The organism is Pseudomonas neuropathica (genome assembly GCF_015461835.1).
In the GTDB taxonomy this organism is placed as follows: domain Bacteria; phylum Pseudomonadota; class Gammaproteobacteria; order Pseudomonadales; family Pseudomonadaceae; genus Aquipseudomonas; species Aquipseudomonas neuropathica.
Window position 1 is genome coordinate 230,686 of the sequence record NZ_JACOPX010000006.1, and the last position, 114,337, is coordinate 345,022.

General features: G+C 58.0%; 107 protein-coding genes and 1 riboswitch (1 of these 108 cut by a window edge). Of the genes, 55 read left to right on the plus strand and 52 right to left on the minus strand.

Going from position 1 to position 114,337, the window contains the following annotated elements; genetic code table 11:
* The 9 genes from phnE to H8F23_RS10545 form a co-directional block, all read left to right on the plus strand.
* Positions 1-753, plus strand: partial view of a phosphonate ABC transporter, permease protein PhnE gene (phnE, locus tag H8F23_RS10505; protein WP_194934325.1) — the 3' portion only. Its footprint begins 66 nt before the window's first position; 753 of the gene's 819 nt are visible here — the last part of the coding sequence; its start codon lies beyond the left edge, outside the window; it ends in the stop codon at positions 751-753.
* Positions 754-862: 109 nt separating this feature from the next.
* Entirely contained in the window at positions 863-1,954 is a 1,092-nt protein-coding gene (psrA, locus tag H8F23_RS10510) for an iron-containing alcohol dehydrogenase PsrA (RefSeq protein WP_194934326.1), read from the plus strand.
* Positions 1,955-2,083: 129 nt separating this feature from the next.
* Complete coding sequence (locus H8F23_RS10515) at positions 2,084-3,379, plus strand: MFS transporter (protein ID WP_194934327.1); 1,296 nt, start codon at positions 2,084-2,086, stop codon at positions 3,377-3,379.
* A 10-nt stretch (positions 3,380-3,389) separates the two neighbouring features.
* Positions 3,390-4,259 (plus strand): LysR substrate-binding domain-containing protein, encoded by an 870-nt coding sequence (locus H8F23_RS10520; RefSeq protein WP_194934328.1) that lies wholly within the window; start codon positions 3,390-3,392, stop codon positions 4,257-4,259.
* 74 nt (positions 4,260-4,333) lie between these two features.
* Entirely contained in the window at positions 4,334-5,161 is an 828-nt protein-coding gene (phnX, locus tag H8F23_RS10525; protein WP_116256661.1) for a phosphonoacetaldehyde hydrolase, read from the plus strand.
* A 330-nt stretch (positions 5,162-5,491) separates the two neighbouring features.
* Positions 5,492-6,427, plus strand: a complete 936-nt coding sequence (locus H8F23_RS10530) for a Ppx/GppA family phosphatase (RefSeq protein WP_095050081.1) — start codon at positions 5,492-5,494, stop codon at positions 6,425-6,427.
* Between the two features lie 42 nt (positions 6,428-6,469).
* A riboswitch (cobalamin riboswitch) is annotated at positions 6,470-6,662 on the plus strand.
* A 144-nt stretch (positions 6,663-6,806) separates the two neighbouring features.
* Positions 6,807-7,820 carry an ABC transporter substrate-binding protein gene (locus H8F23_RS10535; protein ID WP_194934329.1) on the plus strand — a complete coding sequence of 338 codons (1,014 nt, stop codon included), beginning with the start codon at positions 6,807-6,809 and terminating at the stop codon, positions 7,818-7,820.
* Between the two features lie 8 nt (positions 7,821-7,828).
* Positions 7,829-8,833 (plus strand): FecCD family ABC transporter permease, encoded by a 1,005-nt coding sequence (locus H8F23_RS10540; RefSeq protein ID WP_194934424.1) that lies wholly within the window; start codon positions 7,829-7,831, stop codon positions 8,831-8,833.
* Positions 8,830-9,594 (plus strand): ABC transporter ATP-binding protein, encoded by a 765-nt coding sequence (locus H8F23_RS10545; protein WP_194934330.1) that lies wholly within the window; start codon positions 8,830-8,832, stop codon positions 9,592-9,594. Before H8F23_RS10540 ends, H8F23_RS10545 begins: the two co-directional genes overlap by 4 nt.
* Here H8F23_RS10545 and H8F23_RS10550 read toward each other — a convergent pair.
* Both H8F23_RS10550 and metE read right to left on the minus strand, forming a co-directional pair.
* The gene (locus tag H8F23_RS10550) at positions 9,578-10,084 is read right to left on the minus strand and encodes a GNAT family N-acetyltransferase (protein ID WP_194934331.1); all 507 of its coding nucleotides are present in this window, start codon (positions 10,082-10,084) and stop codon (positions 9,578-9,580) included. The genes H8F23_RS10545 and H8F23_RS10550 overlap by 17 nt on opposite strands.
* 215 nt (positions 10,085-10,299) lie before the next feature.
* A complete protein-coding gene (gene metE / locus H8F23_RS10555) occupies positions 10,300-12,588 on the minus strand; it encodes a 5-methyltetrahydropteroyltriglutamate--homocysteine S-methyltransferase (RefSeq protein WP_194934332.1) in 2,289 nt (762 codons plus the stop codon).
* Between the two features lie 424 nt (positions 12,589-13,012).
* Here metE and H8F23_RS10560 point away from each other — a divergent pair, with 424 nt between their 5' ends.
* Together H8F23_RS10560 and H8F23_RS10565 are read left to right on the plus strand one after the other, a co-directional pair.
* On the plus strand, positions 13,013-14,389 hold the full coding sequence (locus tag H8F23_RS10560) for a pyridoxal-phosphate dependent enzyme (protein WP_194934333.1): 1,377 nt from the start codon (positions 13,013-13,015) through the stop codon (positions 14,387-14,389).
* Positions 14,386-15,558, plus strand: coding sequence for a cystathionine gamma-synthase (locus H8F23_RS10565; protein ID WP_194934334.1), 1,173 nt, complete (start codon positions 14,386-14,388; stop codon positions 15,556-15,558). The genes H8F23_RS10560 and H8F23_RS10565 overlap by 4 nt, the downstream gene beginning before the upstream one ends.
* A gap of 571 nt (positions 15,559-16,129) precedes the next feature.
* Here the strand turns inward: H8F23_RS10565 and H8F23_RS29285 are convergent.
* The gene (locus tag H8F23_RS29285; protein WP_194934335.1) at positions 16,130-16,639 is read right to left on the minus strand and encodes a hypothetical protein; all 510 of its coding nucleotides are present in this window, start codon (positions 16,637-16,639) and stop codon (positions 16,130-16,132) included.
* Positions 16,640-16,835: 196 nt separating this feature from the next.
* Between H8F23_RS29285 and yecR the strand changes: the two genes are divergently transcribed.
* A complete protein-coding gene (yecR, locus tag H8F23_RS10575) occupies positions 16,836-17,144 on the plus strand; it encodes a YecR family lipoprotein (RefSeq protein WP_007918065.1) in 309 nt (102 codons plus the stop codon).
* Between the two features lie 101 nt (positions 17,145-17,245).
* On the opposite strand, the gene H8F23_RS10580 is transcribed toward yecR, so the two are convergent.
* Positions 17,246-18,868 carry an ATP-binding response regulator gene (locus tag H8F23_RS10580; RefSeq protein ID WP_194934336.1) on the minus strand — a complete coding sequence of 541 codons (1,623 nt, stop codon included), beginning with the start codon at positions 18,866-18,868 and terminating at the stop codon, positions 17,246-17,248.
* Positions 18,869-18,982: 114 nt separating this feature from the next.
* Here H8F23_RS10580 and H8F23_RS10585 point away from each other — a divergent pair, with 114 nt between their 5' ends.
* On the plus strand, positions 18,983-19,585 hold the full coding sequence (locus tag H8F23_RS10585; RefSeq protein WP_194934337.1) for a LuxR C-terminal-related transcriptional regulator: 603 nt from the start codon (positions 18,983-18,985) through the stop codon (positions 19,583-19,585).
* A 95-nt stretch (positions 19,586-19,680) separates the two neighbouring features.
* Here the strand turns inward: H8F23_RS10585 and H8F23_RS10590 are convergent, their stop codons facing one another.
* The gene (locus tag H8F23_RS10590; RefSeq protein WP_160039517.1) at positions 19,681-20,679 is read right to left on the minus strand and encodes a bile acid:sodium symporter family protein; all 999 of its coding nucleotides are present in this window, start codon (positions 20,677-20,679) and stop codon (positions 19,681-19,683) included.
* Between the two features lie 84 nt (positions 20,680-20,763).
* Between H8F23_RS10590 and H8F23_RS10595 the strand changes: the two genes are divergently transcribed.
* Positions 20,764-21,552, plus strand: a complete 789-nt coding sequence (locus tag H8F23_RS10595; RefSeq protein WP_194934338.1) for an AraC family transcriptional regulator — start codon at positions 20,764-20,766, stop codon at positions 21,550-21,552.
* On the opposite strand, the gene H8F23_RS10600 is transcribed toward H8F23_RS10595, so the two are convergent.
* The gene (locus tag H8F23_RS10600) at positions 21,553-22,497 is read right to left on the minus strand and encodes a Dyp-type peroxidase (protein ID WP_194934339.1); all 945 of its coding nucleotides are present in this window, start codon (positions 22,495-22,497) and stop codon (positions 21,553-21,555) included.
* A 164-nt stretch (positions 22,498-22,661) separates the two neighbouring features.
* Here H8F23_RS10600 and H8F23_RS10605 point away from each other — a divergent pair, with 164 nt between their 5' ends.
* Positions 22,662-23,636, plus strand: coding sequence for a TerC family protein (locus H8F23_RS10605; protein ID WP_194934340.1), 975 nt, complete (start codon positions 22,662-22,664; stop codon positions 23,634-23,636).
* Positions 23,637-23,751: 115 nt separating this feature from the next.
* Here the strand turns inward: H8F23_RS10605 and H8F23_RS10610 are convergent, their stop codons facing one another.
* Positions 23,752-24,852, minus strand: a complete 1,101-nt coding sequence (locus H8F23_RS10610) for a polyamine ABC transporter substrate-binding protein (RefSeq protein WP_122606156.1) — start codon at positions 24,850-24,852, stop codon at positions 23,752-23,754.
* Positions 24,853-25,101: 249 nt separating this feature from the next.
* A complete protein-coding gene (locus H8F23_RS10615; protein WP_194934341.1) occupies positions 25,102-26,508 on the minus strand; it encodes a purine-cytosine permease family protein in 1,407 nt (468 codons plus the stop codon).
* A gap of 324 nt (positions 26,509-26,832) precedes the next feature.
* Here H8F23_RS10615 and H8F23_RS10620 point away from each other — a divergent pair, with 324 nt between their 5' ends.
* Together H8F23_RS10620 and H8F23_RS10625 are read left to right on the plus strand one after the other, a co-directional pair.
* The gene (locus tag H8F23_RS10620) at positions 26,833-27,318 is read left to right on the plus strand and encodes a flavin reductase family protein (RefSeq protein ID WP_194934342.1); all 486 of its coding nucleotides are present in this window, start codon (positions 26,833-26,835) and stop codon (positions 27,316-27,318) included.
* Positions 27,319-27,470: 152 nt separating this feature from the next.
* The gene (locus tag H8F23_RS10625) at positions 27,471-28,514 is read left to right on the plus strand and encodes an LLM class flavin-dependent oxidoreductase (protein ID WP_093437590.1); all 1,044 of its coding nucleotides are present in this window, start codon (positions 27,471-27,473) and stop codon (positions 28,512-28,514) included.
* 706 nt (positions 28,515-29,220) lie between these two features.
* On the opposite strand, the gene H8F23_RS10630 is transcribed toward H8F23_RS10625, so the two are convergent.
* From H8F23_RS10630 to H8F23_RS10675, 10 genes are all read right to left on the minus strand, one after another.
* Positions 29,221-29,622: a DUF6911 family protein gene (locus H8F23_RS10630; RefSeq protein WP_407692558.1), complete on the minus strand. Its 402-nt coding sequence runs from the start codon at positions 29,620-29,622 to the stop codon at positions 29,221-29,223.
* Positions 29,623-29,820: 198 nt separating this feature from the next.
* Positions 29,821-30,351, minus strand: a complete 531-nt coding sequence (locus tag H8F23_RS10635) for a hypothetical protein (protein WP_194934344.1) — start codon at positions 30,349-30,351, stop codon at positions 29,821-29,823.
* Positions 30,352-31,807: 1,456 nt separating this feature from the next.
* On the minus strand, positions 31,808-32,254 hold the full coding sequence (locus tag H8F23_RS10640) for a toxin C-terminal domain-containing protein (protein ID WP_228759186.1): 447 nt from the start codon (positions 32,252-32,254) through the stop codon (positions 31,808-31,810).
* Between the two features lie 442 nt (positions 32,255-32,696).
* On the minus strand, positions 32,697-33,260 hold the full coding sequence (locus H8F23_RS10645) for a hypothetical protein (protein ID WP_228759187.1): 564 nt from the start codon (positions 33,258-33,260) through the stop codon (positions 32,697-32,699).
* Between the two features lie 314 nt (positions 33,261-33,574).
* Positions 33,575-34,105: a hypothetical protein gene (locus H8F23_RS10650; protein WP_194934344.1), complete on the minus strand. Its 531-nt coding sequence runs from the start codon at positions 34,103-34,105 to the stop codon at positions 33,575-33,577.
* A 121-nt stretch (positions 34,106-34,226) separates the two neighbouring features.
* Positions 34,227-34,787 (minus strand): hypothetical protein, encoded by a 561-nt coding sequence (locus H8F23_RS10655; RefSeq protein WP_194934345.1) that lies wholly within the window; start codon positions 34,785-34,787, stop codon positions 34,227-34,229.
* 11 nt (positions 34,788-34,798) lie between these two features.
* The gene (locus H8F23_RS10660; protein ID WP_228759188.1) at positions 34,799-43,630 is read right to left on the minus strand and encodes a two-partner secretion domain-containing protein; all 8,832 of its coding nucleotides are present in this window, start codon (positions 43,628-43,630) and stop codon (positions 34,799-34,801) included.
* A 24-nt stretch (positions 43,631-43,654) separates the two neighbouring features.
* Complete coding sequence (locus H8F23_RS10665) at positions 43,655-45,361, minus strand: ShlB/FhaC/HecB family hemolysin secretion/activation protein (RefSeq protein ID WP_194934346.1); 1,707 nt, start codon at positions 45,359-45,361, stop codon at positions 43,655-43,657.
* 155 nt (positions 45,362-45,516) lie between these two features.
* Positions 45,517-45,927 carry a lipocalin-like domain-containing protein gene (locus tag H8F23_RS10670; RefSeq protein ID WP_095050056.1) on the minus strand — a complete coding sequence of 137 codons (411 nt, stop codon included), beginning with the start codon at positions 45,925-45,927 and terminating at the stop codon, positions 45,517-45,519.
* A gap of 48 nt (positions 45,928-45,975) precedes the next feature.
* Positions 45,976-46,524, minus strand: coding sequence for a hypothetical protein (locus tag H8F23_RS10675; protein ID WP_194934347.1), 549 nt, complete (start codon positions 46,522-46,524; stop codon positions 45,976-45,978).
* Between the two features lie 334 nt (positions 46,525-46,858).
* On the opposite strand from H8F23_RS10675, the gene H8F23_RS10680 reads away from it, so the two are divergent.
* The 6 genes from H8F23_RS10680 (at position 46,859) to argE (ending at position 51,952) form a co-directional block, all read left to right on the plus strand.
* Complete coding sequence (locus H8F23_RS10680; RefSeq protein WP_093437554.1) at positions 46,859-47,677, plus strand: alpha/beta fold hydrolase; 819 nt, start codon at positions 46,859-46,861, stop codon at positions 47,675-47,677.
* Between the two features lie 63 nt (positions 47,678-47,740).
* Positions 47,741-48,007, plus strand: coding sequence for a FecR/PupR family sigma factor regulator (locus tag H8F23_RS10685; RefSeq protein WP_194934348.1), 267 nt, complete (start codon positions 47,741-47,743; stop codon positions 48,005-48,007).
* Between the two features lie 206 nt (positions 48,008-48,213).
* Positions 48,214-49,533 carry a flavin-containing monooxygenase gene (locus H8F23_RS10690; RefSeq protein ID WP_194934349.1) on the plus strand — a complete coding sequence of 440 codons (1,320 nt, stop codon included), beginning with the start codon at positions 48,214-48,216 and terminating at the stop codon, positions 49,531-49,533.
* A gap of 59 nt (positions 49,534-49,592) precedes the next feature.
* Positions 49,593-50,009, plus strand: coding sequence for a RidA family protein (locus H8F23_RS10695; protein ID WP_127926852.1), 417 nt, complete (start codon positions 49,593-49,595; stop codon positions 50,007-50,009).
* Between the two features lie 120 nt (positions 50,010-50,129).
* Positions 50,130-50,807, plus strand: a complete 678-nt coding sequence (locus tag H8F23_RS10700; RefSeq protein ID WP_095120361.1) for a DUF1028 domain-containing protein — start codon at positions 50,130-50,132, stop codon at positions 50,805-50,807.
* Positions 50,804-51,952: an acetylornithine deacetylase gene (argE, locus tag H8F23_RS10705; RefSeq protein WP_194934350.1), complete on the plus strand. Its 1,149-nt coding sequence runs from the start codon at positions 50,804-50,806 to the stop codon at positions 51,950-51,952. The genes H8F23_RS10700 and argE overlap by 4 nt, the downstream gene beginning before the upstream one ends.
* A gap of 18 nt (positions 51,953-51,970) precedes the next feature.
* Here argE and H8F23_RS10710 read toward each other — a convergent pair whose 3' ends face one another.
* On the minus strand, positions 51,971-52,882 hold the full coding sequence (locus H8F23_RS10710; RefSeq protein WP_194934351.1) for a LysR family transcriptional regulator: 912 nt from the start codon (positions 52,880-52,882) through the stop codon (positions 51,971-51,973).
* Between the two features lie 235 nt (positions 52,883-53,117).
* Here H8F23_RS10710 and H8F23_RS10715 point away from each other — a divergent pair, with 235 nt between their 5' ends.
* Both H8F23_RS10715 and H8F23_RS10720 read left to right on the plus strand, forming a co-directional pair.
* Positions 53,118-54,533 carry a purine-cytosine permease family protein gene (locus tag H8F23_RS10715; RefSeq protein WP_194934352.1) on the plus strand — a complete coding sequence of 472 codons (1,416 nt, stop codon included), beginning with the start codon at positions 53,118-53,120 and terminating at the stop codon, positions 54,531-54,533.
* 100 nt (positions 54,534-54,633) lie between these two features.
* Positions 54,634-55,257 (plus strand): glutathione S-transferase family protein, encoded by a 624-nt coding sequence (locus tag H8F23_RS10720; protein WP_194934353.1) that lies wholly within the window; start codon positions 54,634-54,636, stop codon positions 55,255-55,257.
* A 52-nt stretch (positions 55,258-55,309) separates the two neighbouring features.
* Here the strand turns inward: H8F23_RS10720 and ptrR are convergent, their stop codons facing one another.
* Positions 55,310-56,188, minus strand: coding sequence for a putrescine utilization regulator PtrR (gene ptrR / locus H8F23_RS10725; protein ID WP_026000443.1), 879 nt, complete (start codon positions 56,186-56,188; stop codon positions 55,310-55,312).
* A 103-nt stretch (positions 56,189-56,291) separates the two neighbouring features.
* Between ptrR and H8F23_RS10730 the strand changes: the two genes are divergently transcribed.
* A complete protein-coding gene (locus tag H8F23_RS10730; RefSeq protein ID WP_194934354.1) occupies positions 56,292-57,683 on the plus strand; it encodes an aldehyde dehydrogenase family protein in 1,392 nt (463 codons plus the stop codon).
* A gap of 248 nt (positions 57,684-57,931) precedes the next feature.
* Here the strand turns inward: H8F23_RS10730 and H8F23_RS10735 are convergent, their stop codons facing one another.
* On the minus strand, positions 57,932-59,476 hold the full coding sequence (locus tag H8F23_RS10735; RefSeq protein WP_194934355.1) for an MFS transporter: 1,545 nt from the start codon (positions 59,474-59,476) through the stop codon (positions 57,932-57,934).
* A 131-nt stretch (positions 59,477-59,607) separates the two neighbouring features.
* Positions 59,608-60,438, minus strand: coding sequence for an oxidoreductase (locus H8F23_RS10740; RefSeq protein ID WP_194934356.1), 831 nt, complete (start codon positions 60,436-60,438; stop codon positions 59,608-59,610).
* A 130-nt stretch (positions 60,439-60,568) separates the two neighbouring features.
* On the opposite strand from H8F23_RS10740, the gene H8F23_RS10745 reads away from it, so the two are divergent.
* Positions 60,569-61,459: a LysR family transcriptional regulator gene (locus H8F23_RS10745; protein ID WP_194934357.1), complete on the plus strand. Its 891-nt coding sequence runs from the start codon at positions 60,569-60,571 to the stop codon at positions 61,457-61,459.
* A gap of 4 nt (positions 61,460-61,463) precedes the next feature.
* Here H8F23_RS10745 and H8F23_RS10750 read toward each other — a convergent pair whose 3' ends face one another.
* A complete protein-coding gene (locus H8F23_RS10750; protein ID WP_194934358.1) occupies positions 61,464-62,630 on the minus strand; it encodes a DUF1624 domain-containing protein in 1,167 nt (388 codons plus the stop codon).
* Between the two features lie 217 nt (positions 62,631-62,847).
* Here H8F23_RS10750 and H8F23_RS10755 point away from each other — a divergent pair, with 217 nt between their 5' ends.
* Positions 62,848-63,444 (plus strand): paraquat-inducible protein A, encoded by a 597-nt coding sequence (locus H8F23_RS10755; protein ID WP_038367946.1) that lies wholly within the window; start codon positions 62,848-62,850, stop codon positions 63,442-63,444.
* Positions 63,441-64,127 (plus strand): paraquat-inducible protein A, encoded by a 687-nt coding sequence (locus tag H8F23_RS10760; protein ID WP_194934359.1) that lies wholly within the window; start codon positions 63,441-63,443, stop codon positions 64,125-64,127. Before H8F23_RS10755 ends, H8F23_RS10760 begins: the two co-directional genes overlap by 4 nt.
* On the opposite strand, the gene ydiJ is transcribed toward H8F23_RS10760, so the two are convergent.
* A complete protein-coding gene (gene ydiJ, locus H8F23_RS10765) occupies positions 64,060-67,086 on the minus strand; it encodes a D-2-hydroxyglutarate dehydrogenase YdiJ (protein ID WP_194934360.1) in 3,027 nt (1,008 codons plus the stop codon). The two genes, H8F23_RS10760 and ydiJ, sit on opposite strands and share 68 nt — an antisense overlap.
* Before the next feature lie 156 nt (positions 67,087-67,242).
* Between ydiJ and H8F23_RS10770 the strand changes: the two genes are divergently transcribed.
* Positions 67,243-68,127, plus strand: a complete 885-nt coding sequence (locus H8F23_RS10770; RefSeq protein WP_194934361.1) for a LysR substrate-binding domain-containing protein — start codon at positions 67,243-67,245, stop codon at positions 68,125-68,127.
* 97 nt (positions 68,128-68,224) lie between these two features.
* On the opposite strand, the gene H8F23_RS10775 is transcribed toward H8F23_RS10770, so the two are convergent.
* Both H8F23_RS10775 and H8F23_RS10780 read right to left on the minus strand, forming a co-directional pair.
* Entirely contained in the window at positions 68,225-69,499 is a 1,275-nt protein-coding gene (locus H8F23_RS10775; RefSeq protein ID WP_194934362.1) for a glucarate dehydratase family protein, read from the minus strand.
* Between the two features lie 30 nt (positions 69,500-69,529).
* A complete protein-coding gene (locus H8F23_RS10780; RefSeq protein ID WP_194934363.1) occupies positions 69,530-70,897 on the minus strand; it encodes an MFS transporter in 1,368 nt (455 codons plus the stop codon).
* A gap of 119 nt (positions 70,898-71,016) precedes the next feature.
* Between H8F23_RS10780 and H8F23_RS10785 the strand changes: the two genes are divergently transcribed.
* Positions 71,017-71,916, plus strand: a complete 900-nt coding sequence (locus H8F23_RS10785; RefSeq protein ID WP_194934364.1) for a LysR substrate-binding domain-containing protein — start codon at positions 71,017-71,019, stop codon at positions 71,914-71,916.
* Between the two features lie 126 nt (positions 71,917-72,042).
* Here H8F23_RS10785 and H8F23_RS10790 read toward each other — a convergent pair whose 3' ends face one another.
* Both H8F23_RS10790 and H8F23_RS10795 read right to left on the minus strand, forming a co-directional pair.
* Positions 72,043-72,648, minus strand: a complete 606-nt coding sequence (locus H8F23_RS10790; protein ID WP_194934365.1) for a DUF6338 family protein — start codon at positions 72,646-72,648, stop codon at positions 72,043-72,045.
* A 201-nt stretch (positions 72,649-72,849) separates the two neighbouring features.
* Entirely contained in the window at positions 72,850-73,185 is a 336-nt protein-coding gene (locus tag H8F23_RS10795) for a hypothetical protein (RefSeq protein ID WP_186623575.1), read from the minus strand.
* A 184-nt stretch (positions 73,186-73,369) separates the two neighbouring features.
* Between H8F23_RS10795 and H8F23_RS10800 the strand changes: the two genes are divergently transcribed.
* Positions 73,370-73,609, plus strand: a complete 240-nt coding sequence (locus H8F23_RS10800) for a hypothetical protein (RefSeq protein WP_007910805.1) — start codon at positions 73,370-73,372, stop codon at positions 73,607-73,609.
* A gap of 60 nt (positions 73,610-73,669) precedes the next feature.
* Here H8F23_RS10800 and H8F23_RS10805 read toward each other — a convergent pair whose 3' ends face one another.
* Positions 73,670-73,867: a DUF2188 domain-containing protein gene (locus tag H8F23_RS10805; protein WP_194934366.1), complete on the minus strand. Its 198-nt coding sequence runs from the start codon at positions 73,865-73,867 to the stop codon at positions 73,670-73,672.
* A gap of 224 nt (positions 73,868-74,091) precedes the next feature.
* On the opposite strand from H8F23_RS10805, the gene H8F23_RS10810 reads away from it, so the two are divergent.
* Positions 74,092-74,454 carry an NUDIX hydrolase gene (locus H8F23_RS10810; RefSeq protein ID WP_194934367.1) on the plus strand — a complete coding sequence of 121 codons (363 nt, stop codon included), beginning with the start codon at positions 74,092-74,094 and terminating at the stop codon, positions 74,452-74,454.
* A gap of 4 nt (positions 74,455-74,458) precedes the next feature.
* Here H8F23_RS10810 and H8F23_RS10815 read toward each other — a convergent pair whose 3' ends face one another.
* The 3 genes from H8F23_RS10815 to H8F23_RS10825 all read right to left on the minus strand — a co-directional run bounded on the left by H8F23_RS10815 (position 74,459) and on the right by H8F23_RS10825 (position 76,789).
* Positions 74,459-74,701, minus strand: a complete 243-nt coding sequence (locus H8F23_RS10815; protein WP_093437383.1) for a DUF1652 domain-containing protein — start codon at positions 74,699-74,701, stop codon at positions 74,459-74,461.
* 109 nt (positions 74,702-74,810) lie between these two features.
* Positions 74,811-75,710, minus strand: a complete 900-nt coding sequence (locus H8F23_RS10820) for a polysaccharide deacetylase family protein (RefSeq protein WP_194934368.1) — start codon at positions 75,708-75,710, stop codon at positions 74,811-74,813.
* Between the two features lie 131 nt (positions 75,711-75,841).
* Positions 75,842-76,789, minus strand: coding sequence for an ABC transporter substrate-binding protein (locus H8F23_RS10825; RefSeq protein ID WP_194934369.1), 948 nt, complete (start codon positions 76,787-76,789; stop codon positions 75,842-75,844).
* Positions 76,790-77,084: 295 nt separating this feature from the next.
* On the opposite strand from H8F23_RS10825, the gene H8F23_RS10830 reads away from it, so the two are divergent.
* From H8F23_RS10830 to H8F23_RS10845, 4 genes are all read left to right on the plus strand, one after another.
* Positions 77,085-78,065 (plus strand): aliphatic sulfonate ABC transporter substrate-binding protein, encoded by a 981-nt coding sequence (locus H8F23_RS10830; protein ID WP_194934370.1) that lies wholly within the window; start codon positions 77,085-77,087, stop codon positions 78,063-78,065.
* A 62-nt stretch (positions 78,066-78,127) separates the two neighbouring features.
* A complete protein-coding gene (locus H8F23_RS10835) occupies positions 78,128-78,970 on the plus strand; it encodes an ABC transporter permease (RefSeq protein ID WP_194934371.1) in 843 nt (280 codons plus the stop codon).
* 29 nt (positions 78,971-78,999) lie between these two features.
* A complete protein-coding gene (locus tag H8F23_RS10840; protein ID WP_194934372.1) occupies positions 79,000-79,680 on the plus strand; it encodes an SOS response-associated peptidase in 681 nt (226 codons plus the stop codon).
* Between the two features lie 332 nt (positions 79,681-80,012).
* Complete coding sequence (locus H8F23_RS10845; RefSeq protein ID WP_194934373.1) at positions 80,013-80,285, plus strand: hypothetical protein; 273 nt, start codon at positions 80,013-80,015, stop codon at positions 80,283-80,285.
* A gap of 45 nt (positions 80,286-80,330) precedes the next feature.
* On the opposite strand, the gene H8F23_RS10850 is transcribed toward H8F23_RS10845, so the two are convergent.
* The 3 genes from H8F23_RS10850 to H8F23_RS10860 form a co-directional block, all read right to left on the minus strand.
* Positions 80,331-80,477, minus strand: coding sequence for a hypothetical protein (locus H8F23_RS10850; RefSeq protein ID WP_194934374.1), 147 nt, complete (start codon positions 80,475-80,477; stop codon positions 80,331-80,333).
* A gap of 63 nt (positions 80,478-80,540) precedes the next feature.
* Positions 80,541-80,852: an AzlD domain-containing protein gene (locus H8F23_RS10855; RefSeq protein WP_174244501.1), complete on the minus strand. Its 312-nt coding sequence runs from the start codon at positions 80,850-80,852 to the stop codon at positions 80,541-80,543.
* Positions 80,852-81,550: an AzlC family ABC transporter permease gene (locus H8F23_RS10860; RefSeq protein ID WP_194934375.1), complete on the minus strand. Its 699-nt coding sequence runs from the start codon at positions 81,548-81,550 to the stop codon at positions 80,852-80,854. The genes H8F23_RS10855 and H8F23_RS10860 overlap by 1 nt, the downstream gene beginning before the upstream one ends.
* Before the next feature lie 153 nt (positions 81,551-81,703).
* Between H8F23_RS10860 and H8F23_RS10865 the strand changes: the two genes are divergently transcribed.
* Positions 81,704-82,078 (plus strand): DUF2784 domain-containing protein, encoded by a 375-nt coding sequence (locus H8F23_RS10865; protein WP_186623561.1) that lies wholly within the window; start codon positions 81,704-81,706, stop codon positions 82,076-82,078.
* Here H8F23_RS10865 and H8F23_RS10870 read toward each other — a convergent pair whose 3' ends face one another.
* Positions 82,079-82,603: a DUF3087 domain-containing protein gene (locus tag H8F23_RS10870; RefSeq protein ID WP_194934376.1), complete on the minus strand. Its 525-nt coding sequence runs from the start codon at positions 82,601-82,603 to the stop codon at positions 82,079-82,081.
* Between the two features lie 223 nt (positions 82,604-82,826).
* Here H8F23_RS10870 and ppnN point away from each other — a divergent pair, with 223 nt between their 5' ends.
* Entirely contained in the window at positions 82,827-84,200 is a 1,374-nt protein-coding gene (ppnN, locus tag H8F23_RS10875) for a nucleotide 5'-monophosphate nucleosidase PpnN (RefSeq protein ID WP_034152412.1), read from the plus strand.
* A gap of 201 nt (positions 84,201-84,401) precedes the next feature.
* Here the strand turns inward: ppnN and H8F23_RS10880 are convergent, their stop codons facing one another.
* Positions 84,402-85,796, minus strand: a complete 1,395-nt coding sequence (locus H8F23_RS10880; protein ID WP_194934377.1) for an FAD/NAD(P)-binding protein — start codon at positions 85,794-85,796, stop codon at positions 84,402-84,404.
* On the minus strand, positions 85,797-86,360 hold the full coding sequence (locus H8F23_RS10885) for a helix-turn-helix domain-containing protein (protein WP_194934378.1): 564 nt from the start codon (positions 86,358-86,360) through the stop codon (positions 85,797-85,799). It abuts the gene before it with no gap.
* An 85-nt stretch (positions 86,361-86,445) separates the two neighbouring features.
* Here H8F23_RS10885 and H8F23_RS10890 point away from each other — a divergent pair, with 85 nt between their 5' ends.
* The 7 genes from H8F23_RS10890 to H8F23_RS10920 all read left to right on the plus strand — a co-directional run bounded on the left by H8F23_RS10890 (position 86,446) and on the right by H8F23_RS10920 (position 93,687).
* On the plus strand, positions 86,446-87,381 hold the full coding sequence (locus tag H8F23_RS10890; RefSeq protein ID WP_194934379.1) for a DMT family transporter: 936 nt from the start codon (positions 86,446-86,448) through the stop codon (positions 87,379-87,381).
* Between the two features lie 248 nt (positions 87,382-87,629).
* The gene (locus H8F23_RS10895) at positions 87,630-90,548 is read left to right on the plus strand and encodes a monovalent cation/H+ antiporter subunit A (RefSeq protein ID WP_093437315.1); all 2,919 of its coding nucleotides are present in this window, start codon (positions 87,630-87,632) and stop codon (positions 90,546-90,548) included.
* On the plus strand, positions 90,548-90,892 hold the full coding sequence (locus H8F23_RS10900) for a Na+/H+ antiporter subunit C (protein WP_007910763.1): 345 nt from the start codon (positions 90,548-90,550) through the stop codon (positions 90,890-90,892). The genes H8F23_RS10895 and H8F23_RS10900 overlap by 1 nt, the downstream gene beginning before the upstream one ends.
* The gene (locus H8F23_RS10905; RefSeq protein WP_099758705.1) at positions 90,889-92,568 is read left to right on the plus strand and encodes a monovalent cation/H+ antiporter subunit D; all 1,680 of its coding nucleotides are present in this window, start codon (positions 90,889-90,891) and stop codon (positions 92,566-92,568) included. The genes H8F23_RS10900 and H8F23_RS10905 overlap by 4 nt, the downstream gene beginning before the upstream one ends.
* A complete protein-coding gene (locus H8F23_RS10910; protein ID WP_095050004.1) occupies positions 92,565-93,053 on the plus strand; it encodes a Na+/H+ antiporter subunit E in 489 nt (162 codons plus the stop codon). The genes H8F23_RS10905 and H8F23_RS10910 overlap by 4 nt, the downstream gene beginning before the upstream one ends.
* Complete coding sequence (locus tag H8F23_RS10915) at positions 93,050-93,328, plus strand: K+/H+ antiporter subunit F (RefSeq protein WP_007910754.1); 279 nt, start codon at positions 93,050-93,052, stop codon at positions 93,326-93,328. Before H8F23_RS10910 ends, H8F23_RS10915 begins: the two co-directional genes overlap by 4 nt.
* Positions 93,325-93,687, plus strand: coding sequence for a Na+/H+ antiporter subunit G (locus H8F23_RS10920; RefSeq protein WP_194934380.1), 363 nt, complete (start codon positions 93,325-93,327; stop codon positions 93,685-93,687). The genes H8F23_RS10915 and H8F23_RS10920 overlap by 4 nt, the downstream gene beginning before the upstream one ends.
* A gap of 109 nt (positions 93,688-93,796) precedes the next feature.
* Here H8F23_RS10920 and H8F23_RS10925 read toward each other — a convergent pair whose 3' ends face one another.
* Complete coding sequence (locus H8F23_RS10925) at positions 93,797-94,237, minus strand: DUF3995 domain-containing protein (RefSeq protein ID WP_194934381.1); 441 nt, start codon at positions 94,235-94,237, stop codon at positions 93,797-93,799.
* Between the two features lie 94 nt (positions 94,238-94,331).
* Here H8F23_RS10925 and H8F23_RS10930 point away from each other — a divergent pair, with 94 nt between their 5' ends.
* The gene (locus H8F23_RS10930) at positions 94,332-94,721 is read left to right on the plus strand and encodes a DUF2946 domain-containing protein (RefSeq protein WP_016982997.1); all 390 of its coding nucleotides are present in this window, start codon (positions 94,332-94,334) and stop codon (positions 94,719-94,721) included.
* A gap of 92 nt (positions 94,722-94,813) precedes the next feature.
* Positions 94,814-96,946, plus strand: coding sequence for a TonB-dependent receptor (locus tag H8F23_RS10935; protein ID WP_194934382.1), 2,133 nt, complete (start codon positions 94,814-94,816; stop codon positions 96,944-96,946).
* Positions 96,947-97,036: 90 nt separating this feature from the next.
* On the opposite strand, the gene H8F23_RS10940 is transcribed toward H8F23_RS10935, so the two are convergent.
* The 3 genes from H8F23_RS10940 to H8F23_RS10950 all read right to left on the minus strand — a co-directional run bounded on the left by H8F23_RS10940 (position 97,037) and on the right by H8F23_RS10950 (position 98,824).
* Positions 97,037-98,053, minus strand: a complete 1,017-nt coding sequence (locus tag H8F23_RS10940) for an ABC transporter substrate-binding protein (protein ID WP_194934383.1) — start codon at positions 98,051-98,053, stop codon at positions 97,037-97,039.
* Positions 98,054-98,180: 127 nt separating this feature from the next.
* The gene (locus tag H8F23_RS10945; RefSeq protein WP_194934384.1) at positions 98,181-98,378 is read right to left on the minus strand and encodes a hypothetical protein; all 198 of its coding nucleotides are present in this window, start codon (positions 98,376-98,378) and stop codon (positions 98,181-98,183) included.
* Entirely contained in the window at positions 98,375-98,824 is a 450-nt protein-coding gene (locus H8F23_RS10950) for a hypothetical protein (protein WP_176471300.1), read from the minus strand. Before H8F23_RS10950 ends, H8F23_RS10945 begins: the two co-directional genes overlap by 4 nt.
* Between H8F23_RS10950 and H8F23_RS10955 the strand changes: the two genes are divergently transcribed.
* The 3 genes from H8F23_RS10955 (at position 98,819) to H8F23_RS10965 (ending at position 99,781) form a co-directional block, all read left to right on the plus strand.
* A complete protein-coding gene (locus H8F23_RS10955) occupies positions 98,819-99,142 on the plus strand; it encodes a hypothetical protein (RefSeq protein WP_194934385.1) in 324 nt (107 codons plus the stop codon). The genes H8F23_RS10950 and H8F23_RS10955 overlap by 6 nt on opposite strands.
* Positions 99,143-99,244: 102 nt before the next feature.
* Entirely contained in the window at positions 99,245-99,496 is a 252-nt protein-coding gene (locus H8F23_RS10960; protein WP_099758699.1) for a hypothetical protein, read from the plus strand.
* 48 nt (positions 99,497-99,544) lie between these two features.
* Entirely contained in the window at positions 99,545-99,781 is a 237-nt protein-coding gene (locus H8F23_RS10965) for a DUF2789 family protein (protein ID WP_007910733.1), read from the plus strand.
* Between the two features lie 7 nt (positions 99,782-99,788).
* Here the strand turns inward: H8F23_RS10965 and H8F23_RS10970 are convergent, their stop codons facing one another.
* From H8F23_RS10970 to H8F23_RS10980, 3 genes are all read right to left on the minus strand, one after another.
* Positions 99,789-99,992, minus strand: a complete 204-nt coding sequence (locus H8F23_RS10970; RefSeq protein WP_194934386.1) for a hypothetical protein — start codon at positions 99,990-99,992, stop codon at positions 99,789-99,791.
* Positions 99,993-100,105: 113 nt separating this feature from the next.
* The gene (locus H8F23_RS10975) at positions 100,106-101,710 is read right to left on the minus strand and encodes a methyl-accepting chemotaxis protein (RefSeq protein WP_194934387.1); all 1,605 of its coding nucleotides are present in this window, start codon (positions 101,708-101,710) and stop codon (positions 100,106-100,108) included.
* A gap of 228 nt (positions 101,711-101,938) precedes the next feature.
* Positions 101,939-102,343, minus strand: coding sequence for a TraR/DksA family transcriptional regulator (locus H8F23_RS10980; protein WP_003225981.1), 405 nt, complete (start codon positions 102,341-102,343; stop codon positions 101,939-101,941).
* Between the two features lie 401 nt (positions 102,344-102,744).
* Here H8F23_RS10980 and H8F23_RS10985 point away from each other — a divergent pair, with 401 nt between their 5' ends.
* The 4 genes from H8F23_RS10985 to H8F23_RS11000 all read left to right on the plus strand — a co-directional run bounded on the left by H8F23_RS10985 (position 102,745) and on the right by H8F23_RS11000 (position 106,829).
* Positions 102,745-103,653, plus strand: a complete 909-nt coding sequence (locus tag H8F23_RS10985; protein ID WP_194934388.1) for a MurR/RpiR family transcriptional regulator — start codon at positions 102,745-102,747, stop codon at positions 103,651-103,653.
* A 61-nt stretch (positions 103,654-103,714) separates the two neighbouring features.
* Entirely contained in the window at positions 103,715-104,320 is a 606-nt protein-coding gene (locus tag H8F23_RS10990; protein WP_007910713.1) for a glutathione S-transferase, read from the plus strand.
* Positions 104,321-104,322: 2 nt separating this feature from the next.
* Positions 104,323-105,429 carry a DNA alkylation repair protein gene (locus H8F23_RS10995; RefSeq protein ID WP_194934389.1) on the plus strand — a complete coding sequence of 369 codons (1,107 nt, stop codon included), beginning with the start codon at positions 104,323-104,325 and terminating at the stop codon, positions 105,427-105,429.
* A gap of 290 nt (positions 105,430-105,719) precedes the next feature.
* Positions 105,720-106,829: a PIN domain-containing protein gene (locus H8F23_RS11000; RefSeq protein WP_194934390.1), complete on the plus strand. Its 1,110-nt coding sequence runs from the start codon at positions 105,720-105,722 to the stop codon at positions 106,827-106,829.
* Positions 106,830-107,286: 457 nt separating this feature from the next.
* Here H8F23_RS11000 and H8F23_RS11005 read toward each other — a convergent pair whose 3' ends face one another.
* From H8F23_RS11005 to H8F23_RS11035, 7 genes are all read right to left on the minus strand, one after another.
* Complete coding sequence (locus H8F23_RS11005; RefSeq protein WP_194934391.1) at positions 107,287-108,294, minus strand: YiiX/YebB-like N1pC/P60 family cysteine hydrolase; 1,008 nt, start codon at positions 108,292-108,294, stop codon at positions 107,287-107,289.
* 133 nt (positions 108,295-108,427) lie between these two features.
* Positions 108,428-109,198, minus strand: coding sequence for a hypothetical protein (locus H8F23_RS11010; protein ID WP_194934392.1), 771 nt, complete (start codon positions 109,196-109,198; stop codon positions 108,428-108,430).
* Between the two features lie 503 nt (positions 109,199-109,701).
* Complete coding sequence (locus tag H8F23_RS11015) at positions 109,702-110,358, minus strand: DUF2931 family protein (protein ID WP_194934393.1); 657 nt, start codon at positions 110,356-110,358, stop codon at positions 109,702-109,704.
* A gap of 11 nt (positions 110,359-110,369) precedes the next feature.
* On the minus strand, positions 110,370-111,026 hold the full coding sequence (locus H8F23_RS11020; protein WP_194934427.1) for a DUF2931 family protein: 657 nt from the start codon (positions 111,024-111,026) through the stop codon (positions 110,370-110,372).
* Between the two features lie 10 nt (positions 111,027-111,036).
* Entirely contained in the window at positions 111,037-111,693 is a 657-nt protein-coding gene (locus tag H8F23_RS11025) for a DUF2931 family protein (RefSeq protein ID WP_194934394.1), read from the minus strand.
* A complete protein-coding gene (locus tag H8F23_RS11030) occupies positions 111,693-113,234 on the minus strand; it encodes a phospholipase effector Tle1 domain-containing protein (protein WP_194934395.1) in 1,542 nt (513 codons plus the stop codon). The genes H8F23_RS11025 and H8F23_RS11030 overlap by 1 nt, the downstream gene beginning before the upstream one ends.
* Positions 113,235-113,373: 139 nt before the next feature.
* Positions 113,374-113,736, minus strand: a complete 363-nt coding sequence (locus H8F23_RS11035) for a DUF6124 family protein (RefSeq protein WP_016982978.1) — start codon at positions 113,734-113,736, stop codon at positions 113,374-113,376.
* Positions 113,737-114,337 lie beyond the last annotated feature (601 nt).

The following is a 114,337-nucleotide window of genomic DNA, read 5'->3' on the forward strand; positions in this document are numbered from 1 at the left end:
GGCGCCGTCGTCCTGATCGTGCTGTGGACGCTGAACTGGAGCGCGCAAGGTGCGCAGCTCAGCCTCGGTGAACTGGCGGCGGGGTTGCCGCAGATCGGTGATTTCCTTTCGCGCACCTTCCCCCCGGACCTGAGCATTCTTCCGCGCCTGGTCGCACCTGCGGTGGAGACTTTGCAGATTGCCATATGGGGCACCCTGCTCGGCGTGTTGCTGGCGATACCGCTGTCGTTTCTCGCGGCGCGCAATCTGAGCCGCGATCGCTGGGTGTTTCACGCCACGCGCCAGGCGCTGAATTTCACCCGCAGCATCAACGAACTGATCCTCGCCCTGATCTTCGTCTCGGCAGTCGGCCTCGGGCCGTTTCCCGGCGTATTGGCGCTGGCGCTGCATGGCCTGGGCATGCTCGGCAAATTCTTCGCCGAGAGCATCGAAGAGATCGACCAAGGCCCGATTGAAGCGCTGCAAGCGACCGGTGCCCGGCCGTTGCAGGTAATCGTGTTTGGCGTTTTACCGCAGGTCATCACGGCGTGGATTGCGGTGATTCTGTACCGCTTCGAAGTCAATCTGCGCTCGGCCACCGTGCTGGGAATGGTCGGCGCCGGTGGCCTGGGTTTCGAACTGGTGAGCAGTCTGAAGCTGTTCAAATATCAGGAAACCGCGACCTGCATCATCGTCATCACTTTCATGGTGATCGTCGCCGACGCCGTATCGAGTCGACTGCGTGCCGCCATCCAGAGCGGTTCAACGCATTAACCGCCGATGTTATCGGTTCAGCCGATTCAAACCTGCGATTTATCGATTTGTACCGTTGTCGACCGCCATCGAGTATGTGGCCACACGACAACAACAAGAAGGATCCACCATGACTGCCCGTTTTCAGAACCCCGTCGACACCCGTTTCGGCTGGGGCAGCCTGCAAGACCTTGCCGCCATCACCGAGCAGCAGCGCGTCGCCCTCGTGACCTTCCCTGAAGCCCGAGGGCTGGGCTTGGTGGACCGTTTGCAACGCTTGCTCGGCGAGCGTCTGATCTACATTGTCGAAGACGTCCAGCCCAACCCCGACGTCGCCCATCTGCGCAGCACTTACGAGCATTTCTGGCAGCACGCCGGCGACTGTGACGTGGTCCTCGCCGTGGGTGGTGGCAGCGCCATCGATACCGCCAAGGCGTTGATCGTCGGCACCGAATCCGGCCGTTTCGATGAGCTGTTGAGCCTGCTGTCCAGCGGCAAACCGTTCACCCCGGTCCGTTGCAAACAACTGATCGCCGCACCAACCACCGCCGGCACCGGCAGCGAAGTCACGCCGTGGGCGACGATCTGGGACAGCGCCAGCCAGAAGAAATATTCGCTGCACCTGGACTGCACCTGGCCACGGGTGGCGATCATTGACCCGCAACTGATGCTCACCGTGCCCGCCAGCGTCACCGTGTCCACCGGGCTCGATGCGCTGTCCCATGCGTTGGAGGCGATCTGGAACGTGAATGCCAACCCGGTCTCGGACACCTTCGCGATTTCCGCGATCGAGGACATTCTCGAATGCCTGCCGCGTTTGCACAAAGATCTGTCGAGCCAAGAGTTGCGCACGCGCATGGCACTGGCTGCGCTGAAGGCCGGGCTGGCGTTTTCCAACACCAAAACCGCGCTGGCGCACTCGATTTCCTATGAGATGACCTTGCGCCACGGCCTGCCCCACGGCATCGCCTGCTCCTTCACCTTGCCGCTGGTTTTGGGTTTGGCCTGGGGCCAGGACGCCACTCGTGACCGTACCTTGCAACGGGTGTTTGGCGCGGACCTGGGCAAAGCCCAGCAGCAGTTGCGCGAGTTCCTGCACAGCCTCGGGGTGAAGACCGAATTCGCCGATTACGGCGTCTCGGCCAAGGATGCCGAAGCCATCATCCACCTCGCGATGCAGGGCGCGCGCGGTAAGAACTTCATTGGCTCACAAGCCGCCTGACGCCTGATAAAACCCGAGTAACCCAAGCACCGCCAGCGGCATGCAGCCGCGGTGATTTCCTGCCGCACCGAAAAAGAGTGCACCCGCCGACGACACCCGGCGGGAACCGACAACAATAAGGAAAAGATCATGAATCGTGCCGAAACAATGCCTGGTCTCGCCGTCCGTTCTGCCTCGTTCCGGGTCGCCCAGTGGCGCATGCTGCTGGCGGCGATGTTCTGTTACCTGTTTTTCTACACCGGGCGGCAGACCTTCGGTTTTGCCATCCCGGGGATTCAGGCCGAGTTCGGCCTGAGCAAGGAAACCCTCGGTTGGGCCTCTGCGGCGATGCTCTGGGCCTACGCCATTGGCCAGGCCATCAACGGCAACCTCGCCGACAAGTTCGGTGGCCGGCGCATCATGACCCTCGGTGCGGTGTTGTCCTGCGGTGCCAACTGGGTGACCAGTTTTGCCGGTGGTTTCACCAGCCTGATTCTGCCGTGGGGCGTCAACGGCTACTTTCAGGCCTTGGGCTGGGCGCCGGGCGGTCGGCTGATTGCCAATTGGTGGGCGGCGGGTGAGCGCGGCAAGGTTTACGGTTTCTACACTTTCGCCGCCGGTTGCGCGTCGATTCTGTCGTACGTCACCTCTATCGTTGTGCTCGAAGTGCTGCAACTGGAATGGCGCTGGATCTTCCGTTTGCCGGTGCTGCTGATGCTCGCCGGCGGGATTATTTTCTATCTGGTGGCCCGCGAACGCCCGCAGGATCTGGGCTTCGAACCGGTGGGCGACACCGGTGTGGCCAACGCTGACGACAAACATCAGGAAGCCGCGCAGGGCGAAGTCGAGTCCTCGGCCCAACGCTACAAAGCCGTGCTGAAGAATCCTCGTTTGCTGATCGCCGCGCTGTCACTGGGCTTTCAGAACGCGGCGCGCTACGGCTTGATCGTCTGGGTGCCGGTGCACTTTCTCGGCGCTGACTGGAAAAGTGGTGACGGCATGATCGATCCGAAATGGATCACCGTCGCCCTCCCCGTCGGCATGGCGGTGGGTGCGTTGAGCAACGGCTGGGTATCGGACAAGTTGTTCGGCTCCAAGCGCTATCTGGCGATCATGCTTTATATGTTCCTCGGCGCCGCCACCAGCCTGTGGATGTGGAGCCTGCCGCCGCACAGCGTCATCGGCCTGGTCGCGTTGTTCCTTTGCGGCTTCTTCGTCTACGGCCCGGCCTCGAGTTTCTGGGCGCTGTGCCCGGATCTGGTCGGGGCCAAACGCGCCGGTACGGCGACCGGGATCATGAACTTTTCCTCCTACCTGTTCGCCGGCCTGGCCGAGCCACTGATCGGGCGTCTGCTTGACACCACGGCAAATACGTCTCTGATCTTCATAGTGGTCACCAGCGCCTGCCTGTGCAGCGCGGCTGTGGCATTGTTCATTCGACGCTGATGGGGCTTGCATGTACCAGTATCACAAGTGGTTGCGTTCGTTTCATGCGGTGGCCAAGACCGGCAGTTTTACCCTTGCTGCCGAGTTTCTCAGCGTCGGTCAGCCGACCGTCAGCGAGCAGGTCAACGCGCTGGAAAACACCTTCTCGGTGGAGCTGTTCCACCGACGCGGACGCTACATCGAAATGAGCGCCGCCGGGCACAAACTCTACGCCATCACCCAAGGCCTGTTCGGTCAGGAGGATGAAGCCGTGCAGCTGTTGCAGAGCTTCAAGCAGCGCAAGACCGGCATGTTGCGCCTCGGCGCGGTGTCGCCGCCGATTGCGATGAACCTGACCTATGAGCTGATGCAGCGACATCCGGACATTGAACTGGAAACCTCGTTTTCCTCGGAAAAGGACACCCTGGCGCGGTTGTTCAACTTTGATATCGACGTGGCGATTCTGGCTTTGTCGGAATTCGATGAGCGCTTCCACACGCGGTTGTATCACCGCTATCCGATCATCGCCGTGGTCCGCGATGACCATCCCTGGGCCGGTCAGTCGCAGGTTCACATCAGCGAAATCAGCGGCGAAAAATGGGTGATGCGCGAATCCAGCGCGCGCACCCGGCAACTGGTGGAAGAAAGCTGCAAGCGCCTCAATATCGATCTCAATTGCGTCATGCAACTCAACAGCCGCGAAGCCATCGTCCACGCGATCGTCAAAGGCATCGGCATCGGTTTTGTCTCGGCCGTCGAGTACGCCGAAACCCCGGGCACCAAGCCGATCACCTTTGTCGATCACCCGTTTTTCATCGAATACCACCTGTGCTGCCTCGGCATCCGCCGGAACCGGCCAGTGATTGCCGAACTGTTTGATGCGAATCCACCGCTGACCTGATCAGCACTGACCCTTGAACCGCCTACCTCATTGCCGAGGGACGGCCCACGCTTACCTGAAAACGGAGATTGACCATGCAGTACCAACAACCGACTCACCTGCAAGCCGCGATCCTCGACTGGGCCGGCACCGTTGTCGATTTCGGCTCGTTTGCGCCAACGCAAATCTTCGTCGAAGCCTTTGCCGAGTTCGGCGTCGCGGTATCGCTTGAAGAAGCGCGCGGGCCGATGGGCATGGGCAAGTGGGATCACATCCGCACCCTGTGCAACCTGCCGCAGATTGCCGAGCGTTACCGCGCGGCGTTTGATCGCTTGCCGAGTGACGACGATGTAACGGCAATCTACGAGCGTTTCATGCCGCTGCAGATCGAAAAAATCGCCCTGCACTCGGCGCTGATTCCGGGCGCGCTCGAAGCCATTGCAGCATTGCGCGACAAGGGGTTGAAAATCGGTTCGTGCTCGGGTTATCCGGCGGTGGTGATGGCCAAGGTCGTCGAACTGGCGCGGGAAAATGGCTACGTCGCTGATCATGTCGTCGCCACCGATGAAGTGCCCAATGGCCGGCCGTATCCGGCGCAGGCGTTGGCCAACGTGATTGCCCTGGGCATCGATGACGTGGCCGCCTGCGTCAAGGTCGACGACACCTGGCCGGGGATTCTCGAAGGGCGCGCCGCCGGTATGTGGACGGTGGCGTTGACCTGTTCCGGCAACGCACTGGGCCTGACCTATGAGCAATACAAGGCGTTGCCGTCGGATCGACTGGCGGAAGAACGTGCGCGGATCGGCAAGATGTTCGCGCCTTCACGCCCGCACTACCTGATCGACACCATCGCCGAGCTGCCCGAAGTGATCGAAGACATCAATGCGCGCCTGGCCCGGGGCGAAACTCCGCAGTCCTGCTGACACATGATCGTTCCCACGCTCCGCGTGGGAATGCAGCCCGTGACGCTCCGAGTCACTGGACGCGGAGCGTCCCTAGAGGCATTCCCACGCAGAGCGTGGGAACGATCAACAGCCAAATCGCAGGCAAAAAAAAGCTGCCAAAACTGGCAGCAAAAACTTTAAGAACACGCGATGTATTGACCTCAGCATAGACGCCGGATAATGACAGTGTCGTGACAGTCGCAAATTCATTCAATCGCCCCGCCCCCGTCATCAGGATGTCATCAAGATCACCGCAGAATCCTCGCAAACCGTCTTGAGCCTCGCGACGGATGCTCTGCAAGGATTCCCATGAAAGACGACGCCTCGCTGTTTGCCGCCATCGACCTGGGTTCGAATGCCTTTCGCCTGATGATCGGCCAGTCGGTGCGCAGCCGCAAAGGCTTGCAGATTCAGGAAGTGAAAACCCTGCGCGAACCGGTGCGCCTCGCCGAGGGCTTTGACGGTGGTGCGCTGGATGCACTGGCACTGGATCGCGGCTGGCAGGCGTTGGCGCGGTTCGGCAAAAAACTGCGTGGTTTCGAGGCCGGCCGGGTTCGTGCGGTGGCAACCAGCGCGGTGCGTGAAGCGGACAACGCGCAACTGTTTCTGGCCAGTGCCGAGCGGCATCTGGGCTTTCCCATCGACGTCATTTGCGGCCATGAAGAGGCGCGGCTGGTCTACGCCGGCGTAACTCACGCCTTGCCCAGCGCCGACGACCTGCGCCTGGTGGTCGACATCGGCGGAGGTTCCACCGAGCTGATCCTCGGCCAGGGTTCACAACCCTTGTTAACCGAAAGCATCGCCATCGGCAGCGGCACCTTGAGCACGCGATTCTTTCGCGGCGGCGATGTGTCCGCCGGCGCACTACAGGAGGCCGAACGCTTCGCCATCCTGCAGTTTGAACACGTCGCCAAGCGCTATCGCGCGCAAGGCTGGCAGCAGACCATCGGTTCGTCCGGCACCGCGCGCATGCTCGCCAAAGTGCTCAAGACCAATCGCCTCAACGACTTCGGCCAGGACGGCATCACCTACGGCGGCCTGCTGCGCCTGTCGCTGCTGTTGTTGAAGGTAAACAACGTGCAACAGCTCAAGCTCGCCGGCCTGCAACCACACCGCCAGAGCATTCTGCCCGGTGGTCTGGTGTTAATGCTGGCGGCATTCAAAGTGTTCGGTATCGCACAAATGCTGCCGTCGGAACCGGGCCTGCGTCTGGGCGTGTTGCACGGTTTGATGAGCCAGCACTAATCCTCGCCGCAACAGATTCGTCTCCCCTTCAGCGGCTTGATCGACTAACATGCCGCCGCTGGTTCCCGAACGGGACTAATAGGGAATCCGAGGTGCTTGCACAGCATTGATCGGAACTGCCCCCGCAACTGTAGGTGCCGAGCCTGCTCCACGACTGCCACTGGATGAACCCGGGAAGGCCGGAGCCAGGTGATGACGCATCAGTCAGGAGACCTGCCGGCACAGTGACTACTAACCGGCGGGGTGTCCGGGAAGGACATCGTGCCGTGCGCGTCTTCGATTGCTGCCCGGCCTTGCGCGGCTGCCCTGCCTGCGCTCGATGGTGTGTTTCCAGACCGTACTCTCCCGCTCCCCGTACGGTTCCCCTGGAGACTGCCACATGCTGCTGCCCCGCGTTGCCACCCTCATTACCGGCCTGAGCCTTGGCGCCCTGGCGCAGGCGGCACCGACCGTCTATCCGCTGACGGTGGAAAACTGCGGCAGCACCCTGACCTTCCAGCACGCCCCGACGCGCACCGTGACCATCGGCCAGGCCGGCACGGAAATGCTCTACGCCATGGGCCTGGGCGACAAAGTCGTCGGCACCTCGTTGTGGTTCAACAATGTGCTGGCCAAGTACAAGGCGCAGAACGACCGGGTTGAGCGCCTGGCCGACAACGAGCCAAGTTTCGAGTCGGTAATCGGCAAGCGCCCGGAACTGGTCGCCGTGGAACTGGAATGGATGGTTGGCCCGCAAGGTGCGGTGGGCACTCGCGAGCAGTTTCATGAACTGAAGATTCCAACCTATCTGCTGCCTTCCGATTGCGAAGCCAAGGACAACCTCGTCGGCGCCGATGGCACGCGACTGGCGCCGTTTCGCATCGAGACGATTTACAAAAGCGTGAGCCAACTGGCGCAGATCTTCGATGTTCAAGAACGTGGCCAGCAGCTCAACGACGCACTCAAGGCCAGCCTCGCCAAATCGATTGCCACCGCCCAGGGCAAACAGCTGAAGGACGCCAGCGCGCTGGTCTGGTTCTCCAGCGCACAAATGGACATCGAGCCGTTCGTGGCCGGGCACAAAGGCGTTCCCGACTTCATGCTCAGCGCCCTCGGCGTGCGCAACGTCGTGCAGTCCGATGAAGAGTGGCCAACGGTCGGCTGGGAAACCATCGCCAAGGCCAATCCGACCTTCCTGGTCATCGCGCGCATGGATCGTCGACGCTTCCCCGCCGACGACTATGAAAAGAAACTCGCCTTCCTGCGCAGCGATCCGGTGACGCGCAACATGGACGCGGTGAAACACAACCGCATCATCATCCTCGACGCCATGGCCCTGCAGGCGAGCCTGCGCATGTTCGAGGGCATCGAACAATTGGCCACGGCCATCAACGGCTATGACCTGTCGCAATGAGTGCCAGCCTGATCCGCACGCTCCTGGCCCTGGCGACCCTGTTGATTGCAGTGGTCGCCGGCGTGGCCATCGGGGAAACCTCGATTGCACCGGACGTGGTGTTGCAAGTGCTGGCGAACAAATTGTGGGGCGCCAGGCATGTCCTCGATCCGATCGATGAAGGCATCGTCTGGAACTACCGCCTGACCCGGGCATTGGTCGCGGCGGCATGCGGTGCCGGGTTAGCGACCTGCGGAGTGATTTTACAGTCGCTGCTGCGCAATCCGTTGGCCGACCCCTATCTGCTGGGCATTTCTGCCGGCGCCTCGACCGGGGCGGTGATGGTGGCGTTACTCGGTGTTGGCGCCGGGATCATCTCGTTGTCAGTCGGCGCATTTGCCGGCGCAGTCACGGCGTTCGTGCTGGTGATTCTGTTGGCGCGGGTCAGCGGCTCGGCCAGCGGTACCGGGCAGATCATTCTCGCGGGGATCGCCGGTTCGCAGCTGTTCAATGCGCTGACGGCGTTTCTGATCACCCGCTCGGCCAGCTCCGAACAGGCGCGCGGCATCATGTTCTGGCTGCTGGGCAATCTCGGCGGCGTGCGCTGGCCATCGGTGTGGCTGGCAGTGCCGGTTGCCGTGCTGGGACTGGTTGTGTGCCTGTGGCATCGGCGGGCGCTGGATGCGTTTACCTTTGGTGCGGATTCGGCGGCGTCGCTCGGCATTCCGGTGCGGCGTGTGCAGATTCTGCTGATTGGTTGTGCGGCGCTGGTGACGGCAGTGATGGTGTCGATTGTCGGTTCGATCGGTTTTGTCGGTCTGGTCATTCCTCATGCCGCGCGTCTGTTGCTGGGCACCGGTCATGCGCGGTTGCTGCCGGCCAGTGCGTTGGGCGGCGCGGTGTTTCTGATAGCCGCCGATGTGCTGTCGCGCACACTGATCAAGGGCCAGGTGATTCCGGTCGGGGTGATTACCGCGCTGGTCGGCGCGCCGGTGTTCGCCTTGATTCTGGTCGGCCGCAGGTCGGCACGATGAACAGTGTCTTGAGTTGTTCCGGCCTGAGCTTCAGGGTGCGCGGCGCCGAGTTGCTAAACGGCGTCAGCCTTGAGGTTCAGCGTGGCGAAACCCTCGGCATCGTCGGGCCGAATGGCGCGGGCAAATCCACTCTGTTGAAGTTGCTGGCGGGGCTGCGTGAACCGAGCGCTGGCGAGGTGCTGCTTGAAGGTCAACGCCTGGGCAGAATGGCCCGGCGCAGCATTGCGCAAAAGCTCGCGGTCGTTGAACAACAGGCCGACACCGACGACGGCATTCGCGTGTTCGATGCCGTCGCACTCGGGCGCACGCCCTGGCTGTCGGCGCTGCAACCATGGTCGGACGCGGACGACGCCATCGTCCAGCAGGCGCTCACCGACGTTGACGCCATGCACCTGCGCACGCGCCTTTGGCGCAGCCTGTCCGGCGGTGAACGGCAGCGGGTGCACATTGCTCGGGCATTGGCGCAGCGGCCGCAAATTCTAATGTTGGACGAGCCGGCCAATCACCTCGACATTCAGCATCAACTGAGCATTCTCAACGTGGTGCGGGCATTGCCGGTGACCACGCTGATTGCGCTGCATGATCTTAATCAGGCGTTGAAATGTGATCGTCTGGCGGTGCTGGAGCGCGGGCGACTGGTGGCGCTGGGCGAACCGTTGGCGGTGCTGACACCGCAGCGGTTACAGGAGACCTTCGGAGTCAGGGCGCATTACCTGACGGACCCGTTTGATGGGGCGCAGATTCTCAGATTTCACTCATGACGCTGTGCATGTGGGTGGTCTGCCAGACCGGGTCAGCGTCGACATCGATAATGTCGAAACCTTGTCGCTGCCAGAACGCGATGGCACCCGGCAGGAATGGATGGGTGTGCAGGTAGATCACCTCGACTGCGTCGGCGAGCGCCAGATCCTTGAGCGATCGATACAGCGTGCCGGCCAACCCTGAACGTCGCTGCGATGGCAGGACGAACAGCCGTACGATTTCCACCACTTTAAGGTCCGGATAAGGCAAGTGCGGGAAGCGTCGGTCGTAAGGAAGATAGCCGATCGAGGCCACGATCTGCCCTTCATGGCGAGCAATCAGAAAACGCCCTGCCCCGCGAAGATAAACCTCGGCGAAGCGCGCCAGATCGTCGGGCATGCCGGTCGCGCTGAGCTTGGGGAAAAGCTCGGCACGGGCCTTTAAAACAAAATCAAGAACGTCAGGAATGTCTGAGTCGGACACGGCCTGGATAACGGGTTGATCACTCATGTAGCGGCAAACACCTGAACTGCGGCTGGGCACATTAGCAACAGCCTCCCGGCGATGCCAAGGAAATCCCCGGTTCTGAACTTCCTGCACAACCCTTGTAGGAGTGAGCCTGCTCGCGATGGCGGTGTGTCAGTCAACTCATTAGTGACTGATACACCGCCATCGCGAGCAGGCTCACTCCTACAGGGGGATTGTGTGTATTCCAGCTGTAGGTGTCAGGCCAGCTCTTTGCGCAGTTGGCGGGCGGCGGTAACCATGTGCACCAGCGCCGCTTCCGTCTCCGGCCAGCCACGGGTTTTCAAACCGCAATCCGGGTTGACCCACAGGCGTTCTGCCGGAATCCGCTTGGCAGCCTTGCGCAGCAAATTAGCCATTTCCGAAGCATCCGGGATGCGTGGCGAGTGGATGTCGTAGACGCCCGGGCCGATTTCGTTCGGGTAGGAAAAAGCCTCGAAGGCGTCCAGCAATTCCATGTCCGAGCGCGAGGTTTCGATGGTGATCACGTCGGCATCCATCGCCGCGATGGACTCGATCACATCGTTGAACTCGCTGTAGCACATGTGCGTGTGGATCTGCGTTTCGTCGCGCGCACCGGAGGCGCACAGACGGAACACTTCCGTCGCCCAGTCCAGATAAGGCTGCCACTGCGCCTGACGCAGCGGCAGACCTTCACGGAACGCCGCTTCGTCGATCTGCACGATCTTGATGCCGGCGGCTTCCAGATCGACCACTTCATCGCGGATCGCCAGCGCCAGTTGCCGGGCCTGCACTTCACGGCTGACATCTTCACGGGGGAACGACCACATCAGCATGGTCACCGGGCCGGTCAGCATGCCTTTCATGACCTTGTCGGTCAGACGTTGGGCGTAGCGAATCCACTCGACCGTCATGGCTTTCGGGCGGCTGAGGTCGCCGAAGATCACTGCCGGTTTCACGCAACGCGAACCGTAGCTCTGCACCCAGCCGAAACGGGTGAACACGTAGCCGTCGAGTTGCTCGGCGAAGTACTCGACCATGTCGTTGCGCTCGGCCTCACCGTGCACCAGCACATCGAGGCCCAGACGTTCCTGGATTTCCACCGCGTGGCGGATCTCGCTGTGCATGGCTTCGGTGTATTCGGCTTCGGTCAACTTGCCCTGTTTGAACGACTGACGAGCGAGGCGGATCGACGCGGTTTGCGGGAACGAACCGATCGTCGTGGTCGGGAACAGTGGTAGATCAAGACCCGCGCGTTGCTTGGCAATGCGCTGGGTAAACAGCGACTGACGCTGGCTGTCCTTGGCCGTGATCGCCGCAACCCGCGCCTGAACCGCAGGTTTGTGAATGCGCGGCGAAGCAGCGCGAGCGGCCTGCACCGAACGGCTTTCGGTCAATGCTCGCAGCACTTTCGGCGCTTCCGGCTGATTGACGGCATGCGCTAGAACCGCCACTTCTTCGCACTTCTGCACAGCAAAGGCCAGCCAGCTTTTCAGTTCCGCATCGAGTTTGTCTTCACGGCCCAGATCCACCGGGCTGTGCAGCAGTGAGCAGGACGGCGCGACCCACAGGCGATCACCCAGACGCTCATGGGCATGGCGCAATGTCGCCAAGGCGTTTTCCAGATCGCAGCGCCAGACGTTACGCCCGTTGACAACGCCCAGCGACAACACCTTGTAGGCCGGCAGACGATCGAGAATGGTCGGGTACTGCTCCGGTGCGCGCACCAGATCAATGTGCAGACCATCGACCGGCAGGTTCGCCGCCAGACCAAGATTTTCTTCCAGACCACCAAAGTAAGTAGCGAGCAGTTTCTTCAGTGGATCACGCTGAATCTGGTTGTAGGCACGCTCGAACGCGTTCTTCCATTCCTGCGGCAGATCAAGCACCAGAATCGGCTCGTCGATCTGCACCCATTCCACGCCTTGAGCGGCGAGGCGCGCGAATATCTGGCCGTACAGCGGAAGCAGGCGATCGAGCAATTCCAGCTTGTCGAATTCCGCACCCTTGGCCTTGCCCAGCCACAGATACGTCAGTGGGCCGATAATCACCGGTTTGACGTTGTGGCCCAGCGCACGGGCTTCTTCGACTTCTTCGAACAACTGCTCCCAGCCCAACTGGAACTGTTGATCCGCACTGAATTCCGGGACCAGATAGTGGTAGTTGGTGTCGAACCACTTGGTCATTTCCTGGGCGTGGGCACCGCCGCAGCAACTGTCGCTGACGCCACGGGCCATGCCAAACAGGGTTTGCAGAGTGGCTTTGCCGTGGTGTGGACGGAAGCGTTCCGGGATAACGCCGAACATCAGCGAGTGTGTCAGGACCTGGTCGTACCAGGCGAAATCGCCGACCGGCAGCAGTTCGATGCCAGCGTTTTTCTGCAAGTCCCAGTGGGCCTTGCGCAGCTCACGGCCAACATCACGCAGGCCGGCCTCGTTCAGTTCTCCTTTCCAGAACGCCTCTTGCGCTTTCTTCAGTTCGCGGTCGCGACCGATGCGCGGAAATCCAAGGGAATGGGCCAGTGCCATAACAAACAACTCCAATGTCCTGTTGATGGCGGCCATTGTCGGCATCGGTCGCTAGTGAGACAAACTCATTTTAATCTTGATCAACACAAGTTTCCCTCATGATCAAATGATCGCAGTCTGTCTCCTGAAAATACTGCTGAGGTGAGAGTGCTTGGGACGGCTGAACGGTTTTTTGCGCCAGGGAATTTCTCGCCAATTCAAGCTGTTCGTCGCCATGAAGACGCCCTTTGAAAACTCGATGACGCCTCGGTGTAAACGCACTCGAACCCGCCCCGGCAGGTCTCTGATTTCGATCTATCGTTAGATCGAAATGGCAGCATTTGCGGCCGACTAAAGGTTGCGACAGCCGATGTCTGAGCCTATGTTGCACGCGAGTCTTTTCCCCGCGATTGGAACGCGATCAACACCATTAAGAGGTGAAGAAATGTCAAAGGAATCACGCCCTGCCGTACTTGGGCTGATAGGCAACACTCCGCTGGTTCAAGTCACTCGTTTCGATACTGGCCCGTGCACACTGTTTCTCAAGCTCGAATCGCAGAACCCCGGTGGTTCGATCAAGGACCGTATCGGTCTGGCCATGATCGACGCTGCCGAGCGTGATGGTCGTCTGCAACCCGGCGGCACCATCGTTGAGGCCACCGCCGGCAACACCGGCCTGGGCCTGGCACTGGTTGGCCGCGCCAAGGGCTATCGCGTGGTGCTGGTGGTGCCAGACAAAATGTCCACCGAGAAAGTCCTGCACTTGAAGGCCATGGGTGCCGAAGTGCACATCACCCGCTCCGACGTCGGCAAGGGTCATCCCGAGTATTACCAGGATGTCGCCGCCCGTTTGGCGAAAGACATTCCCGGCGCATTTTTCGCCGACCAGTTCAACAACCCGGCCAACCCGCTGGCCCACGAATGCAGCACCGCGCCGGAGATCTGGGCGCAGACTGAACATGATCTGGACGCCATCGTCGTCGGTGTCGGTTCGGCCGGTACGCTGACGGGCCTGAGCCGCTTCTTCAAACGCGTGCAGCCGGATCTGCAAATGGTCCTCGCCGATCCGGTCGGTTCGGTGATGGCGCAATACAGCCGCGACGGCTCCCTGCCGACGCCCGGTTCATGGGCGGTGGAAGGCATCGGCGAAGACTTCATTCCGTCGATCACTGACCTTTCCAGCGTGCGCCACGCCTACTCGATCAGCGATGAAGAAAGCTTCGCTCACGCCCGTCAGTTGCTCAAGGCCGAGGGTATTCTCGGCGGCTCGTCGACCGGCACCCTGCTCGCTGCGGCGCTGCGTTATTGCCGCGAACAGACCGAGCCGAAACGCGTGGTGAGCTTCGTCTGCGACACCGGCACGCGCTATCTGTCGAAGGTCTACAACGACCAGTGGATGACCGATCAAGGCCTGTTGCAGCGTAAAGGTTATGGCGACCTGCGCGACTTGATCGCGCGACGTTTCGAGGACGGCCGCGTGATCAGCGTAGGCCCGGATGACACCCTGCTCACCGCATTCCAGCGCATGCGCCTGGCGGATGTCTCGCAACTGCCGGTGCTGGTGGAAGGCAAGCAACTGGTCGGGGTGATCGACGAATCGGACATCCTGCTGGCGGTGCACGAAGACGCCGCCCGCTTCAGCCAATCGGTGTCCAGCGTGATGACCGACAAACTGCAGACCCTCGCCCCTGGCGCCAGCCTCGCTGAACTGGAAGCGGTGCTCAGCCGTGGCCTCGTCGCGATCATCGCCGATGTATCGGGCTTCCATGGCCTGATCACCCGCACCGACATGCTCAACCAATTACGGAGATCCCTCGCATGAGTCAGCACGACGATAAATCCCAAGGCTTCGCGACCCGGGTGATCCACGCCGGGCAGGAACCGGACCCGACCACCGGCGCGCTGATGCCGCCGATCTACGCCAACTCCACCTATCTGCAAGACAGCCCCGGCGTGCATAAGGGTTTCGATTACGGCCGCTCGCACAACCCGACGCGTTTTGCCCTGGAGCGTTGCGTGGCGGACCTTGAAGGCGGCACCCAGGCGTTCGCGTTCGCCTCCGGGCTCGCGACGATTTCCACGGTGCTCGAACTGATCGATGCCGGTTCGCACGTGATCTCCGGCAATGACTTGTACGGCGGCACGTTCCGCCTGTTCGACAAGGTCCGTCAGCGCAGTGCCGGACACCGTTTCAGCTACGTCGATCTGACTGACCTGACGGCGTTCGAAGCGGCGCTGCAGGACGACACACGCCTGGTGATTGTCGAGTCACCGACCAACCCGCTGCTGAGCCTGTCGGACCTCGCCGCTATCGCCCGTATCTGCCGCGCTCGCGGGATCATCAGCGTGGCCGACAACACCTTTGCCAGCCCGTATATCCAGCGGCCGCTGGAGCTGGGTTTCGACATCGTGCTGCACTCGACCACCAAGTACCTGAACGGTCACTCCGATGTAATCGGCGGCATCGCCGTGGTCGGCCAGAACCAGGAACTGGCCGAGAAGCTGGGCTTCTTGCAGAACGCGGTCGGTGCGATTGCCGGGCCGTTCGATGCATTTCTCACCCTGCGCGGGGTAAAGACTTTGGCGCTGCGCATGGAGCGTCATTGCAGCAATGCGCTGGATCTGGCGCAGTGGCTGGAGCAGCAACCGCAGGTCAAACGTGTCTATTATCCAGGGCTGCCGTCGCATCCACAGCATGAGTTGGCCAAGCGCCAGATGCGTGGTTTTGGCGGGATGATTTCCGTAGATCTAAACAGTGATCTGGACGGTGCACGACGCTTCCTCGAGAACGTGAAAATCTTCGCACTGGCGGAAAGTCTGGGCGGCGTTGAAAGCCTGATCGAGCACCCGGCGATCATGACTCACGCGACCATTCCGGCTGATACCCGGGCGAAACTGGGGATCGGCGATGGCCTGGTGCGTCTGTCGGTGGGCGTCGAAGACGTCGAAGACCTGCGTGCTGATCTGGCGCAGGCGCTGCAAGCGATCTGACCTTGCAGGAACGACAAAGCCCGCACGAAGCGGGCTTTGGTGTTCGAGCAGGCGGCCAGTGCTGGTCTCTGGCTTACAAGGTTTATCGGGCTTCCCACAGTACCGGGCCAAATTGAAAAGGTACGGCCTCGGCTGCTTCACACGGCATAAGGGCTGGATCTCAGCGCGGAGATCTTTCTAACCGTGTACCTTTCGGAGCGCGCCCCACGCCCCCTTGCTATCCGATTGCGCATCAGTCTGCGTCTTCGCCTACATCTTTGAGCCTAGCAAAGGCTCGTCAGCGCGAGTCAGTGTTTTTAGACTGATTCGAGCTTTGCCCGAATCGGGCAGGAAGAGAAGCGCCTAACGCCCGTCGATCCCCCCGCCGTACCGCCTCGCTATCGCGATCTATACTCAATCAGTTCGATCATGATTCTGTCGACACCCGCACGCCTGACGGTGTGCCCGTGCCTTTCGCCCACCAGACTGACCCGGGCCAATCAGTCGTAACGCCAGCGAACACGCGGCGGACGATGCCTTATCGCTTTATGGCTACCGGGTCGTGGAGAGAACTATGAAACACAAGTTGTTGTCAGGCGTGCTTCTGGCGGTCGTGGCGACCGTTGTGGTGCCCAATGTCTGGGCGGCGCAGCCCCAAGCGTTGGCGTCCGATGGGTCGGATCATGTTGGCGCAGGGGGGGTCGCTTCTGATGGTGCCGATCACGTCGGTGCGGGGGCCGTAGCTTCTGATGGCGCTGATCATGTCGGTGCGAGCGCAGTCGCTTCTGATGGCGCCGATCATGTCGGTACGGGGGCCGTAGCTTCTGATGGCGCTGATCATGTCGGTGCGGGTGCCGTAGCTTCTGATGGCGCTGATCATGTCGGTGCGGGGGCCGTAGCTTCTGATGGCGCCGATCATGTCGGTGCGAGCGCAGTCGCTTCTGATGGCGCTGATCATGTTGGTGCAGGTGCGCTGGCTTCTGATGGCGCCGATCGTACCGGCGTCAACCGGTTTGCTTATTCGCGTGTCGGCGTTGGCTCTGATCGAGTTGCCTCCGCGTTGATGACGGGCAGTTATTCCGACCAGTTCAACAGCCCGCAATAATTCTCCCCTGGCCCGGCAGGCGGCTCCAGCGAGCTGCCTGTTGCGCGCCGCACTAGCACATTTGTGCTAATCGACCGCCCTGTCCGCTGGCGTTATATTCCCCCGCACCCCTCGATGTTCCTCAACGTTGCCTGTTCGCAGCGTGCGGGATCGTTGTGCCTGGAAATCAGAACAACACCAAGGAAGAAACACCATGAAAACCCTGATCGCAACACTCACCCTCAGCGCGCTGTTCCTCACTGGCTGCGCCACGCCGAAACAGTGGGAAGCCACCGGCGGCAGCAAAAACGATGGCGTCGTCCAGGTCTCCTATGAACTGGGCCAATTCGAAAGCGGCCAGACCAGCGCCGAACAAGGCCTGACCGTCGCCGCACAACGCTGCAAGACCTGGGGCTACAAAAACGCCGAGGTTACCGGCTCCGAGAAAAACATCTGCCGCACCATGGGCCAATACAACTGCCTGCAAACCACCATCACCCAGGATTACCTGTGCAAGCGCTGAACAAGCACTAACGTTGTAGGAGCTGTCGAGTGCAACGAGGCTGCGATCTTTGATTTTGATCCTGAAAATGAAGAGCAAATGATCGCAGCGTGCCGCCGCTCCTACACGGTTTGGGTTTGGATTTCGCAGTCGCGCAGCGCTCGTAGGGTCGCGCGCAGTTCGGCCGGGCGTACCGGCTTGGACAGAATGGCAATCTGGCGGTCTTGCAAGGCCGCCTGGATTTTTTCGACGTCGTGACCGGTGATGATCATCGCCGGAACCGCCCAGCCCCGTTGCTTACGTACATCGTCAATGCACTCGATGCCAGTGGTGTGGGTGCCGAGGTCATAGTCGGCGACGATGATGTCGCAGTCGGTCATCAAATCCTGCCCCCTCAGTTCCGCTTGAACCACACAGCCCCAACGCTCCAGCAGCGCCGAAGTCGCGAGCAATACGTTGCGATCATCCTCCACCAGACACACCTTCAACCCCGTCAGCAAACCGACCTGACGTGCGTCATCACGACTGGCCATTACCTGCGGCGGCGCGGTGATCGGCAAGCCGCACAAAGTCACCGCTGTTCCCCGCCCGAGCCGCGAGCGCAGAGCAACGTCGACACCGATCAATTCACCCAACCGTTTGACGATCGACAGCCCGAGCCCCACGCCTTCGACGTCTTTATCGCGCACTTGCCGTGCCCGATAAAACTCCTCGAATACCTTGCCCAAGTGCTCCTCAGCGATACCGTTGCCTTGGTCATAAATCACAATGGCCAGCCCTGCCCCGCGCCGGCGCACGCCGATCAATACCGGTCGATGTGCACCGTACTTGAAGCAGTTGGACAGGACGTTTTGCACCATGGTCGCCAGCAGCGCCGGATCGGTCTGAACCCAGTACGGGCATGGACGCAAACGCATCTCCACCCCGGCCCAACGCGCTGCCTCGGCGTTCTGGCGAATCAGCTCCGCCAGCCATTCGCCGAGATTCACGCTGTGCAGTTTGGGCAACACGCGCCCGTTGTCGAGGGTGTATAGGTCGAGAATCGAGCGGAACAATTGCGACACGTTGAGCAACGAACGGTCGATGTTGTCGACCAACCGCCGCTCGTCATCACCCAAGTGCGACTCACGCAGGCACGCGGTAAACAGACCAATCGAATGAATCGGCTGGCGCAAATCGTGACTGGCCTGAGCGAGAAATCGCGACTTTTCCAGATTCGCCGCCACCGCCTCTTCGGAGGCCTTGCGCGTACGCTCCAGCAACAAGTGCGCGTAAAACGGGATCACCGTGCTGGTGAGCATCAGCATCAACACCATGAACGGTTGCGCCTGCCACACCGGCGTGAGGCGATACACACACAACAACGCCAACAACGCCAGCCCGGTGGCAATCGCCAGATAGCGCGAGCCGTAGCGCATGCCATTGCCAAGGTTGACCCAAATAATCACCGCATACAGCGGCAACGCCATCTCGCCGCCCACCACCAGACCAAAGCAAGTACCGGTGTAATCGTGAACCATGGCGAAAATCCGCCGCGCCGGGTAATGCCCCGGCCAACGCGCAATCGCCTGACGCAGGGCAATCGAAGCCAACAAAAACACAATGATGTAGGTAATGATCGGCAGGTATGTATCGAAGCGCTGGCCCGGCAAAAAGCCCAGTATCAGCATATAAACCACGGCGATACTGGCAATGATAATGCGCAGATTGGCCTGGTCGAGTTCGGTGTTTTTCTCGAACTTCATGGTTAAACGTCCTTGTGCGGCAATCGTCAGTTTCCGAATCAGCCTAAAGGCAACCTTCGCCCCCGGTGCTAAGGTGCAGCCTTGAATAACGCTTGACCCAGGGAGGGTCACGCCATGACATGCCGAATTATCATAGCCGACGATCACCCGCTGTTTCGCGAGGCGATGCTGCGCACGGTTCAGCGGTTGTTGCCCGAAGCCGTTATCGACGAAGCCGGTGATCTCGACGCAGTGCTGGCGCTGCTGCCTTTGGGTAATGAGCCGGACACATTGATTCTAGATCTGCGTTTCCCGGGATTGACCTGCGTCAGCCAACTCGCCGAGCTGCGTCAGCGCTTGCCGCGCACCACGCTGATTGTGGTGTCGATGGTCGATGATGAGTCGCTGATCAGCGAAGTCATGGCCGCCGGTATCGACGGCTTTATCGGCAAAAACATCGCCCCCGATGAAATCGGTCAGGCAATTCTGGCGATTCGTGAAGGTGAAGTGCTGGTGAAGTTTGCGCCGTCCGGGCTGTTGCCGCTGGAAACCGGCGCCGCCCTCACGCCCCGTCAGCAGGACGTGCTGCGCTTGATCGCCCAAGGCAAGACCAACAAGGAAATCGCCCGCGAACTGGATATTTCCCCGTTCACGGTGCGCATTCATGTGTCTTCGTTGTTACGCACGTTGAACGTGCCCTCGCGGGCAGCGGCTGTGAAATACGCAAGGACTCTCTAGGAGCTGTCGCAGGCTGCGATTTTTTGATTTTGTTTTTATAAAGACAAGATCAAAAGATCGCAGCCTTCGGCAGCTCCTACACGTGGGACGGTGTGTTATGGATCAACCTGCGCCATCAACTCCGGTACCGATTCCGGGCGTTTCGCATAACGCTGCGCCAGCACCGCACAGACCATCAACTGGATCTGATGGAACAGCATCAACGGCAGAATCAACACGCCAATCGTGCTGCCAGCGAACAATACCTGCGCCATTGGCACGCCGGTGGCGAGGCTCTTTTTCGAGCCGCAGAACAGAATGGTGATGCGGTCTTCCTGGCTGAAGCCGAACGCCTTGCCCAACAGCGTCGACGCCAACAGCACCAGCGCCAGCAGAATGCAGCAGACCACCACCAGTCCCAGCAGATCGACCACGGGAATCTGATGCCAGATGCCTTCGTTGACCGCCTCGCTGAATGCGCCGTAGACGACCAGCAAAATCGAACCCTGATCAACAAACTTCAGCCAGTTCTTGTTGCGTCCGACCCACGCACCAATCCAGCGACGGGCGATCTGCCCGGCAATGAACGGCAGGAGCAATTGCACGCTGATTTTCAGGATTGCGTCCAGCGTCGAACCGCCATCACCGTGAACGTCGAGCAGCAGCGTCACCAACAGCGGCGTGAGGAAAATCCCGAACAGGCTCGACGCCGCCGCGCTGCAAATCGCCGCCGGAATATTGCCCCGCGCCAGCGACGTGAAGGCGATCGCCGATTGCACCGTGGCCGGCAATGCGCACAGGTAGAGCATGCCCATGTACAACTTGTCGCCGATCAGCGGGGACAACAGCGGTTTCAGCGCCAGCCCGAGAATCGGGAACAGCACAAAGGTCAGACCAAACACCAGCAAGTGCAGACGCCAGTGACCGGCACCGGCAATGATCGACTCGCGGGAAAGCTTCGCGCCATGCAGGAAAAACAGCAGCGCGATGGCGATGTTGGTCAACCAGCCAAAGCCGACGGCGACCTGGCCGCTGGCCGGCAGGAAACTGGCCAGCAGCACGACGCCAATCAGCGTCAGGGTGAAGTTGTCGGGCAAAAAACGTGGGCGAGTCATGGTCGGTTCATCCGGGGGTTGCCAGTGCGTGCCGACGACTCTAACGTGACTGCCAATTACCGACTAACGCCGAAGGGCCACAAGATGCCGCCTAAAGGACATGACAAAAGCGTTCGCCGCAGCATTCCCGGGCTGCCCAGCCTGCCGCGTCCACTCTACGGGCGCACCGAATCGCTGCCCAATCGCGCCCTCACCCGGCGTCACAGTCACCCGTGGGTGCAGTTGTCCTACGCGATTCAGGGTGTGCTGGAAATCCAGACCAGTGCCGGCCGCTTCGTCGCGCCGCCGGAGCGCGCCGTGTGGATCCCGGCGGGCGTGCCGCATCGGGTGTTCAGCTCGCCGCACACGGAAATGCGCAGCCTCTACATCGATTGCAGTGTCGCCGGATGGGCGATCGAGCGTTGTCATGTGCTCGGCGTCAGCGATCTGCTCAGGGAATTGATCCGTGCGTTCAGTCAGGTTCCGGTGGAATACGAGCAAAGCGGCCCGCACGGACGTCTCGCCCAGGTCATCCTCGATCAACTGGCCGAAGCGCCGCAGATCGACCTGATGCTGCCGCTGCCGCAAGACGCCCGCTTGAAGCAGATCTACCAGAGCCTGGAACAACACCCGGAACAGCAGACCACGCTGAGCCACTGGAGCGAGAAGTTCGGCGTCACCGAAAAGACCCTCACCCGCCTGTTTCAACGTGACACCGGCCTGACCTTCCGCGCCTGGCGCCAGCGTTTGCGCCTGCTCGGTGCACTGACACCGCTGGAAAAAGGCGAACGCGTCACCGACGTTGCGCTGGCCTGTGGTTACGACTCGACCTCGGCGTTTATCGCCGCGTTTCGCCAACAGTTTGGCGAAACGCCGGGTGAGTTTTTTCGCTGATCAGCGATCCGCCAGTGCTTCCAGCAAGTCCGCTGACGGCACGAAATACAGGCTGCCAGTGACGGCGGTGCTGAAATCCAGCAACTTGTCGTAGTTACCCGGTGGCTTGCCGACGAACATGTTTTCCAGCATCTGCTCGATCGGCTCGGGCGAGCGCGCGTAACCGATGAAGAAGGTGCCGAACTCCCCTGCCCCCGGCCGGCCGAACGGCATGTTGTCACGCAGAATCTTCACTTCTTCCCCGGCTGCGTTGGTAATGGTGGTCAGCGCGCTGTGCGAGTTGCTCGGTTTGACCGCGTCATCCAGTTCGATGTCGGAGAGCTTGGTGCGACCGATAACGCGCTCCTGCGCTTCAACGCTCAGGCCGTTCCACGCGGTCATGTTGTGCAGGTATTTCTGCACCAGCACGTAGCTGCCGCCGCTGAAGCCAGGGTCTTCATCACCGACGATAGTGAAGTTGAGTGCTTTACGCCCGACCGGATTTTCCGTGCCGTCGACGAAACCGATGATGCTGCGCATGTCGAAATAGCGAAAACCTTGAACCTCATCGACCACCGTCACTGCATCGCCGAGAACCGCCATGATCTGCGTGGCCAGTTCAAAACACAGGTCCATTTGATCGGCGCGAATGTGCAGCAGCAGATCGCCCGGGGTTGCCGGAGCGTGCCGCCCTTCCTCGCCAAACTCGCGAAAATCGTGCAGCGACGCCGGGCGCGGATTGCCAAACAGGCGATCCCAGGCGTTCGAGGAAAAGCCGCAGATGCAGGTCAGATTGCCGGTCGGTACGCGCTTGCCCACCGAGCGCACCAGCCCGGCGACATCACCGCACCAGTCTTTGACGATTTGCGCAGCTTCAGGCCCGGCATTCAGCGTCGCGACGATGAAAATCGCACTGCTGGTGATCGGACTGCACACCGCTTGAGGTTCGAGAATGTCGGTATTCATCGCTGAAAACATTGCTCCGTAAAAAATGCCCGAGCTGATAACGAGGGCAGATAGTTCGTTTTTATCGAACTGTTGCGTAGAAATAAACGATTTTTCTTTGCCGCAAAACCGTCGCTAGCATGGCCTCGTCTGACCCTAATCCAAGAATAGACAGGGAGCGTGACATGCCACCTAACAACATCAATATCGGCGAACCGTGGATGTGGGCCGCCTTCATCGTCTTCGTGCTTGCCATGCTGGCATTGGACCTGTTTGTCTTCGGTGGGCGCAAGGCGCACCGGGTGTCTGTGCGCGAAGCCTTGTCCTGGGTCATCGCCTGGTGCTTGCTGGCACTGAGTTTCGCGGCGCTGCTCTGGTGGTATCTGCACGGTGCGTTCGGCGCTGACATCGCGCGGGAGAAGACCCTCGAGTTCCTTACTGGATATTTGATCGAGCAGTCGCTGTCGATCGACAACATGTTCGTCTTCGTGATGATCTTCAGCTACTTCGCCGTACCGCCCGAATTACAGCGGCGCGTGCTGCTGTACGGCGTGCTCGGGGCGATCGTGATGCGCGCGGTGATGATTTTTGCCGGGGTGTGGCTGGTGTCGCAGTTCGAATGGCTGCTGTATGCGTTCGGCGTGTTCCTGATCTTCACCGGGATCAAGATGCTGGTGTTTGCCGACCACCAGCCGGACCTGGACAAGAATCCGTTGCTGCGTTGGGTGCGCGGGCATATGCGCATCACCAGCGGCTTTCATGGCGAACGGTTTTTCATCCTGCAGAACGGCGTGCGCTGGGCCACGCCGATGTTTCTGGTGCTGGTGCTGATCGAGGCCAGTGACCTGATGTTCGCGGTCGACAGCATCCCGGCGATCTTTGCCGTGACGACGGACCCGTTCATTGTGTTCACTTCGAATATCTTCGCGATCATGGGATTGCGCGCGCTGTATTTCCTGCTGGCGGACATGGCGGACCGCTTTCACTTGCTCAAGTATGGGCTGGCGATTGTGCTGGTGTTTATCGGTGGGAAGATGGTGTTGATGCCGTGGCTGCACATGCCGGTGGAATGGTCGCTGGCGGTGGTGGGCGGGGTGATTCTGGGGTCGGTGCTGCTGAGTCTGGTGATGACCAAGGATGTCGAACGGCGCATTGAATGACACACCACAAAACCTTGTAGGAGTGAGCCTGCTCGCGAAAGCGGTCTGTCAAACGACGCGATGTTGACTGATCTGGCGCTATCGCGAGCAGGCTCACTCCTACAGGGGATCGGTGTTACTTATCGGACTTGATGTTGGTCCATACGCGGGTGCGTACGCGCTCTAGCTTCTGCGGCAACGGCTGCACGACGTAAAGGTTTTTCAGCGCTTCAGGTGTCGGCGTCAGGTTCGGGTTATCGGTGATTTCCTTGTTGATCAGCGGCATCGAGTCCTTGTTCGCATTCGGGTAACCGAGGAAATCGCTGATCGGCGCGATCACTTTCGGGTCGAGCAGGTTGTTGAGGAACTCATGCGCTTCGGCGACGTTCTTCGCGCTCTTCGGAATCGCGAAGGTGTCGAACCAGATCGGCGCGCCTTCTTTCGGCAAGCGCCAGTCGACCACTACGCCGTTTTTCGCCTCTTTGGCGCGGTTGCCGAACTGATAGAAGCTGCCGGAGTAACCGATGGCCACGCAGATGTCACCGTTGGCGATGTCGGTCATATATTTGGCCGAGTTGAAGTAGGTCACGTACGGACGAACCTTGAGCATCAACTCCTTGGCTTTTTCATAGTCGGCGGGGTTCTGGCTGTTTGGGTCGAGGCCCAGATAATGCAGAGCCAACGGGAGGATTTCCGTCGGCGAATCAAGCATCGCCACGCCGCAGGATTTGAGCTTTTCCATGTTCTCCGGTTTGAACACCAGATCCCAGCTGTCCACCGGCGCGTTGTCGCCCAGTGCTGCTTTGACCTTGGCCGGGTTGAAGCCGATCAGCACGGTGCCGACCATGTAAGGCACGCCGTACTGGTTGCCCGGGTCGTTCTTGCCCAGCAGTTTCAACAGTTCCGGGTCCTGGTGGCTCCAGTTCGGCAGTTTCGACTTGTCGAGTTTCTGAAACACGCCAGCCTTGATCTGCGTTTCAAGGAACTGGTTCGACGGCACCACCAGGTCGTAACCGGAGTTGCCGGTGAGCAGTTTGGCTTCCAGGGATTCGTTGGTGTCGAAGGTGTCCCAGGTCACTTTGATGCCGCTTTTTGCAGCGAAATCCTTGGGCACGGACGGCAGGATGTAGTCCGCCCAGTTGTATACGCGCAGTTCGCGTTGCTCAGCCTGGACAGCGCCGGCCAGCAGCGTCAGCCCACACACAGTGGCACCCAGAATGCGTTTCATCGTGACCATGGTTGTTCCCCAAAAGGCAGCGTGAGTTCGATGGTTTTTATGTTCTGTACACGGCAGCGGCTGTAAAGGTAGCCAAGGGTAAAAAGGGTCGAGCGTCTTGTTGTGGTTTTGATTCTTGCTGACAGCGTAGCTGGAGCACAGTGGGGGATGGGCCAAAAGGGGATCGATGTGGCCAATTTGATTGACCGCCGGGATGCGGAAACAACAATGCCCGGCGAGTGGCCGGGCATTGTGCTGAAGCGGATCGACTCAGTCGGTGTAACCCAACCGCGCCGCCCTGCTCTGCTCAGTCTGGCCGCGTGTCGCGAGGCAGTAATACAACGGAACGGTGACCACCAGGCCCACCAGCCAGGACAAGTCCGCACCCTCAACCAGATTGGCGTAAGGCCCGACATACAGCGAGGTGTTAGCGAACGGCAACTGCACGAGGATGCCAATGAAGTAAGCAATGATCGCGTGCAGGTTGAAGCGCCCGTAAACCCCACCATCGGCGCGGAAGATCGAGGCGATGTCGTAGCAGCCGCGCTTGATCAGGTAGAAGTCGATCAGATTGATCGACGCCCACGGCACCAGCACCAGCAGCAGCGCCAGAATCAAACCGATGAACTCGGAAATGAAGTCCGCCGACGCGCCCAACGCAACCACGCAGCAACCCGCGAGCACCACGCTCGACAACACGACGCGCACCTTGATGCTCGGCGTCCATTGGCTGGCGAAGGTCTGGATCGAGGTGATGATCGACAGCACCGCGCCATACAGATTCAGCGCGTTGTGGCTGATGATGTTGAGCAGAAACAGCACCATCAGAATTGGCCCGAGCCAACCCGTCGACTGCTTGACCGCGACCATCGCTTCAGTACCTTCCGGGGTCGCCAGCACGGCCACCGCACCAAAGCTGAACGACAGAATCGTGCCCAGCGTTGCACCCAGATAAGTCGCCCAGAACGGCTTGGCAATGCCGATATCCGCTGGCAGGTAACGCGAGTAGTCAGACACGTACGGCGAGAAACTGATCTGCCAGATAATCCCCAACGACACCGTCGCCAGCCAGCCGGACAAGTTAAAACTGCCGCGAGTGAGGAAGTCCGCCGGCAAGTCATGGGCAAAGATATAGATGAAACCGGCGAGCAACGCGCCGCCCATCACCCAGGTGCCGATGCGGTTCAGCGTGTGAATGAAGTTGTAGCCGATCACGCCGATCGCTGTAGCCGCCAGTGCGCCGATCAGAATGCTCAACGGCGCCGGCACCGACGGCGCAATGCCGACGATGGATTTACCGGCCAGGACGATGTTGGAAATAAAGAAACCGATGTAGATGATCGCCGCGAAGAACACGATCAACAGCGCGCCATAACGACCGAATTGGCCGCGACTCTGGACCATCTGTGGAATGCCCATGCGCGGGCCTTGCGCCGACGCCAGAGCGATCACCACGCCGCCGATCATGTGCCCCAGCGCAATCGCCAGCAGCCCCCAGAGCAGATCGAGATGGAACACCTGAACCACCATGGCGCCGGTGACGATGGGCAGTGGCGCGATGTTGGTGCTGAACCACAGGGTGAATAGGTCACGGGCCTTCCCGTGGCGTTCCGCGAGTGGGACGTAGTCGACCGTGTGATTCTCGATCAACGGATCTTGCCGGGACATCTGGGACATATGCATGAACTCGAGTTTGTCTGTTCTTATCTTTGTATGAAGCCAAACCGGGGGAACTCTCTGGCCGCCCCTCAGATGCAGACCATATTATGGTATTCCAAACAATTCACAAGACTGATCCGCAGTTTCCGGTGCCAACTGATACGCCATCCTCACTGAAACCGCGGCTTGCAGACCAGTCGAAAGCCCCGTAAATGCTGAGTTTCCGACGAACGCGGCACGTTTATCGGTTCAGCTGAAAAGCCCTTGCAAAGATTGAATACTGGTATACCATCAGACCAACAAACACATAAAAACAGCAACACATCACCCGAGGACCGACCAATGATCGATGCCGCCATCTACAAACAAGTCATGGGCTCGTTCCCGTCCGGCGTAACCGTTATCACCACCCTGGACGATGACGGTCAGATCGTCGGCCTGACTGCCAGCGCCTTCAGCTCGCTGTCGATGGACCCGGCGCTGGTGCTGTTCTGCCCCAACTACAGTTCTGATTCCTATCCGGTGCTGATCAAGAACAAGCGCTTTGCCATCCACGTTCTCTCCGGCGGCCAGCAAAGCGAAGCCTACGCCTTCGCCCGCAAAGGCAAGGACAAGGCGCAAGGCATCGAATGGACCTTGAGCGAACTGGGTAACCCGATCCTCGCCAACGCGACGGCTATCATCGAATGTGAGCTGTGGCGCGAATATGAAGGCGGCGACCACGCCATCATGGTCGGCGCGGTGAAGAACCTGATCGTTCTCGAGCAAATCGCCGGGCCGCTGGTGTACTGCCACGGCAAGATGGGCGCCCTGCCCGTCCTGGCCTGATCGTCAGCCCCGCACAAATCAACTGTAGGAGTGAGCCTGCTCGCGATAGCGATTTATCCGATGTCGATGTTTTTTCTGACACACCGCCATCGCGAGCAGGCTCACTCCTACAAGTTTTGTAGCCTCAACAACAAAAGATCCGAGGAAGCGTCATGAAATTTTCCCTGTTCATCCACATGGAACGCTGGGACGAAAGCGTCAGCCACCGCCAACTGTTCGAAGACCTCACCGAACTGACCCTGATGGCCGAGGCCGGCGGTTTCAGCACCGTGTGGATCGGCGAACACCACGCGATGGAATACACCATCTCGCCAAGCCCGATGCCATTGCTCGCCTACCTCGCCGCCAAAACCACCACCATCCACCTCGGCGCCGGCACCATCATCGCGCCGTTCTGGCACCCACTGCGGGTTGCCGGTGAATGCGCGTTGCTCGACGTGATCAGCAACGGGCGTATGGAAGTCGGCCTGGCCCGTGGCGCCTATCAGGTTGAATTCGATCGCATGGCCGGCGGCATGCCTGCCTCATCCGGCGGCCAGGCATTGCGCGAAATGGTCCCGGTGGTCCGCGCCCTGTGGCAAGGCGACTACGCCCACGACGGCGACATCTGGAAATTCCCGACCTCCACCAGCGTGCCAAAACCAATTCAAAAGCCCAACCCGCCAATGTGGATCGCCGCCCGTGACCCGGATTCGCACAACTTCGCCGTGGCCAACGGCTGCAACGTGATGGTCACGCCGCTGATGAAGGGCGACGAAGAAGTCCTCGATCTGAAGAACAAATTCCAGACTGCGCTGGATAACAACCCAGACGTGCCGCGCCCGCAATTGATGGTGCTGCGCCATACCCACGTGCACACCGCTGATAATCCGGACGGCTGGAAAGTCGGGGCGAAAGCTATTTCACGGTTTTATCGCACGTTCGATGCGTGGTTTGGCAACAAGGAAACGCCGGTCAATGGCTTTCTGGCGCCGAGCCCGGAAGAGAAGTTTGCCGGGCGTCCTGAGTTTGAGCTGGAGAGTTTGCACAAGACGGCGATGATTGGTACGCCGGAAGAGATCATTCCGCGGATCAAGTATTACCAGGAACTGGGGGTGGATGAGTTCAGTTTCTGGTGTGACAACAGCTTGCCGCATGAGGAGAAGAAGAAGTCGTTGGAGCTGTTTATCAAGCATGTGGTGCCGGCGTTTCGGTGAGTCACTGCGGATTGTTTGTCCCAAATAAAAAAGCCCCGAGCAGTTCGGGGCTTTTCAGTTCAGTATGCAAATATTCTTCAGGGATATTCCCACCGCCAAATCAGGATTCAAAAAATCTATCTTGTGAAATCCGCTTCTATAACTAGTCAATCATCAACTCCTGCTGTTGTTGACTCATGGCCGCCTGCGAAAAATTGGCCTTCATCGCCAGAGTCAATTTATATCCAGCAAAAATCAGGCGTAATCTCACAAGCGACTCCTGCTGATACAAGAATATTTCTAACCAGTAGGACCGACTTCGCCTGACCGCTAAATACCAGAGTAGAGCCTTGCTGGAGCATATCTCTCGACATTAAAAAATTGTGACCTGTCACCTCGGAAACCGCCCTTATCTGTGCTTGATTCCGATAGTCGCCGCGACAGCGAACCTCATACCTGCACTCATCCAGCTGGATGCCGGGCATATTGGTGGTCACTACCGACCAGCCACACAGATCGCAGCGTGTTCCCTGAGTGCTACCCTCGTTGAAGACAACTAATTCGCCTCTACACTGCTCGCATGCTATTGGGAAGGGTTCATTCATTATGGGTTACCACGGTCAATAATCCGAAGACTCGCATCTTCCTGCATAAAAAGGGGACAGACCACGTTCTCGGAGTGCTTTCTAAACGTGGTCTGCCCCCATTTATCGCTTTTGCCGCCACTCTAAACGCTTAACACTAATGAACTTACATCGCCAGAACATAAAAATTCTTGGAAACAAGAGACTACGCCCCCTATATCTCTTGTAATTAAACTTGCCTGATACCAATCACCCAGAATGTCAACCAGCTTTGTTCCAGCTGACGTATTATTAAGGGTACGCACAACATGCCCGCCATCATCCAGGTATTGATTCAACATCAGAAGATAATTTCCAGAATCAGCATAAAGATTAATTTCGTAAGGCCCAGTTTCAGGTGCAAGCGTCATAGACAATGAAGTTACGCCATCGAAATTACTATACTCAAATATAATGGATTTAACATCATCCATAGTCGACTGATGAACAAGAGGGATTTGCAATCTACCGTACTCAGGACTAAGCGTATACCCTCCGATTACCATCTAACTCCTCTCCTTAATGGACTTCATACCTGGCTCCCAGTAATAGTTTTTCGGCAGCCCTGTTTTATCATCTATAGAGATATAGAGATAAAAAGATAAAAAGGGCGATAAAAAGGGGACCGATAAAAAGGGGACAGACCACGTTTTCAGAGTGCTTTCTAAACGTGGTCTGTCCCCATTTATCTGCATTTATCCAAGCTAATAACGAATCCACTTTCCAGTAGAAATCAACTGCGGACTATTCGGATCAACCAAATACAGCCATTCTGGCTCATGACCAACTGTGCCGATTAGAACTCCCAGCTTATCTGGATGATCGGGCATCGCTCCAGAGTGTATGGCACCGATATAACTATTTTTACCATACGGATTGCACAGCTGATGGCGCAATGACCCGTCAACATTATAAATTGCAGCATTATTAGGAAAACTGAAAAACCAAGGCGCATGAGAGACACCGAACCTAGAAGGCTCCTTTTCAAATATCACTAAGACTCCAGTCCTGTCAGGCAAAATATGTAGGGTTTCGAAGATCGGAATATCAACCTCTGCACCACTATCCAAAACCAACCTCTGCCGCAGGGCAACAACCTTATGCTTTTCTACATATAGAATATTCTGCTTTATTTCCTCAAGACTGCTACTTACTCCATCCCAGCGAACAAACTGGTCAGAAACGAACCCGTCATCAAACTCGCGCCTTGTAACAATCTCATAAACAAAATCCATCACTTGAGCAACCTCAGCGAGTCCATATCAACTTCATAAAGCTCTGGATTGGTTCGGGGCGGCTTATCCATAAAGTTCACTTGATGCCCACCACCTGGCAAGCGAGTACCATTTATTGGGAAAAACGGGGACAGACCACATTTCGGAGTACTTTCGAAATGTGGCTTTACCCATTTATTCATATTTCCCTTAACCCCCGCCCAAAAGACTCTTGTATTTCTCACAAACCGAGCCGCAGGAAAGCACAGCATCATCCACGTCATACAAAATACACGACCAAGCTTTCGCAAAACTCAAAAAAAACCTTCAAATAGAGGAAAGCGGGGACAGACCACATTTTTGGAGTGTTATCTAAACATGGTCTGCCCCCATTTACATCGCTTATTCCTTCACATGAAGCTTCGTAACAAACTCAACAATCATCTGACGATCGGATTCATTTTTAGCAAACCGTTTAAGAACAGGAACCAGATAATAGCAAAGCAGTTCAATTCTTGATGATTCTGTAGGTAGATGCTCCAAAGTGCAGGCAACTAAATCTGCAGCGGCATAATAGAAGCGAAGACTTCATACCCTCTCCCCCCTGAAAATGGTAACTTACAAAAATAATATCTTGCCAACCGCTTTTGGTCAGAACGTTTCCAGGTGCGATGGGGTATGAGTAACAGTGCCTCCCCCCATTCCCTAGCGTCAACTGGGTAGGTTGAAATCATCCACTCGGCAGCCAACTCAGAACTCATCTTCCCAAGCTGCACACAAAGCGCCTTTAATCTCTTGTCCATAACGCTATTACCTAGGGTTGAAACGTTCTTCAGGCAAACCCGCATTTCCACTCAAAAAAAGCTGGTGTAAAAAGGGGAAAAAGGGGGAAAAGGGGACAGATCACGTTTTCAGAGTGCTATCTAAACGTGATCTGTCCCCATTTATCCCCACCGTTCAGATCCGATTTTTTATACAACTAATAGCGAATCCATTTCCCTGAGGAATAAAAAGAATAAAAACAGGACAGTAAAAAGGGGACAGACCACGTTTTCGGAGTACTTTTTAAACGTGGTCTGTCCCCATTTATCCTTCTAACTGTAACTGAAAAGCACATTTTCCGAGCCAAGGCGAATAACTTTCACATATGCTTTTTCGCGTAAGAAAAAAAAACAAAGCTCATTCAGCGACTTGACATTAGTCAATGAGATACTGTTTTTCACCCAAAAAAAGGAGGACAGACTGCGTTTATCAAATTACTCTAAACGCGCCCCCATTTATTTTCTACGAACTGCAACTTATCAACACACAAGCATCTCCAGATTTGACAACCAAATTAATCGATTTTGTAGTCACACCATCATCCGTTGACAACTCAACTAACAAACTTTGATTCTCGAACGACTGGAGCTCCGATATAAGCTGCTTAATAGTTTTCCCCCGGCCAATCCAATCGGGATTTTTTTTATCGATCATGTCAATCTCCAATACGATTTAAGTTTATGTCATAAGTCCCTGATCTAGTCTTTTTACTTCCAAGTGACTTGACAGAGTCTGCCATCTTCCACGCACCACCAACATGCCCAGCGATGTCTCGAGTAATATAATACTTACCCTTCTTGAATATTGCCTGACCACCGTGGATTGTCTCGTTTATTTTTTCAAATCCCAGTTTTTTTGCCGCCTGCTGAGCCTCAGCGTTAGTTTTGGGTAAAAAGGGGACAGACCACATTTTCAGAGTGCTTTCTAAACGTGGTCTGTCTCCATTTATCTCCTGGTAAAATGCCTGGCGCAGCTTTGGTTGGGTGTCGAACGTAGAATTGAGTACGCTGGCCATAGCCTGGCTGGCGCCTGCAGCCACCGCGCCGGCTTTGAAATCGCCACCGGTTGCACTGGATATCGCGCCCCCTATAAACGCATGCATCGCAGTGCGAGCAACGCCCCCCTCGGCCTACATCGCCATACCTGTTGTATCACCCGCATCCTTTGCTGCCTACCAGTGATTTTGGGAATAAAAAGGCGACAGACCACGTTTTCGGAGTACTTTTTAAACGTGGTCTGTCCCCATTTTTCGACGTAAATTCGGCTGATCGTTAAATGTCGAGTTAAGCGCGCCTGCCATGGCTTGGCTTGCGCCGGCGGCAATTGCTCCGCTTTTGAAGTCACCACCGGTAATGCTGGAGACGGCGCCCCCCATCAACGCGTGCAGAGCGTAAAAAGGGGACACGCGTAAAAAGGGGACAGACCACGTTTTCGGAATGTTTTCTAAACGTGGTCTGTCCCCATTTATCTCTAAACGTGGTCTGTCCCCATTTATCTCCCTTTTTAAACGTGGTCTGCCCCCATTTATCTTGCATGCAGGCGTTTCATCCCTGAATTACACAAATAGCTGTAATAAGCTGGTTCGGCTGCTCCTCCAGAGGAACCCCCCACCCCGTAACTTCAAGGGCACCATAATCACCACCGGTATAAAACCACTCTTCGGCCTCATCAAACTCTAAGCTAGTGAATGGCAAAATATCAGATACAAGACTTCCCAAACCTATGCACTCCGACAAAAGCCCCTTGTAAACAAATCTATGCGCAGGCTCGCCTGGAAAGCTAAAGTCATAAACCTTAACTGCGTACACCCTCCCACTACGAATAAGAACAGATAATGCAGGAACTCCTTTTTTTAACTCACTGACAATTTCATCATCAAAAATTGAAAAAGAATAACCACCATTACCGCGCTCATCCAGACCATACCCACTCAAACAAAGGTCTGGCGCCCCTTCAAACCTATACCGCAAAAAATTCTTATCAGTCAAATATTTCGAAAGCACAGCCTCCAGATCGACAGCACTAGCATGCAACGGTATTCCTGCAAGTGATACACCAGGAATAATTGAAGCGTCCCAAACTATAGAAAAACTATCTAGCGGCATCATTCGGAAATCCACGCATTGGTTGCAGGGTTAGATTTCACTTTCTGACCTTGCGGATTCAAGTATGTCGTATTTGCATCATAAATGGGCTTAGAAGGCCCCTGGAATGTCGGTCTGTAGGTCGCAGGAACAATAACCTTAGCCTTACTACCATCAACGTATGTAATTTTATAGTACTCACCCACATGTACTGATTTGACCGAGACATCAACAGTAGATGGACTATATAGATAAAAAGGGGACAGACCACGTTTTCAGAGTGCTTTCTAAACGTGGTCTGTCCCCATTTATCTGCCATTTATCTGCATTTATCCAAGCTAATAACGAATCCACTTTCCAGTAGAAATCAACTGCGGACTATTCGGATCAACCAAATACAGCCATTCTGGCTCATGACCAACTGTGCCGATTAGAACTCCCAGCTTATCTGGATGATCGGGCATCGCTCCAGAGTGTATGGCACCGATATAACTATTTTTACCATACGGATTGCACAGCTGATGGCGCAATGACCCGTCAACATTATAAATTGCAGCATTATTAGGAAAACTGAAAAACCAAGGTGCATGAGAGACACCGAACCTAGAAGGCTCCTTTTCAAATATCACTAAGACTCCAGTCCTGTCAGGCAAAATATGTAGGGTTTCGAAGATCGGAATATCAACCTCTGCACCACTATCCAAAACCAACCTCTGCCGCAGGGCAACAACCTTATGCTTTTCTACATATAGAATATTCTGCTTTATTTCCTCAAGACTGCTACTTACTCCATCCCAGCGAACAAATTGGTCAGAAACGAACCCGTCATCAAACTCGCGCCTTGTAACAATCTCATAAACAAAATCCATCACTTGAGCAACCTCAGCGAGTCCACGTAAAAAGGGGACAGACCACGTTTTCGGAGTACTTTCTAAACGTGGTCCGTCCCCATTTATCCCCTTTTGGTTGAATCGAAGTCATACTCAAGCTTTAGTTTATCGAGATTTCCTCCAACTCAACTCCCTTCAACTGAGTTTCCTCTAGCACTGAAAAATCATCAGAATTGTCATGCAGCCCATGGGATACTACAAAACTCTTGCCACCTGAAAAACTAAAACGCAAGCCAACTTCGCTTGGGCGCTGGCTCTCAACCGCATTCATGCGCACTCGCTTAAGTATCGTTACGTTGCTCACACAACTGCCGATCAATCGCCTCCAAAAAACAGTAGAGAACCTTCCAGATCCACAGATAGCGAATAGTTCTTCATCACTATCCAAAGAGGCCGGACCTTGACCCGCAACCCTCGCTGCTTCATCCCAAACGATGACACTATTCAGAGACGGGTCACTCGAAAAGCCAAGAATTACGCCATCCTCAAAATAGACAGCTAAAGGTCCGGCTGTTAATGAGAAGGCTAATTCATCCTCGATACCACACTCAGCAGAAACTCCCGAGGCAGGCCACCAGCTATATCTAACAAGCTTGGAGACTCGCTTGCCAGTGAGCCGTCGAAGAAGCTCAATTGTCGTAGACGGTATCATTGAGGTCATATGCTTAGCACCTATTTAAATGGACCATTCTTCTGTGCTGCCTGAATCAACAAATCGATCATTCGAAGATTATTTTTTGATGGTGCAGCGTTAAAGTTAACGGCAAGCGGATCAGCAACCACGACACGCCCATCGTTGCGAATCAGGAACTGCAGGTCGTTGATCTGGATATTATTATTTACGAGTTTATCTCGAATACCTTTCAGATCTGAAATGCTTTGCTGATTGAGGAGTGGCGAATCGCCAACAATTCGTACTTTTCCGTCCATCAGCCTCACGACATCTTTTGACCCTTGAGCAAACTGGTCCATCAGCATGCCGGGGACTCCGTCAACACTCACGGCTTGAGGATTCACTGTCGGAATTCCCGAATCATGCAGCTTTCCGAGCATATAAATTTCATCGGAAATCGCCTGCGAATTCGTTCCATTACGCAAGACGCCAACAGCTTGATTGTCTCCATAGCCATAAACATCCTTATTGCCGCCGCGCCCTAGCAAGTCTCCAAGATCAGCACGACCAATGTTCGAACCTGCAATGGCATCAGTACTTTTTGCGCCTGTCGCTGCCGGCCCAACGATTGCCGAAATCTGCTCAGGCGTTAGCTTAGCCCCAGTTTTCGCTTCGATCTCCATCAAACCGCGAAGATCACTCAGTTCCTTGGTCGCTGCGCCTCCGGCTGCGACCCCCAACCCGGCAGGAAGTGCTTCCGACATCCCTGCATCAGCAGCCCAGATCGTGACTTCGTTAGCGCACAACACTGGATTGGCTGCGCAAGAGGCTGCAGCTCTCGTGGTCAACTGTCCAAGCAAACCAATCGCTTCCGGCGCAAGAGCAATGATCCCCGCTGCAGCCAACAATTTCACAGCATTAGCCGGGTCCCCTTTCGGAAGGTGGTCGAGGCTAGCTCGCGTCCTGGCATTGGTGGAGTCGGCAATATTGCTATGGAGGAATTGATCTGTAATCCCGGTTTTGTCATTTTGCCAAAGTTTGTTTAATTCACGAGAGCCTTCCTCAATCTCAGCCTTGATCTTCTCGCAATCACCGGTCGCCCAACAGTTATTGAGCCGCGCCGTGTTATCCGCATCACGCTTGGCAAACTCAGCTCGAACCGCATCACAGTCGTCTTTACATTCCTTAAGCGCCTTTTCCAGGTCTTCTACATCCTGGTGGCTCAAGTAGTTGTATTGAGTACCACTCTGTGCGATCGATGACCCTAGCTGCAGCTTGTCGGCATCTGCGTTCGGGTCCTGCACAGCGGTCGTCAAAACCCCGATCAGTTGCGAGTTCATCAGCAACAATCGATCTCTGTCGTCCTTCGGCATCCCGGAATACGCCGACGCCAAATCGTCAACGAACGCTTCGTTGACTCCAGCTGCCAATGCGCCCGTTTTGAAGTCCCCACCCGCTGCCAGTGAGCTCAAGCCTCCCATTAGCGCATGCAGGCCTATCTTCTCCAGACCACCGTCCTCCAGGTGGTTGCTCACCCCGATATCACCCACCAGGTTGAAACCATAGGCGGTAAACGCATTCACCAGGCTTTTTTGCACGGCATCACCCAAGCTGCCCTCACGGCCCAGGGCTTTGTTGAGCAACGCGGAGGTGGAGTTTTGCAACAACTGGTTTTCGGTAAAATGCGCGATACCTTGCAGGCTGCTCAGACCACCGGAATCGGCGACGATAACTTTTCCGGTGTTGGCCAATGCGCCTTTGGTGGATTCCGTCAACGCGGGGGATGTACCGGTCGTACTCGAGGTCCAGTCATTGAAGAAACCGGTGGTCAGACCCGCGGTGCCTCCGGCCACAATGTAATTTTTCAGGTTGTCAGCACTGAAGGTTTCTTTGAGCGCCGCTCCGAGATTGCCTTTGTTGTTAATGGTGCTGACGGCCGCCGTGCTGGCTGCCGAAGTGATCATGGCGGTGAGTGCCGCGTTCGCCCAACCTGCTGCCACTGCTTCGCTGGTGGCTGTCGCGGCTAGACCAGCCGACATTGCTGTGCCGGAACCAGCAGTCGCACCTGCACCCACAAGGCCTGACGCCGCACCAGCGGTGAAGTAGGTGACGATGATTATGATGATGATCATCGCAGGGCCACCCAACCCGGAATGGCTTTCATCCCAGCGGTCATGCAGCTCTTGGACTTGACGCCAATCCACATCAGTTCGCGCTTCGGCGTCTTTCAACCAGGCCATACTCGGGTCGGCTTGCACCATGGCGTCGATTGCCTGACTGACGCTTTGCTGGTTGATCTGTTTGATGTCTATGTGAAGCCCATCAACAGCTTTAACGAGCGTCTGACCTTTGGCAGTCAGTTGGTTTTGGCGCAGTGTTTCGTCAACCTGGCCTTTGCTCTCCATGCTGGTCCACGCAGCGCTACTGCTGCTCTTGTCGTGGCTTTCCTGATGCGAATCCTTCACTGCCTCAAAGGTGATGCTGCCACCGCTGTCCAAGGTCAGATTTTTACCACTGTTGAGCTTGGCGCCCTGATAGCGTTGATCACCCTCGCTGACCAGCGTGAGATCGCCCCCAGTCTTGATCTCGCTACCCACATGAGTGATCTGGGTAACCTCGTCGCGCTTCATTTTCTTGGCGCCGAAACCACCCTTCTCCTTCATGTCATACAGGGTGTAGTCCTTGTTCTGCGCTGCCAGCAGATTCAGGTCATTACCTGCATACACGTAGGCTTCATTGCCTGCGCTGATCTTGCTCGCGACAAGTGTGGTGTCGCGGCCGGAAGAGGTTTTTACATCGCCGCCAGCGATGAACTCGGCGGCTTTCTGGACGGTGTGGTTATCTTCTTCGTGGACGCGTTTCTTGCCTTTTTTGCTGTTGGTCTCGACGTTGTGTTCGTCACTCGCCGAAGCCATGTTCAAGTCTTGTTTCGCGTCGGCAAGCAGATCGCCTTTGGCTTCAGCGGTACTGGCGAAAACGTTGATGTCACGACCGGCATCAAGCTTCAGGTTGCCGCCGCTCTTCACGCTGGACGCGAGATTTTCCACCGTTGTGGTGACGGTCGAGCGATGCCCGCCGTTCTCGATTTTGTGGATCTCGTTGACGTCCTGGACAGCCAGCAAATTGATGTCGCGAGTCGCGCTCAGTTCTGCATCGGCGCCGCTGGTGATCGTGCCGGAGTTGGTTAAGTCTCGGCCGGACTTGATGCTCAGCGTATCGCGGGCGCCGATGTTGCCGCCGTCGTCAAGGGATGTGAGCAAGCCCTGCCCCGGGCTGTAAGTCACGGCGGTTCGGTCGTTGACAATGTCACCCTTGAGGGTGCTCAGGCTGACCTGATTACCGCGAATATCACCGGCCAGCGCATTGCGGATGCTGTCGGTGGCCATCACGCTCAGGCGTTCGTTGGCCTCGGCAAGGCCACCGTTATAAAGGCTGCCTTTAACGTCAGCCGAAAGGTTGTTGGTGGCACGCAAAGTGCCGACGTTGACCAGGTCGTTGCCGGTGATCATTTCCAGATCACGCCCCTGAATCAGGCTACCGCCTCGCACGTTACGGGATTCGGCCTGAGCCAGATAAAGCACTGGCACGAGTACTTTCTGACCGTCGACGACACGTTCTTCCATCCAGACGATGTCATGCGTCAGCGCCGCCACCTGCTCGGATGTCAGGGTGACTCCCACCGCCAGATTCAGCTCATTTTTACTGGCGAGCGCGTTATCCATCAGGTAACGGAATTGCTCGTAATCGTTGTTCAAGCCGCCGGCCAGAAAGCGCTGGCCGGTCTGAGCCAACACGGCATCGCTGATCAAACGCGATTCGTAGCGGCCGTCGCCGAGTCGGCGTGCGGCTTCATCAGCGCTGAAATTGAGTTTGCCGAGCAGGTAATCGGAACTCATGAATAGCGCGGTCTGGGTGAGCTCTGGGTTTGTTTCGATCAGATACCGACTTTGTGGATTCTGGCTCTGCACGAACATGCCGTACGGGCCTTTCGGAAGCCTGAATGTCGAAGACGCGGTGGGATCTACTGCAGCAAACGGCACCCCGCGGAAATCAACCGGGACGAAGCTGATCTGCTTCACGCCATCCGCATCCACCTTTTCGATGCGAGTGACGTCCTTGGCGACCTGAACGCTGGCGGCGCTGCTGCGCTTGCCCAGATTGATGTCGACGACACCCACACCGGTGGCTTTTTCGCTGTCCAGATTTCCGCTGAGTTGATCGTAGGTATTGTTGTAGAGCCTGCCGTTCTGGATGGAGTCGGAGACGTTAAGGCTTACCGTTCCTCCCGCCTGCAGGGTGGCTGGATACAAGGTGTTGCCATTGGGAGACCAGTCTATGTTTACGTTGGCGGGGTGAGAGAAGCGACTGTCATTGGTAACTGCGACCAACTCGTTGAAGCGTGCCTCATCGAAATTCCCCTGCTGCGTCTGCGCATTGAACGCCGGGACTTCGATGAACTCCATGCGATCCCACAAGCTGTTGTCGATCTTGCCCGGCGTGCCGATCGTTTCTGTCGAAGTGCCCGAGCGCGATTCCGCGCCTAGGTTTAACAAGCGGTCGGCGGTTACCGTGAGATTGCCGTTGGCAGCCATCATGCTGTAGCGGTTTTCGACGCCGCTGGCATGAATCGTCAGGTTTTTGCCGGCGACGAAGCGCGACGCTGCGGAGTCCTTGAGGACCACATCGTTATAGGTCCGATCAATGATGATCGTGCCTCTTTTCCAGCCATCGTGGCCACCGCAGTGCTGCCCGCAAATCCATTTGATGGCGCCGGAACTGCCGCCCTGCGACATTTCGAAAACCGACTTGGCGTTCTCCACCGACACCGCATTGATGTCGATGTCGCCCTCGTCCTCAATCGTTCCCGACAAGTTGCTGAATAATGCAGCACGACCACCGCCCGCAGCGTCGAACGACAGATTGCCACGGCTGTAAATATCGCCGTAATAGTTGTTCAGGCTGTTGCTGTGCAACTTCATTGTGCCGCCGCTGAACAGCAGCGTATCGGCACTGTTGGAGATGCCGTTGGTAACGTTGAATTCGAGATTACCCTGAGCACCCAGGGTGCCTTTGTTGTTGATCTGGGCAGCGGTCACCGTCAGGTTCTGGTTGGCGATCAGTCTACCGAGGTTGTCCAGCGTGCCGCGCAAGGTCATCGCGGTATCGCCACCGCTGACCAGCCGGCCGTCCTGTTGAATCACGTCGTTGGCGTTGATCGTGAGTTTCTGCTGCGCCGAAACTTTGCCGCTGTTGAGCAGATTGCCGCCAAGGTTCAGCGTCAGATCACCATCGCTGGCCAGTTGCCCGGCGTTGCTCAGGTTGGCGACATTGAGGTTCAGCGTCGAAGCACTGGCGATGCGGTCGCCGGTGTTGAGCGTCAGGTCCTGCGCACTGGTATAAGTCAGTCCGCCGTTCAGTTGCCAAGTGCCGACGCCATTGACCGAGCCGACATCCCACACGCCCTTGCCCAGACCGGTGAGGCTGCCGTGGCTGCCGGTCAGTTGGCTCAGATCCAGATCGAACAGACCCTGCGCCGCGTGGCGCAGGTTGCCGCTGAGGTTATTCAGTTGCGCGCCGGACAGCACCAAATCCTGGCTGCCGATTTCGATCACACCGCTTTGGTTGTTGAGGTTGCCGGTCAGTTTGATTTGACTGGAGGCGCCCCCAAGTGCGCGGACTTGGCCGCCATTGCTGTTATCCAGGCCGCTGGCAGTCAGCTTGAGACTGGTGGCCGATTCGATCAGGCCGCCCTGATTGAGAATCTGCCCGACCGCTTCGAGGCCCAGTTGATTGCCACTGATCTCGCCGCCAGTGTTGTCCAGGCTGGTGCCGGTGAAGATCAGCTGATCCTTGCCGAACAGCTTGCCAGCGCGGTTGGTCAGGCGGGTCACGGTCAGCGTCAGGTCACCGATCAGGCTGGAAATCAGTCCGGCCTTGCCATTGATTGCGCTGTTGTCGAGATCGGCACTGGTGATGTCCAGCGAGTCGGCTTGCAGGGTGCCGCCCTGATTCTGCAGGCTGCCGGTGCCCAGCGCCAGTTCGGCGTGGCTGCCGTTGGCGAGGATGACGCCTTGCTGGTTGAGCAGGGTTTTGCCGGTGATTTTCAGGCCATCGCTGCCGGCGATGATTTGCCCGCCTGCGTTGTTGTTGATTGCGCTGCTGGTGATGTCCAGACGATTGCCCTGCAGGCTGCCGCCACGGTTGTCCAGCGAGGTCAGTTGATCGAGTAGCAGGCGCTGGTCGCTAGCATCGACGACACCGGTCACGTTGCTGAAGACACCGGCAATGTTGAGAACAACATCACCGCCGTTGCCGACGATACCGCCCTTGTCGTTGTTGCTCAGTTGTGTGGCGTGGATGTCGATAGTGTTGCCGAGCAGGACGCCAGCGCTGTTATCGACGACGTCGCTTTCGATGTGCAACTGGCCTTCGCTCTGAATACGGCCCTTGTGGTTGAGCAGTTGCGATTGGCCCGGCGCGGTTTGCTTGAGGATCAATCGCGCGCCATCGGCGCCCGCCGCCAACAGGCCGCTGTCACTGTTATCGAGGCTGTCTGCTTGCAGCTTGAGACCGTCAGCGATCATGCGCCCGCCACGGTTGTCGACGTGGCCGTCCTTCGCCACCATCCACAGCTGCTTTGCGGCAACGATACCGCCACGGTTATCGACCGAGCCGGCCTGAATGTCGATGTCAGCCTGACTGGATTGCAAGCGACCCAAGGCGCTGTTCAGGTGTTGCTGGACGACTAGCGTAAGCTGGCCGGTTTCGGCGCTGATCGTGCCGTCATTGTTGCCAGTGAGATTGCGCAGGTTGGCATCGACCACGCCGCCGAGTAGCTTGCCGCTGGCGTTTTGCACATCCTGCGCGGTCAGGTTGAGGCGGTCGGTGCCTTGAATCAGACCTTGGCTGTTGTCCAGGTCTGCGCTGGTGATCAAAGTGTCAGCGGAGGAAATCGTGCCTTGGGCGTTGTCGAGCGCGCCAACGCTGGTCACCTCAAGGGTCTTGCCGGTCAGGCTGGCGTTGCGGTTGTTGATGCTCTGCGCGGCCACCGTAAGGCGTTCCGACGCCTGCACTTTGCCGTCGTGGTTATCCAGATCCTGCGTCAGCGTCAGTTCGGCTGTACCGTTTTCGGCACTGATGACACCTTTGTCGCTGTTATCGAGGCGCGCCGCCGTGACTTTGATCTGGTCCGCCGACAGCATACCGCCCTGATTGAGCAATTCGCCGCCAGACACTGCCAGTGTGGTTTTCGCCTGAAGCTTGCCTTTGCCGTTGTCCAGACGCTCACGGGCGACCACTTTGGCGTCGCTCTGGCTGGCGCCGATCAGGCCGCTGCTGTTGTCGAGTTGGCGGGCATCGATGTCCAGGCGCCCGGCAATGATTTTGCCGTCGGTGTTTTTCACATCTCGGGCATTGAGCTTGAGACTGCCACCAGCGATTTCAATATGCCCGTGACGGTTGTCCAGGCTGTCGACGACCAGGCTCGCCGCTTGCCCATCGGCGAAGCGAATCAGACCGTTGAGGTTGACGATGGCCGGAGCGCTCAACGCCAGGCGATTCTCACCGTAAATGCGTGCATTGACCCCTTGGTTGACCAGTCGCACAGCGTTGAGGGTGACGGTTTTTGCCTGGACGATGCCGTTCTGGTTGTCCAACACAGTCGCTGCCGTGGCATTCAGGGTGCGGCTGGCCAAGACACTGCCAGTGTTGCTCACGGTAGCGCTGTTGATCGACAGATCACCGGTGGCATTGCGACTGTTGTCGGCATTCACCCCGGATTCGATCACGCCATTGTTGGTCAACTGGCCTCCACTGCTCAGGCGCACGTTATCGCGTGCTGCCAGACTTTGCCGGTTGCCCAGTTGTTCGGCGGTCTGCACCGACAGTTGCGTGCCGGCGTACACCGGCCCTTGGGCATCAAGACTTTTCGCCTTGATGTCGACGGCATTGCTGGCGGTGACGTTGGCCATGCTCAATTGGCCATTGGCGTCGATCTGGATATCACCGGCGCTGGCGGCCAACTCGCCCGCCAGCTTCACGCCGACACCCTGCTCCGTACCCACCAGTTTGATCGCACCGGCATACATGCCGCCGAGCGCTGACGAGTCGATGGCCAGCTGCGGTTTGGCGCTGCCATCATCGGCGCGCGCGGTGGCGTTGAGGGTATCGGCGTTGACGTCGTTGCGCCCGGTGGTGATGTTCAGGCGTTTGGCGTGAATCTGCGCGTTGATTTGCGTACTGCGGGTGATGATTTCAAAGCTGTCGACATTGCTCGCATCAAGACCGACGCCATCGATGGCAACCCTGCCCTGATCAACCTGAAAGTGATCGAGCCGACCGTCGTCTAGCACCGGTTTACCCGTGGTCAACGTCACGCGTGGCGCATTGATGAACCCGCAACCGTTGCAGGTGATGCCATAAGGGTTGGCGACGATCACTCGCGCCGATTGCCCCGCCACCTCGGTATAACCGCGCAACTGACTCGGGCTGCCGCCGTTGACTTCGTTGAGGATGGTTTGTGCAGCCGCACCGCGCAGGTTCGGGTTACCGAGAATGATCCCGCCCAGTTGCGACTGCTCAGTGCGTGCCGTGACGTTGTTGAGGATTACGCCCTGCGCACCGACGTTGTAATCGTGGAACTGGTTGTGCGACAGCCCGCTGGCATTGGGCGTGGCGATGTTGATGATCGGCACGCCGTTGCCGGCGCGATCCAGCGAGGTATTGGGGTTAGCCACCACAATGCCGTCGGCCTGCGCCCACATCGGTTGCCAGAACATGACGTTGGCCAAGAGAAACGCCAGCCCGCGTTTCGGCATGCCGAGGAAGAGTTCGCGGTTTTTTACGGCAACAGCAGGCTGGCCGGCCAGAGGGGCCGGTTGACGAATGTCCATTTCAGAATCTCGGGGCGGGCGGTATTAGAGGAAGAAATCCAGGCGGAAATAGATCGGTGCTTCACGCTCGGTCAGCGCGTCCGGCCGTTCCAGGGAATGGGCAAAGGTCACGCTGGCGGCGACGTGCTGACCACGGGCAAACAGGTCCAGCGAGTTGCTCGACATGCGCCCGTGCTGATCGCCGTTGTAGCGACCGTTCTGGATCACACCCTGGTCGTAACCGAGGCTGGTGCCGTATTCGGAGAACACCGGTTGCAGCCATTCGATGGTTACCGGACGCGACCAACGCAAATCGTTGCGCCAGTAACCACCGCTGTCGCCGGACAGCGACTGATCCTTGTAACCACGGATCGACGACGAGCCGCCAAGGCTGGTGCGTTGCGGGCTGAACAACACGTCCTCGCTGCGCTGGCCGGTCATCAGGCTGCTGAAGCTGAACGACTCGCCCCACAACTTGAACGGCTGCAAGTAGCTCAGGGTGGCGGTGTATTTGCGGTAGCGCGCATTCGGCTCACCCGGTCCCGGATCATGGCTGCCTTGAGCGTCGAAGGCGCCAATGCCTTCTTGCATACCCGCGTCAAAGTTGACGAAGGCACTGCCGACACGGCGACCGTGGTTGAAGCCGAACTGCGCTTCGCTGATGCGGTTGCTGCTGAGCTTGAGTTTGCTGTCTTCGATGAAGTTGTTGGTGCGCAGATACGACAGACCCGCGCTGAGCGAGGTCTTGCTGACGGCGTCGCGATGGATCACCCGCTCGGCGCGCAACTGATGGTTTTCGCTGTCGCCGGTCTGTTTGAAGTTGTAGAGGTTGGCGGCGATCTGCGAGCGGTACTCGCTCTGGCTGTAGGTGTAGCTGAAGGTCCACCAGCCCCACGGCAAGCTGTAATTGAGCATGGCGTTGTTGGAGGTGTGCTGGTGATCAGTCATCGCATCGTGACCGCCGCGCAGGCTCAACTGATCCGCCAGGCCGAGCGGACTGTCCCAGTCAAACGTGGTGCCCCACTGCTGCTCTCCGGTGCTGCGCTGGCCGTCGTTGTTGCGCGACAGCCCGACTCGCCATGGTTTCTGCGGCGTGTTGGTGACCAGCACTTCACTGCCACCGACGTTCTGGCCGGGCGCCAGCTCCATTTTTGCCTGGTTCGAAGGCAGACGATTGAGCTGATCGACCATCTGCTCGATCTCGCGCAGGTTGACCAGTTCACCGGTTTTGCCGGGAAAGGTCATGGCCAGTTCGCGCTCCGAGAGCTGACTGTTTTCCGCGCCCTTCATGCCTTCGAGCTTGCCTTCGACCACCAGCACTTGCAGGTGCCCGGTGGACAGATCCTGCTGCGGCAAGTAGGCGCGGCTGGTCACCAAGCCTTTCTCGATGTAGTGATCGGTGATGACTTTGAGCAGCTCGTTGAGCTGCGGCACGCCCAGGCATTCGCCGATATAGGGTTTGAGCAGGCGGGTCTTGTCACCCGCGGAGAGGCTGTCGGCACCTTTGAGCTCGATGTCTTTGATCGGGAAACAGCGGGTGTCGGTGGGGGCTGCCGGTTGCGCAGGTTTGGCGTCCTTGCCGGGCAGATCCTTGAGTTCCTCAAGGCGTCGCTGCTGCTCTTCGAGCAGGCGGTTCTGGCGGTCACGGATAAGGTCGGTGTCACCGGGAGTCGGAGCGGCGACGGCAATCTGAAGTGGAGACAGGCACAGCAAAGCTACGCACAACCTCGCCACGAGGGCGGGTGAGGACATGTTCGATCCCTCGATACGAAAGTGACATCAAAATAGTGGCGCGATATTAGATGGCCATCATTTTGACGTCAAACTATCGTTTAAACCTTTTGTCGGGTTTGTATCAAGAATTGAACAAACGGGGCCGTTGCAGCCCCGCGATGCTTTTGACTGGCTTACCCGCGAATACGGTGCTCATCAAAGGCATAATCTTCCTGGCAATCCGCCGAAGGACCTTTCTCCACATTGACGTAATGCACCGTGTCAGCATCAGTAAGCTTGTAGGTGTAAACATCAGGCGCAGCGACGCCATTGGTTCTCAGCACACTCTTGCCATTGGTAGCTGTCCAGGTGCCATGCTCGGTTTGCACCTTCTGTGTCTGCTTGGCGTCGCGGAAAAAGGTGATGGAGAAAGTACCGTCGGCGTTGAACTGGTTTTTCCAGGACATGAACTGGCATTTGCCGTTTTCGTCGCGCTGACCTTTCCATGAACCGACCAGCGATGGGTCAACGACCGGCTTATTAGTGGCGCAGCCAGACAATGTGGCGGCCAGAATGATAAGTGCCAGGGAGAGATTCCGTTTCACAGGGTATTTCCTTTTTTTCGATAAATTCAGTGCGCTGTGCGTGCCGACTCAACTCTTTACGAGCGTGCGCTGCCGGGGCTGAGTAACGTCATAAACATGCTGTTCGCAATGCTCACCGCTGAACTGGAACTCCACCTGGTAGACCTTGCCACGCTCGGGAGTGAAAACAGTGGTCAGCGGCCCGCAGGTATAAATACCTCCCGTAACCCGGCTGTTCGAATACCCCGAAATTTCAAAGGGCTTGTCGGCATCCGCTTGTGCCTCCACTTGTGGGAAGCGCTTGACCGTGGCGCTGTTGGCCACTTCATTGAGCTTGGCGATCCAGCCGAAAACATGGCCCCGACCTGAATCGACGACGGTGCCAAGCACCTCCATGCGACGGTCAGGGTCATCCGCACGCCGGATGGAAAACTCCACCGGATGGGTGCCACCCGTGGCCTTCATGATGATCTTGGCGTGCTGGTCATCCGTGGCAACGGTGTTCTGGCCCAACTGAACACCGTCTTTGAGCAGGCTCGGGGAGGAATCCCGAACAGTGGAATGGCAGCCTACAAGCGTGAAAATCACAGCCAGAGGCAGTAATGCGCGTTTATTCACGGACGAAGTTTCTCGATTAAGGACGGGCGCCAAGAATGACATCAAAATAGCGGCGCGATATTAGTTGGCCATCATTTTGACGTCAAACCTTTGTTCGTCAGTGCTCAACACCCAGTCGCGTCGCGGCCCTGCAAACTTTTGCGTTTCACGTAAATGTACTCCCTCGAATCAGTGGGCAGCTGTGCGGCTCAGGGTTGCACCATACAACTCTATCGCCGATCGACGGCTGAACTGCACAAAACCAGCACCTGCATACAAGTAGCCGGAGCGCTTTGCGTTGATAGTGAATGTCGCCATTTCGGCATCACTCGCGAACCCTGACGCAGGAGTTTCCATGAGCACCTTCACCACGCAAGACGGTACCGAGATTTACTACAAGGATTGGGGCAGCGGTAAACCTGTGCTGTTCAGCCACGGCTGGCCGCTGGATGCCGACATGTGGGAATACCAGATGGAATACCTGAGCAGCCGTGGCTATCGCACCATTGCCTTTGATCGTCGCGGTTTCGGCCGTTCCGATCAGCCGTGGACCGGTTACGACTACGACACCTTCGCCGATGACATCGCGCAACTGATCAATCATCTGGACCTGCGCGATGTGACGCTGGTGGGCTTCTCGATGGGCGGCGGCGATGTCAGCCGTTACATCGCCCGTCATGGCAGCGAGCGCGTTGCCGGTCTGGTGTTGTTGGGCGCAGTGACACCGCTGTTCGGCAAGAAAGCCGACTTCCCGCAAGGCGTCGATACTTCAGTGTTTGACGGCATCAAGGCCGGCCTGCTGCAGGATCGTGCGCAGTTCATCGCCGACTTCGCCGCGCCGTTCTACGGCACCAACCAAGGCCAGAAAGTCTCCGACGGCGTGCTCACGCAAACGCTGAATATCGCCCTGCTTGCCTCGCTCAAAGGCACCGTGGATTGCGTCACGGCGTTCTCGGAAACCGACTTCCGCCCGGACATGGCCAAGATCGACGTGCCGACGCTGGTGATTCATGGCGACGGCGACCAGATCGTGCCGTTCGAAACCACCGGCAAACAGGCTGCAGCACAAATCAAAGGCGCCGAGTTGAAGGTCTACGCAGGAGCGCCACACGGCTTTGCGGTGACACATGCGCAGGCCTTGAATGAGGATTTGCTAGCGTTTCTCAAACGCTGAAAATTCGGCATTAAAAAAGTCCGTCGGCATCGGCTTGACGGACTTTTTTGTTACCCTCGTTCCATGACCCCTTCCGACCTCAACGCAATGGACGAAGACATCTCTGTGCAAGCCGCCGATTGGTGCATGCGTCTGCACGATGACAATTGTCCGCCGGCTGTCCGCCAGGATTTCCAGCGCTGGATACAGCGCGACTCGCGCCACGCTTTCGAATACGCAAAAATGCTCGAAATCTGGGATCTCAGCGGCCAACTGCCGGATGAGCCCGAGACAGCGAAAAAACTCCTGACCGGTGACACACTGGCGCACAAAGGCTCGCGCGAAATATAGGGGCTACGCTCGCCCCTCTCCTCCCGCTCCAACAGCTAAAAGTTGCGTATTCAAAGGCTTTCGCCCCTCTGCATCAGAATTTTATCTTCACATCCCAGCTTAATAATATTTTACCGATATCCCCCCTCTCCCTAGTCTGACCTCAAGCAAAACGGACAAGCCAACAGCGGCCCGAATCCCACTGCCTTGCTAGGAAGGATGTAGAGATGACCCCTGAAATAATAAAAACAGACACGCTGATCGTGGGTGCCGGCCAAGCGGGCGTGGCGATGAGCGAGCACCTGAGCAAACTCGGTGTGCCGCACCTGGTGCTGGAGCGCAATCGCATTGCCGAACGCTGGCGCACCGGGCGCTGGGACTCGCTGGTTGCCAACGGCCCGGCATGGCACGACCGCTTTCCGGGTCTGGAATTCGATGATGTCGACCCCGACGGTTTCGCCCCGAAAGAACGTGTAGCTGACTACTTCGAAGCTTACGCAAAGAAATTCAATGCGCCGATCCGTACCGGCGTGGAAGTGAAAAGCGTGGTGCGCAATGTCGGTCGCCCGGGTTTCACTGTTGAGACCTCCGAAGGCGTGATCGAAGCCAGCCGCGTAGTCGCCGCGACCGGGCCGTTTCAGAAACCGGTGATCCCGGCGATTGCCCCGCAAGACGAACGCCTGTTGCAGATCCACTCCGCAGATTATCGCAACCCGCAGCAATTGCCGGCAGGCGCAGTGCTGGTGGTCGGTGCCGGTTCTTCCGGCGTGCAGATCGCCGATGAGCTGCAACGTTCCGGCAAGCAGGTTTACCTCTCCGTTGGCGCCCATGACCGCCCGCCCCGCGCTTACCGCAACCGCGATTTCTGCTGGTGGCTCGGCGTGCTCGGCGAGTGGGATCAAGCGGCGATGAAACCCGGCCGCGAGCACGTAACCATCGCGGTCAGCGGTGCCCATGGCGGGCGCACCATCGATTTCCGTGGTCTGGCCCATCGCGGCATGACCCTGGTCGGCGTTACCGAATCGTTCAATAACGGCGTGGTGACCTTCAAGCAGGATCTGCTCGGCAACCTCAATCGCGGCGACGAAAACTACCTGGCGCTGCTGGATGCCGCCGATGCCTACATCGAGCGCAACGGGCTGGATCTGCCGGAAGAACCGGAAGCGCGCGAAACCTATCCCGACCCTGAGTGCGTGAAAAGTCCGCTGGCCGATCTGGATCTGGCCAAGGCTGGCGTCACCGCGATCATCTGGGCCACCGGGTTCGCCGTGGATTACTCGTGGCTGCAAGTCGCGGCGTTCGATGACAAGGGCAAGCCTGTGCATCAGCGCGGCGTGTCGAGTGAGCCGGGGGTGTATTTCCTCGGTCTGCCGTGGCAGTCGCGCCGGGGTTCGTCGTTTATCTGGGGCGTGTGGCACGACGCCAAGCATGTCGCCGATCACATCGCCACCCAGCGCAAGTATCTGGACTATCGCGATGCCGAGCAGCGTGAAGCCGCATTGCACTCGGGTACCCACAGCAAAGCCGCCGATACCGTCGACGCTTGATATCCCTCTTTCGCTCCGGTGCCGATTGCGCCGGGGCAAGCCTTCTTCAGGAGCTGCACATGAGCAAGCCTACCCACACTCGCATCCGCATGTTCAACACCAAAGACACCTACCCGAACCAGACACTGGACAACGACTTGTGCCAGGCCGTGCGTGCCGGCAACACCGTGTATGTCCGTGGTCAAGTCGGCACCGATTTCGACGGCAATCTGATCGGCCTTGGCGATCCGCGCGCGCAGGCTGAACAAGCGATGCGCAACGTCAAGCAACTGCTCGAAGAAGCCGGCAGCGACATGAGCCATATCGTCAAGACCACCACCTACCTGATCGATCCGCGTTATCGCGAGGCGGTGTATGGCGAAGTCGGCAAGTGGCTTAAAGGCGTGTTCCCGATCTCCACCGGACTGGTGGTGTCGGCGTTGGGGCAGCCGCAGTGGTTGATGGAGATTGATGTGATTGCGGTGATTCCTGAGTAAGTCAGGAAACCGAGTTGTGGCCATCGCGAGCAGGCGAAGGCCTACATTTGAAATGCGTTCCCCTGTAGGAGTGAGCCTGCTCGCGATGAGGCCAGTCCAGACACACAAGGAGTTCATTAGATGACCTTTTCAATCACAGCCCGCTGCGCCGAAACCGGCCAGTTCGGTGTCGCCATCAGTTCCTCCAGCATCGCCGTCGGCGCCCGTTGCCCGTGGCTGCTGCCGGGTGTTGGCGCGGTGTCGAGCCAGAACATCACCCTGCCGTCTCTCGGCCCGGAAGTCCTCGCGCTGATGGAGCAAGGTCTGGCGCCGGACGATGCACTGGACAAAGTCCTCACGCGCAACGGCTACAGCCAGTACCGCCAGATCACCGCGATCAACCACCTCGGCCAGACCGCACATTTCAGCGGTGCGCAAACCCTCGGCGTGCACAACGCCGTCACTGGCGAACAGTGCGTTGCCGCCGGCAACATGCTCGCCGGGCGTTCGGTGATCGAAGCCATGGTCAGCGCCTTCGAGGATGGCGAAGGCCAACTCGCTGATCGTTTGCTCAAGGCCCTGCACGCTGCACAAGCGCTCGGTGGCGAAGCCGGCCCGGTGCATTCGGCCGCTGTCGTGGTGGTCGGCGAGCAGACCTGGCCGATCGTCAACCTGCGCGTGGATTGGGCCGATGAAGACCCGATCGGCCAGCTGCAAAAACTCTGGAACGCTTACGAGCCGCAACTTCAGGACTACATCGACCGCGCCCTCGATCCGGCCAAGGCACCGGGTTATGGCGTGGCCGGTGATGACCGATGAACAGCGTCGGGTTGCTCAAGACGTTGGTGGGTTTCGACACCACCAGCCGTGAATCCAACTTGCAACTGATCGAATTCGTCCGCGATTACCTCGAAGGTTTCGACGTGCCGTGCGCGCTGATCTACAACGACGAGCGCAGCAAAGCCAACCTGTTCGCCACGATCGGCCCGGTGGATCAACCGGGCATTGTGCTGTCCGGGCACACCGATGTAGTGCCGGTCGATGGCCAGCCGTGGACGCTGCCGCCGTTCGAACTGACCGAGCGCGACGGCAAAGTGTTCGGGCGTGGCACGGCGGACATGAAGGGTTATATCGCCTGCGTGCTCGCCCTGGTGCCGTCACTGGTTAAAACGCCGCTGCGCATGCCGGTGCACATTGCCTTGTCCTATGACGAAGAAGTCGGCTGCCTCGGCGTGCGTTCGTTGCTCAAGGTTTTGCAGCAACGCCCGATCAAACCGTTGCTGTGCATCATCGGCGAACCGACCGAACTGAAACCGGTGCTCGGCCACAAGGGCAAACTGGCGATGCGCTGCGATGTCCAGGGCCATCCTTGCCATTCGGCCTATGCGCCGCTCGGGGTCAACGCGATTGAATACGCCGCCGAACTGATCGGCGAACTGGGCCGTCTCGGTCAGCAACTGAAAGCGCCGGAGCATCACGATGCGCGCTTCGATCCGCCCTACAGCACGGTGCAGACCGGTGTGATCAGCGGCGGCAAGGCCTTGAACATCGTCCCGGCCGATTGCCGTTTCGATTTCGAGATCCGCGCCCTGCCCTCACAGGATCCGGCGCTGGTTGCCGAAGCATTGAAAGACTACGCCGAGCGCGAAGTGCTGCCGCGCATGCGTGCGGTCAGTGCGCAAAGCGATATCCGCTTCAGCGCCTTGTCGGCGTATCCGGGGCTGGCCACTGATGCGCAAAGTCAGGCCGCCGAGTTGATTTCGGCTTTTTGCGGCTCGAAGGATTTCGGCACTGTGGCGTTCGGTACTGAAGGCGGTCTGTTTGATGCGGTGGGCATTCCCACCGTGGTCTGCGGCCCCGGCAGCATGGATCAGGGTCACAAGCCCGATGAGTTTGTCAGCCTCGATCAGTTGCAGGCGTGCGATGGAATGCTCCAGCGCATGCTGGCGTTTATCAGCCTCTGACCAACGGCTCGACCGCCCTCACGAGTGCAGTCGGGCCAACTCTTCGCGACAATGATCGACAAACAACTGCGCCGGTTTGGTCAGTTGCACCCGGCGCAGCCAGGCCGCCGACAATCCCGAACCGGTGACGTTTTCCGCCAGCGGCACGCACACGACTTGCTGGCCGTCGTAGGTGTAGTCGCTGAACGGTTTGGTCACCAGAATCGAAAAGCCGAAACCATTGCCGACCATGCCGCGCACCATCTCGATCGACGGTGAGCTGAAGACGATGTTCGGCGTCAGCCCGCGCTCTTCGAAGATGCTCACGAAATAGGTTCGGCTCGGCACCACGTCGAGCAGGATCATCGGTTCCAGCACCAGATCAGCCAGCGAGACCTTTGCCTGTTGCGCAAAGCGGTGGCTGGCCGGCAGCAACGCATAAGGCTGTTGCGGTGGCATCAGCGGTGCGGTTTCGATGGTGCTGTCCAGGTCGTGTTCGAACATCACGGCCACGTCGATGCTGCCGGCGGTCAGCGCCTGCACCAGTTCCTGCTGTTCGCCATCACGAATACGGATTTCCACCCCCGGCCAACGCGCCTTGAAGCCGGCAATCAGGCGCGGCAGGTACAGTGGTGCGACGGTTTCGAAACAGCCGATATCGATCTGCCCCGCGACCACGTCGTTGTCGGCCAAAGCGTTCTGCTCGAACTCATGGGCGACCCGCAGCAACTCCAGCGCCTTGCGATAAAAGCGCGAGCCACTCGGCGTCAGGGAAACCCCTTGGGCGTGATGGCGGATGAACAACTGCACGCCGAAGCTTTCTTCCAGATGCTTGATCGCGGTGGAGACCGACGGCTGCGCGATATAGAGCTTGCGCGAGGCCTCGGCAACGCTGCCGCAGTCGGCGGTGGTGACGAAATATTTGAGCTGGCGCAGGTTGTAGGCGGCCATGTGAGTCTCCCGAAGAGCGCGAGTGTTCGCCCTGTTTCCCTGGCGCACGATCAGGTTTGAACATACCGGACGCGCGCACCAGCCGAAGCATATTTTTTTTAAGGTCTGTAGCAACAAACTTACTAATTTATCTATCCCGACGCTTTGCACATGATCACTTCAACAAGAAATGCGCCGCCCGTGCCGGCGCTTGCCGAAGTACGTCCACGTACTCATCCTTGCCTTGGAGTTCGTCATGGCTACCCCTGCAGCATCCTCCGCTCCGCTGATTGAAAAACACACGATAGGATACGTGCCCCCCGAAGATCGCCACGGAAAGGTCAGGGATCTGTTCACGCTCTGGTTCGGCGGCAACATCGCGCCGTTGCCCATCGTCACTGGTGCACTGGGCGTGCAGTTGTTTCATTTGAATCTGGTGTGGGGCATCGTCGCGATTCTCGTCGGCCATCTGGTCGGCGGCGTGCTGATGGCGCTGCACTCGGCACAAGGCCCGCAGATGGGCATCCCGCAGATGATCCAGAGCCGTGCGCAATTCGGCTCTCTCGGCGCGCTGTTGGTGGTGTTGATTGCCGGCGTCATGTACATCGGTTTCTTCGCTTCCAACATTGTGCTGGCCGGCAAGTCGCTGCACGGTGTGGTCGACAGCGTTCCGGTACCGGTCGGCATCGTCATCGGTGCGTTCGGCTCGGGGATCATCGGCATCATCGGCTACCGCTTCATCCACGTGCTCAACCGCATCGGCACCTGGGTGTTGGGGATCGGCATCGTTGTCGGCTTCGGCTACATCTTCACCCACATTCAAACCGATGACTTCCTCACCCGTGGCAGCTTCAACCTGTCCGGCTGGCTCGCCACTGTGTCGTTGGCGGCGTTGTGGCAAATCGCGTTTGCGCCGTACGTGTCCGACTATTCGCGTTACTTGCCGGCCGACGTCAAAGTCTCGTCGACGTTCTGGACCACCTATCTGGGTTCGGCGCTCGGTTCGAGTCTGGCGTTTATTTTCGGCGCCGTTGCCGTGCTCGCCACACCTGTAGGCATGGACACCATGGACGCGGTCAAACTCGCCACCGGCTCGATTGGCCCGCTGATGCTGGTGCTGTTTCTGCTCAGCGTGATCAGCCACAACGCTCTCAACCTGTACGGTGCGGTGCTGTCGCTGATCACCCTGGTGCAGACCTTCGCCTACCGCTGGATCCCGACCGCCAAGAGCCGCGCGGTGATCTCGATCATCGTCTTGCTGGCCTGCTGCTTCGCCGCCGTCGGCGCCTCGAAAGATTTCATCGGCCACTTCGTCGACATGGTGCTGGTACTGCTGGTGGTGTTGGTGCCGTGGACCGCGATCAACCTGATCGACTTCTACGCGATCCACAAAGGTCAGTACGACATCCAGTCGATCTTCCAGGTCGACGGCGGCATCTACGGCCGCTACAACCCGCAGGCGTTGCTGGCTTACGCGATCGGCATCGCCGTGCAGATCCCGTTCATGAACACGCCGCTGTACGTCGGCCCGGTGTCGGCGCACATCAATGGCGCGGATCTGTCGTGGCTGGTGGGATTGTTGGTGACCTCGCCGTTGTATTTCTGGCTGGCTAACCGCGACACGTCTTACCGTCGGCGGATGATGGGCGGGAAACTGGCGGGCAGTCTGTGAGATTGATTTGATGAAAAACCAAGGCCCGCTTAGTGCGGGCCTTGTTTATTTCGGTATGGTATTTCTTCAAGCCTGAAGACTCTGAGGATAGGGACATCCAATGCTGCGAATACTCGGTAAAGCTTCATCGATCAACGTGCGCAAAGTGCTGTGGACTTGCGCTGAATTGCACATTCCTTTCGAGCGTGAAGACTGGGGATCGGGGTTCAGATCGACCAACGATGCGGAGTTTCTCGCGCTCAATCCCTGCGCCATGGTGCCGGTGATTCAGGACGGTGATTTCACGTTGTGGGAATCGAATACGATCATTCGTTATCTGGCCGCACGTTATGACGGTTTGCACCTCTATCCGACTGACGCGCAAACCCGGGCGCGGGTGGATCAGTGGATCGACTGGCAAGCGTCGGAGCTGAATCGCTCGTGGTCGTATGCTTTCATGTCGCTGGTACGCCAGTCACCGGATTACCAGGACAGCGCCGCTTTGGCCAATGGCGTCGCGCAGTGGTCGAAAACCATGAGCATCCTTGATCAACAGTTACACAAGACTGGTGCCTACATCAGTGGCGAAGCCTTTTCGCTGGCAGATATACCCGTCGGCCTATCGGTCAATCGCTGGTTCGAAACACCGCTTGCGCATCCGGACTATCCCGCCGTCAGAGCGTATTACGCGCGTCTTGGCCAACGTGAAGGCTTTCGCCAGTACGGCAGAAACGGTACGCCATGACGAAAACCGCTGACTCGGATAACCGAATCAGCGGCTTGACCCAACGTGTCAATTACTCTTCCGCCCGCACCACCCCGCGCTCTTCAAGCAAACGCACAAACATGCTCAGGCTGCGCGACACCGTGCCCCGTCGCCACACCAGCCAAGTGGTCAGATAGCGAAAGTCCGCCGCCAATGGCCAGACGCTGACTGTGGCGCTGCCGGGCATGCTCTGGAGCATTTTGCGCGGCATCAGCGCCAGTCCGGCGCCGGCGCTGACACAGGCGAGCATGCCGTGGTAGGACTCCATTTCGAAGATCTTGCCCGGTACGGCGGCGTCGGTGCTGAACCATTTTTCAAAGTGGTGACGGTAGGAGCAGTTGGAACGGAAGGCATAAATGTTCTCGCCATTCACATCTGCAGCGCGCTTGACGGGCGCGTGATTGAGCGGGGCGATGATGACCATTTCCTCCTCGAATGCCGGCACGCCTTCCAGCGTCGGGTGCAGCACCGGGCCGTCGACAAATGCTGCGGCGAGACGCCCGGACAGCACGCCATCGATCATCGTGCCGGATGGCCCGGTGGACAGGTCCAGATCGACTTTCGGATGCAATTGGTTGTACGCCGCCAGCAACTCGGGAATGCGCACCGCCGCTGTGCTTTCCAGTGAACCCAATGGAAACGCGCCCTGCGGTTCTTCGCCCGCCACCGTTGCGCGCGCCTCCTGAACCAGGTCGAGAATTCGCCGCGCGTATTCAAGAAAACTCCACCCGGCCGGCGACAAACGCAAACGGCTTTTCTCGCGGATAAACAGATCAACACCCAGATCCTGCTCAAGCTGCTTGATCCGCGTGGTCAGGTTCGATGGCACGCGATGGATCTGCGCGGCGGCGGCGCTGATGCTGCCGTGCTCGGCAACGGCTTTGAAGATTTCCAGCTGCACCAGATCCACAGTCATTCTCCAATCGTGAAAGAAACGATCTTTATTATTCAGTTTCCAGAAAACAAACACCACCCTACTCTAGGCCCATCCGACGAACATGCAGGACAAAGCCATGAGCCAGATTTCCAGCCAGACCCACGCCATCTCGATCAACCCCGCCACCGGCGAGCAGATCGGTCACTACGCGTTTGAATCCGCGCAAGCGCTCGACGCCGCACTGACCCGCGCCACTTATGGCTTCGGCAAATGGAAGCGCAAGCCGTTGCAGGATCGCTCGCGTTTGTTGACCGCCCTCGCCGGTGCGCTGCGCGAAACCAGCGAAGCCATGGCCACCATGATCACTCAGGAAATGGGCAAGCCGATCGCCCAGGCCCGTGGCGAAATCGAGAAATGCGCCAAGCTCTGCGAGTGGTACGCCGAGAATGGCCCGGCCATGCTCGACGCTGAGCCAACGCAGGTTGAAGGTGGCAAGGCGCGCATCGAGTACCGCCCGCTCGGCCCGATTCTCGCGGTCATGCCGTGGAACTTCCCGATCTGGCAAGTACTGCGCGGTGCCGTTCCGGCGCTGATCGCCGGCAACACTTACGTGCTCAAACATGCGCCGAACGTGATGGGCAGCGCCTATCTGTTGCGCGACGCCTTTACCCGCGCCGGTTTCGCCGATGGCGTGTTTGAAGTGATCAACGTCACCCCGGAAGGCGTTTCCACCGCGATCGCCGATCCGCGCATTGCCGCTGTGACCCTGACCGGCAGCGTGCGTGCCGGTATGGCCATTGGTGCTCAGGCCGGTGCCGCGTTGAAAAAATGCGTGCTGGAACTGGGCGGTTCCGATCCATTTATCGTGCTCAACGACGCCGATCTGGATGAAGCCGTGCAAGCCGCGGTCATCGGTCGTTATCAGAACTCCGGTCAGGTCTGCGCGGCGGCCAAGCGGCTGATCATCGAAGAAGGTGTGGTCGAAGAATTCACCCGCAAGTTCGTCGAAGCCACGCGCAAGTTGAAGGTCGGCGATCCATTGTCCGCCGAGACCTACATCGGGCCGATGGCGCGTTTCGACCTGCGCGACGAACTCGACCAGCAAGTGCGCGACACCCTGGAAGAAGGCGCGACATTGTTGCTCGGTGGCGGCAAGTCCGAAGGCCCGGGCAACTACTACGAGCCGACCGTGCTGGCCGATGTCACCGACCGCATGACCTCGTTCAAACAGGAACTGTTCGGCCCGGTCGCCTCGATCATCACCGCCCGCGATTGCGCGCATGCCGTGGCCTTGGCCAACGACAGCGAGTTCGGCCTGACCGCAACGATCTACACCGCCAACGTGGCACTGGCCCAGCAACTGACCAGCGAACTGGACACCGGCGGCGTGTTCATCAACGGCTACTCCGCCAGCGACCCGCGCGTGACCTTTGGTGGCGTGAAGAAGAGCGGTTTCGGTCGTGAACTGTCGCACTTCGGCGTGCGCGAGTTCTGCAATGCGCAGACGGTGTGGCTGGATCGCAAATAATCCAGACACCGAACCCCCTGTAGGAGTGAGCCTGCTCGCGATGAGGCCGGCCCAGTCAACATCTCCATTGTCTGACTCACCGCTATCGCGAGCAGGCTCACTCCCACAGGGATTCGCAGACAGATTGAAAATAGTTGGCTTGGCACAATCCAAAGTGGGAGCGAGCTTGCTCGCGAAGAGGCAATCTCAGTCAACACATTGGTTGCTGACACACCGCTTTCGCGAGCAGGCTCACTCCCACAGTGGATTTATGCGGCAGCCTGTTGTGGCTCGGCGACGTTGCGATCCTTGCTCAACAGCCCCAGCACCACCGCCGCCGATGCGAGGGTGATGACCGTCAGGATGTGCAGCAGATACTGAAACGCCGCCGCATAACCTTGCACCAAACGTTCATTGGCCAGACCTGGCACGGTGTTGATCGCATGCGCCATATCGCCGGTGGTCACCCGGTGCGCGGTCTCGGCGATCAGCGACGCCTCGGCGCTACCCGCCACCACGTGCACGGCACTCGACAGATCAGCGTGCAGCAATGACGCCAGCACTGCCGCGACAATCGCCAGAGCAATCCCCTCACCCGCCACGCGCACGGTACTGAAGATGCCCGCCGCCATGCCGGCGCGCTCTTTCGGCACGACACTGACTGACAAACCATCCATCAGCCCCCACGGTAAACCGGCGCCCATGCCGATCAGCAGCATCGGCAACACCAGCGCAAATTTCGCGTCACCGACGTTGTACAGGCTCAGCCAATGCAAGCCCACAGCGGCCATCAGAAATCCGGCACCGGACAAGATGCCGGCGGAAACGAAGCGCGCCAGCGAAGCGGCCAGCATCGGTACCACCAACATCGGTGCCGACAACGCCAGCAACAGCAGACCGGCGTCGATCTCGCTCAAGCCCTCAACGCCGATGAAGCGCAGCGGCAACATCACCACCAGCACGATGTAGCAGAAACAGGTGCCGATCGGCAGCATCTGCACGCCAATGAATCGCGGATAACGAAACAGCGTCAGATCCAGCATCGGCCGTTCGACACGCATCTCGACGATCACGAAAACGGCCAGCAGCACCGCCGAAGCGCACAACAAACCGAGCACAAGTGGACTGTCCCAACCACTGTCTGGCGCCTGGATAAGGCCAAACGTAAACAGCGCCAGCATTGCGCTGAACAGCAGCGTGCCCGGCCAGTCCAGCCCTTTGGCATGCGGGTCGCGGGTTTCACGCATGCGCAGCACACCGAAAACCAGCGCAATGATTCCAATCAACGCGGTAAAGACAAAAATCGCCCGCCAGTTGAAGGTCTCGATCAACGCGCCGGCCACCAGCGGACCGAAAGCCAGACCAATGCCGAACGTAGTGCCGAGCACGCTGTACGCCCGGGTCCGGGCATGACCTTCGAATTCTTGCGCCAGCGCCGCCGAGCCGCTGGCCAGCGCCGCCGCTCCCGCCACTCCTTGAACCGCGCGCAGCGCATCCAGCCAGAACACCGAAGGCGCCAGACTCTGCGCGATCGAGGTGACGGTAAACAGCAGCATGCCGAAGGTAAACAGGCGTTTGCGTCCGTACACGTCAGCCAATGCGCCGGCGGCCATCAGCAAACTGCCGAACGACAACATGAACGCGTTGGTGATCCAGGTCAGCGCCACCGGACTGCCGCCCAGATCGCGGCCAATGGCCGGCGTCGCCACCGCGCCGCCGGTAAAACTTAACGGCAGAACCAGCGCCGAGAGGCACACGGCCGCCAGTATGAGCAACTTGTCGCGCGTTCCGTGCGGCGGAGTCATAGCGTTCATCATTCCATCCCTTGAGCAATCACAATGCTGCATAACGCAGCGAATAAGGCGCGAAAATCGCAGAAAATGCCACTTGAGTTTGCAGTCGATAAAAAGGAGAGCGAGCAGCCCCGCTCTCACAGCGCTGGCGCTCAGTGGCTGAAATCAGTGGACAGCGCCAGTGCACGCCACTGTTCCAGCTCCTGCGCCACCAGACGATTCTTCGCTTCAATCCGCGCAACCGTGTCACTGCCCAGCGCCAGGCGCAGCGGCGGATTTGGCGCATTGACCAGCGCCAGCATCGCCTCGGCCAACTTCAACGGATCACCCGGTTGCGCATGGTTGGCCGCCTCGGCGAATGTGCGCATCTTGCCGACGGTTTCGTCGTAATCCGCTAGCTCAAGGCGGGTTTTGATCAGCGATTGCTCATCAAGAAAATCAGTACGGAAGAAGCCCGGCTCGACCACCGTGGCGTGAATGCCCAATGGTGCCAGCTCCTGATGCAGCGCTTCGGTGATGCCCTCGACGGCGAACTTGGTCGAGCCGTAAACGCCCCAGCCCATATACGCCTGATAGCCGCCGATCGACGAGATGTTGATCACCCGGCCACGGCGTTGCGCCCGCATAGGCGGCAACACTGCACGGGTGACATTAAGCAGGCCGAACACGTTGGTGGCGAACAGGCGCTCGGTCTCGCTGGCACTGGTTTCTTCCACCGCGCCGAGTACGCCAAATCCGGCGTTGTTGATCAGCACATCGATACGGCCAAAACGCTTGATGCCTTCGGCAACCGCTTGGTGCGCTTGCTCCTCACGGGTGACGTCGAGACGCACCGCCAGCAGGTTCGGATGATCGCCGAGGCGGTCGGTGATGTCTTGCGGGTTGCGCGCGGTAGCGATGACCGCGTCACCGGCACGCAAGGCCTGTTCAGCGATGAGGATGCCAAAACCACGGGAAGCGCCAGTAATGAACCAGGTACGCATATCAACTCCTCCGGTCTGCAAGCCCGGCAACGGTGCCGGGTCTTGTTAATGAGTTGATGCGACTTTAAGGCCGTGCTACTGATGCGATAATCCCAACAAATTTGCATGACTTTGTGAAAGGCATTCACAGATGAAATCACCTTCGGCGGCAGATCTGTCCGTGTTCCTGTGCACCGCGCAGCACTTGAATTTCAGCAAAGCGGCCATCGAACTGGGCCTCACGCCCTCCGCTTTGAGCCATTCGGTAAAGGCTCTGGAAAACCGCCTCGGCGTGCGCCTGTTCAATCGCACCACCCGCAGCGTGGCGTTGACCGAGGCTGGCGAGCGTCTGTATGCGCGGCTGAAACCGGCGTTTCGCGACATCGACGATGCCTTGGAAGACCTCAACCATTTCCGCGATAAACCCTCGGGCAACCTGCGCATCACCTGCGGGCGGCAAGCCTGCGAACTGGTGTTGTTGCCAATTGCCAGCGAGTTTTTACAGGTGTACCCGGATATTCGTCTGGAAGTGGTCGAGAGCGATGCACTGCTGGATATCGTCGCCAATGGGTTCGATGCCGGCGTGCGCTTCGGCGATCGCCTCGAAGCCGATATGGTGTCGTTGCCGATCGGCCCGACAATGCGCTCGGTGGTGGTCGGCTCACCCGCGTTTTTCCAACGCCATGCGGCACCGCAAAAACCTGCGGACCTGCACGGTTTGCCGTGTATCCGCCACCGCTTCCCAAGCGGCTCGCTGTATCGCTGGGAACTCGAACGTGGTGGCGTCGCCCAGGAAATAGAAGTCAACGGGCCGCTGACCCTCGGCGATGTCAGCCTGATGGTCGGGCCCGCACTGCAGGGACTGGGCCTGGCTTATGTGTTCGAAGACATGGTCAGCGAACACCTCGCCAGCGGGCGGCTGGTGCAAGTGCTGGCAGACTGGTGCCCGTACTATCCGGGTCTGCACCTTTACTACCCGAGCCGGCGTCATGTGCCGGCTCCGCTCAAAGCGTTTATCGACTTTGTGCGCAACCGGCATTAGGCGTTTACAGATACTTCAGCCAGGCGATGTCGCGGCGCCGGGCCTTCAATGCCGAGAACCAACGCACGGCCGGGAACAGCGCAAGCGCCAGCATCACCGACGCCAGCCAGATCGCTGCCACCGAGGAAAAGCCGAAATAGCTGCCCTGATTCAGCCCGAACAGGGTCACACCGATCAGGTACAACACCTTCAACGCGTACAGGTGCAGCAGATAGAAAAACATCGGCGCCGAACCGAACACCGTCAGCCAGCGTATCCAGCGCCGATCCTGTAAACGCTCGAACGCCAATAGCAGCAACAGCCCGGCACTCACAGTCAGCGCGATAAACAACAACGACGGCGGGTACTTGGTGATGTTGAAAAAACTCATCAGGGTTTGCACCGACGTGTCACCCACGGCCCATGATTTCTCGCCATAGCCGTTGATCAGCCGCAGCCCGACAAAACCCAGCAGCCCCGCGCTACCCGCGATCAGCAAGCGCTGTTGACGAAACCCCGCTTCAACGCCTCGGGCAAACCACGGCCCCAGCGCGTAACCCAGACCGATCACACCGATCCACGGCAACAACGGATAGGAAGTGCGCAGGCGCAGGTTTTCGCTGACTTCGATCCAGCCGCGATCATGCAAAATCGCCCATGGCACGTGCAGGGCCGACTCCACTGGAAAATGCACCGCGTCGAGCAGGTTGTGTCCGGCGATGATCGTCAGGCTCAACGTCAGCAACAGCCAGCGCGGCAGCCAGACCAGCAGAGACAAGGCGATCATGCTCAAACCGATCGCCCAGATCACTTGCAGATAAATCACGCTCGGCGGCAGCTGAAACGTCCAGGCGAAGTTCACCAGCGTGAACTCCAGTACCACCAGAAACAGGCCGCGCTTGAACAGAAAAGCACTGACATCGGCCTTGCCCGCGTACTTTTCACCGAACAACCACGCCGACAATCCCGTCAGCAGCACGAACACCGGCGCACACAGATGCGCAAGGCTACGACTGAAAAACAGCGCAGGCTCGGTGCTGGCAATGTCCATCGGATCGGCGACCTGGCGATGCAGCAAAAAGGTTTCACGCACGTGGTCCAGCAACATGAACAGAATGACCAGCCCTCGAAGGGCATCAATGGACAGCAGCCGGCCAGTCAAAGGGGCAGAACGGGGAAGCACAATCGTCATAAGCGTTTCGCAATCGAAGGGATAACAACGGGCGCCGACAAGGACTGCCCTGAAAAATTCGCGTTACCTTATAACACTAAAAAGCAAATTCCCACGCCCAATCGATAGCAATTCTCAGAAAACCGCAACCGATCACGCCGTCCCAGGTTGCCCTCCCGCCTCAGGCTTCTATAGTGATCAAGTCCCTGCCCTTGCGGCCTGTTGTCGAGCGTTGTCCATGGTCAACACCGAACACCTGATCATTTGCGAGCACTGCGACTGCGTGTACGAAAAAGCCGTGCTGGCCAAACACCAGAAAACCTCGTGCGTGCGTTGTGGCGGCGTGCTCCAGCGTTTCAACGGTTTGACCGTCGAACAGCGCCTGGCCCTGACCTTCACGGCGGCGATGCTGTGGCTGTTCGCCAACTTCTATCCGGTGATGAGCATCAGCCTCAAAGGCCTGAAAAACAGCGCGACGCTATGGGATTCGGTGCTGGCGCTGAGTCAGGGGCCGATCACGTTCATGGCGATGGTCGCGGCGATTTCGATCATCATTGCCCCGGCGTTTCAACTGGTGCTGCTGGTCTGGGTGCTGAGCTTCGCGTTGTCCTCCCGACGCGCGCCGGGCTTCAAGCTGTGCATGCGCTGGCTGGAAACCCTGCGGCCGTGGAGCATGCTCGAAGTATGCCTGCTGGGGGCGATGGTGGCAGTGTTCAAACTGGCCGGATTGCTCGACGTGTTGCCCGGTATCGGCCTGTTCGCGCTGGCCGTGCTGAGCTTGATGATGATCAGGATTGCCGGCCGCGACATCCGCGACCTCTGGGACATTCTATGAAACGGCCACCGACTGCCAGCGAACTCAATCTGTGCCTGTGCCACAGCTGCGGACTGGCTTGCGACATGACCGACGAGCCGCACGAGTGCCCGCGTTGCGATGCGCCACTGCACCGGCGCAAGACCAACTCGCTGACCCGAACTTGGGCCTACATGCTCGCGGCGCTGGCGTTTTACGTGCCGGCCAACCTGCTGCCGGTGATGAACACCACCATGCTCGGCAGCGGCGCCGACAGCACGATCATGAGCGGCGTGCTGGAGTTCTGGGAGCACGGCGCGTGGGACATCGCCCTGATCATTTTCATCGCCAGTATTGCCGTGCCGGGAGTCAAATTTGTGGCCCTGACGTTGCTGCTGATGACCGTGCAACGCGACAGCGCCTGGGCGCGCAAGGAGCGTTCGAAGCTGTACCGCTTCGTCGAGCTGATCGGCTATTGGTCAATGCTTGACGTGCTGGTGGTGGCGCTGGTCGCCGCACTAGTGAAGTTCCAGGCGCTGGGCGATATCGAGCCACGACCGGGCATTCTGTTTTTCGGCCTGGTCGTGGTGTTTACCATGCTCGCGGCGATGAGTTTCGATCCGCGCCTGATCTGGGACAAAGACAGCGACGGTGACCTCAACGACGCTGAACCTCAAGCAGCACCTGCAACGGATGACGCATTGCCAAATCCGACTGGCGCTTGACCTGACTGCGGCAGGAATAACCGGTCGCCAGTGCTTCGCCCTGCTCCGCCGGCGCGTCGACCTGACGGGCCCACGACTGCTCGTAGATCACCGCTGAAGTTTCACGATTGCGCGCCTCGTGGCCATACGTGCCGGACATGCCGCAGCAACCGGTGGCTTGCGTGGCCAGCTTCAATCCTGCACGTTCAAACACCTGTTCCCACTGGAGAGTCGCGGCCGGGGCGTTGGTTTTCTCGGTGCAATGGGCGAGCAGTCGGAACGAGGCGGTTTTATCCTGCGGCGCCTGCTCCGGCATCACCTTGAGCAACCACTCCTGCACCAGCGCCACTTCCGGGCATTGCTCCATGCCCGGCACTTTCAGGTATTCCTGGCGATACACCAGCGTCATCGCCGGATCGAGGCCCAGCAACGGCACGCCGACATCGGCCAATTCCCGCAGCTGGCGGGCATTGCGCAGCGCCGCGCGGTTAAACGCCGAGAGGAAGCCCTGCACGTGAAGTGGCTTGCCGTTGGCGCTGAACGGCGCGAGATACACCTGATAACCCAGGCGTGAAATCAGCTCCACCAGATCGGCCAACAGCGGCGCTTCGAAGTAGCGCGTGAAGGCGTCCTGCACGATGACCACACTGCGCTCGCGTTGCGCCGGGGTCAGCGCCGCCAAGGTCGACACCGTCGCCGGTTGCACCTGCCAACGGCGCATCGCCGCATGGAAGTCAAAACGACTGAGCAACGGCACGTCGATCATGCCGCCGACCCGTTCCAGCAGACGACGAACCCACGCAGCGCCCATCAACCCGTTGTACAGCGCCGGAATCCGCGCCATGTACGGGATGCTGTATTCCAGCGAGGCGATCAGATAATCCCGCGCCGGGCGCAGATAACGGCTGTGATACAGCTCGAGAAAGCGCGAACGAAACTCCGGCACATTGACCTTCACCGGGCACTGCCCTGCACAGGATTTGCACGCCAGGCAACCGGCCATGGCGTCGTAGACTTCGTGGGAAAAGTCTTCGGCCTGCGCACGGCTGTTGCGCCAGCGCTGCCACAACGTGCTGAAAAACGCTGGCTTGCGAATCGCATCCGACAACACATCGACGCCCGCCTCGCCCTGCAATCGCAGCCACTCGCGGATCAACGAGGCGCGCCCCTTGGGCGATTGCGCACGCTCACGGGTGGCTTTCCACGACGGGCACATCGCATCGTCGGGGTCGAAGTTGTAGCAGGCGCCGTTGCCGTTGCAGTGCATGGCCGCGCCGTAGCTCTGCCAGACTTTTTCGTCAATCTGCCGATCCAGTTCACCGCGCAAAGTCACTTCGTCGATTTTCAGCAGCGCAGCGCCAGTGTTGGCCGGGGTGGCGATTTTGCCGGGGTTGAACTGATTGCACGGGTCGAACGCGGCCTTCAAGGCTTGCAGCGCGGGGTAGAGTTCACCGAAGAAGGCCGGCGCATATTCCGAGCGCAAGCCTTTGCCGTGCTCACCCCACAACAGGCCACCGTAACGCTGGGTCAGCGCGGCGACGCCATCGGAGACCGGGCGCACCAGCGCCGCTTGCTGCGGATCTTTCATGTCGAGGATCGGCCGCACGTGCAGCACGCCTGCATCGACGTGACCGAACATGCCGTATTGCAAACCGTGGCTGTCGAGCAGGTCGCGCAATTCAGCGATGTACTCGGCCAAGTGCTGCGGCGGTACCGCGGTGTCTTCCACAAACGGCTGCGGCCGCGCTTCACCGGCAACGTTGCCGAGCAGGCCTACCGCGCGTTTGCGCATGCCGTAGACCTTGTTTACCGCAGCGTGCCCGACCGCCAGCGTGTGGCCCAAACGCTCGACTGTGCGGTCGCTGCTCAAGTGCTCGACGAACGCCTCGACCCGGCGTTGCAGCTCTTCGGGATCGTCGCCGCAGAACTCCACCAGGTTGATGCCCAGGGTCGGCCGCTCGGCGCTTTCCGGGAAATACTCGGCGACGCCGTGCCAGACGATGTCCTGCATCGCCAGCAGCAAGACTTTCGAGTCAACGGTTTCGATCGACAACGGTTTGAGCGCCATCAAGGCGCGGGCGTCGCGCAGTGCGTCCATGAACCCGGCGTAGCGGATGTTCACCAGCATCGTGTGTTTGGGAATCGGCAGTACGTTCAGCCGCGCTTCGACGACAAACCCCAGCGAGCCTTCGGCACCGCAGAGCACGCTGTTGAGGTTGAAACGGTTGTCCGCCTCACGCAGGTGTGCGAGGTCATAACCGGTCAGGCAACGGTTAAGATCGGGGAAACGCTGTTTGATCAGCTCGCCCTGCTCATCAATGATTTGCCGCGCACAACGGTAGACTTCACCGACGCGATCTTCGCGGGCGCACAGGGCTTCGAGTTCGCTTTCCTCAAGAGGCAGACCGTGAAGACGCTCACCGCCGCGCAAGATCATGTCGAGTTCGAGCACATGGTCGCGGGTCTTGCCATAGGTGCAACTGCCCTGACCACTGGCATCGGTGTTGATCATGCCGCCGACGGTGGCGCGGTTGGAGGTCGACAGTTCCGGGGCAAAAAACAGCCCGGCGGATTTCAGCGCGGCGTTGAGCTGATCCTTGACCACCCCGGCCTGCACCCGCACCCAGCGCTCTTCAACGTTGATTTCCAGAATGCGGTTCATGTGCCGCGACAGGTCGACGACGATACCGTCCGTCAGCGATTGGCCGTTGGTGCCGGTGCCGCCACCGCGCGGGGTGATCACCACTTGTTGATAGGCCGGTTCGGCGATCAGCCGCGCCACACGGGCCACGTCATCAGCGTCCAGCGGAAACACCGCCGCTTGCGGCAGGCGCTGATAGATCGAGTTGTCGGTCGCCAGCACTACACGGCTGGCGTAATCGGCGCTGATTTCACCGCGAAAGCCGCTGGCTTTCAGGGCTTTGAGGAACTGCTGGTAATCGCTGGTCAGGGCTTTGGCGGGGGACAGCTGGGCAATCATCGGTCGGTTATCTCGGTCAAATCGGGCCGCGTGGCGGTGAACAGTTGTACGCAACGAATGATTGCGTCAGGCTCCGCCATCTCATGGTGCCCATGTTCATTGCTGGTGAACGCCGGGACAACCGTAAATTCGACCCGCTATTGATGACTTTTACGAATGAATCCGCGCACGCTTACCCCTTCCATGTCGTTATTGCTGGCCTTTGAGGCCGCCGCGCGCCATGAAAGCTACACCCGTGCTGCTCATGAATTGTCGCTGACGCAGAGCGCGGTCAGCCGTCAGGTACAGATTCTTGAGAAAATGCTCGGCATGCGCCTGTTCACGCGCGAAGGCCGACAAGTGGTGCTGACCGATGTCGGGCGCATGTATCAGCGCGAACTTGCTGAAGCACTCGGGCAGATTCGCAGCGCGACCTTGCAGGCCATGGCATTTGGTTCGGGCATTCACAGCTTGCGCCTGGCGACGCTGCCGACCTTCGGCTCGAAATGGTTGCTGCCACGGCTGAAGGATTTCTACACCGCGCATCCGGGCATGACCGTGCATTTGCATTCGCGGATCGAAGCAATCGACTTCGATACCAGCGAAATCGATGCGGCGATCTGTGTTGGCGGCGGGGACTGGCCGGGATTGACTGCCCTGCCCCTGCATACCGAAGAATTGGTAGTGATCGCCAGTGCGCAGTTGTCCGACGCCGAACGCGATGACGCCCAACAGCACATCGCCGGGCAACTGCTGCTCAATGTCAGCAGCAATGCTCAGGCCTGGGCGGAGTGGTTCAGTCATCACGGCTTGCCGCACCGCAGCATGCGCATCGGCCCGAGTTTTGAAATGACCTCGCACTTGATTCAAGCGGTGCGGGCGAATATCGGTGTGGGCTTGGTGCCGCGGATTCTGGTTGAGGATGAGTTGTTGAGTGGTGAGCTGTTGCAACTGGGTGAACCAATTACCAGTCGCCGCAGCTATTACCTGGTGTATCCGCCGCGCAATGAGAATTTGCCATCGCTGAAAGCGTTTCGGGATTGGCTGCTAGAAACGTTGTAACCGTGAGGACGCCAATCGCGAGCAGGCTCACTCCTACAGTTGGAATGCGTTTCCCTGTAGGAGTGAGCCTGCTCGCGATGGCGTCAATTCAGACACCTCAAAATCTCGGCTTGATCGCCCTCCAATCCGGCTTGTAGCGCTGCATCTGCCGCACATCATCGCGCTGACGAATCCCGCACGTCAGGTACTGATCATGCAGCTTGCCCAACTGCTCATGATCCAGCTCCAGCCCAAGCCCCGGCGCGCGAGTGATCTTCACGCAGCCATCGACAATCGGCAGTTTGCCACCCTTGATCACTTCCTCATCCGGCTCCTGCCACGGGTAATGGGTGTCGCAGGCGTAATCCAGATTCGGCACGGCCGCCGCCACATGTGCCATCGCCATCAGGCTGATACCCAGGTGTGAATTGGAATGCATCGACACACCGAGACCGAACACATCGCACATCTTCGCCAGCGTCTGCGTGTCGCGCAGGCCGCCCCAGTAATGGTGATCGGCAAGCACGATCTGCACGCTGTTCTGCGCGACGCTGCGGCGAAATTCGTCGAAGTCGGTAACCACCATATTGGTCGCCAGCGGCAGTCCAATGCGCTTGTGCAGTTCGGCCATGCCGTCAAGGCCAGGGGTTGGATCTTCGTAATACTGCAAATCATCGCCAAGCAATTCGGCCATACGAATAGACGTTTCCAGCGACCAGTTGCCGTTCGGATCGATGCGCAACGGGTAACCGGGAAAAGCCTTTTTCAACGCTTTGATGCACGCCACCTCATGCTCCGGCGGCAAGGTGCCGGCCTTGAGCTTGATGCTCTTGAAACCGTACGCCTCGATCATCCGCGCGGCTTGCGCGACGATCTGCTGCTCGCTGAGCGCCTCGCCCCAGTTGTCCGGTTTGTAGGGTGAATCGACATGCTGCGCATACTTGAAGAACAGGTAAGCGCTGAACGGCACTTCATCGCGAATCGCACCGCCGAGCAGATCCACCAGCGGCACATTGAGGTAATGCGCCTGCAAATCGAGAAACGCCACTTCGAACGCCGAATAGGCATTGCTCACTGCTTTACTGGCGTGGGAACCGGGCGCCAGTTCGGCACCCGCAATGCTTGCAGGTTTGTTCGCGGCAACGGTGGCCTGCACGATGGCGCGCAACTGGTTGAGGTTGAACGGATCGAGGCCGATCAGTTGCCCCTGCAATTGCTGCTGGATCGCCAGCGCCGGGGCATCGCCATAACTTTCGCCGAGGCCGATGTAGCCGTTGTCGCTTTCGATCTCGATGATCGAGCGCAAGGCGAAGGGTTCATGAATGCCGCTGGCGTTGAGCAGCGGCGGATCACGGAAGGCAATCGGGGTCACAGTCACGCGGGTGATTTTCAAGATAACGCTCCTGACAGATCAACAATCAATTCAATGGCTCGCGGCCGGTCTGGCCGTCGCGACAACGGCGGTCTCGTCATGGGGCTTTGCCGGAGTTTTACCCTTGGCCCCCGGGGCCGTGCGAGCAAAGAAGATCACCACTGCAGCGACCAGTGACGTCGCCGCCAGGCCATAAATACCGCCCTCGATGGAGCCGGTGGTTTCTTCGAGGATGCCGAACGCCGTCGGCGCAACGAAGCCGCCGAGGTTGCCGATGGAGTTGATCAGGGCGATCACCGCAGCGGCGATACGCGCATCCAGATAGCTTTGCGGAATTGGCCAGAACAGTGCCGAAGCAGCCTTGAAGCCAATGGCCGCAAAGCAGATCGCGACGAAGGCGAAGATCGGCCCGCCGGTGGTCGACATGAACATGCCGATCGCCGCGATCACCAGCGTCAGCGCGACCCAGGCTTGCTGGAATTTCCACTTGCCGGCCATCGCCGCAAAACCGTACATAGCAACAATCGAAATGATCCACGGAATCGAATTGAGCAGGCCGACCTGGAAGTCGCCGAGATTGCCCATCTTCTTGATCATGCTCGGCAGCCAGAATGTCGCGCCGTAAATGGTCAGGGCAATGGAGAAGTAGATGAAACAGAACAGCGCAATCTGCCGATCCGCCAGCAGCTTGAACATCGACGGTTTGGCCACTTGCACCGCCTCACGAGCACGCTGCTCTTCGGCAATTGCTGCCACCAGCGCTTCGCGTTCCTCTTCGCTCAGCCACTTGGCCTGACGCGGATGCGATTGCAGCCAGAACCAGACAAATGCGCAGAGCACCACCGATGCGGCACCCTCGATCAAGAACATCCACTGCCATCCATGCAAACCCAGGCCACTGATGTGCAGCAACGCACCGGACACCGGGCCGGAGATCACCGAGGCAATCGCCGAACCGCTGAGAAACACCGCCATGGTCTTGCCGCGCTCGGAGGCTGGCAGCCATTGGGTGAAGTAATAAATGATCCCCGGAAAGAACCCTGCCTCGGCCGCGCCGAGAATAAAGCGCAGCACATAGAAACTGGTTTCACCTCTAACGAACGCCATGGCCATGGCGGCCGCGCCCCAGGTGAACATGATCCGCGTCAGCCAGACCCGCGCGCCGTAACGCTGCAGAAGCATGTTGGACGGCACTTCGAACAGCGCGTAGCCAACGAAGAACAAACCGGCACCGAGGCCGTAAGCCGCCGCACCGATGCCCAGATCGGTTTCCATGTGGCTGCGCACGAAACCGATGTTGACCCGATCGATGTAGTTGACGATGAACATCACCACGAACAGCGGTAGCACGTGGCGCTTGACCTTGGCTGCGGCACGGGCAAGCACCGTGACGTCCAGCGGACTCTGGAGATTTTTCAAGGGGCGACTCCCGATCTTGTTTTTTTAGGGATGGCGTAAAGCGATGGGCCGATCATGGACGGCGATCATTGATCCCGTCTAATCTAACTTGGCATTCGATTGATACCTGGATTAGATCAATGTTCGAACTGACTCAACTGCGCTGCTTCACCACGGTCGCCACTGAACTCAACTTCCGCCGCGCCGCCGAGCGACTGAACATGACGCAGCCGCCGCTGAGCCGGCAGATTCAATTGCTCGAGCATCATCTCGGCGTCGAACTGTTTACCCGCAGCACTCGTAGCGTCGCGCTAACGGCTGCCGGTCGGGCGTTCTTCGTCGAAGCACAGAACCTGCTGGAGCGCGCACAGCAAGCAGCCGTCACTGCCCGACGGTTCGCAGAGGGCGACATCGGTACGGTGAACATCAGTTTTGTCGGCAGCGCGGTGTATGAGTTTTTGCCCAAGGTGATTGCCGAGGCACGCCTGAAACAACCGCAGGTGAAAATCGATCTGTCGGAGATGAACACTTACCAGCAACACGAAGCCCTGCGCGCGCGACGCATCGATTTGGGCATCGCCCGTGCGCCGCTATTGGAGCCTGGCTACGCGACTGAATGCCTGGTGCGTGAACCGTTTGTACTGGCGGTGCCGAGCGGACACCCATTGGCGTCGGCGGCTGAAGTGGCGGTCAGTGATCTGGATAAACAACCGTTCCTGATGTACTCCCATGCCGCGTATCCGCCATTCAACGAATTGCTCACCGGAATGCTGCGCTCAGCTCGGGTCGCGCCGGATTACGTGCAGTGGCTGGGTTCATCACTGACGATTCTGGCACTGGTGAATGCGGGCATGGGCCTGGCGTTGGTACCGCGCTGCGCCACCAGTGTGGTGTTCAAGAATGTGGTGTTTCGCGATATCGATCTGGGCGAAGGCGTGCAGAGCGAGCTGCATCTGATCTGGCGGGAGAACAACGACAACCCGGCGTTCGCGATGTTGCTGGAAGCAATTCGCCGGGCGGTGGCTGAGGGTTGGGGCTGAAGAAATACTAGTTCTTCAGAGGTGGTGGAGCACTGGGTGCCTTGGGCTGCGCATTTGCCACTGGCTTGCCATCTTTCGTGTAGCGACGCGCTACCCATTCCGGCATTGGTTGCGGTGCTCTGGCTGTCATAAAGAAACCTCCGATTTCGGGCCGAATTCGACCCACTTGACCTTCCCGGAATCTATCAGCAAAAACTCAGCGCCAAAAGGCACTTCTGCCCCTTCGGCATCCAGCCAACAGGGATTTTGCATGACGAACTGGCCACTGCTGGACTCCGGCGGCCACTCCACCGGCCAGCCAAAAACGCGCCTTTCATCGTTCAAATGTAGCGTGACCAGACGATGATGTTGGGCAAAAACGCTGAACCATTCGCTGGGGTAGGAAGTTTGTTTCGTGACATTTCGACTGCGTAACCAGCCATGCAATTTGTCATTCGTGGCCAGGTAGCAGGAAAGCAACCCGAGCGTCACCGACACAACGAATGCCCATATCGTTTCGGCCTTGGCATCCCAACGTCCTACAGAAAAACCTTTCGAACCCACCCACAAACACAGAGAGCCAATCCCCAAAACCGCGCCCTGAATCACAAACGTAAAAATCAGCGCCTGCACAATCTGCCCAAACGTATCGGGTCGTTTGAAAGCCGTCAGCGAATAAAAAATCCACGCCGACAAAAAACCGGGAATCAAGTACTGCAACAGCGGAATAACTTCTTTGACCAGATCATCCATGATCCGTGGCTCCTTGAAAGACCGGTCGATCTGACTATCGACCGGCCCGTAAAAGCCTAGTGCACACGGAGAAAACCCTTCTTGCGCAACTGTCACCGTTCATTTCACCAATCAGATCCACACCTTTCAGCCTCCAGGCAGCCAAAAAAAAAACAGAAACCTACGATACGGCTTCTGCTTTTTTTGTCTCGGCGGGCGTCGTTACAGGCAGTCACGCACCGATTGGCGCAACGACCCGGACTTGGCCCACGGCGGCCCCTGATACAACGAAACCCGGCTGCCATCCTTGTACTTGACGATGTCGAGAATCTCGTCGGCAGTGATGATGCTTGGCGCCGTGATGCGGTAGCCGTTGGAAATCGATGTCTGCGAAGTCTTGGCCACATCCTTCTGCCACAACGGTAATAAACACGCAGCATAGTCCTTGGGCGACTTGGCGCTGGTTTTGCTGATATTCGGCTCACCCGGCACCAGCGATGCCGGCAACGAGCAACCTGCCAACAGGGTCAGCGCCAGACTCCCGATCCATATCCGCATGGTGTATTCCTGATCTGAAAAAAGTGAATGTAGCGTGTAAGCGGCGCTACATCCATCGTGGTACCGCGCCCTTGGCGCAATCTGCACAACTTTTCACAACCGTTCAGCGTGCTGACGAACAGGCTTTGCCCATCGACGAAAAATGCGACTACTCTTTTCTACCGAGAATGTTCTGGAGGTGATCATGCGGCTCAATGAATACGAACACGAACTTCAACGCGACCTGCAAAGCGTTGCATCGGACTTGAGATGGTCGGCGGTCGACCTCAAACGTATCGCAGAACAACTGCGCAAATCCGGCAACGAGGCAGATGCGCAAAGCGTGCTGAGATCCTGTGAGGTGCTGCAAAGCGATGAAGAACGGCTGCAACTCTATGCCCGGGAAGTGAAAGCCCGCGCCATCAGCCGGACCAAGGTCCACTGAGACCACCCTCCCCTAAAACAGAAGCCCCGACACAGGCCGGGGCTTTTTCGTTACAGCCAGTCAGTGAGTTCTGTGACTTTGCGCGCGCGCCGAGCGTTTTTTGTAGCCAGGCAACGCAGCAGCATAGGCCAGTGCTTCCTCTCGGCTGCCAAACGACGCCAGCCGATCGCCTTGGGTGCAAACCCGCCATGGGCCATTGTTCACGCTAAGCACGTCATAGCCGTTCATGTGCATCTTGATCAACATCGGCATGCTCATGGACACCTCCATTTTCGCTAACGGTCAGATCCAGCTTCACGCTTTTACCTTACACCCTGATCCGCCCGAAATGCCGACCGGGTGTCGCAAGCCGCGACCATCATGGCGCGGGCACTTTACGCTGCAGCCAACGCTCCAAATCCAAATGAAACCTTTGATGCTAGCTTCGGCTCAAATATTGCAGTTTTATTACTCTTTCGTGACAAGCAGTAAACAGGTAACAAATGAAAATACGCGCAACCGTTATATGCGAACAGGATCGCCACGTTCTCCTGGTACGCAAACCCCGCTGCCGCTGGACATTGCCCGGCGGCAAGGTCGAGCCCGGCGAAACCCGAGCGCAGGCTGCCGTACGTGAACTGCAAGAAGAAACCGGCCTGGACGCCGACGATGTGTTGTATTTAATGGAATTGCAGAGCGGCAGCACACAGCATCATGTCTACGAGGTCTCCGTGCTGGACTTCGAGCAAGTGCGGCCGCAGAACGAGATCATTGATTGCATCTGGCATCCGCTGGACGCAGTGCGCAATCTGCACACCAGTGAGGCGACATTGCGCATTGTTGAAGCGTTTCAACGACGTTTATGAGGCGTTAACCAGCAAAGGCCCGGCGACCGGCGCTCATTTCGGTGCGTAACTCACCGATGAAGTTGGAAATGTCACGGATCGTGACGAGGTGTTCCGGGGAAACGCCAGTGAGCAGCAGTTCGACACGCCCGCTGTCCGGCTCATAAACCTTGATTTGCAGCAGTCCCTGCGCACTCGGAATGCAGTCGCACTTGAACGCAGGGAAGCCGGATTCGACAATCCGGCAAATATCGTCAATGGCAAGCATGAGTGCACGCCTCGCAGGCGTTGGTCGGTCGACTCGTTGAGCATAGATGAGCCATTTGTGGCTTGCCCGATACAAAATGCCAACCCGATCACAACAATCCACCCCGCCCTCAGTGTGCGTCGTGATCCCAGATCCAGTTCCACATCCCCGGCAAATTTACCGGCTCCGAACTTTTTTCCACCGTACGAGCCAATGCCGCTTTCTCAAGTTCAGCGTGATCATCATAGAAAGGCTTGTCCGCCAGCTTCACGCCCGTGGCAGCGGCGCTGTCGAGCAGAATCTGCAGGTATTCGCGCGTGTGCCGCGCGGTATAGCGATTCAGATCATGAAACGTCACTACTACCGGAATCACCCCGTCAACGGTCGGAAATTCGCCAAGGGCAATCCGTTCACGAACTTCTGATAATTGTCGCAGCATGTTTGCCCGACGCCTCGGGCTGGCATTGAAGCCCCAGATCTTGCCATCGTTGGCACTTAAATCCGTGAGCAACACATGCAAACCATGCTGTTGATAAGCGGCAAAGGTACGTTTGTCGTAATTCCAGAACGGCGGGCGCAGCAACTTCGGCGGCGCGCCAGTGATGGCAGCGATATCAGCCGTGCCGTTGGTCAGCGATTCTTCGAGTGCTTGCGGATCGAGCAAGCGATGATTGGTGTGCCAGTGAGTGGCCGTATGAAACGCCAGTATGTGGCCCTCCTCATACTCACGCCGCATGATGCCGCGACCGATGTCACTGTTGCCCGCTCGCGGTGCGCGCGTCTGCACGAAGAACACCGCTTTGATATTCGGCATCAGCGAATTGTCCTTGAGGCTGTCGAGCACCGTCGCCGACGGATTCCAGAAACTGGATGCGCTGGGGCCGTCATCGAACGTCAACAGGAAGCGCACCGGTGCCTGGGCTTTAAGGCGCGTTTCGGTTTGCGCGGTCATTTCTATCGGGGCGGCGATACAACCGGCCAGCCCGAGGGCGATGAGCGCTGCACAGAGAAGCTTGAATCCGGATGTCATGTTTTGCCTTGAGCACGGCGGCTGCCGTCATGTTGTCGATTGGCAAAACTCCCTCGCCCTTATCCATCCTTGCGCCCCGATCTGCGAGCGGAGGTTGGATAAGGTACACAGGGTTTGGTTCCGGCGCTCGCTCAGTGAGCCAATGCCTGTTGAAAGGACGTGTCAATAATGCCGGCAGTGGCTAACGGAGCCGGCAGCGCTTTCACTTTGAACAGGAAATCGGCAGTACTTTGCAAATCCGTCGCCGCTTGTGTGTCAACGGGGCCGACCGTCATGTGCGCCTGACGCAACCAGTGGCGCGACACCTGCTGATCGAGATTGGCTTTCTTTGCCCATAGATCAGCGTATTCGTCCGTGTGGCTATCGACCCAGGCCCGCGCCTGCTTCAAGCGCCCGAGAAAATCCGCGATGGCTGCACGTTTGCTGTCGATGGACGGTGTCGACGCCGCGATAGCACTGAGGCCCGGCATCAGATTCTTGGCGGTCAGGATCGGTCGCGCGCCGGAGAACACGATCTGCTGGGAAATGTACGGCTCCCATACCGGGAAAGCGTCGATGCTGCCCTGTGGAAGGGCTGCGGCGGCATCGATCGGCATTAGCTTGACGAAATCGACGTAGTTTTCCGGCAGACCGCCCTGCTCCAGTGCGCGCAAGGTCAATTGCTGGCTCCAGGCACCGGGCCAGTAGGCGACTTTCTTGCCTTTCAGATCGGCGATGGTTTTTACCGGCGAGTCCTTCGGCACGAGTAACGCGATGGTGTCCGGATTCTGCCGCGATACGCCAATCAGTTTCACCGGCGCCTGCTTGGCAGCCAGAAACAGAAAACCGGAATCGCCCAAAAAGCCCAGATCCAGTGAACCGGTTTGCAAGGCTTCCGCCAAGGGTGCAGCGGCCTGGAAGTGCTTCCAATCGACGGTATAAGGCGCGCCTTTCAACACGCCGGAGGCCTCCACCGAGGCACGGATGTTGTAGTAGTTCTGATCGCCGACATGCAGGACCAAGGACTCGGCAGCGTAGGAAAGTGGCGACGTAAACAGCGCAGCGCTCAGCGCACCGCGTAGGAACCGAGAAAGCTTCATGGCGAGTCCTGCAAAGGGAAATTGCATAGACCATAACGCTCTTTATTCTTGGTTTTTAAATTCGATTAATGCATAAGCTCATCACGGTCGATTCCTACTGTTGGTGTAGCAACAGCAGCAAACCACAGTGTTGCCCCATCAACAGGAGAAATCTCCCAATACGTGTTTAAACCCTTATAAACCGGGACTTTCAAGCACATGGCACAGAGCCTGCAATATTCCATTCATGCAGGAAGCATTCGATAAAAATATCTTTTTGGACATAAGAAACCTGTGCCTTTGCCGGAGCGCCCCCATGACATTGTTCTTTCCCCGACTCAAAACCCTGCTGGCGGCCAGCGCCATGGTGCTGAGCCTGCAACCGCTCGTCCACGCCGCGGAAACGGCGCCAGCAGAAGTGCATCTCGACTACGCCTATTACTCGCCAGTCAGCCTGGTGCTCAAGCACTTCGGCTTCCTCGAAAAGGCCTTGCCGCAAACCAAAGTCAGTTGGGTACTGAGCCAGGGCAGCAACCGCTCACTGGAATACCTCAACAGTGGGGGCGTGGACTTCGCTTCCAGCGCCAGCCTTGCTGCGGTGCTGAGCCGTGCCAATGGCAGCCCGATCAGATCCGTCTACGTCTATAGCCGCGCCGAATGGACAGCCTTGGTCGTACGCAAGGATTCGCCGTACCAGAGCGTCGCCGACCTCAGGGGTAAAAAGATCGCCGCCACCAAAGGCACCGACCCTTATCTGTTTACCCTGCGCAGTCTGCAGCAGGCCGGGCTGAAAAAAGATGAGGTGGAACTGGTCCACCTGCAGCATCCGGATGGCCGCACGGCGCTGGAAAAAGGCGATGTCGACGCCTGGGCCGGCCTCGATCCGCACATGGCCGCCAGTCAGGTTCAGGCCGGCTCGCGCCTGCTCTACCGCAACCCGGCGTTCAACAGCTACGGCGTGGTCAGCGTCACTGAGCAATACGCCAAAGAACATCCGCAGACTATCGAAACCGTGATCAAAGCTTACGAACAGGCCCGCGACTGGGCGCTGAAAAATCCTGATGAGTTCGCCGCCCTTCTCGCCAAGGAGTCCGGCTTGCCGCTGGACGTAGCCAAGCTGCAACTATCGCGCACCGACCTGAGTAGCCCGCAGCTGACCCAACAGGACATCAGCGCCTCCAAGGCTGCGGCGCCGATTCTGGTCTCCGAGGAACTGGTGCGCCGTGGAGTGAATGTCGATCAAGTCATCGACCAACTGCTCGACAGCGGTGTACAGCAAGCCGTCGCCCGCCAGTAACCGATCAGCCTCAGGACAAATCCGCGCCCGTCGCGGATTTGTTGTGAGCGGAGCCAAAAACCATGACCACTCACAGCAAAGACTTGCCCGCGCCACTTGCCGTTCCGCGCCAGCGTCCTGCGCGTTTAAATCCGACATGGCAGCGCCGCTGCAAGGGCCTGGCCCTGCCGCTGCTGATCATCGTTGCGCTGGAAATTATCGTACGCATCGGGTGGCTGCCGTCCTACCAGATGCCGGCACCGAGCGAGATTGCCCTGACCCTCACCGACCTCGCTGAGGGTGCGCTGTGGAAACACATCGGCGCCAGCCTGATCCGCGTGCTGCTGGGCTTTGCCATTGGCGCCAGTCTGGGGCTGGCGTTTGCCGCCTGGGTCGGTTTGAGCCGCGAAGCCGAGGCTTATCTGGAACCGACTTTCGCTGCCTTGCGTTCAATCCCGAGCCTGGCCTGGGTGCCGCTGCTGTTGTTGTGGCTGGGCATCGACGAGACCTCGAAAATTGTCTTGATCGCCATTGGCGCGTTCTTTCCGGTGTACGTCAACGTCGTCGCGGCCATACGCAACATTGACCGCAAACTGGTGGAAGTCGGCCGCATCTACGGCTTTAGCCGCTTGCAACTGGTAAGGCGGATTTTGCTGCCGGCCGCCCTGCCCGGCCTGTTCACCGGGCTACGCAGTGGCATGAGTCTGGCGTGGATGTTTCTGGTGGCGGCGGAACTGATCGCCGCCACCAAAGGTTTGGGGTATCTGCTCACTGACGGCCGGGAAACTTCGCGACCGGACATCGTGCTGGCCGCAATCATCGTGCTCGCCTTGCTCGGTAAACTCAGCGATGGCTTGCTGGCCGTGCTCGAACGCCGCTGGTTGAACTGGCGTGACACATTCACCGGCCAAGGCGCCAGCGACTAAGCTGAAATCTCCAACCGGAGATTCAGCCGATGTGCGGAAGACTCTCGCAGTACCGTGGCATTCACGACTTCGTCGCGGTGCTGAGCATTCCCGACGCGTTGATCAATCACGTTGGTGATGCGCCGCTTGATCGCTATAACGCGGCGCCGACCACCGCGCTGGCCGTCCTGCACCAACAAGGGCAACAGCTGCAGGCCGACAATCTGCGCTGGGGCTGGCGCCCGCACTGGGCCAAGGATCGCCCACCACCGATCAATGCCCGGGTCGAGAAAGTCGCCCATGGCCCGTTCTTCCGGACGATCTGGCGACATCGCTTGATTGTGCCCGTGGACAACTGGTTTGAATGGGTCGACACCGAAGACAAAACCCGACAACCGTGGCTGATTCGTCGGGCGGATCATGGGGCGGTTTTCTGCGCTGCCATCGGCCAATTTCCGACAGCCGAAACACCGGCCCGGGACGACGACGGTTTCGTGATCATCACCGCCGATGCTATGGGGGGCATGCTCGATATCCATGATCGCCGACCGGTGGTGTTCCGCGCAGAGTTGGTGCGCGAATGGCTCGACCCCGCAACCCCCGTTGAGCGCGCCGAGCAAATGCTGTTGTTCGAAGGTGAAGGCAGTGAGGTGTTCGAATGGTACAAAGTCGGCAAAGCGGTCGGTAACGCACGCAATCAGGGGGCCAGTTTGATTATTGAGCAGACTTAAACATTTGCCGACTTCACGCGTCTATCAATGTAGGAGCTGCAGAAGGCTGCGATCTTTTGACGCAGCGTTAGAAGAATAAAACTATTGCAACCTTCAGCGACTCATAAAGGCGAATCACTGCCGTTACAAACTCTGTTTCATCTTTGAAACGCTGCAAATAAAACACACGTTCGAGTGAACAAACCGCCTGTCTGACATTTCAACCGTCATACATACATTTAGATGCACTACGGCTAGCATGCGCGCCGCCTTTCCGATTGGTATACCAGTTGACCAAAGAGTCAACAAACCAGGAATCCCCATAACGTCTACAAGCCTTGCAGAGAAATAAGTTGCGCGACGATTTTGCAATCAAACAGGTCGGCGGCCTGGAGTGTATTTATCTGTCCATGACAGAACGCTTTGAACTCGACTGTTTTATCGGCCACTACATCAAGACCCGAAACCTGCGTGCCGTTCCCGATATCGAACGCATCCTGCGCACCACCCTCGAAGGGTATCCCGGCCACGCGCCGGTGATGGTCAACGAGCTGAACGCATGGATCGACCGAACATTGGGATATCGGGCTTCACACCCCGATTTCACGCAGCTGGACGATCTCTGAACCCAAAAAAAGCCCCGCATGTGCGGGGCTTTTTCGTAAAAATCTTCAAAACTTGCGGTCTGGATCTGAAAGCTCTGTGGATTCATCGCGCTTCCAGGTCTGTTCGTTGTGTTTCTCCCGCTCTATTTCTTCTTGCGTCGGTTCATCCGTGTCTTGGTCATCCGTCTCTGGCTGCTTTGGCTCAGTCGTCATGTACACCTCCCGTCATCAGTTACCCGTCATCCTTGAAGCGTAGAACAGTTTCAAACGCACAACTTACAACCACCACCGCAGCAAAAAAAAGAACGCCATGCTCAACAACATACTGAGCAAAGTACTGCGCGTGTAAATCACCAGAGCAATCGCCACCAGCGAACTAAGCAGGTACGGATTGTCCCACTGCAGATTCAGCTGTTTGTCCGGCATGAAGACAATCGGCCCGCAGATCGCGGTGAGCATCCCCGGTACTGCAAAACCGAGAAACTGCCGCGCATTGCTACTCAAGCGCACCGGCAAACGCGGTTCAAGAAACACGTAGCGATTGAGAAACACCAGAATCCCCATGCCGAAAATCACCGCCCAAACCATCATGTGCGCTCCCGATACAGCTTGTTGCAGATAAACCCTGCCGTCATCCCGGCCAGACCGGACAACACCAGCGCCGAGCCCCATTGCCAGTAACTGAACAACACCGAACAAAACAGCGACACCGCCACGCAGACCACCGTCGGCACGTTGCGCACTACCGGCGTGATCAACGCGATAAACGTGGCGGCAATCGAGAAGTCCAGCCCCAGGTGCTCAAGCCCCGGGATACTGCTGCCAAGAACGATCCCGGCCAGGGTGAACAGATTCCACGCGATGTAAAACGTCAGGCCGACACCCAGCGCATACCAGCGGTTGAACTGCTGGCGATCATGTTGACTGGTCAGTGCAAACAACTCGTCGGTGAGCAAAAAGCCCAGCCCGATGCGCCAGCGCCCCGGCAGTGGCGAAATCACCGAACGCATGCTCATGCCGTACAGCAAGTGCTGTGAAGTCAGCAGCAGCGTGGTCAACAGAATCGAAAAAATCCCCGCGCCGCCCTTGAGCATGCCGATCGCGACCAATTGCGCCGCGCCGGCAAACACAATGCTCGACAAGCCCTGCCCTTGCAGCGGTGTGAGGTTGGCCTCGATCGCCATGGAGCCAGCCAGTAATCCCCAAGGCGCGGTGGCCAGAGACAACGGCATGATCGCGATAGCGCCGCGAAGGAACGCACTGCGCGGCATAAGTGAGTCAGACATATCGCTCTTCAACAGTGGAAACAGCAGCAGACTCTGCCAGCAAATCCCCTTGTCCGGCTTGAACAATCTTGCGCAATTGCGCTAAATCGCGCCGACTGTGGACGGCCATCGGCGTACCATGTGAGCCATTCACAAATGCGTCAGGGAGACGACATGCTGTACCGAATCGCAGCCGACGGGCTGGTGCTGTTTCATTTGTCCTTCATTCTGTTTGTGCTGTTTGGCGGGCTGCTGGTCCTCAAATGGCCGCGTCTGATGTGGCTGCATTTACCGGCTGCGGCCTGGGGCGTGGCGGTCGAGGTGCTGCACCTGACCTGCCCGCTGACCTACTGGGAAAACCTCATGCGCCACGCGGCCGGGCAGACTGAATACGCCGGCGGCTTCATCGAGCATTACATCTGGCCGATCATCTACCCCGCCGGGCTCACCCCGCAGATTCAACTGGCGCTCGGCAGCGTGGTACTGGCGATCAACCTGCTGGTGTATGGCCGTTTAATCCGCTCATGGAAACTGCGTCGAGCCGTGTGATCAACGCGAAGTCTTCAAGGCTTCCAGCCAGACCGGATCCAGGCGCGTCTGCTCGGTATCGAGTCCCAGCGCCTGCATCCGCGCCTTGTGCGTTTCAACTTCCCGCCACAGTTGCCCGTGATCGCTGGAGTTGCCGTCCAGTTCGTGCATTTGCGTCAAGCCGAGATGGTAAAAGCGCAGAACCTTCATGGCCGTCGGATCATTCTGCTCCACGGCTGCAGTTACCTGATGCATGACGTTGGTGATGCTCATCAGATTGCGCTTGAGCCGCCAGCTGTATACCGCTGGCGCCATCCAGCTCTGATTCCAGAAGCGCCCGCGCAGTAACGCTGCGGTCAGCAGAAACGCCACAAACACGCCGCCGACATTGAAGCGCAGGTTATCGCCGCCAGGCTCGCCGAACAGCGCCACCGCCACGCTGGAAAACAACATCGCCAGCACCAGGAACAGCACGGCGATGATGATCGTGCTGCGGCGGGTCTGCTGGCGAAAAGTGGCGGCATCCATCGGCTGAATCTCGAACATCACAAATGACTTCCTTGAGCGACAAAAGGGCTAACTGAAAAAACCGGCCGGCGCATTATCGCCTCTACCGCGGATTTAGCTATGCTGGGGCTCCTTTTCATCTTTTCAGCGTCCAACGGGGACATGGCGGTACAGCGCAGATCGTGCCATCTTCATTCATGGATACACACTATTCGGATGCCATCGCCTAGTCTTGAGATGACATCGTTTTAAGGATCATTGCATGACCCAACGACACGTAATCAATGCCTCGGTCAGCCCGAAAGGCAGCCTGGAAACCCTTTCTCAACGTGAAGTTCAGCAACTGAGCGAAGCCGGATCCGGCAGCACCTACACCCTCTTCCGCCAGTGCGCCCTGGCCATCCTCAACACCGGCGCCCATGTCGATAACGCCAAGACCATCCTCGAAGCCTACAAGGACTTCGAAATCCGCATTCACCAACAGGATCGCGGCGTACGCCTGGAGCTGCTGAACGCTCCGGCCGACGCCTTCGTTGACGGCGAAATGATCGCCAGCACCCGCGAAATGCTCTTCAGTGCCCTGCGCGACATCGTCTACACCGAAAACGAACTCGACAGCCAACGCATCGACCTGAGCACCTCGCAAGGCATCAGCGACTACGTTTTCCACCTGCTGCGCAACGCGCGCACCCTGCGCCCGGGCGTCGAGCCGAAGATCGTCGTGTGCTGGGGCGGTCATTCGATCAACACGGAAGAATACAAATACACCAAGAAAGTCGGCCACGAACTGGGCCTGCGCAGCCTTGACATCTGCACCGGCTGCGGCCCCGGCGTGATGAAAGGCCCGATGAAAGGCGCGACCATTGCCCACGCCAAACAGCGTATTCATGGCGGTCGTTACCTGGGTTTGACCGAGCCGGGCATCATTGCTGCCGAAGCGCCGAACCCGATCGTCAACGAGCTGGTGATCCTGCCGGACATCGAGAAACGTCTGGAAGCCTTCGTGCGGGTTGGCCACGGCATCATCATCTTCCCGGGCGGCGCCGGTACGGCTGAAGAGTTCCTCTATCTGTTGGGCATCCTGATGCACCCGGACAACAAGGGGCTGCCGTTCCCGGTGATCCTCACCGGGCCGAAACATGCCGCGCCGTATCTGGAACAACTCGACGCCTTCGTCACTGCGACCTTGGGCGAAGCGGCCAAGCAGCACTACGAAATCATCATCGACGACCCGGCCGAAGTGGCGCGGCAGATGACTCAGGGCTTGAAAGCGGTGAAGCAGTTCCGCCGCGAGCGTAACGATGCGTTCCACTTCAACTGGCTGCTGAAAATCGACGAAGGCTTCCAGCGCCCGTTCGATCCGACCCACGAAAACATGGCCAACCTCAAACTGCACCGCGACCAGCCACCGCACGAACTCGCGGCCAACCTGCGACGGGCGTTCTCGGGCATCGTCGCCGGTAACGTCAAGGACAAGGGCATCCGCCTGATCGAAGAACACGGGCCGTACCAGATCCGTGGTGACGCGGCGATCATGCAACCGCTCGATGCGCTGCTCAAAGCCTTCGTCGCCCAGCACCGGATGAAACTGCCGGGCGGCGCGGCGTATGTGCCGTGTTATCGAGTGGTGGCGTAACGCTTTTGGTTACCACGCAACAAATGTAGGCCTTCGCCTGCTCGCGATAGCGGTACGTCAGTCGCTGTGGATGTCGACTGACCCACCGCTTTCGCGAGCAAGCTCGCTCCCCCCGGTTCTGTGGCGTGGCACAAATGGTATTTGCAACCTGAATCCCCTGTGGGAGCGAGCTTGCTCGCGAAGGGGCCCGATAGAACAACCTCAACCCGCCAAACGCGCAGCCAGCGCCTTGGCCTGCAACGCCACATCCGTCACCGCCGTACTCTCCCACCACATCCCGCGCAATGGCGGCCCCATGGCAAACAACCGGCCAGCCGCGCGCCCCTCGGCATCCAGCACCGCGCCATCCACGGCCGCTGCGATTCCCAACGCCAACGGCCCCGGCTGCACCAAACCCCGCGCCAACACTTGCTGCGGCAACGGTCGTGCGACGCGGCGCCAGTCGTATTCGATGCCACTGGAATTAATCAGTGCAGCGCCCTGCACTACGCAAGTTCCAGACTCACCGCGACGCCGAATACAAATGCTGACGCCACCTTGCGGACTCGGCACAAGCCCTTTGAACGAAGCCGCCTGAATCCGCAACCGCCCTTCTGCGTGCAACCGTTCAACCAGCGCCGCGCTCAACGGCGGCGAACGGTGATGGTGGCTCTCCCACCACGGCCGCACATGGCGTACGAATTGTCGACGCTGCGTGTCAGTCGCCTGGCTCCATAAGCGGGCGATGTGCACGCGAACCGTGTCCAGCGGCGCCTGCCAATCGATGCCTTGTGCAATGGCTGCCTGGCATTGCCGACGCAATTCGCGCAACAGCTGCCGAGGCGTACGCAGGCTGTGATCGTCGCCAAGAAAGTCCGCCCAGGCTGGCGGTTGTCGGCGCACATGGGGCAACAAACCATGGCGGGAAAACACTTCTATCGGCCCGCGATGCCCGGCTTGCTCCAGCGACACCACGGCATCGACCATGGTCAGGCCGGAGCCGATGATCAGCACGGTCGATTGCGGGTCGAGCTGGCGCATGGCCGCGACATCCCACGGATCGAGCGCTGCGGCGTTGAGGCCGCTGGAGGTTGTCTGCGGAGTTCGCGCGGCCGGGAACATTCCAGTCGCCAGGACCGCGTAGCCACCGCGCAGTGCCTGACCATTGCTCAGTGTGAGCTGCACCGAATCGGCCTCGACCTGCAGGTCGACGACTTCCGCGCGAAGGTGTTCAACGCTTGAGCCATTTCTCGCACCGACAAGGCGCGCTTCGGCCAGGCGCTGCTGCACATAGACCCCGAACAATCCACGCGGCGGAAACAGTTCACTGATCGGCACCTTCTGCTCGGCAGACTCCGGCCAGCCGCCAGCGGTAATGTGCTCGGTGAGCCACTGCGTCAGATCATCGGGATTATCCGGATCAACGCTCATGCGCGCGGCGTTGCCGTTGAGCGTGTGACCCAACTCGACCGCGCTATAGGCCTCGCCTCGACCGATTTCGGCACGCGGTTCGATAATCAGGACATGGCGCCGGCCCGGCAGACGCAACAATTGCACGGCCAGCATCGCGCCGCTGAGGCCGCCGCCGATAATCAGGATGTCTGCACGCTGATTCATTCAAATCACCACATTACGAACAAACCGCGCCGGCACATCGCCATCGTTGCGATAGGAGTGCGGCTGGTTACTGGCAAACATGAAAAACTCACCTGTACCGATGTGCTGCGGCTGGTCGCCGAGCATCAGGGTCAGGCAACCCGCAAAGACGAAAATCTGCTCGCTCCAGCCCTCGGCATCGGCTTGCGAGGGGTAGACCTCGCCCGGTTGCAGGCACCATTCCCACTGCTCGACTTCGCGCGTCGCCGTGGCTTTGGAGAGCAGCACGGCTTTACTGCCCGGGTGGGTGCCCGCCCAGGCCACCTCGTTGATGCGGCTCGGATCACGGGCATCCGGCGCCTGGATCAGATCGCTGAACGCGACATCGAGCGCTTCGGCGACGCGATCAAGGGTGGTCAGGCTGACATTCTTCTCGCCCGCCTCAATCGCCACCAGCATTCGCCGACTGACACCGGACTTTTCTGCCAGCGCGGTCTGACTCAGGTCGGCGGCATGCCGCAGACGCCGGACGTTCTGGCTGACGTGTTGCAGGACGGAGGCCCGTTGCATTGAATCTTTGTGCACTATATTGCTCACTCGGTGAGGTTGGGCAGTATACTGCGCAACGTTGGGCGCATTGTGCGGCCTCCTTTTTATAGTGCGCAAGGTCATGACGTCGCAGAACAGCTCCCCCACTCCCCTCCGTTTCTCTCGTTTCAGCAAAGCCGAGTGCGTGCTGGTGCTGATTACCATGGTCTGGGGCGGCACGTTCCTGCTGGTACAGCACGCGATGACGGTCAGCGGCCCGATGTTTTTCGTCGGCCTGCGTTTTGCGGCAGCGGCTTGTATCGTTGCGCTGTTCTCATGGCGTCATCTACGCGAACTGACCCTGTTCGAACTCAAGGCCGGCGCCTTTATTGGCGTGGCGATCATGCTTGGTTACGGTTTGCAGACGGTCGGGCTACAAACCATTCCGAGTAGTCAGTCGGCGTTCATTACCGCGTTGTATGTGCCGTTCGTGCCGTTGCTGCAATGGCTGGTGCTCGGGCGTCGTCCGGGCTTGATGCCGAGTATTGGCATCATGTTGGCGTTCGCCGGTTTGATGCTGCTGTCGGGGCCGTCCGGGGCTGAGCTGAATTTCAGTCCAGGTGAAATCGCCACATTGATCAGTGCGATCGCGATTGCCGCCGAAATCATTTTGATCAGTACCTACGCCGGCCAGGTGGATGTGCGTCGGGTCACCGTGGTGCAACTGGCCACGACTTCGGTGTTGTCGTTCCTGCTGGTGGTGCCGACTGGCGAATTGTTACCGGACTTTTCCTGGACCCTGCTGGTGACTGCGCTGGGGTTGGGCGCGGCGAGTGCGGCGATTCAGGTGGCGATGAACTGGGCGCAGAAAAGTGTTTCGCCAACCCGGGCGACGTTGATCTATGCCGGTGAGCCGGTATGGGCCGGGATTGTCGGGCGAATTGCTGGCGAGCGCTTGCCGGCGATTGCGCTGGTGGGCGCGGGGTTGATTGTCGCGGCGGTGATTGTCAGTGAGTTGAAGACCAAGGGGAAGGTTGCAGAAGCCGAAGCAGAGCTGGAGCAGGAAACCCAAGGTTAATCTGCAATATCTTTAGTGCCTGGACTATAGCTATCGCGAGCAGGCTCACTCCTACACTTGAAATGCGTTCCCCCCTGTAGGAATGAGCCTGCTCGCGATGAGGCCATTCCAAGCAACATCGATCTACCTGAAACAATGCCAAACAGAAAATTCCGGACTACTTTGTAGGATTCTGAGACATCCTGGCGTTTGGTGATCGGGGAGCTGGCACGTATGATGCTTCACAAACTTCCGCAGATTAGAAGCCTATGTCCCTGATAGTTCTACTGCTTCTGCCATTCATTGGCAGCTGTCTGGCAGCGGTGCTGCCTCACAACGCGCGTAATACCGAATCCCTGTTGGCAGGTCTGGTCGCTTTGATCGGCACCGTCCAGGTCGCGATGTTGTACCCGCAAATTGCCCACGGCGGCGTAATCCGCGAAGAATTCATGTGGCTGCCCAGCCTCGGTCTGAACTTCGTCCTGCGCATGGACGGCTTCGCCTGGCTGTTTTCGATGCTGGTACTCGGCATCGGCACGCTCGTTTCTCTCTATGCCCGTTATTACATGTCGCCGGACGATCCGGTGCCGCGCTTCTTCGCGTTTTTTCTGGCGTTCATGGGCGCGATGCTCGGTCTGGTCATCTCCGGCAATCTGATTCAGATCGTGTTTTTCTGGGAGCTGACCAGCCTCTTCTCGTTCCTGCTGATCGGCTACTGGCACCACCGCGCCGACGCCCGTCGCGGCGCTTATATGGCGTTGATGGTCACCGGTGCCGGCGGGTTATGCCTGCTGGCGGGGGTCATGATTCTCGGCCATGTCGTCGGCAGCTATGACCTCGACAAGGTCCTGGCCGCCGGCGACATGATTCGCGCACATTCCCTCTACCCTATCCTCCTTCCCCTTATTCTCATTGGCGCCCTCAGCAAAAGTGCGCAGTTCCCTTTCCACTTCTGGCTGCCCCACGCAATGGCGGCGCCGACACCGGTTTCGGCCTATCTGCATTCGGCCACCATGGTCAAGGCCGGGGTTTTCCTGCTTGCGCGCCTGTGGCCGTCGCTGTCCGGCAGCGAAGAATGGTTCTACATCGTCAGCGGCGCTGGTGCGTGTACGCTGTTGCTCGGCGCCTATTGCGCGATGTTCCAGAACGACCTCAAAGGCCTGCTGGCTTACTCGACCATCAGCCACCTCGGCCTGATCACGCTGTTGTTGGGTCTCAATAGTCCGTTGGCCGCTGTAGCGGCGGTATTCCACATCCTCAATCACGCGACATTCAAAGCCTCGCTGTTCATGGCCGCGGGCATCATCGACCATGAAAGCGGTACTCGCGATATCCGCAAACTCAGCGGCCTGATCAAACTGATTCCCTTCACAGCGACGCTGGCCATGGTTGCCAGCGCCTCGATGGCAGGTGTGCCGCTGCTTAACGGTTTCCTGTCGAAAGAAATGTTCTTCGCCGAAACCGTGTTCATCAATGCCACGGCCTGGGTCGAAGCGGCGCTGCCGATTGTCGCGACCATCGCCGGTACATTCAGCGTTGCCTACTCGTTGCGCTTCACCGTCGATGTGTTCTTCGGCCCACCGGCCACCGACCTGCCGCACACACCGCACGAGCCGCCGCGCTGGATGCGCGCGCCAGTGGAGCTGCTGGTATTCACCTGCTTGCTGGTGGGGATTTTCCCGGCGCAGATCGTCGGTCCATTGCTTGCGGCGGCGGCATTGCCAGTGGTTGGCGGCACACTGCCGGAATACAGCCTGGCGATCTGGCACGGTCTGAACGCACCGATGATCATGAGCCTGATCGCCATGTCCGGCGGCATCATCGTCTATCTGTTACTGCGCAATCAGCTCAAGCGCGGACGTTTCAAATATCCGCCACTGGTGGGCCGCTTCAACGGCAAGCGCCTGTTCGAGCGCAGCCTCGTGGTGATGATGCGCCTGGCCCGACGCCTGGAGCGGCGACTCGGCACCAAGCGTCTGCAGATGCAATTGTTCCTGATGGTATTGGCGGCGGTGCTCGCCGGTCTGATCCCGATGTTGCACAGCAGCCTGAGCTGGGGCGACCGGCCGAAAATTCCCGGTTCGATCGTCTTCGTGACCCTGTGGTTGCTGGCCATCGCCTGCGCCCTCGGCGCCGCGTGGCAAGCCAAGTATCACCGTCTCGCCGCCCTGACCATGGTCAGCGTCTGCGGGTTGATGACCTGCGTGACCTTCGTCTGGTTCTCCGCACCGGATCTGGCCCTGACGCAACTGGCAGTGGAAGTGGTCACCACCGTACTGATTCTGCTCGGCCTGCGCTGGTTACCACGACGCATCGAAGAAGTCTCGCCACTGCCGAGCAGCCTGCGCAAAGCACGCATTCGCCGCCTGCGCGACTTGCTATTGTCGATTGCCGTCGGCGGTGGCATGGCGCTGCTGTCCTACGCAATGCTGACGCGGCAAACGCCGAACGACATCTCCTCGTTCTACCTCAGCCGCGCCATGCCCGAGGGCGGTGGCAGCAACGTGGTCAACGTGATGCTGGTGGATTTCCGTGGCTTCGACACCCTTGGCGAAATCACCGTACTGGTCGCCGTGGCGCTGACCGTGTTCGCCCTGCTGCGACGCTTCCGCCCACCGAAAGAAAGCCTGCAATTGCCAGCCCAGCAACGCCTGCTCGCGCCCGACGTGGTCACCGACCTGGTCAACCCGCGTTCCGCCAGCGATACCGCGCTCGGCTTCATGATGGTGCCGGCAGTCCTGGTGCGTCTGCTGCTGCCGATTGCGCTGGTGGTGTCGTTCTACCTGTTCATGCGCGGGCACAACCAGCCGGGTGGCGGTTTCGTCGCGGGCCTGGTGATGTCGGTGGCGTTCATCCTGCAATACATGGTCGCCGGCACCCAGTGGGTCGAGGCGCAAATGAGCCTGCGGCCGTTGCGCTGGATGGGCACCGGATTGCTATTCGCCACCGCTACAGGTCTGGGCGCGATGCTGGTCGGTTATCCGTTCCTGACCACGCACACCTGGCATTTCAGCTTGCCAGTGCTGGGTGACATCCATGTCGCCAGTGCGCTGTTCTTCGACATTGGCGTGTACGGCGTGGTGGTCGGTTCGACGCTGTTGATCCTCACCGCCCTCGCCCACCAATCGGTGCGGGGTCACAAGACCGCATCGCTGCCCAAGTCCGTCGCCAGCAAAGGAGCCGTCTGATGGAAGAAGTCATCGCAATCGCCATCGGCGTGCTCGCCGCCTCCGGCGTCTGGCTGATCCTGCGGCCACGGACGTTCCAGGTGGTCATGGGCCTGTGCCTGCTGTCGTATGGCGTCAACCTGTTCATCTTCAGCATGGGCAGCCTGTTCATCGGCAAGGAGCCGGTGATCAAGGATGGCGTTACCCAGGACTTGTTGCACTACACCGACCCGCTGCCACAGGCACTGGTACTCACCGCGATCGTCATCAGTTTCGCCATGACCGCGCTGTTCCTCGTCGTGCTCCTCGCTTCACGCGGTTTGACCGGCACCGACCACGTTGACGGCCGGGAGCCTAAGGAATGATGGCGATGACTCACCTGATCGCCGCACCGATCCTGCTACCGCTGCTGACCGCCGCCATCATGCTGATGCTCGGTGAACGGCACCGGCCGCTGAAGGCGAAAATCAACCTGTTCTCCAGCCTCGTCGGCCTGTTCATTTCGGTGATGCTGCTGCACTGGACGCAAACCACCGGCGTGCCCGGTTCCATTGGCGTTTACCTGCCGGGCAACTGGCAGGCGCCGTTCGGCATCGTGCTGGTGGTCGATCGACTGTCGGCGCTGATGCTGGTGCTGACCGGAATCATCGGTGTCAGCGCCCTGCTGTTTGCCATGGCCCGTTGGGACGGCGCCGGTTCAAGCTTCCACGCGCTGTTCCAGATCCAGTTGATGGGCCTGTACGGCGCGTTCCTGACGGCGGACCTGTTCAACCTGTTCGTATTCTTCGAAGTCTTGCTCGCCGCGTCTTATGGCCTGTTGCTGCACGGCTCGGGTCGGGCACGGGTGTCGTCAGGGTTGCATTACATCTCGATCAACCTGCTTGCCTCGTCGCTGTTTCTGATTGGCGCGGCCCTGATCTACGGTGTCACCGGCACGCTGAATATGGCCGATCTGGCGCTGAAGATTCCACTGGTGCCGGAAGCCGACCGTGGCCTGCTGCACGCCGGTGCGGGGATTCTCGCCGTCGCGTTCCTGGCCAAGGCCGGCATGTGGCCGCTGAACTTCTGGCTCGTACCCGCCTATTCTTCCGCCAGTGCACCGGTGGCGGCGATGTTCGCGATCATGACCAAGGTCGGCGTGTACACGTTGCTACGCCTGTGGACGTTGCTGTTTTCCGGGCAGGCCGGAGCCTCGGCGTTCTTTGGTGGCGACTGGCTGATCTACGGCGGCATGGCGACCATGGCCTGCGCGGCACTGGCGATTCTCGCTGCACAACGACTGGAACGCATGGCCAGCCTGAGCATTCTGGTGTCGGCGGGAATTCTGCTGTCCGCCGTCGGTTTCGCCCAGCCGAACCTGATCGGCGCAGCGCTGTTCTATCTGGTCAGCTCGACTCTGGCGTTGAGTGCGCTGTTCCTGCTGGCCGAGTTGATCGAACGCTCGCGCTCGGCCAACGAGATCCCGCTCGAAGACGAAAGCGAACTGCTGCCACGTCCACAGGAATCCCTGCAACCACCCAAAGGCATCAACCTCGATGACGAGCAGAAAGCCGTGGTCGGCCAGGTTATCCCGTGGACCATGGCGTTTCTCGGCCTGAGCTTCATCGCCTGCGCTTTGCTGATTATCGGCATGCCGCCGCTGTCCGGATTTATCGGCAAACTCAGCCTGATCGGCGCCTTGCTCAACCCGCTCGGCCTGGGCACTGGCGCGCCGATATCCAACGCGGCCTGGGCGTTGCTGGCGTTGCTGATCCTCACCGGGCTGACGTCGTTGATGGCGTTCTCGCGCCTCGGCATCCAGCGCTTCTGGACGCCCGAAGAGCGGCCGTCACCACTGCTGCGCAAACTCGAATGCGCGCCGATCTTCCTGTTGTTGGGGCTGAGCATCGTCCTGACTTTCAAGGCTGAACCCCTGTTGCGTTACACCCAGGCCACCGCTGAGGCACTGAACAATCCGCAGCAATACGTGATGGCGGTGCTCGGTACCCGCGCCGTACCGAGTCCGGAAGCCAAATCGGCGATGCTGGAGGTGCAGCCATGAAGCGCGTGTTTCCTGCACCGCTGTTGTCGCTGGCGCTGTGCGCCCTGTGGCTGACCCTGAACCTGTCGATCAGCCCGGGCAATCTGCTGCTCGGCGCAATATTGGGTTTTGCTGCGCCGTTGATGATGCGCAAACTGCGTCCGAAACAGGTACGCATTCGCCGTCCGGGAACGATTCTGCGTCTGTTCCTGCTCGTCGGTCGTGACGTGGTGATGTCCAACCTGATCGTCGCGTGGGGCGTGCTCAACGCCGGTCGCCGCCCTCCGCGCTCGGGTTTTGTCAAAGTCCCGCTGGACCTGCGCGATGCTCACGGCCTCGCAACCCTGGCGATGATCTGCACGGTGGTGCCCGGCACGGTATGGTCAGAGCTGGCGCTGGATCGCAGCATTCTGTTGTTGCACGTCTGGGATCTGGATGACGAAGCGCAGTTCATCGAGCACTTCAAGAGCACCTACGAGCGGCCGCTGATGGAGATTTTCGAATGAGCCCATTACTGTCGAACGCGATCCTGCTGACGCTGTTCCTGTTCTCGCTGGCGATGGTGCTGACCCTGGTGCGCCTGTTCAAAGGCCCGTCGGCGCAGGATCGGGTACTGGCGCTGGACTACCTGTACATCGTCGCGATGCTGATGATGTTGACCCTGGGCATTCGGTATTCCAGTGACACTTACTTCGAAGCGGCGCTGCTGATTGCGCTGTTCGGCTTCGTCGGCTCGTTTGCCCTGGCGAAATTCCTGCTGCGTGGCGAGGTGATCGAATGAATGCTGAATTGTCGCTATGGGTCGAGATTCCGGTGGCGATCCTGCTGGTGCTCAGCGGGCTTTTTGCGCTGATCGGCGCGATCGGGTTATTGCGCATGAAGGATTTCTTCCAGCGCATGCATCCGCCGGCACTGGCTTCGACGCTAGGCGCATGGTGTGTGGCGCTGGCGTCGATCATCTGTTTTTCGGCGCTGAAGTCCGGGCCGGTCATACATGCCTGGCTGATTCCGGTTTTGCTGGCGATTACTGTCCCGGTGACTACTTTGCTGCTGGCGCGGGCGGCGTTGTTCCGCAAGCGTATGGCTGGGGATGATGTGCCGGCAGAGGTCAGTAGCCGCCGTACCGAGAGTGGTAGCTGAAGATTTGTAGGGGCTGATATGACGCCATCGCGAGCAGGCTCACTCCTACAGGGGAACGCATTCCAAATGTAGGCCTTCGCCTGCTCGCGATAGCGATATCCGACTCACCTCAAACCCAAGCCACCGCCAACAACCCCGCCCCCAACACCGCACACAACGGCGAATACACCCAGGTGTCCAGCCGCGCAAACCGCGAATCCTTCACGTCCTTGAAGAATCCGACCAGATTCGAATCACCAATCGCCCGGGCAAACATCAACAGCGCAATCGCGCTGATCACCCATTGCAGCGCTTTGTGTGTCACCGCCGGCATTCCCCAGCCAACCCGCATACACACCAACGCAGCAATCACCAGCAACGCCGCCGCCACGATCAACGTGAGCCAGCCTGACGGCTTGAACGCCGGCCGTACCGTTGCGACAAATCCGCGCACCGGCACCTGCGGCACCACCACCGCTGCCGCCCACTGCCCACCCAGCGCCCAATACACGTGCATCAAGGCGATCACCGCAAACGTTGTCACCAGCCATTGAGCCAACACAAAGGTCATGGTTGAAATCCTTGGAAAGGGATTTGAACAAATCAGCCTAGTCGCATTTTTTCCAAGTGCACGACCGATCAGCGGTACGGTAAAGTGCCGCCCCATGAAATTCTCCCGTTCCGATCGCTCACTACTGGCCTGGATGCTTTATTGCTGCGTCCTGTTCAACGTGTTCGCCTGCAGCATCGGTCACGGACAAATGGTCGGCATGCAGCTGAACGGTATCGGCGGCCAGTTCTGTACAGTCGACCCGGCCACTCAAGCGCCGCTCGCCAGCAACCCCACTGAAGAACAACTGCCGACCCTGTCCAAGGCGTTCGGCTGTCCGCTGTGTTCGGTCGGCGGAGGCATGGGCCCGGCGTTCAACTCCAGCCTGACCCTGGCGATCCTGCCTGAACAACACAGCCCACCACTGGCGCCCATCGTCAGTGCCGACCTCCCTGCCCGCTTCACCTGGCCTTCGGCCAACCCTCGCGCCCCACCGCTCGCCTGAGTGTCTCTGCCTTTTTGATTTGTCAGCCCACTGCGCCAACGCGCCGCGTTCGCCTGTGCGCTGACTCCTAGACAAGCATTCAGGATTCAATGATGAAACAACTCACTCTGCTGGCGAGCCTGTGCGGCTGCCTGTCCGTTAACGTCTGGGCACAATCCACCGTGGATCTGGCGCCGATCACCATTGATGGCGAGTCCGGCGCAGAACCGGGTCTGAGCCTCGACCAATCCAGCGGCATGGCCTCGCGACTGGGTTTGAGCGTGCGCGACACGCCGGCCTCGGTGGCCATCGCCAATCGCAATGACATCGAACGCCATGGCGCGCAGAACTTCCAGGACGCCGCCAACACCTTGCCCGGGGTCAACGCCAGCGCACCGCCAGGATTCGGCGGCTTCGTCTCCTATCGTGGCTTCACCAGCAGCCAGATCACCCAGATGTTCAACGGCATCAACGTCTCCGGCGGACTCGCGCGGCCCGTCGATTCATGGATCTATGATCGGGTGGAACTGGTCGGTGGCCCGTCGTCGCTGATCAACGGCGCAGGCTCGGTGGGGGGATCACTGAACTACGTGACCAAACTCGCCACCCGTGATGAACAAGCGGTTGAAGGCCGGGTCAGCTACGGCACCTACGACACCAGCGAAACCGCTTTCGGCCTCAACCACGCCCTCACCGACCCGAGCGCCGACGTGCAGCACTACGCGCGCCTCGACGTCAGTCACAACACCAGCAACGGCTACATCGACCGCCAGGAGCGCGATGCCTGGAGCGTGGCGTTCTCGCTACTCAGTGACCTCACCCCCGACCTGTCGCACACGTTGGCCCTGGAATATCAGGATGAACACGAAGACAGTCCGTACTGGGGCACGCCCGTGCTCAATCCCAAGGCCGGCGAGTTGAAGATCGATAAACATAATCGCTTCAATAACTACAACGTCGAGGACGGTCGTTACGAGCAGCGAACGATCTGGATTCGCTCGATCATCGACTATCGGATCAACGACAGCACCACTCTTCGCAACACGCTGTACCACCTCGACAGCCAACGCGATTACCGCAACCTCGAAACCTACCAATACAACGCCGAGAACACCGCGGTGAATCGCTCCACTGCGTATCAGGTGCGCCATCAGGGTGAGCAGAACGGCAACCAGTTCGAACTGCGCCATGACAACACGCTGTTCGGTCTCGATACGACGTGGTCGGGGGGCTTCGAATACAAGGTCAACCAGACCACCAACTCGCCGCTGAACGTCAAAGGTGCTAGCTCGGTTGACCCGAACAACTACCGTCCGGGGCATTTTTACGACATTCCGGGCACCAACCCCAAGCTGATCAGCGACAAAACCAACGAGGTCACCACCAAAGCATTGTTCGTGGAAAACCGTTTAGCGTTGACCGACAAACTGTCGCTGCTCACCGGTCTGCGCTATGACGACATTGAACTCGACGTGACCAACCATCGCACGGTAACCGCCACCAACCCGAAACACCTCAAGCGCAGTTGGGAACCAGTCACCGGCCGCGCCGGCCTGACGTACCAATTCATTCCATCGGCCAACGTCTACGTGCAATACAGCACCGCCGCCGAGCAACCGAACGGCACACAGGACTTCGACGTTTCCACCGGCAAGCAATGGGAGATTGGCAGCAAACTGGATTATCTGAACGGGCGCGGCTCGGCGACGATTGCGGCCTACACCATCGAGCGAAAGGACTTCGCCGTGACGGACCCACTGGACCCGACCAGCAGTATTCCGGTCGGTCAGCAGACGTCGAAAGGGTTAGAGATCGCCAGCTCGTTGCGGATCACCGACAAGCTGCTGGCTGAAGGCAACTTCGCTTGGGTCGATGCGCAATACGATGATTTCACCGAAAAGAATGCCGCCGGCGTGGTGGTATCACGCAAGGGCAACACGCCGACCAACGTGCCGGATCGGGTTGGCAATCTGTGGCTGACTTATGATTTTTCGCCGCAATGGCAAGGTGGGGTGGATGCACGATATGTGGCGTCGGTGTATGCGGACACGGCCAACACCATGACCGTGCCGTCGTACACATTGTTCGGCAGCTTTCTCAGCTACAAGGTTGATTCGCACACCACTGTCACCGGGCGCGTGCGTAACCTGACCAATGAGGTGTATGCCGAGTTTGCGCATGTTTCGCCGGCGTATTACCTGGGCACACCGCGCACCTTCGAACTGGCGGTGCAGATGAAGTTTTAAAAGCATCGCGAGCAGGCTCACTCCTACAGGGGAATGCATTCAAAATGTAGGCCTTCGCCTGCTCGCGATGAGGCCATCAGCCTCAACCCTTTACTTCAGATCAGCCGAAACCTTATCCGCCACATCCTTCGGCAACCAGGCCTGCCACACATCCGGGTGCGCCTTCATGAAGGCCACCGCCGCATCACGCGGCGCCGTGTGCTTCTCGCTCATGTCCGCCAGTGCCTTGTTCAACGGCTCGATCGGAAAATCCACTTTGCTGAAGACTTCGGCAATCTGCGGATACTGCTTCTGGAACGGCGTAGACACACCAATCGACAGCTTCGACGCCAGCGAGCGGGTCGGTTTTGGGTTGGGATTATCAGCATCGGTCAGGGTCTTCCACGCCTCGGCATCAAATGGCGGCTCTTCCAGTTGCACCAGTTTGAATTTGCCCAGCAGCGGAGTCGGTGACCAGTAGTAAAACAGCACCGGCTTGCCGCGACGAATCGATGAGCTGATCTCGGCGTCCAGAGCCGCCCCCGAGCCACTGCGGAAATTGGTGTAATCGTCCTGCAGACCATAAGCCGTCAGCTTCTGCTTGTTGACCACTTCCGACGTCCAGCCGATCGGGCTATTGAGGAACCGACCCTTGCTCGGGGTTTCCGGGTCCTTGAACACGTCCTTGTACTTTTTCAGATCACTGACGCTGCGCAGATCCGGCGCCAGCGGCTTGATGCCTTTGGCCGGGTCGCCCTTGATCACGTACTCCGGCACCCACCAGCCCTCGGTAGAGCCTTTGACGGTATCGCCCAGGCTGACGACTTTGCCTTCGGCCTCAGCCTTGACCCACACCGGACTGCGCCCGGCCCACTCCTCGCCAATGACCTGAATATCATTGTTGGCCAAGGCGGTTTCCAGCGTGATGGTAGTGCCAGGCAAGGTGTCGGTCGGCAAGCCGTAGCCCTTCTCGACGATGACCCGCAGAACATCGGTAATCAGGCTGCCGCTTTCCCAGTTCAGGTCGGCAAAATGGATCGGCGCTTGGGCGGCCAGCACCGATGGCGCTGATGCCAGCAAACCAAACGTGGCCACGCTGGCGGCCAATAACCGTCGAAATCCGTTCATGCATTGCACCTCGTGCTGTTCACAGCAATGGCAGGTTGGCCTGACAGAAGACCGCAAGCCTCTGAATACTCAGTCAACTGACTGTAGCCGAGGTTCCTGCTTTTTCCGGGCCATGCTGCGGACGAGGTTATGAATCAGACTTTTCCTGCAGGCTTCGCAGCTCGCGTCTGACCATGCTGGCGTATTCCGCGGGGCGCAACTGGTAGATCTGCGCAGCCACCCAATTCAGCCAGGCACCTTGCAGTTGCGCCTTGGCGGCGAACAACCGCTGGGCTTCCTCGCGTGCAGTGTCGAGGTTCTGCGAATGGAAATCCGCGCGGCTCACTCGCTGGCCTTGAACGTCACCAGTTCGCCCTTGCGCCACTTGGCAGCTTTGGCCGTAACGGCTTTCAGGGTCTTGGTCAGGCCTTCCTGCAATTGCTCATGGGCGGCGAACACGGTCACCACGCTATGGCCTTCCTTGAACAGGATGGCGTGCCCGTCAGCGGTTTCGACGAAAGCGTAATCGCCCAGTCCATAGACCGTGAGTTTGATTTCGCGAAAACGCAGATCCATCTTGCCGCCTTCGCGGCTGGGCAAAACCGATGCACTGAAATGATCGCCGACCTTAAGCTTGAGCCCCGGTTTGTCATCGACCACCAAGGCACTTTCGGTGTCGATCTCGGCCACGTAAATGCCTTCGGCGTTCTGCTCGGTGATGTAAACAAAACGCGACTGGAACAGCTTGACCAGCTTTGCACGCAAATCACCCAACACGAACAAAGCATGCATATCGAGATTACTGACTGCCAAAGAAACATCCCCACATCTGAAAAAACCGCACACGGAAAACGCGCACGGCAAAAAAACGGCCAGGCCGATGTCACTGCAAATAAATCAATAAAGCCCGAATTGAGCAGAGTGCTCATTCAACGCGAGGTTGGTAAGACTACTGGATTGTCACTCGCGAAACTCATCCCGATGTCGCCAAAGCCTGAAGGAAAAATCCTCAGCGTCGGCAAGAGCAGTCTGACTACGAACTTTAGGGAAAATTCTCACGAAAAAAAGCACTTCTCCGACATATCGCTGGCGAAAAATTGCTTTAGATAAGCCCTGTCGTCAACAGGTACTGGCGATTCTAGAGCAGCGATGCTCATTCCGACTACCCGAAACGGCCGGTAAATACCGGCCAACTGATGAAAAGGACTTCATATGTGCACTCGGACTCACTTTGCCATGACCGTTGACGCCCGGATCGAATCGCCGCTGATACTAAGTGCCACCACGATCAACGACGATTACCCGCGTTTCCAGGTGGTGCCCGCCGGCAACGCTTTCTTCCATATAAAGGAAACATCGACCGGGCGCGTAAGAGGTTTCCGTGAAGATCACAACGAAGCCTGCGCCCTCGCCCGCTCACTTGAGTCAAAGATCGAACTCCTGGCGAGTGGATGCCTCAGATAAAGAGAGCGATCAACTGCGCCCTACCGGCGCCTATTGAAGGAGTACACGATGGAACTGCCAGCATACGATCTGAAAACCCTGTTCGATCAACTGGGGTTGCCTTCAGAAGGTAACGCAATCGACGATTTCATCGAGGCACATCCACTGGACGCCAACACCAAACTGATTGACGCCGATTTCTGGTCACCGCAACAGGCGCAACTGCTCAAGGAATGGCTAAGGGCCGATGGAGAGGAAGCGGTGATGGTCGATGAACTGAATGTCCGCCTGCACCGAGGCAAATAACCAGGGCTCAGTGAAGGCTGTCACCCGGCTCGGCGTGCAACTGCGCGAGCCACGCAGCCTTGCACTCTTCGGCCTCGTTACGACTGGCAAACGCGGTGCCGCGACGCTCGCCGTTGAGCAACACTACCCAGCAGACACTCTGCCCCATTGCGCGCAAACCGGCCGGCACGCCACTGCCGATCATCACTGCAACATCAACTCTGCACTGCATGCAGCCCTCCCGAAATCATTAGCAACCTAACTAAGCGGGCAGATTAATGGTTTCTTTCGAGCGGAAACAGCAAGCTCCGTGCACAGATTCATTGCACCAAAAGTAACAATCCCTCAGCGCGGTTTTTCCGGCTTATAGCCCAAGCGCAATCCACCCCAGTGCCGCCCCTTGATCATGATCGGCACCGACAGGTCATGCATCAGTTCACCGGTATCGCGGGTGTAAGTCTGCAGCAACACCGGTTGCTGATGGCTGCCGCAGCGAATGCCGGTGCGATCCGCGAACTTGCGTTTGGTGCGATTGTTCACCGCGTCGACCTGCGCATCGCCGGTCAACGGCTGACTGAACAGCTGATTGTGCGTCGGCACATAACCCTGCTGCGTGCAGGCAATGGCGAACACCAGCCCCTCGTGACGCGGCAACAATGGCTCCTGAATCGCCGGCAGCACCTGATCGGTGTAACGGTCGAAACGGGTCTGAAACTTCGCCGGTTGTGTATTCGGGATCGGCTGATACTGGCGGTCGAACAGGTCTTCAAGGCTGACCCGGCCCTGCTCGACATCCGCCTCGAACCGCGCGGTAATCTGGCTCGCCCCTTCGCGGGCCAGATCGTAGATGCGCTGGTGATAGTCATCCAGACCGACTTCGGCCAGCCGCTCGCTGATGGTTTCCGCCTGCCCTTCCATTTGCACCGCCGCTTCAGCGAGGCGGCGAGTCTGTTGATCGCTGATCGCCAGATCGCTGCGCATCTGCTCGATGGCCTTGAACAGGCTGTCGAGTTGCTCGCGATTGGTTTCCGCACCCTGAGCGATTTCACCGACCTGGCTTTCCACACCCGCAGCCAGTCGCGCGATGTTCTCCAGATGCTGGCCGGTGTGTTCAACCTGCTCGACACCGATCTGCAGATCACTCGACAACTCGCGAATCTGCTCCACCACCTGCGCCGTGCGTTGCTGAATATCGGCGACCATCTCACCCACTTCACCGGTGGCCGACGCCGTGCGCGCCGCCAATCCACGCACCTCATCCGCGACCACGGCAAAACCGCGCCCATGCTCACCGGCTCGCGCTGCCTCGATCGCCGCGTTCAATGCGAGCAGATTGGTTTGACTGGCAATTGACTGAATCACCAGGGTCACGCGCTGAATATCGTCGCTGCGCAGACTCAAGGCTTCGATCAATTCACGGCTGGCATTGGCGCGCTGACTGAGTTGATGCATGCGCGCGATCGAATCCAGCAGTTCCGTGCGCCCCGCTGCGCTGCTGTGATGCGCCTGACTGGCCGCCTCAAGCGCGGCACGGCTGAGCTGTGAAGTGGCGTGCTCGGTCGCAATCATCACCTCAGCGTTGCTGACGATCTGCGCCGCCGCATCGAGTTGCGATTCGAGTTTACTCGCCAGTTCCTTGACCGAAAACGCCACGCCGGCCGCCGACAAGGCGTTATGGCTGGTGGTGTAGGAAAGGTCGCGGGTCAGTTCGGACATGGCGCTGCCCGTGTCGGCAGGCTGGGCATCGGGGATGGCGCGGGAGCGCAGGCGCGGCAGCCAGACAATCAGCACCGCCAGCGGCATGCCAATGTACAGCGACCATCCACCCAGCGTCAGGCCGGCCAGCAACAGCACCAGGGCGATGCTTTGCAGGGTCGGCGCGATCCAGCGGTTTTTCGGCAAAAGCACTGGTGCAGGCAAAGCCCCAACCAGAGATCCGTCTCTCGTCATATCAACACCCCACGCTTGTTCTCATTGTTGTGACTGCATTAAACGCCACTACAACGCCATTATCCATGGTCCGTTAGTCGTGAGGTCTGTGGCAGGTCAATGGAACGGCGCTGGCTTATTGCAGACGAGCAAAAACAAAGATCGCAGCCTCCAGCAACGCCCGTGTAGGAGCTGCCGAAGGCTGCGATCTTTTCAAGGTGCCCCTATCGAAAGGGTCACCTCACAGAATCAGGCCTGACGCTGGTGCTTGTCGATCTGCTCGTGACGCTCTTGAGCTTCGATGCAGTACTTGGTGGTCGGGCTGATCAGCAGGCGCTTCAGGCCAATGGCCTCGCCGCTGTCATCGCACCAGCCAAAGCTGTCTTCCTTGATGCGCTCAAGGGCTTGTTCCAGTTGCGGCAGCATGCGCTGGTCGCGATCGATCGCGTTCACCAGCCAAGTGCGCTCTTCTTCAACCGAAGCCGCGTCCGCCGGGTCAGCCGGGGTGTCCAGGCTTTCGATGGCGATACGATTTTGCTCAATGCGCTCGTGGGTTTCGACTTTCATGTTCTGCAACAGCTCAGTGAAGAAAGCGTGCTGCTCTGCATTCATGTAGTCATCTGCCGGCATGGCCAGCAACTTGTCCTTTGTCATTGATATCTCTATAAAAAAACGTGCATTAAGGCGAATTAGGGAGCGTTTCGGCGAACCGCGTGCGGTCGGCGAAAAGGCATCGTTTATTGCAAATGCCACCCGGCACTCAATTTACGAGGGGCGGCAGTCTAAGGCCCGATCGAGGCCTCAGCAACTGTAAATACAGGGAATTTGTCCGACAACGCCCGGAAACTGCTCTGACACAGGGTTCACACGGCCATCGGAGTGCGTTTATAGCAAGAAATTCAGTCGAGCGGCTGTATATAGAAGACAAACGGCTAACCACACAGCGCTCAGACGCAATTTTTTACCACGCACTGCATCGTTTCAGCAAAGCAGAACCGCAAAAGCCCCCCTACTATCAGGCCCACCGTGTGATCAATCAGCCTGAAGGATGACCTATGCCCCGCCCCGATCTGCCGGCCACCGACGAGGTTTCACTCGCCAGCCCCCCGATCAATGCCGAGCGCCTGCTGCAACTGATCACCGACGAATACGACGCCCTGCCGCGCCAGCTCAAACGCATCGCCAGCTACATCAGCCAACAGAGCGACCGGATCATGGTCGACCGCATCAGCGACATCGCCCGCGAGTGCGAAGTGCACCCGTCCGCCATCGTGCGCTTCTCGCAACGCTTCGGTTTCAGCGGCTTCAGCGAAATGCAGGCGCTGTTCCGCAGCGCCTACACGCACAAAGCCTCGCCGGTGCAAAACTACCAGCAACGCATCCGCAGCATGATCGCCGACCAGTCGCAGCAAGCCAGCGCCGGCGACCTCGCCCGCGAATGCATCGACGCCACCCGCTCCGGCATCGAACGCCTGGGCCGCGAACTCGACGACGCCGCGTTCGAGAAAGCCGTCGACCTGATCGTCAACGCCGACAACATTTATGTCGTCGGCGTGCGCCGCTCCTTCGCCGTCGCCGACTACCTCGTTTACAACTTGCAACACACTCAGAAAAAAATTCACCTGGTGTCCGGGCTAGGCGGCAGCTATCGCGAGCAAATGCGCAGCGTGCGCGCCAACGATCTGGTCATCGCCATCAGCTTCGTGCCCTACGCCAAAGAAACCCAACACTGCCTGCGCTTCGCCCGACAGCAACAAGCCAACACCCTGATCCTCACCGACAGCCACCTCTCGCCACTGGCAAAACTCGCCGACAGCGTATTGCTGATAAACGAAGGCAGCGCCCTCGCCTTCCGTTCGCTGAGTGCGACGTTGTGTTTGTGTCAGGCGTTGTTTGTGGCGGTGGCGTATCGGCTGGAACTGAATGTTGATGAGATTCACGAACAACCCGGCTTCGACGACTGACAATTGCCTCAGCGTCGGCTAGGTTATGCCTTCCCACCGGTTTGACTTGAAGGAACGCGTCATGAAACTGATCGGCATGCTGGACTCCCCTTACGTGCGCCGCGTGGCGATCTCCGCCAAACGCCTTGGCATCGACCTCGAACACGAGTCGGTCTCGGTGTTCCGCCACTTCGAGCAATTCCAGCAGATCAACCCGGTGGTCAAAGCCCCCACGCTGATCCTCGACGACGGCGTGGTCCTGATGGACTCGACCCTCATCCTCGATTACCTCGAAGCCAGCTCCGGCAAAAGCCTGCTGCCAACCGACCTGAAACAACGCGCCCACGCCCTGCGTCTGATCGGCCTCAGCCTCGCCGCCTGCGAAAAAGCCGTGCAGCTCTACTACGAACGCAACCTGCGCCCGGCCGACATTCAATACCAACCGTGGGTCGAACGCGTCGAAGGCCAACTCGCCGCCGCATTCACCGCCCTTGAGCAAGAACTGGAAAAAACCGGCCTGCCCACCGACGGCACCCTCACCCAGGCCGGCATCAGCCTCGCCGTCGCCTGGAGCTTCACCGGCCTCGTCGTCCCCGACCAGATCGACACCCGCCGCTACCCCCACATCGCCCAATACACCGCCTACGCCGAAACCCTCGAAGCGTTCGTCAGCACCCCGATGACCTGACCATGAGCACCACCGACACCGCCGCCCCGGCGTTAAAGGAAATCTTCAACGCCGAGCGCTTGCAACACATCGCCCGCGAAATGAGCGCCGTGTACCCGGCGTTCAAGGCCAAGGCGTTTCTCAAGCACGCCCAGGACGGACTCGCTGAATTATCAGTGATGCAACGCATGGCGCGGGTTAGCGAAAGCCTGCACGCCGTGCTGCCGCTGGACTACGAAGATTCCCTCGATGTATTACGTGAACTCGCACCAAGGCTGAACAGCGGCTTCGTCAGCATGTGCCTGCCGCATTACGTCGCCAGCTACGGCAGACATGCGTTCGACACCTCCATGGACGCCCTCAAGTACTTCACCACCTTCGGCTCCTCCGAATTCGCCATCCGCCACTTTCTGCGCAGCGACCTAGAGCGCTCGCTGGAACGGATGCACGACTGGACCCGAGACGAAAACCACCACGTTCGACGGTTAGCCAGTGAAGGTAGCCGCCCTCGCCTGCCTTGGTCGTTTCGGTTGGAAGCGGTGCAGGCGAATCCGCAGTTGGCCGCCGGGATACTGGATCGGTTGAAGGCGGATGAGAGTTTGTACGTGCGCAAGTCTGTGGCGAATCATCTGAATGATGTGACGAAAGTGCATCCGGAGTGGGTGCTGGACACGATTGAAGGTTGGTCGTTGGAGAACAAGCACACGGCGTGGATTGCGAAGCATGCGTTGCGGAGTTTGATCAAGCAGGGGGATTTGCGGGCGTTGACGGTGATTGGCGCGGGGGCGAAGGCTGAGGTTGAGTTGTTGGATGTGCGGGTTGAGCCGGCGGTGGTCAGGTTGGGGGAAGCGATTACGTTGTCGTTTGTGGTGAAGTCGACGGTGGCGCATGAACAGCGGTTGGTGATTGATTATGCGATTGACTATGTGAAGGCGAATGGCGGGGTTTCGGGGAAGGTTTTTAAGTTGAAGACGGTGGTGTTGGCGGGGTTTGGGAGTGTGGTTGTGGGGAGGCGGCAGGTGATTAGGGATTTTACGACGCGGAAGCATTTTTTGGGGCGGCATGGGGTGAGGGTTTTGGTTAATGGGGAGGTGTTGGGTAGCTCTGCGTTTGACATTGTTGCTGGATGAGGTCGTATTTGGATTCGTTGATCTGGCAGTACTCGGACTGATAGGGAGTTACGGATGGGGCTGCTTTCGACCAAACGCAGTCGCTCACAGGAGGCAGCTATCGACCCAAAGCAGCCGGGGCCGAAGGGCTAAAATCAAGCTAAAGAGGGCATTAGAAGACACCACCAAACGGGCATAGAAAAACTTTAATAATCTGGCATCATTCGCCTCAACGGATCAAAAAAGAAACCGGCAGCTTACGTATTAGCTATCTTGAGCAGCGCATAACGAGAATTTTCAGAGTTGATTTAATGAGAGTCTTTCTAGATACAAATGTGTTTTATAAACACTGGTTTGCAAGCAACGCACACTTCAAGCTCTTGTTTTACTTTCTAAACAACTTAGATCATGAGTTATTGCTGTCAAACCTAGTCATCCAAGAAACAAACAACATAAGGCAGCGTGAAGTTCGCGAGATTCATTCTGAATTGACCAGGACTCTAAAAAAAGGAAATCAGTTAAATCGAAACAACTTAAACCTCGACATGGATAACCTTGGATTTGAATCCTACGATCTTGTCGACGTGCTGAAAGACCGAGTGGAATGGATCACGAGAATTGAATACGACAGAATCCCCCATAGCGTGGTAGTTCAAAGAGCAATCGAATCGATTAAGCCATTTACCAATGAAGAAAAAGGCTACAGAGATACACTAATTTGGCTGTCCTTCCTTGACCACCTATCTTCAAACGGCATCGAAGGAGAAGTCGCCTTCATCACAAACAACAAAAGCGACTTCTACCAAATAAAAGATAAAACCATATCGTTCAACGATGAGCTTTTGAAAGACATAAGTGAGCGCAACATAAAAGCAGAGATCAAGCCATATCTAAACATATATGATTTCGTGAAAGAAAACGTCGACAAGATAAACCACTCCTTCGATCAACATAAACTATTAGATGACCTTGAAAGCTTCCTGATTTCCGAAACAGAAAATCTTATAAACGCAATGAATAACAACGAGCTTAGCGAGCTCTTAGAAACCAAATTGTTCTCCGAAAAATTAACACCTGTTCTCGACATCAATTCAGATATATTTGAGGGATTAGAGCACACCGAGATCAAATCCATTAAGGGACTACCCGAAGAAAGTGTTTATATTGAGTCCGAATTTGAAATGCGAAGAATTGACTTAATCATCTCGATTGACACTACAGAATTCAAGCAGTACGCCGACGAAATCGAAGCCATTCATTCTTTATACAATATTGAGCACGAAGATAGTCACGTAAACCTATCGTTCATCGTGAGAGCTTACATTGGCGGGAGTTTTGAATATGACACCAGAAACGAAGTCGCCAGCAATCTTTCAATGGACTTCATCTATAATAAATTAAGGCGAACACAACCTCATTAAAATACTCTAGACATTCTAGGCACCTGCATTCCGAGCCGGCATCGACTGCTCGGAATAAATCATCATTGTTATTGGCTAGACCTCGAATTTCCCGTCACATCAAACTCGCGACTTGCAGCTACACAGTGAAACGCTCACCGGTAGACTTCAAACTAGCATGCGTAAAAGCAAAGGTAATCCGAGTTACATAATAGTTCACGTGGCTGGCTAGCTCGTTGATTTCCGCCAATGGCAACTTAGTGTTATCGCCTGAGCAGGATTGGCCCAGCTACCAAAACTTCACTGACCCACGCTCCTACCCTCGTAAGCCACTACCAGTGCTGGATTTTTGCCCATTGGTGTTGGGTCAGTGTGGCATCGGTCACTGGGGCAATTCGGCGTTAGCGCCAACACTCTAGAGAACACTGCCTCTCGACATCATGATTCCAGTGCTGCGAAACGACTGCCTGCTTCAGGCCTACTGTTGTGAAATCACATCAGCGTGCTCTACCAAGAAGCGCTTGGCGTTTATCAGACGAATATTTTGATGTTCGCTGAGGGAGTGGTAAAGAATCGCCAATTGTTCAAATGTCCTCAACCGCTTATGTCTATAGAGCTTTTTATACTCTTCAGCATTCGCTTTCCAATGATCATAGTCCCCTTGCTCGTTCTGTCGAACAGTAGACCTACAGTATTCAACTAAGTCTTGAAAATTATATTGGCATTTAGCATTAATCATCAGATCATAGTTATACCGCCAGGGAAACCTAGAAACTTCAACCTTCCAGAAATCTAGGTAACCAGAGCGCTTGTATGAGGAAAGAACTTTCCTATCGAGACCAGGCTTAGCGAGCAGAGACTTCGTTATATCATTTAGAGTTCGTATTTTTGGCATCCATCCTCTGACATCTTCAAGCAGATCACTTGTAATCACTCTCATTTCTTCAGTCGTGTCAACGTCGCGACTCAAAACTTCAATCTCGAATTCGTCCACATCGATCACCGCGTCCTCTACGGGCTCTAAGCTGTGTGAGAGTTTAATTTGAGCTGGTGTAGCGAAGTCTGGATTCTCCGTCAACTTCACACCTATCACCTCATACGCTCTTGCAACAAGCCTCGAACAAAATTGATTATCACCGCCTTGAGATTTAGGGTTATGTATACTTCGACCCGCACCAGTTTTGTCATATGGCGTCCCGGTTTCAGTGCGCACGTAATGAATAATTTTTTTAGCATCAGACTCAGACAAACCGACCTTCAATCTGTAAACATACAAAGCACATCCTTGGGGGTAAAATATCTTCTGTATGTTCCTTGCTTGCACTCCTTCCCCTGTCGAGTCCATCACTGACCCGTCAGACACATAAATCATTGCATGAGAAACATCACTATTCGTCACAGACCTTACGGCCTCACTAAAGCAATCAATTGAGGTAGATAAAATAATATCCCCTTTTTGCAATTTAGTCGTGTCTATTTTCTTCATGGGCTCTACCTGCATATCCTACTCCCGCTAAATATCATTGATCCCTCAAACGCCCGCCAACTTATAAATCTAAAACCAAGAATTTCTCGAAAACACTTACAATCACCAAAGCAATTGATAAGCTCATTTTATTTCATTTCTTAGCTTCCACAATACCTTTATCCACACCACCCTTAACAGCATCATATATAGTAGAAGCGACTAGCGAACCAATCACACCTAGGGTCACGGCGAACACGCTCGATATCAACAAAGCAATGACCGGTCTGACCTTGACAAAATCGAAGAATCGAAAATAGAGATGCTTTCGTATTTTTTTGATCTCTTTCTTAGCAGAGTTTAAGACTTGGGTTGCGACGCGCTCGCTACGCAATCGCTCTTCGCACGCGCTACAAATAATCGGTTTATTACATGACTCCACAATATCCGACTTAATGCCATTCATATCGAAAATACAGCCGCGGGTTTCATCATGAGTGAACCCTACTACCGCATCGATCTCAGGTATCTTATTTCCGGCGCGACGATATAGCAGTGTATAGCTGTACAAAACTCGCAAAGCCGCATTTTCAAGAGGAATATTATCTAGGCTTAAAATTTCTTTTATTTGATGGAATGTAAAAACAAATTTATTATCACCCAATAGCCTTGAATACCAATTTTCTTCAATTGGAATATTAACTAATGCAACTGTAAAATCGGCACCATAAAATTCAGGAATTTGTTTCTTTAACGAACGATCGGAAAACCCCCAACCCCCATAATCAGAATCACAAGTCAGAGAAAAACTATCAATCTCTCCTACCAACTCAAACACATCAGAAACCCAACAAGACACCACCTTCAAGTTCAAATGCAAAGGCATATGCCCGACAGTTACTACCTTTATCTTAGCCTTATCCATAAAACCAGCTCTCAGCCTCTAAAAACAAAATCCACTAAGCAAAATTTTCTGAAAAAGCAATTCCGCGCCCACTTAAAACGCACACCCTTTCTGCGCCTAGATTAAAGCTCTAGCCTTAGTAAAATCAAGTTACTTCCACCCACTCTCTCTCTCAAATGCAGCTCCTGAGTTTTCTCTTCGGGAATACTTTCAAGCATCAACGCAGCTCGGGCTTGCTTGAAAGCGCTGGAGACAGAGTTCCAAAAACCAATAGCAGGGCATGGTCTTAGGGTGTGATATTGAGTCAGAATTTATTGTTGAAAATTCGCCGGCGATTATGTTGGACAGTATTGCGCAGGTGATGTTGGGAGGGGGCTTTGGGTCAATTACTGCTTGTCAGGAATGGCAGCTAATGGCCGAAAGCGGACCTTCGTTGAACCAGCATTCACGCGGTAGCTGTCAATATGATTACTCAAAACAACGCCACTAAAAGAGAGGCAAGAGGAGTGTCTCCTAGGTGTCTATCACCAACTCCCGTACGGTATGCCGTGTTTCTCGATATACCGCTTGGACTTTTCGCTGACGGGATAGGCATAGCGCCCTGGGTTCTTACCTTGTTTAGGCCCTAGCGGTTCAATTTCTGCTTGTGCTCTGGCGACCTTGACGGGACGATGACACTCGTCCCGAACAAAAACCTGTACAACGCCCCCTGGTGCCAATCCCAGATATATAGATGCGCTATAGCTGGCCTGCTGCTCCGGTGTTTCCGGGCACCGCTGACTAACCGATTGCACCATCAGTTGCCTCGCCTCTTCAGGCACATCCAACCAAACCTTGTAGGTCTGCGGCTCGACAATGGATTGCCAGCGCACGTAAATGCGCTTGGGCAAGTCAGCGCCAATCACTGGTTTCGCAGCAGCGCCTACTGCATGCCAACCGCGCGCGGACTCTTTGCCATTTTCTGGTTCTCCGCCAACGGCCGTCCCTCCTCCTGTGCGCGTGAATAGCTTGCCGTTTATGTCTTCGACGGCACTGTCCTCAACCCAAACCTTCATGTAATAGGGTTCGGTGAACGCAAGCTCCCACGATTCGGATTTCGGGTCGTTTTTCCCGGATAGAGGAGAGGCAGACTGGCAGCCGCTCAGGAACAACACGCATACCGCAACAATGCATTGCTTCATTGGTTTACCGCTTACCAACTACCGTAAGGAATTCCGAATTTTTCGATATACCGCTTGGACTTTTCACTGACGGGATAAGCGTATCGCCCTTGGGTTTTCCCCTGACTCGGCCCCAACGGTTCGATTTCGGCCTGCGCTTTCGCCACTTCGACCGGATGGTAACATGAGTCTCTTACCCAAACCTGGATCGCCCCGCCGGGAGCTAAACCCAGATAGACCGAAGATATATAGGTAGCTGTCTGGTCTGGAGTTTTCGCGCAGCGTTGATTCACGGATGTCAGCATCAATTGCCTAGCCTCTTCGGGTATATCCACCCAGGCTCGATAGGTCTGAGGTTCTACGATGGACTGCCAGCGAACGAAGATCCGTTTCGGGAGATCAGCACCCACTACTGCTTTCGCGGAACTGCCCACACCGTGCCAGCCTCGCGCCGACTCTGTTCCATCTTCTGGCTGCCCACCCGATGCGGATCCCTTTCCCGTACGAAGAAACGTCTTTCCTTTGATGTCTTCAACGGCAGTGTCCTCAACCCAGACCTTCATGTAGTCAGGTTCGGTAAAGCCTAGCTCCCACCAAGGAGATTTGGGGTCGTTTTTGGCTGATAGCAGATCGTTTGATTGGCAACCGCTAATCAACAGGACACAAAGCATCGTTGTAAGTTGTTTCATCGGATGATGGTTACCAACTTCCATACGGAATACCGTACTTGTCGATATAGCGCTGGGCCTTTTCACTCACTGGATAGGCGTAACGCCCCCCGTGCTTCCCCTGCTCCGGGCCTAGCGGTTCAACTTCGCCTTGGGCATGTGCGACTTGGATCGGGCGATGGCATGAGTCTCTGACCCACGCTTGCAATACACCACCTGGAGCTAGCCCCACGTAAAGCGAGGCCATATATCGTGCAGCTCTTTCAGGAGTTTCCGGGCAACGTTGGTGCGTTGAGTCCACCATCAATTGTCTGGCTGATTCTGGGATTTCGATGAATCCCTTGTAGGTCTTCTGCTCTGATATGGACTGCCAACGAACGAAGATGAGTTTGGGAAGATCGGCACCTGTTACCGGAATACCAGAGCCACTGACAGTGCCCCAACCACGGGCGGACTCTGTGCCATCTTCAGGTTCACCTCCGGCAGCGGTTCTCCCTCCTGCCTTGAAAAACATCCTGTTTTGAATGTCCAGAACGGAGCTGTCCTCTACCCATATTTTCATGTAGTCCGGCTCAACAAACCCTAGTTGCCACCACGGGGACTTAGGGTCACTTTCGCCACTTTCTGCGGCTCTCGTCTGGCAACCCGCCAACAGAAAAACGCCCAGCAGAACAATCAACGCTCTCATTACCAAAGCTTCCAATCAGGTACGTGTGGGTGTTGTACGCGAATTGCGTCTGCCGTCGGCGCGTTGATGTAAACGGCTTCTATGCCGCTTGCATCCCTCCTGCCGAGGGGGTGGTTCCAGTTCGCGGAGGAGTGAATGTATTTGAGCTTTAGCAGCTTTTCTTCCTCAGCCGTGACGCTGTAGTCGCCAGCGACCAAACGATTACACAACGCTTGCAGGTCATCTGGCACGGCGTACTCATCGCTCTCAGGCATATCGATGAATTGGACGCCCTTTTCCTTCGCCAGTTGATACATGACTCTCAAGTAGACGCGCGAGAGCTTGCCGCTCACTGGTCGCTTGAGTTGCAGCGCGGCGTACACACGTTTTTCTCGGGGCGCCAGTCGATCCTGATTGTCCGTAGGGAGTAAGAGCGCGGCCGGTGTGACAACTTCCAGTAGATTTGCAGGCCACCCTTTGGCAACCCACTGACTTTTCAGGCGTGCAGCATCCCGGTAGATCGATGTAGTTGCAACGTCAGTTTGGACTGAGACTTCAAGGGCTTGCATGGGACTGACCAATACGCATTCCTCGACTTCGTCGAGGTAGCTTCCTCCGATATCCGAATGGACGCCGGGAAAGGTGTATTCCGGATGGTCGGGCTTAACGCGACTGAGCGCGAAGTTTGCGCGGCACTCATCGCGAGCTACGAGATGGACAACATCTTTGAAGAACCTGCGATCCAGATAAAGCTTCACACCGGGAGCGATAGGGCTCGTCACTTGACCAAGGTTGGTAAAACCGGCGATGGATGGCACTGTGTCGAACAGGCCGATAAATCCCATTTTGATACCGTTTCCGTATTGGCTATCAAAACTGCGGCTGAAATCTTTGGCGCTGTTGTTCAACAAGCTTCCTAGAGGTCCTTGCTTGCCTCGCACGATTTCATTTGAGAAATGCCGTGCAGCTGCTGCTCCACGACTGAAGCCAAACGTATCAAAAGTCAGAGACACTATTTCACTGCCTGGACTATCTAGCAGGACTTCTTCGATGGTTTGTTTTATTTGTGCGAAAGACGCCTGAACACGTCCCGCGACACCGGTATCACCGCGACCCATGCCAGAGCCTACGGCGCTGTCTTTCTCATTGTTTACAGTGCCAATACCGTCGACATAGATAGGACGTGATATGCATTTAAAGGCGCCAGCGCCCTCGGCTTTCTCGGTCTTTTTATATAGATCATGCAATTTTTTAACATTGGTGAGTCCGGCTCCGTAACTGCTGTCCGGGTCACTCATGTACGGCATGCAACTGACGGGAATATCCTGAGGCGCAATCGGATGCTGCGCCCCACACAGCAATCCTGCCGCCGTGTTATTCGCATTATTCCCAGTGCCATCAAAGAAAACCCCAATCCTCAACGCGATGCCGATTTTCTCAGGTTCGCGCGCAGGTTCTTTCCCGTGCTTCTCATATTCCGCCCAGCGCTGGGCGTGAATATCGACGGGTTTGGCTTCTTCGTAACGATAATTTTTCGGGGGGTTGGGTACGTAGCCACTCATCCGTGATTCCTGGTTCTGATCCTTGAGAACGGCCCGAAGGGTGACAGCCGGGGCTGGGGGGCGCAAGCCGTGGCCGAGTGCCAGCCAAGGTGTGGCAGCGGGGTTCGACGAGGGTTTCCCCTCGTCGGGGTAGGGTTGTTTAGCTGGCGATTTCAACGTTATCCAGCGCTTGGTTGACGGCGATTTCGCCGAGCATCACGACTTGGGCGATGCCCAGAGCGGTTTTGCGGTGCGGGGTGTCGAGCATGGCGGCGAAGTTGAGGAGCATTTCGCTGGCGGAGCCGAGGGTTTCGCTGGCGTTGGCGAGCAGGGATTCGCTGTTGTACTTGGGGTTGGCGAGGTACATGCGTTCGGGTTGTTGGGTGCTGGCCATGATTTGGCTGGCGGGTTTGAGGTAGTGGTCGAGGGCGCGTTCAGCGGCTTCGTGGAATCGCTTGGAATCGGGGGATTCGTAGGGGGATGTGGGGTCAGTTTCGGGTGGGTTGGGTGTTGGTTTGATCATGGTTGTGCTCCTGGTTTTCATTAGGAGCTACCAGCATCACTTGCAGATGATGGGTGGCAGCTATGCGCGGGTCTGCAAGACCGGGAAACCAGGCACCCGGCAGACCCGAAGGTCTCCCGCACAAAGCTGCCATTGAGCGGACACGAACGAGTGTCCTTTTGGCTGGCTGTGCGACTGGTTTTTCCGGCGGGCTTGCAGACCCGATCACTGATGAGCAGTGACGGGAATCAAGGTACGGAGGGAGTGCCAGACGCACAAGCCGGCGGATTCTGGCTTAGTCGTAGGTAACGGCGCAAGGCGTTGTAGGGTTTCGGTGGTTACTTGAGGCTTGGTTTAAACAGTGGCGGTTTTTACTGTTTATTTCGGTCAGTGCTTGATGGGGTGACTGGGTGGGCGTCTTCGCGAGCAAGCTCGCTCCCACAGGGATTTGTGGTTGAGGTGGGATTGGTGGTGGCTGGGCTGGCGTTATCGCGAGCAGGCTCACTCCTACAGGGGATTAAGTCTGGCTTTGGATTTGGGGCGGTTGGGCGGGCGTCTTCGCGAGCAGGCTCGCTCCCGCAGGTTTTGTGTTTGGTTCGGGGTTCCCACAGGGATTGGGGGA

Bases quoted from the DNA above. Each gene is read 5' to 3' on its own strand.
- H8F23_RS10795 (WP_186623575.1), bottom strand. From the start codon at position 73,185: ATGCGGATATGGATCGGGAGTCTGGCGCTGACCCTGTTGGCAGGTTGC.
- H8F23_RS10600 (WP_194934339.1), bottom strand. From the start codon at position 22,497: ATGAATACCGACATTCTCGAACCTCAAGCGGTGTGCAGTCCGATCACC.
- H8F23_RS10850 (WP_194934374.1), bottom strand. From the start codon at position 80,477: ATGACGACTGAGCCAAAGCAGCCAGAGACGGATGACCAAGACACGGAT.
- H8F23_RS10980 (WP_003225981.1), bottom strand. From the start codon at position 102,343: ATGACAAAGGACAAGTTGCTGGCCATGCCGGCAGATGACTACATGAAT.
- H8F23_RS10735 (WP_194934355.1), bottom strand. From the start codon at position 59,476: ATGAACGCTATGACTCCGCCGCACGGAACGCGCGACAAGTTGCTCATA.
- H8F23_RS10975 (WP_194934387.1), bottom strand. From the start codon at position 101,710: ATGACGAGAGACGGATCTCTGGTTGGGGCTTTGCCTGCACCAGTGCTT.
- H8F23_RS10965 (WP_007910733.1), top strand. From the start codon at position 99,545: ATGGAACTGCCAGCATACGATCTGAAAACCCTGTTCGATCAACTGGGG.
- H8F23_RS10685 (WP_194934348.1), top strand. From the start codon at position 47,741: ATGACCCCTTCCGACCTCAACGCAATGGACGAAGACATCTCTGTGCAA.
- H8F23_RS10925 (WP_194934381.1), bottom strand. From the start codon at position 94,237: ATGACCTTTGTGTTGGCTCAATGGCTGGTGACAACGTTTGCGGTGATC.
- H8F23_RS10740 (WP_194934356.1), bottom strand. From the start codon at position 60,438: ATGCGTACCTGGTTCATTACTGGCGCTTCCCGTGGTTTTGGCATCCTC.
- H8F23_RS10860 (WP_194934375.1), bottom strand. From the start codon at position 81,550: ATGTCTGACTCACTTATGCCGCGCAGTGCGTTCCTTCGCGGCGCTATC.
- H8F23_RS11030 (WP_194934395.1), bottom strand. From the start codon at position 113,234: ATGAGTGGCTACGTACCCAACCCCCCGAAAAATTATCGTTACGAAGAA.
- H8F23_RS10830 (WP_194934370.1), top strand. From the start codon at position 77,085: ATGACATTGTTCTTTCCCCGACTCAAAACCCTGCTGGCGGCCAGCGCC.
- H8F23_RS10680 (WP_093437554.1), top strand. From the start codon at position 46,859: ATGAGCACCTTCACCACGCAAGACGGTACCGAGATTTACTACAAGGAT.
- H8F23_RS10915 (WP_007910754.1), top strand. From the start codon at position 93,050: ATGAGCCCATTACTGTCGAACGCGATCCTGCTGACGCTGTTCCTGTTC.
- H8F23_RS10750 (WP_194934358.1), bottom strand. From the start codon at position 62,630: ATGACGATTGTGCTTCCCCGTTCTGCCCCTTTGACTGGCCGGCTGCTG.
- H8F23_RS10800 (WP_007910805.1), top strand. From the start codon at position 73,370: ATGCGGCTCAATGAATACGAACACGAACTTCAACGCGACCTGCAAAGC.
- argE (WP_194934350.1), top strand. From the start codon at position 50,804: ATGAACAGCGTCGGGTTGCTCAAGACGTTGGTGGGTTTCGACACCACC.
- metE (WP_194934332.1), bottom strand. From the start codon at position 12,588: ATGGCACTGGCCCATTCCCTTGGATTTCCGCGCATCGGTCGCGACCGC.
- H8F23_RS10755 (WP_038367946.1), top strand. From the start codon at position 62,848: ATGGTCAACACCGAACACCTGATCATTTGCGAGCACTGCGACTGCGTG.
- H8F23_RS10880 (WP_194934377.1), bottom strand. From the start codon at position 85,796: ATGAATCAGCGTGCAGACATCCTGATTATCGGCGGCGGCCTCAGCGGC.
- H8F23_RS10920 (WP_194934380.1), top strand. From the start codon at position 93,325: ATGAATGCTGAATTGTCGCTATGGGTCGAGATTCCGGTGGCGATCCTG.
- ppnN (WP_034152412.1), top strand. From the start codon at position 82,827: ATGACCCAACGACACGTAATCAATGCCTCGGTCAGCCCGAAAGGCAGC.
- H8F23_RS10870 (WP_194934376.1), bottom strand. From the start codon at position 82,603: ATGTTCGAGATTCAGCCGATGGATGCCGCCACTTTTCGCCAGCAGACC.
- ydiJ (WP_194934360.1), bottom strand. From the start codon at position 67,086: ATGATTGCCCAGCTGTCCCCCGCCAAAGCCCTGACCAGCGATTACCAG.
- H8F23_RS10720 (WP_194934353.1), top strand. From the start codon at position 54,634: ATGCTGCGAATACTCGGTAAAGCTTCATCGATCAACGTGCGCAAAGTG.
- H8F23_RS10580 (WP_194934336.1), bottom strand. From the start codon at position 18,868: ATGAAGTTCGAGAAAAACACCGAACTCGACCAGGCCAATCTGCGCATT.
- H8F23_RS11020 (WP_194934427.1), bottom strand. From the start codon at position 111,026: ATGAAACAACTTACAACGATGCTTTGTGTCCTGTTGATTAGCGGTTGC.
- H8F23_RS10640 (WP_228759186.1), bottom strand. From the start codon at position 32,254: ATGCATGCGTTTATAGGGGGCGCGATATCCAGTGCAACCGGTGGCGAT.
- H8F23_RS10605 (WP_194934340.1), top strand. From the start codon at position 22,662: ATGCCACCTAACAACATCAATATCGGCGAACCGTGGATGTGGGCCGCC.
- H8F23_RS11010 (WP_194934392.1), bottom strand. From the start codon at position 109,198: ATGGATAAGGCTAAGATAAAGGTAGTAACTGTCGGGCATATGCCTTTG.
- H8F23_RS10715 (WP_194934352.1), top strand. From the start codon at position 53,118: ATGGCTACCCCTGCAGCATCCTCCGCTCCGCTGATTGAAAAACACACG.
- H8F23_RS10950 (WP_176471300.1), bottom strand. From the start codon at position 98,824: ATGCATGCTTTGTTCGTGTTGGGTGATTTGCGTGCAAAGCTGGTCAAG.
- H8F23_RS10805 (WP_194934366.1), bottom strand. From the start codon at position 73,867: ATGAGCATGCCGATGTTGATCAAGATGCACATGAACGGCTATGACGTG.
- H8F23_RS11000 (WP_194934390.1), top strand. From the start codon at position 105,720: ATGAGAGTCTTTCTAGATACAAATGTGTTTTATAAACACTGGTTTGCA.
- yecR (WP_007918065.1), top strand. From the start codon at position 16,836: ATGAAAACCCTGATCGCAACACTCACCCTCAGCGCGCTGTTCCTCACT.
- H8F23_RS10610 (WP_122606156.1), bottom strand. From the start codon at position 24,852: ATGGTCACGATGAAACGCATTCTGGGTGCCACTGTGTGTGGGCTGACG.
- H8F23_RS10820 (WP_194934368.1), bottom strand. From the start codon at position 75,710: ATGACATCCGGATTCAAGCTTCTCTGTGCAGCGCTCATCGCCCTCGGG.
- H8F23_RS10910 (WP_095050004.1), top strand. From the start codon at position 92,565: ATGAAGCGCGTGTTTCCTGCACCGCTGTTGTCGCTGGCGCTGTGCGCC.
- H8F23_RS10690 (WP_194934349.1), top strand. From the start codon at position 48,214: ATGACCCCTGAAATAATAAAAACAGACACGCTGATCGTGGGTGCCGGC.
- H8F23_RS10630 (WP_407692558.1), bottom strand. From the start codon at position 29,622: ATGGTAATCGGAGGGTATACGCTTAGTCCTGAGTACGGTAGATTGCAA.
- H8F23_RS10595 (WP_194934338.1), top strand. From the start codon at position 20,764: ATGCCGCCTAAAGGACATGACAAAAGCGTTCGCCGCAGCATTCCCGGG.
- H8F23_RS10985 (WP_194934388.1), top strand. From the start codon at position 102,745: ATGCCCCGCCCCGATCTGCCGGCCACCGACGAGGTTTCACTCGCCAGC.
- H8F23_RS10620 (WP_194934342.1), top strand. From the start codon at position 26,833: ATGATCGATGCCGCCATCTACAAACAAGTCATGGGCTCGTTCCCGTCC.
- H8F23_RS10890 (WP_194934379.1), top strand. From the start codon at position 86,446: ATGACGTCGCAGAACAGCTCCCCCACTCCCCTCCGTTTCTCTCGTTTC.
- H8F23_RS10785 (WP_194934364.1), top strand. From the start codon at position 71,017: ATGTTCGAACTGACTCAACTGCGCTGCTTCACCACGGTCGCCACTGAA.
- H8F23_RS10655 (WP_194934345.1), bottom strand. From the start codon at position 34,787: ATGACCTCAATGATACCGTCTACGACAATTGAGCTTCTTCGACGGCTC.
- H8F23_RS10590 (WP_160039517.1), bottom strand. From the start codon at position 20,679: ATGACTCGCCCACGTTTTTTGCCCGACAACTTCACCCTGACGCTGATT.
- H8F23_RS10645 (WP_228759187.1), bottom strand. From the start codon at position 33,260: ATGATGCCGCTAGATAGTTTTTCTATAGTTTGGGACGCTTCAATTATT.
- H8F23_RS10730 (WP_194934354.1), top strand. From the start codon at position 56,292: ATGAGCCAGATTTCCAGCCAGACCCACGCCATCTCGATCAACCCCGCC.
- H8F23_RS10905 (WP_099758705.1), top strand. From the start codon at position 90,889: ATGATGGCGATGACTCACCTGATCGCCGCACCGATCCTGCTACCGCTG.
- H8F23_RS10990 (WP_007910713.1), top strand. From the start codon at position 103,715: ATGAAACTGATCGGCATGCTGGACTCCCCTTACGTGCGCCGCGTGGCG.
- H8F23_RS10545 (WP_194934330.1), top strand. From the start codon at position 8,830: ATGAACAGTGTCTTGAGTTGTTCCGGCCTGAGCTTCAGGGTGCGCGGC.
- H8F23_RS10995 (WP_194934389.1), top strand. From the start codon at position 104,323: ATGAGCACCACCGACACCGCCGCCCCGGCGTTAAAGGAAATCTTCAAC.
- H8F23_RS11035 (WP_016982978.1), bottom strand. From the start codon at position 113,736: ATGATCAAACCAACACCCAACCCACCCGAAACTGACCCCACATCCCCC.
- H8F23_RS11025 (WP_194934394.1), bottom strand. From the start codon at position 111,693: ATGAGAGCGTTGATTGTTCTGCTGGGCGTTTTTCTGTTGGCGGGTTGC.
- H8F23_RS10825 (WP_194934369.1), bottom strand. From the start codon at position 76,789: ATGAAGCTTTCTCGGTTCCTACGCGGTGCGCTGAGCGCTGCGCTGTTT.
- H8F23_RS10625 (WP_093437590.1), top strand. From the start codon at position 27,471: ATGAAATTTTCCCTGTTCATCCACATGGAACGCTGGGACGAAAGCGTC.
- H8F23_RS10895 (WP_093437315.1), top strand. From the start codon at position 87,630: ATGTCCCTGATAGTTCTACTGCTTCTGCCATTCATTGGCAGCTGTCTG.
- H8F23_RS10865 (WP_186623561.1), top strand. From the start codon at position 81,704: ATGCTGTACCGAATCGCAGCCGACGGGCTGGTGCTGTTTCATTTGTCC.
- H8F23_RS10955 (WP_194934385.1), top strand. From the start codon at position 98,819: ATGCATATCGAGATTACTGACTGCCAAAGAAACATCCCCACATCTGAA.
- H8F23_RS10745 (WP_194934357.1), top strand. From the start codon at position 60,569: ATGAAATCACCTTCGGCGGCAGATCTGTCCGTGTTCCTGTGCACCGCG.
- H8F23_RS10520 (WP_194934328.1), top strand. From the start codon at position 3,390: ATGTACCAGTATCACAAGTGGTTGCGTTCGTTTCATGCGGTGGCCAAG.
- H8F23_RS10900 (WP_007910763.1), top strand. From the start codon at position 90,548: ATGGAAGAAGTCATCGCAATCGCCATCGGCGTGCTCGCCGCCTCCGGC.
- H8F23_RS11005 (WP_194934391.1), bottom strand. From the start codon at position 108,294: ATGAAGAAAATAGACACGACTAAATTGCAAAAAGGGGATATTATTTTA.
- H8F23_RS10815 (WP_093437383.1), bottom strand. From the start codon at position 74,701: ATGCTTGCCATTGACGATATTTGCCGGATTGTCGAATCCGGCTTCCCT.
- H8F23_RS10695 (WP_127926852.1), top strand. From the start codon at position 49,593: ATGAGCAAGCCTACCCACACTCGCATCCGCATGTTCAACACCAAAGAC.
- phnX (WP_116256661.1), top strand. From the start codon at position 4,334: ATGCAGTACCAACAACCGACTCACCTGCAAGCCGCGATCCTCGACTGG.
- H8F23_RS10660 (WP_228759188.1), bottom strand. From the start codon at position 43,630: ATGGACATTCGTCAACCGGCCCCTCTGGCCGGCCAGCCTGCTGTTGCC.
- psrA (WP_194934326.1), top strand. From the start codon at position 863: ATGACTGCCCGTTTTCAGAACCCCGTCGACACCCGTTTCGGCTGGGGC.
- H8F23_RS10650 (WP_194934344.1), bottom strand. From the start codon at position 34,105: ATGGATTTTGTTTATGAGATTGTTACAAGGCGCGAGTTTGATGACGGG.
- H8F23_RS10530 (WP_095050081.1), top strand. From the start codon at position 5,492: ATGAAAGACGACGCCTCGCTGTTTGCCGCCATCGACCTGGGTTCGAAT.
- H8F23_RS10515 (WP_194934327.1), top strand. From the start codon at position 2,084: ATGAATCGTGCCGAAACAATGCCTGGTCTCGCCGTCCGTTCTGCCTCG.
- H8F23_RS10970 (WP_194934386.1), bottom strand. From the start codon at position 99,992: ATGCAGTGCAGAGTTGATGTTGCAGTGATGATCGGCAGTGGCGTGCCG.
- H8F23_RS10835 (WP_194934371.1), top strand. From the start codon at position 78,128: ATGACCACTCACAGCAAAGACTTGCCCGCGCCACTTGCCGTTCCGCGC.
- H8F23_RS10930 (WP_016982997.1), top strand. From the start codon at position 94,332: ATGAAATTCTCCCGTTCCGATCGCTCACTACTGGCCTGGATGCTTTAT.
- H8F23_RS10935 (WP_194934382.1), top strand. From the start codon at position 94,814: ATGAAACAACTCACTCTGCTGGCGAGCCTGTGCGGCTGCCTGTCCGTT.
- H8F23_RS11015 (WP_194934393.1), bottom strand. From the start codon at position 110,358: ATGAAGCAATGCATTGTTGCGGTATGCGTGTTGTTCCTGAGCGGCTGC.
- H8F23_RS10960 (WP_099758699.1), top strand. From the start codon at position 99,245: ATGTGCACTCGGACTCACTTTGCCATGACCGTTGACGCCCGGATCGAA.
- H8F23_RS10635 (WP_194934344.1), bottom strand. From the start codon at position 30,351: ATGGATTTTGTTTATGAGATTGTTACAAGGCGCGAGTTTGATGACGGG.
- H8F23_RS10560 (WP_194934333.1), top strand. From the start codon at position 13,013: ATGTCAAAGGAATCACGCCCTGCCGTACTTGGGCTGATAGGCAACACT.
- H8F23_RS10615 (WP_194934341.1), bottom strand. From the start codon at position 26,508: ATGTCCCAGATGTCCCGGCAAGATCCGTTGATCGAGAATCACACGGTC.
- H8F23_RS10565 (WP_194934334.1), top strand. From the start codon at position 14,386: ATGAGTCAGCACGACGATAAATCCCAAGGCTTCGCGACCCGGGTGATC.
- H8F23_RS10585 (WP_194934337.1), top strand. From the start codon at position 18,983: ATGACATGCCGAATTATCATAGCCGACGATCACCCGCTGTTTCGCGAG.
- H8F23_RS10535 (WP_194934329.1), top strand. From the start codon at position 6,807: ATGCTGCTGCCCCGCGTTGCCACCCTCATTACCGGCCTGAGCCTTGGC.
- H8F23_RS10550 (WP_194934331.1), bottom strand. From the start codon at position 10,084: ATGAGTGATCAACCCGTTATCCAGGCCGTGTCCGACTCAGACATTCCT.
- H8F23_RS10770 (WP_194934361.1), top strand. From the start codon at position 67,243: ATGAATCCGCGCACGCTTACCCCTTCCATGTCGTTATTGCTGGCCTTT.
- H8F23_RS10855 (WP_174244501.1), bottom strand. From the start codon at position 80,852: ATGGTTTGGGCGGTGATTTTCGGCATGGGGATTCTGGTGTTTCTCAAT.
- H8F23_RS10940 (WP_194934383.1), bottom strand. From the start codon at position 98,053: ATGAACGGATTTCGACGGTTATTGGCCGCCAGCGTGGCCACGTTTGGT.
- H8F23_RS10665 (WP_194934346.1), bottom strand. From the start codon at position 45,361: ATGTCCTCACCCGCCCTCGTGGCGAGGTTGTGCGTAGCTTTGCTGTGC.
- H8F23_RS10700 (WP_095120361.1), top strand. From the start codon at position 50,130: ATGACCTTTTCAATCACAGCCCGCTGCGCCGAAACCGGCCAGTTCGGT.
- H8F23_RS10760 (WP_194934359.1), top strand. From the start codon at position 63,441: ATGAAACGGCCACCGACTGCCAGCGAACTCAATCTGTGCCTGTGCCAC.
- H8F23_RS10840 (WP_194934372.1), top strand. From the start codon at position 79,000: ATGTGCGGAAGACTCTCGCAGTACCGTGGCATTCACGACTTCGTCGCG.
- H8F23_RS10710 (WP_194934351.1), bottom strand. From the start codon at position 52,882: ATGGCCGCCTACAACCTGCGCCAGCTCAAATATTTCGTCACCACCGCC.
- H8F23_RS10810 (WP_194934367.1), top strand. From the start codon at position 74,092: ATGAAAATACGCGCAACCGTTATATGCGAACAGGATCGCCACGTTCTC.
- H8F23_RS10790 (WP_194934365.1), bottom strand. From the start codon at position 72,648: ATGGATGATCTGGTCAAAGAAGTTATTCCGCTGTTGCAGTACTTGATT.